Genomic DNA, 82,179 nt, shown 5'->3' with positions numbered 1-82,179 from the left:
AGGGAAGGTTCGTGGACGAAACATTTGCACATTCTGGGGTCTGGGCGCTCGCGATCATCATGATCGTGATCGCATCTTGGCTTTTTTACCGCTATATTGCACCGAAAACGTGGAGAGAATGGGCTGGAGCGGGGCTAGTTCAGGCTTTCATCATTGCGCTGTATGCGGAAATGTATGGCTTTCCCCTGACAATCTATTTGCTTGTTCGCTTCTTTCATCTGGACCGTAGTCACCTGAACGCCAATTTATGGTCTACGCTTCTTGGTATGGGCGAGACCGGCATGATGATCTCCATGATATTTGGATATGCACTACTTTTCGTTGGTATAGGCCTGTTCATTCAGGGATGGCGGGAGCTCTATCGGGCGCACGAGAATCGGAGGCTTGCGACGACCGGTCTGTACAGTTTTGTCAGGCACCCCCAATATAGCGGATTATTCATAGGCCTATTCGGAGAAGGTGTTGTACATTGGCCTACGGTCTTTTCTATTGTGCTGTTTCCTATCATTGTCATCACTTACACGCTGCTTTCCCTTCGTGAAGAGCAGCGCATGCTTGACCAGTTTGGGGAGCAGTATCGCGTATACAGGGCGCGGGTCCCGATGTTCTTCCCTGGTCGTCGCCAGTGGCGACAGTTCATTGCTCGATCACAGTCAGAATGACGAGTCCAGCCAGGTCTACCAAGGTTTTGGTTTGCCAAGTCGCCGGTTCAACCTCAGCCTGTGCTATCCTCGGCACTTTGGTAAAAGACCTGTGGCCGTCAGACAATTTTCGCGCCGCCAACTCCTTTTCTTGCACTGGAGAGCCGACAGCCGCCGCAGGACAAAATGCGGTTGCTCTGGAGGCAAAGCCGTCACAGGCGCCCGGATCGGGCAATCGCGCGCGAGAGGCGCAGGGTATACTATAGCGCGAGGAAATAGCCGGCCAGAGCGAGCAGGGGCATGCCCAGGATGCGCGGGCCGATGCTATGCTGCATGAGCAACGACGAGGCAATGTATAGTCCGAGGGTTACGAGAGCCAGCGCAAGCCGGTCGCCCGTGCGTTCCAGACCGGCTTCGAAACGTGCTAAGTTTATTGATCAATCCGCCATCTCCGCTTCGTGTGCGACTGACGTTTTTGCAATATGTGCATCGGTGCCGTTCCTAATCTGTCGCCGTCCGCCGGGGATACCTGGTCAGGCCAGTCCTGATGAAGACGAGATGTTCGCGGGCATGGCGGCTATCTGCCGGCTAGCGCCACCGAGAAGACTGCAGCAGCCGAACTGTAATTTTAATGTGAGCTACGCGTCTATCGATTGGCTGCTGGTCATGCTCTTCGTCTCGTGCTTTGGATGGAGCATCATCGGAGGACATGTCAGGCACCGACGAGGTTAGGTGATCTCGCGTATATCATTGCCGCCCAAGTGATGGTTGCTGCTTGGACGTCTGAAATCGACATTTTCCTGCCCGGAAGGAGGTTCCGATGCCACATTTCCAAACCAATGGCAGCTCAGGCCGCGCACCGATCCGAGCCTTCTTTCCCGATAGTTTGCCACCCATGAGAAGGGCTGAGAAACAGCGTTCCGAGATTCTGGCCTGCCTCGACGATGATCCAAACTGCCACGTCGTTGCCCGACATGCGCTGGCGCTGGCGGCCATCTTCGGTTTGCCGGTAACATTTGCGCACGTTTCAGAATCGAAGCGCAACGCCGAATTGCCTGCCGATCCTCTTGATTGGCGCCTTCACCTGAACGAATGCGGCGAGCGGCTTGACCGGATCATCACTGAGGTACGCGGCCCGGAGATGGACATCGGCCGGTTGCTGCTAACCGGGTCCCCCGCACAGCAGCTCAACGGCTGGGCGCAGGACCATGCCGGGGCACTGCTCGCATTGGCGACGCGCAGCTATGAGACAGAGGGCTCCACGGGACTGGGTAGCACCGTGCAGAAAATTCTCGATCGGGCCTTGGCTTCGCTGCTGCTGATTCCCGGCGAGGCGGATGGCGCCGAGATGGTAGCCTATCGAAGGCTGGTCCTTCCGCTCGATGGTTCTCCGCAAGCGGAAAGCGTGCTGCCGGTCGCCGAAAGCATAGCGCGCGCGCTAGGAGCCGAACTGATCCTGACCCATGTCGTTGCCAAAGCCGAAACCATCAACCATGGTCTGCCTCATGCGGGTTCTGGCGAGCTATGCAGCAGGCTCAAGGATCATAATGAGGCGCGTGCGCGCAGCTATCTGGAAAGACTGCGGACACGGCTCTTGAACGAAGGCCTTGCCGTCCGGGCCGTCGTGGAATCAGATGGTGATCCCCGTAATCGGCTGCGTCGTCTTGCCATTCAGCACGATGCGGACCTGCTCGTCGTCTCATCGCATGGCCACAGCAACCTCAGCGATGTCGCATGCGGCAGTGTCACTGAATATCTCGCGAAACACGCTCCGTGCCCGGTGCTGATCATTCGCCCAAATTTCCATATAGACGCGGCAGAACGTACTCTTGAAGGCCCGAGTCTCGCGCCTTCGGGACGCAGTCAACTCGCGCAATAGTGGCAGACGTTTCACCGGAATCCGTGGCGCTCCTTCACGCGGCTGAGGAGCTTAGCCAGACACACCGCATCTCGACTGCCAGCCCGCGACCGATTCCGGCCTGGTCCCAGGTTGGCGCGGTCGCTCAATGGCTGCATGATGCGCGTCTGGCATGCACGACCGCTGCTCCCGAAGCGAGCAAGGCTGCCGAATGGCTGCTGGACAACGACTATCAGGTGCACCGTGCGCTGCGGCAGATAGAACAGGATCTCCCCGCAAGCTTCTACGAGCGGTTGCCTGCTTTGGCTGACGATGGGGGCGCAGCCTCGCCACGTGTGTTTGTCCTCGCGCATCACCTGCTGCGTCTCACACGAATGCAGATCTCCTCGGGGACTCTGGTCCGATTTCTGCAGAGCTATCAGCGAAAGTCACCGCTATCGATTGCCGAACTGTGGGCTTTTCCCACGATGCTTCGTATCGCCTGCGTCGAGATTCTCGTTTCCACGCTCACGCAAATATTTTGCGATTGCCTGACCGTGCCGTTTCGCCCGTCACACTGGGCGACCGAACCGCATTCGCTCGAGGCGACGGAGCAGGTCGGGCGCGCGATCGCCAATCTTGGGCTCATCGAAGCGATTTCCTGGGAGGATTTCTTCGATCAGGTCAGCTGCGTCGAAGAGATTCTCCGAACCGATCCGTCAGGCTTCTATGAGCGAATGGATTTTCAAAGCCGCGACCGTTATCGGCGCGTCGTCGAGGAACTTGCGCGCTATGCTGCGAAGGATGAAGCCGAGGTTGCGCGGGGCGCAGTCGATGCGGCGAAGTCGGCGCAAGCCGAGCTGCCGCAACGTCACGTCGGCTATTGGCTTGTCGGGGACGGGCGCGCTGCGTTCCGGCGTCAACTTGGCGCGCGTCTCCCCTTGGATTGGCGCTGGCGAAATGCAGCGCTTGAAAGTCCCGGCCTGTTTTACTTCTCGGCGCTCGTCGTTTTCTGGGCTGGCGCCCTGTTTCTGCCCGCGTCTTACCTGTGGTGGATCGATTCCAGACTTCCTGGCTGGCTCGGCGGTCTCTCCCTGACGTTCATTCCGGCGTCTGTGCTGGCAATCACTCTGCTTCACTGGGCGATCACGCGGATTTTCCCGCCGCGCGTGCTCAACAAGCTCGATTGCAGCGAGGGGTTGCCGGGAGATTGTCCGACCTTGATCGTCATTCCGACGATTGTTGCGCGTGCGTCCGAGGTGCCAGTCTTCCTTGAGCAAATGGAGACTCATTGGCTCTCTAATCTTGATCCGATGCTACAAATTGTTCTGCTGGCCGATCTCGCTGACGCTGATACGGAGCACACCCCTCTCGATGACGACATCGAACAGGCGCTCAGCGAGGGGGTCCGCGCGCTCAACGCGCGATATGCTGGCACTGGCGGCGGTCCGTTCCACCTGCTGCTGCGGCCCAGACGCTATAATCCGGCCGAGGGCTGCTGGCTCGCCTGGGAGCGGAAGCGCGGGAAGCTCGAACAGTTCAACCGCATGCTGGTGGACGGCGACTCTTCGGCTTTTTCCCTTCATGTTGGCGATCGTCCCGGTCCCACCGGCGTGCGGTTCGTCGTTACCGTCGATGGCGACACGATCCTGCCGGCCGGATCGGTGTCCAAGCTGGTCGGCGCGCTTGCGCACCCGCTCAACCGGGCGCAGATAGACCCCGCAACCGGTGCGATCACCAGCGGCTATTCGATCATCCAGCCGCGGGTGGAAATATCGCCGCAGAGTGGCTCGCGAACGCTGTTTGCGCGTCTGTTCACGGGCGATACGTCGATCGATATCTACAGCCGCGCGGTCTCGGACGTCTATCAGGATCTGTTCGGGGCCGGAATCTTTGTCGGGAAAGGTATTTACGATGTAGAGGCCTTTCACCGTAGCGTTGACGCTCGCGTTCCTGAGAATGCTATTCTCAGTCATGATCTGTTTGAGGGTGCGCACGGCCGGGTTGCGCTTGCGACCGATATCGTCCTCTACGAAGGGTTCCCGCGCAGCTATCTTGAATATGCGCGTCGGCTGCATCGTTGGATTCGCGGAGACTGGCAGCTCTTGCCATGGCTTGCTCCCAAGGTTCCAACGGCTGATGGGACAAAGGTTGCGAACCGGCTCTCGGGTATTGATCGCTGGAAGATCATCGACAATCTTCGCCGTAGCCTTGTGGCACCAGCCACATTCCTTCTTGCCCTGGCGGGGTGGCTGGTGCTTCCGGGACAAGCCTGGTTCTGGACATTGCTTGTCTTTTTCACACCGGCCGGACAGCTATTCGCCGATCTGGTCAGCGGGCTCGCGCGCGGGCAGCGGCGCGGGTCGGCGCACGGGCTGCTCCCGCAACTTCGTGACCAGGCGGGGCGCTGGCTTCTTGCCATCGTCTATCTGCCTCACGAAGCTCTCTTGTCGCTACGGGCGATCGGGCTTACGCTCTGGCGGCTGCTTGTCACCCGTCGCAAACTGCTCGAATGGACGACTGCAGCCCATGAGGCGTCGCGCCTGCGCGCGCACCGCACCCGGGCGCGAATTTGGAGCCAGATGTGGCTCGGCCCGACGGTCAGCGTTGGACTTGCCATGGGATTGGTGGTGATGCGGCCGGACACACTCCTGTCGGCACTCCCGCTCCTCATCATCTGGATAGTTGCGCCCGAAATCACCTGGTTCATTGGACAGCAGCGCAAGGAGGAGCGCGAGCCGCTTTCGCCTGGCGACACAACCTTTCTTCGGATGCTCGCGCGCAGGACCTGGTTTTATTTCGAGACTTTTGCCGGTCCCGAGGACAATTGGCTGCCGCCTGACAATTATCAAGGCGCTCCTCACGAGGAGCTAGCCCATCGCACATCGCCGACCAATATCGGGATGCTGCTTCTTTCGACTGCAACGGCCTGGGATCTCGGTTACCTGGGACGAACAGAACTGGCTGCGAGGACCGCGAACCTGTTTGGATCGCTCGCCCGCATGGAGCGCTATCGCGGTCATTTCTATAACTGGTATGATACCAGAACGTTGGCGTCGCTGGAGCCACGCTACGTCTCGACTGTCGACAGCGGAAATCTCGCAGTCTGCCTGGTTGCCTATGCGGAGGCGCTGCATAATGCGTGCGAGGGAAACCGCCTCGAAGCCCAACGCTGGGACGGCCTCGTCGATGTGCTCGACCTGCTCGACGAAACGGCCGCGGGATGGAACGGCGAGGCTTTGCGGCAATGGACAAGTGACATCCGCGCCCGCATCATGTCGTTGAAACAGGCGCCGGAAAGCTGGACCAACGGGCTTCGCGAACTTTGCGAGACTCGCATTCCGCAACTCGAGCACGCCCTGGCTAAAGTGATCGAGGCTGCGTCTTCACCGCCAATGGATGTGTTGCGCGACCTGCACGGATTTCTCGACAGGCTTCGCTATCAGTCACGCTCTATGTGGAACGATGCCGAAACAAGCCCAGCACCTGCCAATGACCTCCTTCGCCTTGCCGACCAGGCGCGCGAATTGGCCTATGCCATGGAATTCAAGCCTCTTTATGACGAAGATCGGCGCCTCTTCCGGATCGGATATAATGCGAGTTCCGGCCGAGCCGATCTACATTATTACGACCTCCTTGCATCGGAAGCCCGTCTTGCCAGTTTTTTCGCGATCGCCAAGGGTGATGTGCCTGTTGAACACTGGTTTCATCTTGGCCGTGCGCTGACGCGGGCAGATGGCGGACTTCTGCTGATCTCCTGGAACGGCTCGATGTTCGAATATCTGATGCCGCGCATGTTGCTCAGTTCGAGAACACGCACGCTGCTCGGCGAGAGCGAACGGCGCGCCGTTGAAATCCAGCGACGTTATGGGGAAAGCCACCGACTTCCTTGGGGCATTTCCGAGTCCGCATATTCCGCGCGAGATCCCGAACATCACTATCGGTACCAGGCCTTCGGAGTGCCTGCGCTTGGTCTGAAGCGGGGACTTGGTCGCGATATGGTAATTGCTCCTTATGCGTCGGCTCTTGGGTTGCCCGTCGCGCCAACTCAAGCTGTGGCCAATCTGAAAGAGCTCGTCCGGCTTGGCGCCAGCGGCCGCTACGGTCTTTTCGAAGCGCTCGATTTCACGTCCGATCGAGTGTCGCAGGGCAAATTCACCGCTGTCCATGCCTACATGGCACACCACCAGGGAATGATTCTGAGTTCCATTGGCAATGTGTTGCTCGACGATATTCTTGTGCAACGCTTCACTGCGGATCCGAGAATGCGGACGGTCTCGCTGCTGCTCAGCGAGCGCGTTCCGCACGAAATTCCTGCGGAGATGGAGCGGCTCGAGGAACGCGACCGTCCCCTGGGACGAGGGGCGCCGCTGCGGATTCCCGCAGCCTGGACGTCACCGCCGGCCACTGCCTTTCCGCAGGTCCACCTGCTGGGGAATGGTCCCCTGTCGAGCTGGATCTCGGAAGCCGGCGGCGGGGGCCTGCGCTGGCACCACAACGCGCTCACGCGCTTCGTCGCCGATGGCACGCGGGATGCCAACGGCTATTGGATCTATCTGGCCGACGATGAGAGCGGGGCCTTGTGGTCGGCGGCGCGACAGCCCACAGGAGCGCTGCCCGAGGAGTACCGCGTCACCTTTCATCCCCACATGGCGGAATTTCACCGACGCGATCACGGGATTGTGCTAAACCTCGAGGTGGCAGTCATCGCGGGCGACGACATCGAGGTTCGTCGCCTCACGCTTGTCAATGAAGGCCCCCAAGCGCGAGCATTGCGTGTGACGAGCTACGGCGAAGTCGTTCTCGGTGCGCCAATGGATGACGAGCGGCACCCTGCTTTCAGCAAGCTGTTTGTTGGCAGCGAATATATCGCTCATTTGGGTGGTTTGTTGTTCCGCCGGCGCGCCCGCGCGCCACATGAGACGCCGCCCCTGCTCTTGCACTTCGCGGTCGATGCTCAAGGTCCGGTCCAGCCGTTGGGCTATGAATCGGACCGCAACCGGTTTATTGGCCGAAACGGCGATTTGCGCTTCCCGCCGGGCGCGCGGATGGCTCTTTCTAACAGCTCGGGTTGGACTTTGGACCCGATCATGGCGCTGCAGCTCGGGGTTACACTACAGCCCTATGAGACGCGCGAACTCTGCTTCATGGCCGTGGCAGCCGCGACCAGAGAGGGCGCGGTTGACCTGGCGGAACGCTATTCGACCTTGGCTGCGGTCAACTGGGCATTGCACGACGCCCTTGGAGCGAGCGCGCGCGCCCTTGAGCGTGTCCAGATTGAGTCCGCCAGCCTGCCGGCGCTACAGGCGCTCGCCTCGCTCCTTGTCTATCCGCACGGAGCGCTGCGCGGTGATGCCGCCACGCTCAACGCCAACCACTTAGGGCAATCGCATCTGTGGGGAATGGCTCTCTCCGGCGACCTTCCAATTTTGATGTTGCGAACCACAGGTACCGGCGGCTTGCTGGCGCAACAACTGATCGGCGGCCATCAGCTATGGCGCCGGCACGGGCTTCAGGTCGATCTTGTGATCCTTCAGACTGGTGGGTCGGCTTATGTCGAGCCGATCCGGGACGACGTTGTTGCCCTGCTCCGGCAGATCGGTGCAACGGAAATGCTTGGCCGCAAAGGCGGCATTCACCTTCTCTTTCGTGACCAGATCGGACCGGACCAAGTGAAACTGCTGGAGAGCGCTGCCTGCGTTATCCTTGATGAGCAGAGGGGGGCACTGGAGGACCAGCTGTTTCCGGCGTTTGAGGCGCCCCCATCGCTGCCGCGCTTTTGGGCAGCGCTTCCGTTCGATCAGACTGCCGTTGATGTGCTGGAACGCCCGAAGGATCTTCGCTTCAACAACGGGTTCGGCGGTTTCACGCCGGATGGACGAGAATATGTCATCCACCTTGATCCTGGCGAAGCCACGCCCGCACCCTGGTGCAATGTCCTCGCCAACGATGAGTTCGGCACACTGGTCAGCGAAGCCGGCGGGGGCTTCAGTTGGGCGATCAACAGCGGTGAGAACCGCCTGACGCCCTGGACAAACGATCCCGTGTCGGACCCGCCTGTCGAGACCCTCTATCTGCGTGATGAAGAAACGGCCTCGGTCTGGACCGTGACGCCTGCCCCCGCAGGGCATTCGTCGGCTTGCCAAGTGCGGCATGGGGCCGGCTATACGCGATGGACGCAGAAGTCGCACGGGCTGGACCAGGAAATGCTGGTGTTCGTTCCCTTGGACGCTCCGGTGAAAATCGTCCGGTTGCGACTCTGCAACCTTGAGAACCGACACCGGCGTCTCACCTCGACCTATTATGCCGAATGGCTGCTGGGAGCGCTCCCAAGCATCGCACGGCCCCATATCGTGTGTGATTATGATCCAGCCGCGCAGGCGCTTCTGGCCATGAATCGCTGGAATGAGGATTTCGCGGAACGGGTTGCGTTTCTCACCGCAAGCCGGCCTCCCCATGGGTTCACAACCGATCGTCGCGAATTTCTCGGGCCGGAGGGCGACCCATCTGATCCGGACGCACTGCGACGCTGGGGCTTGAGCGGCAAGCTCGTGGCGGGAGGCGATCCGTGTGGCGCCTATCAGGTTCATCTGGAGCTCGCTCCTGGCGCGAGCGAGGAAATCATCTTCGTCCTGGGGCAAGGAGCAGATCACGCCTCGGCAAGAGAACTGGCACGGCGCTGGAGCTCGTCCCATGCGGCCGAACAGGCCCTGCAGACGCTTGAGCGTCACTGGAACGGCATCCTGGGTGCTGTCGAAGTGTCCACGCCCGACCCCGCCTTCGATCTCATGGTCAATCGCTGGCTTATTTATCAGAGCCTGTCGTCGCGGGTGCTCGCCCGAACCGGTTTCTATCAGTCCAGCGGTGCAATCGGCTTTCGCGATCAGCTGCAGGACGTGCTGGCGCTGCTCCACATCGAGCCAGAACGAACCCGCGCGCATATCCTCCAATGCGCCGGGCATCAGTTCACGCAGGGCGACGTCCTCCATTGGTGGCACCCGCCCTCGGATCGAGGGGTGCGGACACGTTGTTCTGACGACCTCATTTGGCTGCCCTATGCGGTCGGCACCTATGTGCAGGCGACGGGCGATCTCACCATCCTCGATGAAGAGATTCCCTTCCTGGATGCGCCGCCGCTCAAACCTGAGGAGGAAAACCGCTACGCCCGCTTTGATGCAGCGGGCACCCTGCGGCCGCTGATTGATCATTGCGAACGGGCCCTGGAGCATGGGCTGACCGCAGGTTCCAACGGGTTGCCGCTCATGGGCGCCGGCGATTGGAATGACGGAATGGACCGATTGGGTCGCGAGGGTCGTGGCGAGAGCATCTGGCTCGCCTGGTTCGGCTCGGTCACTGCGGACCTGTTTGCCGATGTCAGCAGGCGCGCCGGACGAGGAATGAGCGCATTGCGTTGGGCCGAGCGGGCGCGGGAACTGCGAGAACGTGCCGAAGAAGCTGGATGGGACGGCGCATGGTATCGGCGCGCATATGATGACGAAGGACATCCGCTCGGTTCGGCGACCAATGACGAGTGCCGGATTGATTCCATTTCTCAGTCCTGGGCGGCCTTTGCGGGTGCTGAACCAGAGCGCGTGCGGCAGGCATTGGACGCTGCGTGGCGGGAACTGGTGAGTTCGGAACACAAGCTGGCGCGCCTCCTCTGGCCGGCTTTCGATAAGGGCGCGCGCGATCCGGGTTATATCAAGGCCTATCCGCCGGGCATTCGCGAAAACGGGGGGCAATATTCGCATGCCGCCGCCTGGCTTGGCATGGCGTTTGCCGAACAAGGGGAGTCCGATAAGGCGTTCGCCATCTTCGATATGATCAATCCCGTTCGACGCTCCGACGAGAAGGCAAAGGCGGAACGCTATGCGCTCGAGCCCTATGTCGTCGCAGGCGATATCTCTGCTGCCGACCCCCATAGCGGGCGCGGCGGCTGGAGCTGGTATACCGGGGCAGCAGGATGGGCGTGGCGTCTAGCTGTCGAGGGCATTCTGGGCTTGAGACTTGTCGATGGCCACCTGACGATTGCACCGTCCATTCCTCCCTCGTGGGGCGGCTTCCGAGCCGTTTTGCGCGGTCCCGCCGGCACGATTTCGGTGCACGTCGACGATCCCGATCATCTGGGGCGTGGAAACGTGGAACTCACCGTCAATGGCGTGCGCCGGGGGACAGACGGTATCCCATTCCCGACAGATGGCGCTGAGATCGAAGTCAGGGCGCGACTGGCGACTTGAGAATACCGCGCCGGCCGATCCTGTGACCGCGCCTTTGTCGTGCAGCGCGGAGCAGGTGCAATCTGTTGGAGTCAGCAACGGGAAGTCCTGGCGACAAGGAAGGCAAGAGGCTTCACCGGATCGCAGGAGACAAATGGAGACAACAAATGAAAGCAGCCAGTGAACAGCGCCCGCCACTCACGATCTCGGCCTCGCCGAGGTGCTATTGCGGCGTTGTTTCGATCGAAGTCAAAGCGGGGCAAACATGAGTATTGCCGCGCAACTGCTGCTCGGCGCACTGGTGGTGGCGGTGACGATGATCGCGCAGGCGGGCTTTGTTGCCGCGGCCTTCGCCGCATCAGACCGCCTCGTGCCCCCGCGCGTTCGGAGTAGCCGGCTGGCAAGCATGCTGATGCTCGCGGCCGCAACGATCTGGATGCTGGCCGCACTGACCTTCGCGGCATGGTTGTGGGCCGGTCTGTTCCTGTGGCTCGGCGCTTTCGGCTCGCTTGAGCCGGCGCTCTATTTCGCCACCGTGTCACTCACGACATTGGGTTTTGGAGACGTCGTTCTTGCTGAGGATGTCCGGCTCCTGTCTGCGGTTGTCGCCGCCAACGGCCTGATCATGTTCGGCCTCAGTACGGCGTTCCTGATCGAATTTGTCAGCGATGTGCGCGAGGAGGAGGAAGAGCGGATCATTGAAAAGGGTCCGTAGAGGGAGGAGGGTCCGAATTTCGGAACGCCCTCACAGAACAGAATAATTTTCGCGCCACCAACACCTTTCCTCACACTGGAGAGCCGACAGCCGCCACGGGACAAAATGCGGAGGCTCTCGAGGCGAAGCCGTCACAGGCGCCCGGATCGGGCAATCGCGCGCGAGAGGCGCAGCGTATACCATAGCGCGAGGAAATAGCCGACCAGAGCGAGCAGGGGCATGCCCAGGATGCGCGGGCCGATGCTATGCTGCATGAGCAGCGACGAGGCAATGTATAGTCCGAGGGTTACGAGAGCCAGCGCAAGCCGGTTGCCCGTGCGTTCCAGACCGGCTTCGGTGCGCTCGATCTGCGGCAGATGAATCTGAAGCGCGGGATGAAACCCCTCCCGCCGGGCCTCGGAAAGCCACGCTGCAGCGGCGCCTGGCAGGTCATAAACCGCAAGGCCAGCCTCAAATCTCAGTCGCGAAAGCGCTGCATGTGACGGACCCTCGGCCAGGGCCATGATTGCAGCGTTGCCCCTTTCAATGAGGGTATCGAGAACGTTCATCGCCGGGTCGAGCGTATGCAATGCATGCTCGACAAGAAACAGGGCTCGCATGAGGACAATCAGATAATGGGGCAACAGTACCGACTCCCTGTTACCCAGCCGCGAAATACGAAGGAACAGGTCCGCCATCGACCATTGCCGCATCGGAAGCGACGCGTATTCGGTCAGGAACTCCTCTAAGCCGTGGACGATTGCCTGCCGTTCACCGGAGATCCGTAGCAGTCCGAGTTCGACTGCCGCATCAAGCATCCAGTCGGCATCCTGATGAACAAAGGCTCGAACGAACAGCGCCAGCCGCCGCCGCGTCGCATGGTCGAGCTGGCCGGTCAGTCCGAAATCATGAAAGCAGATTGTTCCAGCGTCCATGAAGAAGAGGTTCCCGGGATGGGGATCGCCATGGAAGAAACCCAATACGAAGATCTGGTGCAGATAGATTTCTACGAGGTTGGCGGCGTAGCGAGGCCCAGAGCCGGCCAGGGCTGCATCGGAGAGCAGGCGGCCTGAGGAGAATTCCTGGACAAGCACGGTTTCGGAGATGAGGTCATCGATAACTTCGGGGACGTGGACCGTTTCCCAATCCGCAAATGCATCGGCAAAACGGCGAACGGCTCGTGCTTCGAGCCGGAAGTCGGTCTCCCGGCGCAGATTTGTCCAGATCTCATGCGCCAGGCGCACTGGCTCGAAGCGCGCGATTCTGGAGGACAGGGTGCACAGCAGGCGCAGCAGCCCTATCAGCGCGCGCATGTCACGATCGATCTGCGACCTGATCCGCGGGCGTCGCACCTTGATGATCGCTTCGCGGCCGTCCGGCATTTGGGCACGGTGCACCTGCGCGATCGATGCGGCGGCGAGCGGGGTCTCGTCAAATGAACTGAACAGGTCGTGGATTGGCTTGCGGAGGCCAGTCTCGATCTCATGCCTGGCGGCAGCCTGCGGGAATGGCCTGGCGTCCGCCTGAAGCTTGCTCAGCGCTGCAATGTACCGGTCGGGCAAAAGGTCGCGGCGCAGGCTGAGCCCCTGGCCGACCTTGATAAAGGTCGGGCCCAGGCGCTCAAGGGTCGCGCGCAGCCGATCAGGCAGCGTCGAACGGTTGTCCGTGCCGCCTCGGAGTCGTTCGTAAACTGCAACGATCAGGAGACCGAACACCGCTCCACCGATGCGCAAGAACCTCGCAGCTAGCATCATCGGTGCCCGCCTCTTCGTTCGCCACCATGGCCGCCTAAACGCGCCCCTTCAAATCGGTGCGCGCAAATCCATGCTTTGCTCGGGGCAAAGGTCGCGTCCAGGTCAGGTGCTCATAGACACTCGCCCAGTAGAGACCGAATGCGCCGCCGAACATCAATTCCTCGAGCGGTATTCCGCCAGACATCAGCCCCGAAAGTGCCGGCAAATTCCAGACATGTTCGATGTAGCCCGGTGCGCTGAACCGAAGGCCAATCATGAAGATTGCGTAGAAGGCGAGGAAAAGCAGACCGCCATAGAGCGTCTTGGCGCCAAGATCCGGGCGGCACAGAACAGCGGCTCCAGCCCCGGACGCCATGGCGATCACGGCCGGGTAGATCGGATTCCACCCCAGCGTGAGCAGCGGCAGGAAGACCAGAACCGGCGCCGCCAGCGCGAGGCGATGGAACCGGTGCGGGCCATGCGGCGGAACCGGGCGTGTGACCCGCCGTGCCGCCAGATTATAGAGCACGGCGCCGATCCCGCCGATGCTGAATGAAAAGATGATGCTCTCCAGATCAAAGCCGGTCCTTTGCGCGAGGTCGAAGAGGCTCGGCGGGGACCAATAAGCCGGCACGAACAGCGGCTCGCTCAAACCGAAGGGCGCGGTACCGAGCGCAGCCCGCAGCATCAGCGTCCTGTGCTCACGAAATGAGCCGTAAATGACGATAAATGCCAGGAGGAAGGCCAGTGCCCAAAATAACCAGATGTAGTGATAGCCGGTCACGCGCGTTGCCGGAATTGCAACGGCGCGTCTACCGGTTCGCTGCGATCGTAATCGGTGATGTAGTCGCGGGTCAGGGGGACCGCGTCCCGGCGATGGGCCAGTTGCAGCTGGAACACCATCAGCGGCCCGTGGCGGAAAAGCATTTCGCAGGCCGCAAGATAAAATTCCCACATACGGCAGAAACGTTCGTCATAGAGTTCAGCCGCTTCGGCGCGCCGCGCCTGGAACCGTTCGTGCCAGTGCTTCAGCGTATCGGCATAATGCACCCGCAGGATCTCGATATCAGTGATCCACAAACCCGACTTTTCAACGGCTGCCACCACCTCCGATAATGCCGGGATGTACCCGCCGGGGAAGATATATTTGCTGATCCAGGGATCGGCGCCTCCGGGCGGCTCCATGCGCCCGATCGAGTGGATGAGCGCAACGCCATCCGGTTTGAGTGTGCGTGCCACCGATTTGAAGAAGGTGGAATAATCCGGCGGCCCGACATGTTCGAACATTCCGACTGAGACGACCCGGTCGTAAAGACCCATCTCCTCACGATAATCCCGGAGTTCGAACCGGACCTGGCGGGAGAGGCCCGCCGCCTCGGCGCGCGCGCGTGCAGCCGCGAGCTGTTCGGTCGAGAGCGTGACGCCCGTTACATTCGCCTTCGCCGCCTGCGCAAGCTCAAGCGCGAGCCCGCCCCAGCCCGAACCGATATCGAGCACCTCGCATCCGGGCTCGAGCAGTAGCTTTGCGGCCAGATGCCGTTTCTTGGCCGCCTGTGCTTCCTCGAGCGTCTCGTCCCCGGTAGGGAAATAGGCGCAGGAATATTGGCGATCGGAATCGAGAAACAGATCATAGAGCGCGCCCGAGAGATCATAGTGATGCGCGACGTTGGCGCGTGCGCGGTGGCGATGGTTGCGCGGACTCCGATTGCGACCGGTCCGCGCCCGCAGGCGCTGGATCGGATGGCGATCGAACGCCTCCAGCCCGTCGATCGCCAGTTGGAGGAGGTCGTGCAGCGAGCCACGCTCCAGCGTCAGCGTTCCCTCCATATAGGCCTCTCCGAACGCGAGCGAAGGATTGAGCGCGAGGCGCAGAGGCAGCTTCGGGTCGTGCAGGCGCACTGTCACTTTGGGACCGGGACGATGACCGAGGAATTCATGCGATCTTCCCCGATGATCGATGACGGTCAACTGCCCCGTTTGGATCATGGAGCGTAGCAACCGTGAAAGCAACGGCAAGGAACGCGCAGTTCCCGGTGACGAAACGAAGTTCTGCATCAGTGGTCATCCTTATCGGCCAAGACGAAGCCTAGTCACAGACGCCGGGCGAGAGGATTCCTTACACATTCGCCGCAGATCGTCAGGGAGCTTCGCGCAGCTGGCGCATTCGTTCGGCATCGCTGCACTGGCAATCCAGGAACCCGTGAATGACACAGGTGTGGCACATCTGTTCGAGCCGCTGTTTGAGCGCCTGGCGCGCGCGATGTAGCCGGACCGTGACATTGTTGAGCGTGATCCCGAGACTAACGGCAACCCTGTCCCGGGGCTCACCGAGCAAATCGACACGCCAGATGACAGCGGCATATTCCGCCTTGAGTGTCGGCAGCAGCTTATAGAGGCATTGACAGACCGCGTCGTCGATCTCCTTGTCGGGTTCGATCAGCGCTTCGGCCATATTGGCGAGTTCAACGGGATCCACGCCATGCTCGCGCCCCCGGCGCGTTGCCGCTGCGCGCTGATGGTCGACAAGCGTCGTCGCAAGCACCCGTCCGAGCCAGCCGCGAACCGTGCGCACATCGCGCAGATCGCCCGAGCGTTCCAGCGCTTTCAGGATGAAGCGCTGCAACACTTCCTCAGCCTCGTCATTACTGTAGAGGCGACGGCGCAGGAATTTGAGGAGATCGCGGTGACTCTCCACCAGCGCCCTTCTGACCGCCGCGACCATTTCCGACGGCTCTGCTGCTTTGTGTCGTGCGTCTTTTTCCCGTTCATCAGCCATGAAGATCCTCCATCTCCTAGACGGCAGAGTGCGCCGAACATTACGCACAAATGGGAGAAGCTGTTCGCTGTAATGATTGGCGTGAGCCATCGTCCTAACGAACGCAGGCCGGCATTTTACCGGCGGCGGGCGAGGGGCATCGGGATCCGCTCGCCACGCGGCAAAATTCCCGACGCAAAGAGGTCTTCGATGAAATTTCTACCCACCATCCTCACGGCCATGGCCGTTACCCTCGTCCCGGTGGGCGCCTACGCCCAGTCGGCACAGACTCATACGCCAGGTATCGGCCACAGCGTCTTCATGCGCGGGACGGTTGTGCGCGCCTCGGGCAACGACCTTGTCGTCTGCATCGGTAGCGCCGACGGTGCCGAGCCCGGTCAGGAACTGACAGTCTATCGCGTATCCGAGCATCCGCATGGCCCCAAAGGGCCACCGAGCTTTCTGCGGACCGAGGTCGGCACAGTGCGGATACAGCAGATCATCGACCAGCATTTTGCAAATGCCACCGTGACGTCGGGAGCGATCAAGCGCCACGATATAGTCGAGTTGCGGCGGCCCTGACACGGCCTCGTAGCGTCGCGACGCTGGCTTGGAGAGCGGCGTCACGATTGCGGTAATTTGATACTGGCAAGGAGACGATCATGAACGCGGAGCCAGTCTATATTCTCGGCTTTGATGACCCGGCTGCTGGCGATGTCGCCACGGTCGGCGGCAAGAACGCGTCACTTTCGAACATGGTGCGGACCATGCGCAGCGCAGGCCTTGCTGTCCCCGACGGGTTTGCCACGACCGCGTGCGCCTTTCGCGATTATATCGATGCCAACGGTATCGAATCGTCTTTGCGAGCGCAGATTGCCGCCTTCCAGGCGGGAAGGGCGCCACTGCATCAAACAGGCGAGACGATTCGTCGCCTGTTCCTTGAAGGCGAGTTTCCGACAGCGATGGCCGAGGCGATTCGCGAGGCCTATCAGGGTCTCTCACGCGCCGCAGGCGTCGATGAGCTGGGCGTGGCTGTGCGCAGCAGCGCGACGGCCGAAGACCTGCCGGATGCCAGCTTCGCCGGCCAGCAGGAGACATTCCTCAATGTTCGCGGCGAACGCGAACTCCTCGATGCCTGCCGCCGCTGCTTTGCATCGCTGTTTACCGATCGCGCGATCAGCTACCGTGAGGCGAAGAACTTCGATCATTTGAAGGTCGCTCTGTCGATCGGCGTGCAGCGCATGGTCCGTTCCGACCTCGCCGGATCCGGTGTCATGTTCTCGATCGACACGGAGACGGGCTTCCCGAGAACAGTCGTGGTCAGCGCCGCCTGGGGGCTGGGTGAGACCGTCGTTCAGGGAAGCGTGAATCCCGACAAATATCTGGTCTTCAAGCCGCTGCTCGATGAGCCGCGAGTACGCCCGATCATCGAGCGCACATTGGGCGAAAAGGAACGCAAGCTTGTCTATGCACGGGGCGGCAGCGCGCGCACCGTGCTTCGCGATACGACAAGGCGCGAGCGCGAGTCCTTTGTACTCGACGATGAAGAAGTGCTCCAGCTGGCGCGTTGGGCCATGCTCATCGAAGACCATTATGGCCGGCCAATGGACATGGAATGGGCCAAGGACGGCGAGACGGACGAATTGTTCATTGTCCAGGCGCGTCCCGAGACGGTGCAGTCCAGCCGCCACACCGCCAGGTTGAGATCCTATCGCCTGAAAGAGAAGGGCAAGACGTTGCTCACCGGCTCGGCGATCGGTGAGGCGATCGCGACCGGTGCGGTATGCATCATTCGCAGCCCTGCCGATATCGACCGTTTCAGGGACGGTGCGATCCTCGTGACGGAGATGACCGATCCCGACTGGGTGCCGGTCATGAAGCGCGCTGCGGGCATTGTCACCGATCATGGCGGTACGACGAGCCACGCGGCGATCGTCAGCCGCGAACTCGGTGTGCCGGCGATCGTTGGCACCGGTAACGGCACCGATGTGCTGAGCGAAGGCCAGGCGATAACCTTGTCCTGCGCGGAAGGCGATCGTGGCCACGTTTACGAGGGCGCGCTCGCCTTCGATGCCGAAGATATTGATCTTGCCGCAATACCCGATACTCGCACCGCGATCATGGTGAACCTTGCAAGTCCGGCGGCCGCATTGCGCTGGTGGCGTCTGCCGGCAAAGGGCGTCGGGCTAGCCCGTATGGAGTTCATCGTCAGCAATGCGATCAAGGCGCATCCGATGGCCTTGCTGCACCCCGAGCGCGTCACCGACGCTTCCGAGCTGCGCCAGATTCGCGCGCTGACCTCGGGGTTTGCCAATCCGGCCGAATTCTTCATCGAGACGCTCGCACTTGGCATCGCCAAGATCGCCGCGGTTTACCACCCATATCCCGTGATCGTGCGGTTGAGCGACTTCAAGACGAATGAGTATGCCCATCTCCTGGGCGGAGCCGCCTTCGAGCCGAGCGAAGAAAATCCGATGCTCGGGTTCCGGGGCGCCTCGCGCTATTATGATGAACGCTATCGCGAAGGCTTTGCGCTTGAATGTCGCGCGCTGAAACGTGTTCGCGAGGACATCGGCTTTCGCAATGTCATCGTCATGGTGCCTTTCTGCCGGACACCTGCAGAGGCGGATCGTGTGCTGGAAGTGATGGCGGAAAATGGGCTCGCTCGGGGCGGCGCCGACCTCGAAGTCTACATGATGTGCGAGATCCCGTCGAACGTCATCCTTGCCGAGCAGTTCGCGACGCGTTTCGACGGGTTTTCGATCGGCAGCAACGATCTGACCCAGTTGACGCTTGGCGTCGACCGCGACTCGGGCGATCTTGCACCGTTGTTCGATGAACGAAGTGAAGCAGTCACCCGCTTGATCGACGAGGCCATCGTCAAGGCCCATGATGCCGGAATCAAGGTCGGCATCTGCGGACAGGCTCCCAGCAACTATCCCGAGTTCGCGGCTTTTCTCGTGCAGGAGGGTATCGATTCAATCTCGCTCAATCCGGACAGCTTCGTGGCGACGATCCGCCATGTCGCCGAGGTCGAGCGAGCACTCGCGTCCGGAAGCCGAACCGACACTGCGACCCGCAGCACTGAAACCGCGCAATAGAATGAGGCCATGACCCTCTGCGGGCGAACTCACCCTGCGCTGCCCAACGGCTTGGCGTTCTGGATCGTGCAGCAGTGTCGGATCGCTCTCTGCACGAATCCCACAGACCTCGGCGCCCTGGGGAGCAAGCGTCCACCACGCGGACGATGAAGGTATATCGACGTGAATCGCACACGAGCTCGACCGCGCAGGATTCCCGGCAAGCAATACAGCCGGTGGAGCGACGGTGCGAACCATGCTGTGGAGGCGTTGCGGTCCCGGATTTTCGATTTCGCGTGGGCGCTATGGACAGCGCTGTTCGCGCCGGTGATTCCGCTCTTGTGGCTTGCCGGCTCGCCGCCACGGCTTGTCCGCAAGCTCACGCGGATCTGGGCGCGGGGCGTGCTTGTCGAACTCGCCTGGATCGTCGGGCTCAACTATGTCGAACAAGGGCGCGGCCACATTCCGCATGAACCCTGCCTCATCATCTGCAACCATCAGTCGACCTGGGAGACGCTGGCGGCGCTCGTGCTGTTTCCCGATGTCGCGATTATCGCGAAACGAGAGCTGCTGCGAATCCCGGTGCTGGGTTGGTTCCTGCGCCGGTCGCCGATGATTATCATAGACCGTTCCGACGGTGCGGCGGCGCTTCGGACGATGATAGAGGAGGGCACTGCCGCGCTCGCCGACGGGCGATCGGTGCTGATCTTTCCGGAAGGAACGCGCAGATGTCCGAGTGAACCGATCCAATTCAAGCGCGGCGTCGATCTGCTCTACAAGAGGTTGGGCGCGCCGGCTTTGCCTGTCGTCGTCGATTCGGGGAAGTTCTGGGGTGTCGCTTCTCGTCGCAAACGGCGGGGCACGATTACGGTGACCTATCTTTCCCTCATCCCGGCCGGGTTGAGCCTGGCCGATTTCGCTCGCCACGGCGAGCAGCAGATGCAGGCGGTGCATGCGGCTGCATCGCTGGTCGAATAGGGTCGATGCATGTTATTCTCTCTTCGCTGGGAGCGGTCCGCCGATTTAGAGAAGCGGACTGAGCAAACGGGCGACATTCTCGACAGTCTTCGCGAGCAACGGACGCTGACTCCATTGCTCCGGTGCCAAGCGCTCGCCTCTCGCGATATTGAGTGCCTGTTCCGCCTGAAGGCCCGCAGTCGCGGTCCTATCGTAGATGATCAAGCTGGCTTCACCGTTCAACAGGAAGGAACGTATATCGATGTTGCTTGAACCGATAACGGCGATTTCGTCGTCGATGGTGAGGTGCTTGGCATGGAGAAAGCCATCATGGAATAGGTGAATGGCGACTCCGGCCCGCAGCAGTTCGTCATAATAGGAACGCTGCGCAAGACCGACCAAGGGGTGATCGGCAACACGCGATAATATAAGTTTTACCTCGACGCCGCGCAGGACTGCTGTTTGCAGCGCCTTCAACAAGGCCTCGTCGGGAATGAAATAGGGTGTGGTGATCGTGATGCGGTGACGAGCGCCATGGACGAGCGCGACGATCAGCCGTTCTGCACCGGATATGGGGTAATCGGGACCGCTGGGTAACAGTTGGGCAACGGCTCCGGCGCGTGGATGGTGATGGGGGAAGAGCGCTGGACTGTCCAGTACGCGCCCTGTCTCGAGGAACCAGTCGGCGACAAACACCGCCTGGAATTCGAGTACAACCGGCCCGCTGGTTCGCGCTACAAGTTCCCTGTTGACGAGACCCGGAGAGAACTCCGCCGCTATCAGATTCTGAGAGCCGATGTAGCCGCAGCGCCCGTCGATGATGACGATCTTGCGGTGATTGCGCAGGTCGACCCGCGTTGAGCGCCGCTGGAAGAAGGTGACGGGAAGTGCGCGTTCAATCTCGACGCCGCCCGATGCGAGGCGCCGTCTCAGGCGGCGCGCCCAGGGACGCGAGCCCAGAGCGTCGATCAATACCCGGCATGCGACGCCGCGTTCAGCCGCCCGCAGCAGCGCATCGACTACTCGCCCGCCGGTGAGATCGTCGGCAAACATATACATCAGGATGTGAACATGGTCGGCGGCGTTCTCGATGTCGGCGACCAGTCGGTCGACCATGCCGTCATAGTCCGATAGAAATTCAACGCTATTGCTGCCGAGCGTCGGGAACTGGCCAAGCCGTTCGATCAGAAGCGCGGCTGGCAAGAAGCGTTCCGGTAGGTCTGGCCGACAGCAATGTTGCGAATGTTTGATTTCGCGCGAGGCTCTGGCGAGGAGATCTTGGGCAGCCTCGAACCGCCGCTTCCGCCACCGTGGATAGGTGGGGCGTCCGATTATCAGATAGAGAACGAGCGCCGGGATCGGCAGGAAGAAGACGAGAAGCAGCCAGCCGCGCGCGGCTTCGGGCGAGCGCCGGAACGGCACGACCACCAGCATTATAATCCGAATTGCCCATTCGACCGCAATGTAGCCAAGGCCGAGAGGGTCGATAGCACCGAGATTTGTCACGGTTAGTTCCCTTTCATCGGGGTCCATGCCAAACGGCTCTGGTCACATCTCCCTCCGTCGATGTTACGCAATTCGTCAATCTGGAGCGAGATTTTCGCCGACAGCGGCGCCCTGCGGGAAAGCTCGACGGATACGCGACATCGTCAGAGCGTTGCAATTGGTTGCTCGGCGACGGAACGCCAGCTGCGTTGACGATAACGCCATAGGTAAGGAGAGCGTCGAGTGGCCTCCCTTGGTTCGGCGTTACCGCTGGCGCGACCACGAGACTCTCCTTCGTGCTGACGGCGCTTCGGTATATTGCCAGTCGAACCGCGAGAGGCCGGTCTCCGTGCTTGGCCGCGATAATGGCGCCTTCCCGGCCAAGCATGACGGCCACGGCGCAAACCGCGTCGCCGGCACTCGGGCTGAGAGGCACAGCGGCAATCGGCTTCACAAGCGCATTCTCAGGTGTCCTTGCCACGTTATCCGGCAGACTTCTCCGCCACGGGCCCATCGGTTTCGTGGGCGGCCGTATCGGTGCCTGGCTCGCGAGCTTTCCACCAGATCATCGCCAATAGATACAGGGACATCAGCGCGCCGCCAAAGCAGAAGACCGAAATATATGCAAACCGGAAAAAAAGATTGGTCACCAAAAATACGAATGCGACCAAAAGTCCAAATATCCGAACCTCGGGCCGCGAAGCGAGAAGCAGAGGCAAAATGACCGCGGTGAAATAGATGACGACGGTAAGCTCGCGAGCGACAAGAAAATCGAACAGCATGATTCCGCCATAGGAAATCGCATGCGGAAGAAATGTCACGGACATCCAGTCTTCGTGCACAAGATAAGGCAGGTATTGCCCTCCGCCTAGGACCGCGCCCATGACCGCAAAGCCGAGATAAAGCGGTTTGCGGCGGACCGGCTCGAGAAAGAAGATTGCCGAGGGCACCCAGACCGGCCAGGCCAGCCAGGAGAAGAACATGTACGCAAGCGTGAAGCGCTGGACCGCCGCAGGATCGCTTGCAGAGCCGGACGTCCAGACCAGGCCCTCGAACAACTGCTGGATGCCGAACAGGAAGGGCAGGGCGCAGATTCCGAGATAACGGCGATCTGTCCGGAATGCGATATAGCTGCTCGCGAGCCCGGCTGGCAGGAGCACGGTAGCGGCGGCGAAGCTGGCTTCGGCTGAGAAGCACATGTCAGTCCTGCTTCGCTGTGGGCGGGAAGGCCAACCTGGAGCAAGCCCTTGCGGCACGGATAGCCATTGCCGGGAGAAGATGGTCGACCGCGTTCGTGGCGAGACCATTTTGAGGTAGCCACGACGCATGGCTTCGTTCTTGCCGGGCCACAACGCTTCCGCTGGTCGGAACCAGCCGGCGAACGTGCGCGCTGCGCTGACAGAGCCAAGCTAATGGGATCGTCCTCATCACGGTGCAATAAGACCCTGTTCCAGCGCAGCATTGTCATAGAGGAAGACGGCGTTCGGATCGGGGAGGCGATGATCGGCGTGTGACGCTTCGCCGAGACGGCTCAGCAAATCGCTGATCAGCGAAAGCCGCGTGTGATGTTTGTCGTCGGCTCGAACCACGGTCCACGGTGCGGCGATGCTGTGCGTGCGCGCAAGCATTTCGTTGCGAGCCGTGCTGTAAGCGTTCCAGCGCTTTGTGGCTTCATCGTCAACCGGGCTGATCTTCCACTGTTTAAGGGGATCCTTCCGTCTTGCCGCAAGGCGCTTTTTCTGCTCCGACTTCGAGATATCGAGATAATATTTGACCAATGTGATGCCGCAATGGGCAAGAAGCTGCTCGAACATCGGCACGGTCGCCATGAATTCCTCATAGTCGGCGTCTGTGCAATATCCCATTACCCGCTCGACGCCAGCGCGGTTATACCAACTGCGGTTGAACAGAACGATCTCTCCTGCAGCCGGGAGATGACTCGTCCAGCGCTGGAAATACCAGGATCTGCGATCATGGTCCGACGGTGGACCCAGCGCGACCACGCGCGTTTCGCGTGGGCTGAGATGCTTGACGATTCGTTTGATCGTCCCGTCTTTGCCTGCCGCATCCCTTCCTTCGAAAATGATCAGCAATTTGCGGCCATCGGCGATGATCTGCCGCTGCAGGGCGCTGAGCCCGACCTGGAGCGCGCGAAGCTGCTCGGCATAGGAGTGCTTCTCCTTTTCATTCATGCTCATCTGCGCCTCTTCACTTTCAGGCTTTGCGCGGACTTCCTCGGTCCGCCCTTCGCGATAACAATTCGACCCATAATAATCGTCCCCGCCAAGGGTACTCGTGCTCTCAGGATGGCGGGTTGGAATGATGGGTGGACGAGAGCTTTGACCATGTCGGGATAAATCCGGGAACCCGCTTCATGTACGCGCGGTACTCTTCGCCGAAAGTCGCGAGCGCTTCGCGCTCTTCGTTTCGCGCCAAGCGGACATACATGAAGGTGAGGACCGGGAACATCGCGAGGGTCAGCACGGTCGGCCATTGGAACAGGAACCCGAGCATGATGAGAATGAACCCGTCATATTGCGGATGCCGCACATAGGAATAAATGCCTTCTGTCGCGAGGAGATTGTTCTTTTGCGCGCGGTAGAGGCGGGCCCAACCGCTCGAAATAAGCCAGAAGCCGCCTCCGATCAGAACGAAGCTCGCAATATGAAACGGCCCGAAATGGGGGTTGGCCTGCCACCCGAACAGTTCTTCGAGGAGGTGTCCGGCGTCATGCGAGAACCAGTTCACCTCCGGATAGCGGCTCTGGAGCCACCCCGAGAGCAGATAGATGGTCAGCGGGAAGCCATACATTTCCGCGAACAGAGCAACGAGAAAGGCGCTGAAGGCGCTGAACGAGCGCCAGTCGCGCTTTGTCTGCGGTTTGAAGAAGCTGAATGCGAAAAAGATGAAGATCGCGGCATTCACGAATGCCAGACCCCAGAGCCCATATGCGGGTGCTTCGCTGTGCATGGCCTTGCCTCCGGATCAGTGGCGGTGGGAGCCGGAACCGGCTGCCGTGTCCGTGCCGGGCCGACCCCTTCCATGGTCGAGAGGGGCGTGCCCGCCATGTCCGCCATGGCCACCATGCATGAACATATGTAACAGCGGACAGGCCAGCAGCAGTAGCACCCACGGAAGAATTCCGAGCATATGCGCCCGGTGCTCGGCCAGAAGGAAGAATGCTGCGATTCCGGCGAAGGCGACAAAGGCGAGCGCGATGCGCCAGGTCGAACTGTTGGGCCTCGCGCCCGTTGACCGGTCATGTCTCTCGTAGTCCATATCTTGCACCCCATTCAGGCCATCAGGTCATGATTTAGCTGTTTGGAAAGACGCATGATCCACGTCCCCATTACAGTTGCCCTTGGTATGCGCGTCCAGATTTCCAACGCGCTAGCAATTGTGGGGCCGCCGCCGTCGATCAGACCGGCTTCATTCCTGGTCCGGATTGTCGGGAACGCCTGCCGAACGTTAGGATTATCATTAGAATTCCAAGGTTCGCACCATATTGTCGTTTTTCTATTGTAGTCTCTCCTAGTTCGGCTAACCATGCGGAGCACTGTGGCTGGCTCGCTGCACGAGAAGGATGCCGCCGAGAATCAGAATGGCGCCTCCGGCCTGTGTCCATGTGAGCCGTTCGCCGAACAGGGACGTACCGATAGCGAGGCCGATGATCGGTACCAGAAAGGTGAAGGCATTTGCCTTGGTGAGGCCAACCTGTTCCAACGCCCTAAACCAGAGCCAAAATGCAACTGAAGTGCCCAATACGGCCAAGGTGAGTAAAATCGCGGCAAATTCAAGCGACCAGGAAAATGAAGCCAAATCTTCGGTCGTAGTTGATAGAAGCGCCAGAGGAATTGCACCGATTGACAGTTGAAATCCCATCGCGATAAGCCCATCGGCTCGGCCTGTGAGGCGCTTGATGCCGATATTGCCTAGCGCAACACCGGTTACCGCAAGAGCAACATAGGCAATACCGAGGCGGTAATTGGGCATATCGCCTGAAGCGACAGCGGGCCAGGCAATGACAAAGACGCCAAGAAGGCCCACCACGAGGCCGGCCTTGCCACTCAAGGAAAGCCGCTCTTGCAGGATACCGTGGGCGAGAAGCGCGGTTAGAAGTGGCTGCGTATTGGTGATGACAGTCGCAATACCAGGCGTAACATATTCGGCGGCATGGAACATGCCCAGAAACCCAAGGGTCGTTGAGCCAAAGCCTACTGTGGTGATCAAAATCCAGGTATGAAAATCGCGGGGCAGGGGTCGGCGCAGCAAAATGGCCAGCAGAATGAGGCTCAGTCCAGCAATTGCGGCGCGCATTGCTGCAAAGGCGACGTGAGGAGCCAGGTCAAGACCTATAGTGATGAGCGGGAAACAGCCCGCCCAGAGCAGCATCACGGCAAGCAGCCTGATTATTGAACCGGTAGATATTTTGTTAGCACAGTGCACTCTTCGCCGCACGGCGCCCCAATAAAAGGCCATCCGATCATCAACCTTCCGCGAATATGAGCGACAGTGAACCGTCTGGTACCTCACACCGAACGCCCCATTCCCGATTCCGATGCGCGCGCTCGCTTTCGCTTTTTGTATAATCCTTGCCTCTGACCTCCCTACCCATCCGTTCGCCCTTGTGAATACCGCAGTTCCTTTCCGTATCGCTTGCGCGGACCTCGAACCTGATGACGTCTCTTGCGGTCGACAAATCCGCTTCATCGCTCCAATTCTCGAGCCTCCGGAAGTCTGCATGAAATCGCATACCGACATTGCGATGCCACGCGCGCACGAGGGCGCGACGCCCAGCACGCGCGAGAGCAATCGCGCAAACGAGGCCCGTCGGACCCGCGCCGATAACCATCACCTGGCCGCTTACATTATTACGGACGAAAGCCGGGTGCGCGTGTGTTGCGCGGACAGGAAACTCGGGGGCTGGCCGATCGTTTCCGGTCCCGGTTCCGGTCCGCGCGAGCAATGGCTGACCTTGGTGCGTGATCATCTCGCAAGTGGACGGCAGGCACGCTCGGGCTGCGGCGCGCAGTGAAGACTTGCCTCGGGGAGGTGCGGCGCCACCGGTGCTCGTGGCCTGCGATGGTGCATCAGCGCCGCCACGGCGAGCGAGGCCAGCCGTGCCGGCACCGGATCCGCGCGCGACGTCAGCACCACCGGCACCGCCAAGCCGACTGCGATGCCTGCCGCAGTGGCTCCCGCCAGGTATTCAAGGTTTTTCGCGAGGATGTTTCCCGAGACCAGATCAGGGACGAGCAGAATGTCTGCGTCACCGGCCACGGCTGAAGCAATCCCCTTGTCCGCGGCTGCCTGGCTCGAGATGGCATTGTCGAAGGCGAGCGGACCGTCGACCAGGGCGCCGGTAATTTGTCCGCGCTGCGCCATGAGCGTCAGACATGCCGCATCGAGTGTCGAGACGATTTCGGGGTTGACCGTCTCTATCGCCGAGAGGACGGCAGCCTTTGGCGTCTCGACCCCAAGGAGCTGGAATAGGTTGATCGCATTTTGCAGGATCTGGGCCTTGGCGCTGAGGTCGGGCGCGATGTTGATCGCCGCGTCGGTAATCCCGAGGAGTCTTGACCGGGTTGCGACGTCGACCAGGAAGACATGACTGACCCGCTCGCCTGGCACACGCAACCCAAGTTCCTTGTCGAGCATAGCGTGCATCAAGCTGTCGGTGTGGATATGTCCTTTCATCACTGCGTCGGCCTTGCCCTCGCGGGCGAGTTCCACAGCTTTTGCTGCCGCGGCAGTTCCCGAACCGGCGGGGACCATCCAATCAGCCGCCGGCGTCCATTCGATATCATTGCAGATCGCGGCGATCACCTCCGGATCGCCAACTAGACGCGGCTCGACCAAGCCGAGTCCCTGCGCTTCGCGCATAGTTTCCAGAACTTCCGATTGCGCGGCATCAGCTACAGCAACGCGAATGGGTCCAAGGCCGGTTGCCTGTTCGACGAGGCGCTGCAGATGTGGGGCAGGGGGGGCCAAGTTCACGCCACCTGCCTTGCGGGCTGCACGGCCAGCAGCCGGCGCATGTGCCGCGCTATCATTTGTTCTTCGTCGGTTGCGAATGCTTCAACGACGACGTGGCCCGCAGCCGACGAGATGACCCGTGCACCATCTGTGTTGCGCTTGGGATCCAGGGCGACGCCCAGATAGCCGAGATCCGCGCAAATGTCGGCGCGAACCATGGGTGCATTGGCGCCGATTCCGCCGGTAAATACCAGGCGATCGAGGCCGCCCAAGGCGGCGGTCAGTGCGGCCAAGTGTAAGCGCGCCTGATAGCAGAAGTACGCCACGGCCTCGAGAGCGGACTGGTCCGTGGGCCGTGCCAGCAATTCCTGCATGTTGCGGCTGAAACCGGACAATCCCAGCAGTCCCGATTCCTCGTAAAGGAGATGCTGGAGCCGATCTGCGGACAAGTCCATTTCTGTCAGCAAGTAAAGGATGATGCCCGGGTCGAGGTCGCCGCAGCGCGTCCCCATGGGCAGACCGCTCAATGTGCTGAAACCCATCGTCGTCTCGACGCTTCTGCCGCCCCTCAGCGCACACATCGAAGCCCCGTTCCCGAGATGGGCAACGATGACGCGCTCGCCATCGACGTCGACCTCCTCGCTGCGCAGCCGATCAACGACATATTCGTAGGAAAGGCCATGAAAGCCGTAACGGCGGATGCCTTGGTCACGCAACTCGCGCGGCAAACCCGTCAGGGTTGCGAGGTGCGGCATGCCATGATGAAAGGCGGTATCGAAGCAGGCGATTTGGGACAGGTCTGGGCGAGCGCTGCGGACTGCGGCGATTCCGGCCAGATTGTGCGGTTGATGCAGCGGAGCAAGCGGCACGAACTCGCGCAACCGCGCCTCCAGCGTCTCCGTTACGAATGTGGCGCAATCACATTCCGCGCCGCCATGGACAATGCGGTGCCCGACTGCCGCCAAACCGTATCCGGCGGTGTGCGGGTCGATCGCATCGAAAAGCAGATGCAAAGCCATGTCGTGGTCAGCGACTTGTGTCGCTTCATCGAACGCCGTCGTCCCTGCTACGTCAACGGCGTGAAAACGGCCATGTGCAAGGCCGATGCGGTCGATGGCCCCTGACCAGAGGCGCGCTGGGGGATCTACGGTCGAAAAGAGCGCGAACTTCACGCTCGACGAGCCGCTGTTAATGACCAGAATGGCATCGCCTGCAGCTGCTCGCAGTTGGGGCTGCGTGGGGCGACCATTGCTAGGCATGCTTGCTGCCCGCAAAGCCGTACAGCCAGCCAAAGATTTGCTCGCAGGTCTTGTCCCTGGCTTGCCGCGCGTCTTCGAGTGCTTGGGTGATCGCGCCGATTACGTCTTTTTCCCGCTGAACCAACGGCTGGTTGGGTGACAGCGGCTTGCGCCTTTGCGAGATCGCACCCGCCAACATTGCGGCACCGCGCATCCAGGGATTGAATGCCTCGGAATGGAGATAGCGGCTCGTCCGCATCGGGTGGAGCCACTTGAGCGCCTCGGCGGTCCAGGGATTGGCCAGTGCCTGCACCCACGGGCTCATGAAGGTCCGGTACAGCGCCTCGTTTTGCTCGGAGATCTGCCTGACGCGTTCGAATGCCTCGCGCGGATAATCCCTATCGAGATCCTCGACCTCGCGCGGTTCGAAACGGACACTGAAATCAGGCTTGTGACAATCCGGATCGCCGGAAGGATTGTCGATCTTCATTTCGTAAAGCCCCGGCGGCAGAGCTTCGATCTCCTCCAGGCTTTCGACGATGGCGCGATGCTCGAGACGCGCGACGCTCGCCGAAACAAAAATGCCAAGATGGCCGACATGAGGATTTGTCAGATAGACGATGCGTTGTCCCGCTTGCTTCAGGTCCTCGGTGTCGCGATAGACGGCAGGGATCCAGCCGAGCGCCTGCTGCGGCGGCGTGATGTTGTCGCCATAAGAGGCGAAGATGACGAGCGGGTTTCGGATGCGGCGCAAATCGGCAAAGGCCCCTTCGCAGATGCGCAGCCGTCCCTGCTCGAGCGCGTTGCCGATGAACAGATTTTCGACGATCGCAAGCATTTCTTGGCGACTGAGAAAGTAGAAGCCGTTCCACCAGCGTTCAAATTCCAGAAAGCGCTCGCGTTCGCTGTCGACATTGGCGAATAGATGCGCATATTTTTCCCAGATAGCCTTTTCCGGTTTCAGATTCTCGAAGTTCTCGGCAAGCCACGCCCCATCGAAGCGGCCGTTGCCCAGATCCGAGAGGAAATGCGTCAGCCACGCGCCCCCAAGTAGGCCGCCCGCCAGGCGCATCGGATTGATGCCGGATTCGCCGGCCCAGTAAGACAGAGGCGAACCGTTCAAGACCGCAGGGCCAACCAGGCCTTCGCAGTCGGCGGATAATAACGTCACCGCCCACCCGGCCTGGCAGTTGCCGTATGTAATCGGCGCTTTGTTCGGGTGCCGCCGTGCGACTTCTTCGACGAAACGCCGCAGCGTATGGAGGACGTCGGTGAGGGTTTGCGCGAGAGCGGGCTCGGGAAAGAAGATCACGAAATAGACCGGATGGCCTTCGCGCATGGCCATGCCGACTTCGGAATCGCGCTTGAATCCGCCGATGCCGGGGCCGTGGCCGGCGCGCGGATCGACGACGATGATCGGCGGTTTGTTGGGGTCGACGCAATCCTCCCAGCAATCTCCGCCGATCTCGGTGATGCGAAGAAGGGCGTAATTGGTCGGTCGCTCGAAACGGCGCGCGTCAAGCAGCGTCTCATATTGGAAATCGAGAAGTGGCGGCAAGCCGGCGCGCTCATGTTCGAGCATGTTGTTCGCCCGCTGACGCAGCGTATCCCAGAACAGGATCGTTCGCTCCATGAAATCCCGCTGATAGGCGACGAACTCGTCGAGCGTGGGAAGATCCGGAATGGGCCCGGAGTCCGAAGGAATTCGTTTTGGCGCTTCGCCCAGTGATTGGGGAGGACGGTTTCCTGATTGCCGCGACGGCGCCGCCGAAGTTGGTAATGTTCCGCTGGTTTGAATGGATGAAGAAGCCATAATTTCGCTGTTTCGCAAAAGATTGAAGAGCAAGCTGAAATTCGAATCACATCGCGGTCGCCGGAACTGGCGAGTCCTGCGCTGCGTTCCTGGCCGGTATCCTGCCGCGGCCAACACCCGTCAGTCTGGTCCGCTTGAGCATCAGCGCATTGATGGCAACAAGCGCGGAACTGCCCGACATGGCGAGTGCAGCAATCTCCGGGCTCAGCAGAACGGGATAGAGCACGCCAGCGGCGAGCGGGAAGGCGATGATGTTGTAACCGACCGCCCACCAGAGATTCTGGTGCATCTTGCGCAAAGTCGCACGCGACAGGGTGATTGCGCCGACGATATCGAAGGGATCGCTCTTCATCAGAACGACGTCCGCGCTTTCCATGGCGACATCGGTTCCCGCGCCGATGGCGAATCCGACATCGGCCTGCGTCAGGGCGGGCGCATCGTTGACGCCATCTCCGACCATGCCGACACGCTGGCCTTGCGCCTGCAGTTCCTTGACCTTATCGGCCTTCTGCCCCGGCAGGACATCGGCGAGCACAATTTCTATACCGAGTTCCGCGGCGATGCGCTTGGCCGTGCCCGCATTGTCGCCGGTGAGCATCGCGACCTTGACGCCGCGCTCGCGCAGTGCCGCAACCGTGGATTTGGCAGTCGGCCGAGGTGCGTCGGCAATCGCGATCAGGCCCAGTATTTCGCCGCCACGCGCGACATGGACAACCGTGCGGCCGGCGCCCTTCAACCGCTCGGCGGGTTCCGCAAGTGCGCCCAATGCAATGTTTTCATCCTCCATTACCTGACGGTTCCCGACAACCACCGAAGCACCTTCGACTACGGCACCCGCGCCCTTGCCCTCGCGGTTGGCGAAATTGCGGGCTTCCGGCAAAGTGATGCCCGATGCGCGCTCCAGGATCGCGATGGCAAGCGGATGTTCCGAGTTGCGTTCAATCGCTCCCGCCATGCGCAGCACCTCGTCCTGCGTATATTCCGCAGCCGCGACCACATCGACAACCTTGGGTTGCCCCATGGTGAGCGTTCCGGTCTTGTCGAAGACGATCACGTCAAGCTTGGTCGCGTCCTCGAGCGCGCCGGCATTCTTGAACAAGATGCCGTTCATCGCGCCAAGACCGGTGCCGACCATCACCGCCATCGGGGTGGCAAGACCGAGTGCATCGGGGCAGGCGATCACGAATACAGTGATTGTCAGCGTCAATGCGAACAGCAAGGTCGAGCCCAGCGCCCAGTACCAGCCGGCAAATGTGGCGAGGCCGATGACAATCGCGGCGAGCACCAGCCATTGCGATGCGCGATCCGCGAGCAGTTGCGCCGGCGCCTTGGAGTTTTGTGCTTCCTGGACGAGTTTGACGATCTGGGCGAGGGCGGTCTCCGCCCCCACTTTGGTCGCGCGGTAGCGGAAGCTGCCGCTGCGGTTGATTGTGGCGCCAATGACCGCATCGCCAGGGCCTTTGGAGACCGGCATAGATTCTCCCGTCAGCATCGATTCATCGACGTCCGACTTGCCATCGAGAATCTCGCCGTCGACGGGGATCTTGTTGCCGGGGCGGATCAGCACGACATCGCCTACGAGCACCTCGGCGGTCGGTACTTCGATCTCCTTCCCGTCGCGCAGGACTGTCGCCATCGGCGGTGCCAGGTCCATCAATGCGCGGATAGCCTGGGAAGCGCCGGCTCGTGCCCGCATTTCGAGCCAATGGCCCAGCAGAATGAAAACGAGCAGAACCGCCGAGGCCTCGTAGAATTGCTGGCCTTCGAAAAAGAAGGTGGTGCCGACGCTGAACAGATAGCCGGTGCCCACGCTCAGCAACACGAGCACCGCCATGTTGAGAACACCATTGCGCAGCGCTCGGATCGCGGCGACCACGAAGGGCCAGACAGGATAAAGGATCGCCGCGCTTGCAAGCAGGAACAAGGTGATGTTGAGATCGAGGCCGAAAGGTGGGGTCAGCAAGGGGCGGTCCATCCCCATTGGAGACAGGCCGAAGATCGGAAGACCAAAGATCAGGCTGATGAAGAACCGGTTGCGCATGTCGCGCGCCATCGCGGCCATGTCCATCCCCGCGCCGTGCCCCATTTCATGAGCCATGGCGTCGTGCGCCGCCCCCCCTTTGGCGGCAGCAGCGACGGCTCCCGGCTGATCATGATGGACGTGACCGGACGCGGAGCCCGCGCGGTTCTGGCTGTTGTCGTCTGGAGTCACCACGGCATCTCGGGCGCAGACATGCCGGGGGACGAGACGGCCGCCGCAGTGAAACCCGCAGTCATTGATGATGCCGCGCAACTCGCCGACATTTATCAGCGTTTCGTCAAAGACGACCGTTACGCTCTCGGAAGCGGGACTGGCTTCGGCGCTGAGCACTCCAGCGCGTTTTGAAAGCTGCTTTTCGACGCCAAGATGGTCGAGGCATTGGAACAGCCCGCGGGCTTCAAGTGTCACGGTTGGCAAGGCAAGGCTCCGTTGTTGGTGTGGCTGGCCGGCGGTGTTCAGCATGGCCACAGGTGTTCGAGGGGCCAAAGGGGGCGTGCGACCCCTCGAACAGAGTGGTGCGGCGCACAAAGTGCTGCGCCACACGTGTTCAGCCTACAAAATCATCCGGTCGATTTGCACCCTTGTGAGTGCTTCGTTGCCGCGTCTTCTGTGGCTCCTGGGTCTTGTGCGCCGGTATCTGCGGGACTTGCCGCCCGCTTGTTGCCGCAGCAGCATCCCGACGACTCCGTATTCTTGTCAGGCGCCTCGTTCTGTTTCACTCGGCTCGTCATGAATACCTCCATTAGTGGCTCCCTCCCTGAGGGGATATGGTTCAAGACGCACTGGCGGCATGAAACTTACAGTCCGGATCCGGAACCTTGGAAACCAGTTGAACCAGCCCTGGCCGGAGGGGGCCAGACTGGAGGATGCCGAAGAGTTCCATCGTGATGGCATCGTATAGCGCCTCCGGCAGGGATCTTCTCGGCGCGCTGATTACCGTTGCTCGGGATGACATGGACCAGCTTTCATTGTTGGTGCTGGCGAACGCGGCGCCGGCATTCACACGATTCTTCTCTTCCTTCGACTTCGTCAGTGGCGCACGGCCGCTTCTGCAAGCGCGGCACCGATCATCGCCTTTGCTTCACTCTCGATCTGATCGAGATGGTCGAGGCTCCGGAAGCTTTCCGCGTAGATCTTGTAGATATCCTCCGTTCCCGAAGGCCGCGCCGCGAACCAGCCGTTCGCGCTTCGTACGCGCACGCCGCCCAAGGGAGCGCCGCTCGATGGCGCGGCGCTTTCGATGGCGATCACGGCTTCGCCAGCCAATTGTCCGGCCTCGAAACAGTGCGGCGTCAGCTGCCTGAGCTGCTCTTTCTCGCGTCTCGTCGCCGGAGCGTCGGTACGCCGGTAGAACGGCTTTCCAATCGTGGTGGTCACCTCGGCGTAGAGCGCAGTGGGATCGCGGCCCGTCTTCGCCATGATCTCCGCAGCAAGCAGGCCGAGCGCGATTCCATCCTTGTCGGTTGTCCATACCGAGCCGTTCTTGCGCAGCAGGGTCGCTCCGGCGCTTTCCTCACCCGCAAAGCCGAGCTTGCCTTCGAGCATGGCGTCGACGAACCATCTGAACCCGACCGGCGTTTCGACCAGGGGGCGATCGAGATGCGCGGCAAGCCGATCGATAAGCGCGCTCGTTACCATCGTTTTTCCGATCCCGGCGTCGCGCGGCCACTGAGGCCGGTTCATGAACAGATAGGCAACGCAAGCGGCGAGATAGTCGTTCGGAGGCATCAACCCCTGCGAGGCTGTAACAATACCGTGCCGATCGGCATCCGGATCGTTGCCCACGGATATGTCGAATCGGTCCTTGAGATCGAGTAGCTGCGCCATCGCATAGGGCGAAGAGCAATCCATTCTGATGCGGCCATCGCGATCGGCGGGCATGAACCCGAAGCTCGGATCGACGGTGCCGCTGACCAGGCAAGCGTCGAGCCGATAGAGCTCGATGATGGCAGGCCAGTAGTCGACGGAGCTGCCGCCGAGGGGGTCGATGCCAATTCGCAGGCTCGAGGCGCTGATCGCCTCGAAGTCGAGGACGTTGGCAAGATCGTCGACGTAGGCCGAACGGAAATCCTGCCGTGACAATGCGGATGAACGATAGGCCCGCTCGTAGGACATGCGGCGCACGCCGCCTAGCTTGGGGTCGAGTAGCGCGTTGGCGAGGCGCTCGATATTGCCGGCCACTTCCGGCTCCGAGGGTCCGCCATGCGGCGGATTGTACTTGAAGCCGCCATCCTCCGGCGGATTGTGTGAAGGGGTTATCACGACGCCATCGGCAAGGCCGCTCGTGCGTCCGCGATTGTAAGAGAGAATCGCGTGAGAGATGACTGGCGTCGGCGTAAAGCCGTCGCGCGCGTCGGTCACGACGGCCACCTCATTCGCTGCGAATACCTCGATTGCTGTCCTTGCCGCCGGTCCCGACAATGCGTGCGTGTCGACCCCCAGGAACAAAGGACCGTCTATGCCGGTCCTTGCACGGTGAAGGCAGACCGCTTGGGCAATCGCCAGAATATGCGCCTCGTTGAACCTGCATTCGAGCGCCGAGCCGCGGTGGCCGGAAGTGCCGAACGTGACACGCTGGCCGGCGTTGCCAGGATCAGGGGCTAGGTCATGATAAGCACGGATCAGTCCCTCGACATCGACGAGCTGCGATGGATCGAGCCGTTTGCCTGCGTCGGGATGCGCGTCAGTCATGCTCCATCATCCTCCGGAATCGATGCTTCGCCCGGATCTTGGTTCAACCGGCCGGATTTGGCTATCCAGTTGGCGACGCCTGGTCTTGTCTGCATGCGCGCGTCGTTTCGGGATCAAGGGAAATGACATCCGCAAGGACGTGGTGTTGCACGAGTTCTTACAGCGAAGCCTCACGTTCTTTCGGCAAAAGCCATGATGCGCCACCCTGCGGCTATATATTCGGCCATTAGCACTCATGGCGGACGTCAGCCAATCGTCAGAAAAAGGGCTCCCCCGGCTGTGATGAGCGCCACCGCGCTTCCTGCGCCCACGATGAGTCCATGCTTCGGCGAACCCGTCAGTGCGCCCAATAGGGATTTGGTCAATGTATTCGCCGTGACCGCCAAGCCGATGCCGATCGCGGCAATCTGCGGATCGAGCGCCCCTTTGGACAATTGGGACAAGGACAGACTGATCGCATCGACATCGGCCAATCCGGAAATCGCAGACAGCCCGAATACGCCGGCGGGACCGGAGAACTGCGCCGCAAGTTTCGAGACCAGCATGACCCCGGCAATGAGTCCGGCAAGCTTCAAGGCCGTGCCCAGTTCCAGCGGGCTGGTCATGGCAATTTGCGGCCGCTCCATGTTGCGCTTGCCGGCGCGTAAAATAAAGATGGCGCCCAGGATCAAGATGACAGAGCCCGAAATCGCCAGCGGCAGCATGATGAGGCCGAGCAGCGACGGATTGGCGATTCCGACGACGACGATCACACGCGCCATCATGACGGCACAGCTCATCAGCGTAGCGCCCGAAAGGAGCCAGCAGGCGTCCGGATGGGCCCTTGCCATCTTCGCGAAAGTCAAAGCGGCAGCGGTCGATGACGCCAGGCCGCCGGCAAGTGCGGATACGATCAGGCCGGCTCGCTCGCCGAAAATGCGGATCGCGAAATAGCCAAGAAAGGAAACGGCGGCGAGGAGGATCGTGAATCGCCAAATCTCGGTCGGATTGATCGCGTTCCATGGATCGATCGCCTTGTCGGGCAAAATGGGCGCAATGAGAGCGGTCATCACGACGAGAATGACGAATGCACGGATCTCCGGCCAGGTGAGCATTTTCAGCCACGCATGAAGAGGCTGCTTGAATGCGAGCATGGCCGTCGCCGCCGCTGCCGATGCAATTGCCACCGACATCTCGCCCAGAACTGCATAGGCTCCGAGCAGGAACGCCAGGAGTCCGGCAACAGTGCCGGTAACACTGAAGCCTTGTTCGGTTCGCGCTTCTAGATATTGGAAAGCGGCCGTGATCAGTCCGAACGTCAGGAATGCAAAGCTGAGAAAAATCGCTCCTGCGGTGGACGCGACAAGAGCACTGATACCTCCGAGCAAGCCGGAAAGACCATAGGTTCTGAGACCGGCCGCGCGCTTTCCTTCAGGTACTTCGCGAAGGCTCCAGCCGCGTTCGAGACCAAAGAGCAGACCGATTGCAAGCGCGATGGCAAGGCGTTCAAACTGGCTATCGATGGGCATACCGCGAACCCTTGTCTCAACAACATTGCCGTCAACCGATCAGCCTCCGCCGGTCAGACAAAGAGCAATCTCAAGGTGCAGGACGTAGGCGAAGCGGCGGCCTTACAGAAGGGTCGGCCTCGTTCCGCACATCAGCGGTATCGGCAGAGCTGCGGGATCGAGGGCTCGCAGCGGGCGAAGACTTGTTTCTCGGAATGTCGGCGTGTTTGTGCTCCGGATCACCAACAGGCAAATCGATGTACGAAGTCGGTTGAACGAGCTTTTGATCGTTCGTGACTTTGTCGACTCGCTGGAGGTTAATTCGTTGGGGGACTGGGCACCGCACTGTTCAGCTGCTCCCGCCTGGTAGATGCCGCAGCGAACATTGCAGCGTCGAATCATAAGGCTCCCATGCCGATTTCATCGATCCACGTGATCTGACGCTTCCTCGCGAACTGTAAGCCGCGTGCGACCCGCGCGTCATGATTATGTTCGCGAGGCGTGTTCGTTCAGCCTGGATGGGAACAGACATTATGCCGAGACTGACAGTTTCAGGAGTTGGCGTTGGTATTGCCCTGCTCATGGCAACTCTTGCTCATGTCCCCGAGGCGCGGTCACAGGCCATCACAGATGCCGGTTGGAGCACGGCCATGGCAAGTAGTAATGGTGCCGATACCTCCGCGGCAAAGGTCGAGCCCGATCTCGAGATCGCCTATTCGGACTTCATCGCTCGCATCGACAGGAACGACGTTCGCGAGGTCGTGATCTCCGACAGTATGGTCAAGGGTGTGCTGGCTGACGGAAAGCGTTTCCAAACGACCACCCCGCAGGACGCCGGCCTCGTACCACGGCTGCTCGATCACCGCGTAAGAATAACCGCCGCGCAGAGCAAGACCGGGCTGTCCTCAGCCGGCTGGTTGTGGTTGTTCTTTCTGCCGCTTCTTCCGCTCGTGGCGATTGCGGGTTTCGCGATCTGGTCCCGGAAGCGTCAGGCCAAGAGCGGAGGCGGGGCATTCGGCATCCGACAATCCCAAGCGAAGCAAGTCGAAACCGACGCGCCGCCTGTGACTTTCAAGGACGTTGCCGGCATCGATGAGGCGGAGTTCGAGTTAAGCGAAATCGTCGAGTTTCTGAAGCGACCGGAGAGATTCCAGCGGCTTGGTGGAAAGATACCCAAAGGTTGCCTGCTCAGCGGGCCGCCTGGGACCGGAAAGACCCTGCTCGCACGGGCAATGGCGGGTGAAGCAGGCGTGCCCTTTTTCTCGATGTCCGGCTCTGCGTTCGTTGAAATGTTCGTGGGCGTTGGAGCGCGCCGCGTGCGGGATTTGTTCGCTCAGGCGAAAAAGAACGCACCTTGCGTCGTCTTTATCGACGAGATCGATTCTGTCGGACGACACCGGAGCGCTGGCGTGGGGGGCGGTAACGACGAGCGCGATCAGACGCTCAATCAGCTGCTTGTCGAAATGGACGGATTTGCCGGTGACCAGGGCGTCATTGTCGTCGCCGCCACAAACCGCCCGGACGTCCTGGATCCCGCATTGCTACGGCCCGGGCGCTTCGATCGCCAGGTGGTGGTGCCTGCTCCTGACGTCGGTGGCCGCGAAAAAATTCTGCGTGTTCACTTGCGGCACGTTCCTTTGGCGCCGGATGTGGACGCGCGTGTCATGGCGCGGGCAACCCCGGGCTTTTCCGGAGCGGACCTTGCCAACCTGGTCAACGAAGCCGCGCTGCTCGCGGCCCGGTCCGGCGCTGAACGCGTCTCTACAGCCGAACTGGAGGCGGCGCGGGACAAGGTTCTGCTTGGCGCCGAGCGACGCTCCCTGGCGATGACCGCCGATGAAATACTCACGACAGCCTATCACGAGGCAGGACACGCCTTGGTCGCTCTGCATGTCCCCGGCCATGATCCGTTGTACAAGGTGACGGTCATTCCGCGCGGTCGTGCCCTTGGCGTCACGATATCGCTTCCGGAGCGCGACCGTTACGGCCTTGCCCGCGTGGAACTGGAGGCGAAGATTGCCATGATGTTCGGCGGGCGCGTCGCGGAAGAACTCACCTTCGGGAAGGACAGGATTACCACGGGCGCCAGTGACGACATCCGCCAGGCCACCGTCCTCGCGCGGCGCATGGTCACCGAGTTCGGTTTCAGCGACCGGCTCGGCCCGCTGCGCTACATTGGCAGTGACGAGGAAGTTTTCCCACACGGTCACGCTGCCATTTCCGAAACGACCGCAAGCATGATCGATGAGGAGACCCGGCGCATCGTCGAGGAAGGCGAATCCCGAGCCCGCAAACTGCTCACCGACCACAGGGACCAGCTTCGGCAGCTGGCCGAGGCGCTGATCGAGCACGAAACCCTTTCCGGCGAGGAGATCCGATGGCTACTGAGAAATCCCGCAACAGATTTTGCTCTTGATCGCATGTTGGAACCAGGGCCGACACCGGAATGGATCGGCTGATCCAGAAGTGCCAGGTAAGCAGGACACCGCCTCTTCGGGGCAAGGCAGCGGATCAATGCGAGGGGATAAGTCGCCGAATCCAAGACATTATCTTGTTCCGTCTTGGCGCTTGATACAGCTGTCGCAGCGGGATCAAAATTGCTTCAAAGAGCGCACCCTGGGAGTTTCTGCTTCAAATGGGTGAGCAGAGCCATCTGCCTTAGCTGTTCCCAAAATTCTGTACGTCGTGAAGAAGAGATTGAGACAATGAGCACAGAGCATTTCCCCGGACTGAAAGCCCCAGTCATTGCTCCCGAGGGCTTTGAATTCGAGCCGGATGCTGCAGGAAGCTATTGGCATCATACACCTGAAAATACGCGTCCGCCCTTCGATATGATCGGCATGTATCAGCGTAACAAGCCGCTCCCCACGCCCGGCATCGAAACCCGCAAGGCCTATATCGTCGGCACCGGTATTGCTGGCCTGGCCGCCGCTTTTTACCTGATCCGCGATGCACACATGCCGCCTGAAAACATCACCATCTTCGAAAATCTCCCCGTCGAGGGCGGTTCGCTCGATGGCGCGGGCAATGCGGAGGACGGTTTCATCATTCGCGGCGGTCGCGAGATGAACTGGAACTACGATAATTTTTGGGACATTTTCCAGGATGTTCCGGCGCTGGAGCTGCCCGAAGGATATTCGGTGCTCGACGAATACCGTATGGTCAACGATGCCGATCCAAACTGGTCGAAGGCACGGCTGATCCATAAGCAGGGCCAGATCAAGGACTTCTCGAATTTTGGCCTCAGCAAATCCGAGCAGCTGGAGGTGATGCGTCTCCTCCTGAAGCGCAAGGAAGAGCTCAACGACGTTACGGTCGAGCAGTATTTCTCGAAGGGTTTCCTTGCCAGCAATTTCTGGATGTTCTGGCGCACGATGTTTGCCTTCCAGAACTGGCATAGCGTGCTGGAAATGAAGCTCTACCTCCATCGCTTCCTGGATGCGGTCGATGGCTTTGCCGATATGTCGACCCTGGTCTTCCCGAAATACGACCAGTTCGACAGTTTCGTCCGTCCGCTATCCAAGATGCTGCGCGACAAGGGCGTCAAGGTCCGTTACGATGTGCAGGTTCGCAATCTCAGGCTTGAGATTGTGGGCGATAAGAAGACGGTGACGGGTCTAGTATGCCGGACGCGCGAGGGCGTTGAAGAGGTGACAGATGTCGATGCACGCGATCTCGTTTTCGCGATCACCGGTTCGCTGACGGAAGGCACCGCTTACGGCGATCTCGAGACCCCTCCGAATTTGCAGCGCGGCAAGGTCGAGCCCGGGGAAGACAGCGACTGGGTTCTCTGGAAGAACCTTGCGAAGACCTCGCCCGTTTTCGGCAAGCCCGAAAAATTCTATTGCGACACCGACCGGTCGATGTGGGAATCGGCCACGCTGACCTGCAAGCCGTCGCCCTTCGTTGAAAGACTCAACGAGCTTTCGGTCAACGATCCCTATTCGGGACGTACCGTGACAGGCGGGATCATCACCTTCACCGACAGCGCATGGCTCTTGAGCATGACCTGCAACCGCCAACCCCATTTCCCCACCCAGCCTTCCGACACGCTGGTTCTCTGGGTCTATGGTCTCTTCATGGACAAGAACGGCGACTATGTGAAGAAGCCGATGCCGCAATGCACCGGCAAGGAGGTTCTGGCCGAGCTTTGTTATCACCTCGGCATTGTCGATCGGCTGGAAGAGATTGCCGCGAATACCAAGGTTCGCCTCGCGCTGATGCCCTACATCACGGCCGAGTTCATGCCGCGTGCCGCCGGTGACCGGCCGCATGTCGTGCCGGAAGGTTGCACCAACCTCGGCCTGCTGGGGCAGTTCGTCGAAACCCGCAACGACATCGTTTTCACGATGGAAAGCTCGGTCCGCACCGCGCGCGTTGCCGTCTACACGCTGGTGAACATTCCGAAGCAGGTGCCCGACCTCAACCCGACGCAATACGACATCCGCAACATGCTGAAGGGCGCCCGTGCGCTGAACAACAACCAGCCGTTCCTGGGCGAACGGTTGCTGCACCGGCTGCTCGACAACACCTACTTCGCCCATATTTTGCCTCCGCTTCCCGAAGCCGAGGCAAAAAAAGACGGCCATTTCGAGCAAGAGTTCGAGAAGCTGATGAAGATGGGCGACGGCTTCCTGAAAACCGTCGGGGCCAAGGTGGCCGATATCGCGGAATATCTGCGAAAAAGGGCCTCATGAGGCAGGTCTGTTGCTGAATAATCGTCGCGCATCCGGTTCATCGTATACGCGACGTTTCTTCGTGTTGCCGATTCGCCCATTCGACGATCGTCGGCCCGCGCCTTTCCACCCCCACTAAATCCCTCCGCAACAATCGAAGATTCGAGAACCGGGTCATAGCCGATGACCATTGCGCCCTTTCGGGCGGCGCCGCGGACGACTTCGAAGCCGTAGCGCGTCATGTCCTGTTCATAGATGGCGAGCGTATCCGCCAGCGTCGCTTTGCAGCGTGACACTGCCAGAAGCTGGCGCCCCAGATTGGCGACATCGCGGAGCGCGACGTTGGCGCCGCGCTCCGCTCAATGTTCCTCCATCACGTCCAGCCCGATCGAGGGCTTCGCATCCAAAAAGTTTGGCCCGTGGACCGAAAGGCGGCGCGCGGCCTCCGCTGAAGTCATAGTCAGGACCGTTGCTGGCTATTTCGGGAGCCTCTGAACAAGTTGGCCTTGCTGCGACAATGATGATGTGATTCCCTTCGCAACTGGAGGGCCGGATGGAGCAGGGTCGTTTTTCAGAAGTTGGCATATCACGGCCACGCAAACAGACGCGGCGGGCGATGTTTCTGGATCAGATGACGGGAGTTGTTCCGTGGGATCGGTTCGAGCAGTTGATCGTCCCGCATTATCCGGTGGCTGGCCGGGGGCGTCGTCCATACCCGTTGCGGTCTATGCTGAAGATCCATTTTATGCAGCAATGGTTTGGGCTGTCCGACCCGGCGATGGAAGAAGCGTTGTGGGAAACACCGCTGTTGCGCCAATTTGCAGGGATCAGCCTCGATTTCGAGGGGGTGTTCATCTTCACCCCTAATGGATGCGCCAGGCCCTACGCGCCCGCCGTCGCTCGGCGCCACGTGATAGGCAGATCACTTGACTGGCTCGGCATTGAGCGACGGCCGCGTTCTCCGACCCGCCATCGCGGCCGCCTGCAACCCCTCCTTCAAATGTTCGAGTTCCGCGGATCCGAGCGTCTCATGCTCCAGTAGATCCTTCGCGCTCTCTTCCAGAAGCGCCCGGTTGCCCTTGAGGACGTCGTGTGCGATGGTGAAGGCTTCGTCGATCAGCTTTCTGACAGCTTCGTCGATGGCCTCCGCGGTGCCGTCGCCGTAGCTCTTCGGCCGCCAGAGCGGCGTCTGGCCGACAAGGAAGCTTCCGGGCTCCGGTTCATAGGCGACCTGACCCAGTTCAGGCGTCATACCGAAACGCACCACCATGCTGCGGGCGATGTCGGTCGCACGCTGCAAGTCGTCGGCGGCCCCTGTGGACACGTCCTGATAGATGAGATCCTCTGCCGCTCGTCCGCCAAGCAAAGCCGCCATGCGGTTCATGAGTTCACTGCGGCTGGCGAGGAACCGATCCTCCATGGGCCGCTGCAGCGTATAGCCGAGCGCGGCGATACCGCGTGGAATGATCGAGACCTTCTGGACGGGGTCGGTGCCCGGCAGGCTCATTGCGACCAGCGCGTGCCCCATCTCATGATGTGCGACAGTCTCACGCTCGCGTGGACTGAGCACCCGGCTCTTCTTTTCAATGCCGGCGACCAAACGCTCGAAGGCTTGTGTGAAATCCTCAAGGGTTGTCGCCTCCGCGCCGCGTCTGGTGGCGACGACCGCCGCCTCGTTGACCAGATTGGCAAGATCGGCGCCAGTAAAGCCCGGTGTAAGGCCCGCAACGGTGTCGATGTCGAGATCGGCTTCGACGCGAATCCGCATCATGTGCACGCGAAGAATTTCGGCGCGTCCCTTGCGGTCCGGACGATCGACCAGCACCTGACGGTCGAACCGGCCCGCACGAAGCAGTGCCGGATCGAGAACTTCAGGGCGGTTAGTTGCCGCAAGAACAATGATTCCGGCGCTCGGGTCGAAGCCGTCCATCTCGGCGAGAAGCTGATTGAGTGTCTGTTCCTTCTCCTCATGCCCCCCGCCAGGCAGGTCGATCCCCCGTGCCCGGCCAAGCGCGTCGAGCTCGTCGATGAACAGGATCGCCGGGGCCTGCTTGCGCGCCTGCGCGAATAGGTCGCGCACGCGGGCCGCACCCACGCCCACGAACATCTCGACGAATTCCGAGCCTGTGATCGAGAAGAAGGGCACATGCGCCTCGCCGGCGACGGCGCGTGCGAGCAGCGTCTTGCCTGTGCCCGGCGGTCCCACGAGCAGCACGCCCTTGGGGATGCGGGCACCGAGCCGACCATATTTCTCGGGATCGCGCAGGAAGCCGATGACCTCGGAAAGCTCCTGCTTGGCCTCATCAACGCCGGCCACGTCGGCGAAGGTCGCTTTGACATTCTCTTCCGAGTAAACCTTGGCGCGGCTGCGACCAATGCCCATCAGGCCGCCATGGCCTCCCGAAGCCATCGGGCGCAGCAGGAACATCCACGCCAGAATCAACAGCGCCGTGGGCAGAATCCACGAAAGAAGGTTCGACAGAAATCCAGGCGGCTCTTCGCCTCGGTAGGTGATACCGCGCTTTTGGAGTTCATCGGCGATCGCAGGATCGACGCGGATCGTGGAGAAATGCTGTGTCTCGGCTGCCCCTTTGCCTTTGCTTTTGGCCTCTTGACCAGCAGTCTTGTACGCGCCGGTTATCGTCGTTGGGCCCACCACGACGTCGGTGATCGCGTTTTTCTCGACGAGCGCTTGGAATTCGCTGAACGGGATTGTCTTCAGGTGGCCAGAACTCGTCCAGTAATTCTGCAGGATCACGAGCAGCAAAAATGCCACGATGATGTACACGATATCGAGCTGCGACAAGCCTTTCCGTTTTCTGTCCCCCTGTTCCATGTTCCGGTCCTTTTCCAAGAGAAGTTACCTGCGCCAGGAGGCCAGAAAATTGTACAGCGGTCCGAAAACAAGAGCGACATACCAGCCCCAGGCGAAGCTTTCGGCGAAACCCAGGAAGAAAGTGCGCCAGCTCAGGAGCTCGAATCCGGGCAAAAAGATCGCGAGCGCCGAATGATTGATCAAGCTTCCGGGGAATAACAGATAGCCGATTACGCACAGGACGTAGGAGAAGACGAGGAACAGGCTGAGGGCGAAGCCGAAGGCGAAAACCGGGATCAAGGCCGGACCGGGCCGTCGAGCATCATGCGCCATGGTGATGCGCTCCTTGAACTGTCCTTGCGGGCGCTTCGCCAGCAAATTCCTGCGGTGCGGCTTCGAACTTGTCCCGGCAGTCCGCCGAGCAGAAATAATAGGCCTTGCCCCGATAAATGCTGCTCTTTGCTCCAGGCGTAGCGACCGTCATCCCGCACACCGGATCAATCGCCGTTCCCGGCTCCTGCAGTCTGTCGCCCGATCCTTCATGAGAGCCATGATGGCCATGACCTCCGTGCCCTATGATATGGGCGCCACACCCGAACCGCATCATCACGAAGAACAGGGCTGCCCAGAAGAGCAGATAGAGGGTTGTGGTCATCGCTATCTCCGCATTTTTTCGCTCATTGGCATCTGCTGCATCATGCCTTGCGGGCTAAGCAGGGTGTCGGCCTTTTGTTTCTGCTCGGTGGACAACCCCGCATAGAGTCTTTCGAGCGCGGGACGCAGCGTGCGAATGTTGTCGCGCATGGCTTCGAGCATATGCTCGTGACGGTCTAGCCGCGCGATCGGCGACATGGTTGCGTTCCCTTGATGTCCCGCCATCATTGAGGCGCGCATATTCTCCATATTGGCGGCGACACCGCGCAGCGCGCTGGCATAGGCGTCCCACGCTTGCGACTGGGCGGACGTGATGTTGAGCTCGCTCCGGACCGCACCCAGACGCTGCTCGACATGGGCAGTCATGTTCATGCCTTCACCCATCATCCTGCACATTGGCATGCCATCCATCATTTCGCCCTTCATCGGCATTTCCTTGCCGCCCATGCCAGCCATGCCCTTCATGGTGTCTGGCTGGGCGGGCGGTTGAGTGGAAGGCTGTGGCGTGGCCGCCGGCGCGTCGACCGGATGGTGCCCGGAATGTGTATCCTGCGCTTGCACCACGGCAGGCGACGCGGCCAACATAGCCAACGCCATGGCACCAATGCTCACTCGTCCGAATCCGTTCATAGATGATCTCCTTGCAATCGACTTGCGTCATTCATCCGACGTTTCATGGGGTCGGAGATTACAGTCGAACTTTCGATCGGACGCAAAATTAGGGCAGCGTCCCTGAATCAGTTGTCCCGGCGCAGGGGCCAGTCGCCTATACGCAGCCTTCCTGAGACAAGATCGGCACTTGCCGTCGAGAGACCGAACAGTTCATTCTCGACGATCGCCGCGATAGCGTCCCGATAGTCCTCGCAGTTGGCGGCATGCGTCGGTCGGAGGCGTACGGTTGCCGTTTGAGGTTCGCTGAGGGCCCCACCGATGCCGCTGACGAGCAAGCAATGCGCTTCGCCAACTCCGTCCAGTCGCGCGACCCGCTCGGCAATGAGGCCGGCGGCGATATTGTACAGCTTGCCAACATGCGAGATGGCGTTCTTGCCGGGAACCGATTCCATTGTCATCGGCCGGAAGGGCGTGATCAGTCCATTCACGCGATTGCCGCGCCCGGCCTGCCCGTCGTCACCGCTTTCGGCCGATGTGCCGAGAACCGTGAGGTAAAGGCTCATGACGTCCGGGTCGTTGGCGGTGTTGACCGCGACAACGGCGGGCAGCTGATGATCTTCGGCGATCTGGCCGACGGTGGCGGCGACCAGATTCTTTGCGCGCAAATAGGTGGGCAGGCCGTCAATGTAGCGATCGACGAAGGCGCAGGCGACGGTGAGGCGGACCTGTTCCCTGTGCCGCAATGCCATAATCTTGATGTCCCGGCCGATTTCCGGATGGCATTGTGTGGCCATACGTCCGAGTTCATGCTCGGCGGCGAGCACGACCTTCTCGAGCCTGCTGAGTGGCGCATAGCCGACGCCGATCGAAGTGTCGTTGGCAAGAGGCGAGGCATTGGTTGCACTGCGGTCGAAGAGCGCGCTCAAATCGCTCGAACCCGGACGGACGAGGCAGTGCGTCCGCAAGTGCGAAGCCGGTTCAAACAGTGGAATATGGTTACTAAACCATGCCTCCGCGACCTCACGAACGATATCCTCAAGTGGGAGACCTTACTCACCGCACTGGCTGATCGCGCGTCCCGCCAGAAATATTTCCATCGGCTGCGTGATCCGCCCGCCGCCGAATGCGGGTTCGGAGCAGCCGTCCCAGAGCAGTGCCTTGTCGACGTTGTAGTGCAGGATGCGACCGAATGTGTCAAGGTAGCGGTGCGTGAGCTCCCTGCTTAGCGCTTCGGTCAGATGGTCGCAGATCGAATCGGGATGACCGGCGCCATTGCGTTCGACGATCTCGACGGGGAGCAAGTCACCGCTGGGCTCGGTCAATGGCGTGAGATCGATCCGCATGATGTCACCTCTTTGCGAGCTTTGTGGCCTCGAAAAACGCGCTCCGGATCCTGGTTGATCTGCACCAGCCACAGATCCTTACGGGCTTGAGCGAGCCTGGCGCAACATTTCCTGTGCATGTCCATGCCCAATTGCGTTCCGCGCCAGCGGGATCGTGTGCCAGCGACCTGTAATCGTTCGACGCCCTATGCGTCCATCCCAACAGCGAATGCCGCGACTGGGTCGCCTCCTTCTTGCAATGGCGATCACGATTGGGGGACACAATGACGCGCACCGGACGTTTCGGACGAGGCGACATTCTTTTCAGTGAAGGTGACGCCGTTGAAGGCGTTCTGCACGTCCGCAGCGGAAGCGTCGAAATTCTGCGTCGGCGGGACGGTGTGGAAATTGTTCTTGGAGCCATCCACAGCGGCCAGGTCCTCGGCGAGATGAGCGTTGTTGAAAAACGAGCTCGGCGCAGCGCGACAGCGCGTGCCGTCACGGACGGCGAAGTCGAGTTCATCGGCTCGGCCGAATTCCTCGATCGTATCAGCCGCTCCCCCGAAAACGCGCGAACCTTGATTGAACGACTTTGCCATCGACTCCACGATCTGGAAGATCGCTTCGTCGAAGATGAGCAGAGGCAGCAGCCGCCGTCGGCCAGGAATAGCCTTGGCGAATCCCTTGTGGTGCAGAACGTCATGCTGGCGGCCGACTCCCGGGGTTTGCGCCGGCAGTTGCCCGATCCGCTGTGTATTGACGCGGTTCCTTTCCTGGTCGGGAGGGCGGCTTTGCCGGGAGAACAGGCGCCGCCACGGGCATTGAACCTCGAGCTTGAGGACGAGGTTCCGTTGAGATTGTCTCGCAACCATTTCGCGATCATCCATCATGACGGGCATTACCACGTCCGCGACCTTCGCAGCACGTTGGGAACGCTGGTCAATGGCCGGCCTATCGGCGAGCATTTTGGCTCGGATTTGGCACCGCTCGTCGCAGGCGAAAATGAGGTGGTCGCGGGCGGAAAGGGTTCGCCCTTTGTGTTTTTCATCACCATTGTCGATGAGGGAAACGCGCGCCGATAAAGATCAGCGTCCGCCGACTGCTTGTGAAGAATTCGAAAGTGGTTTGGACTCGAACCGGGGATCGCCAGATATAGGAACCGAATATTGAAATGGCCTCCTGCGATCAGGCCGACGCCGCTCAACTACTGCGGAGACGCCACCGCATTCGCGGGAACGAAGGCCCGGCGTTCAGTGGCTCTGGAGTTTTGCACCGCTGGACATGACGCCGATGGAACGGAGTAGACGACCATGCCTGTATCAAGGCCGCTCGCCACGCCTGATGTGCATGAGGTGTTCAATCAGACACCAGCCCTGGATGTCGGCAACTGGTTTACCAGTGATCGGGCTTTGACTGCAGCGGTGAGAAGGGCGGGTGGCGCACAGCTCGAAAGGCGGCTGTCACGCCTGGGCCGCCGGGCGGCTTCGGCCGAGGTGGTTGCGTGGGGCATATTAGCCAATCGCCATGTCCCGACCCTCGAAAATTACGATTCCCAGGGCCGCCGCATCGACGAAGTCGCATTCCATCCGGCCTATCACCAGCTCATGGGCTTGGGACTTGGCAATGGCATCGCTGCGGCAGCTTGGGATGGCACGTCGCACGGCCATGTGCTTCACGCCGCCATGAGCTATCTTCTTGGTCAGGTGGATGCCGGCACGATCTGCCCGATGACGATGACCTACGCCGCAGTGCCGGTTCTGAGTAGGGAATCAGCAGTCTCCGAGGAATGGTTGCCGCGTATCCTCGCCGCCCGTTACGATCCGGCTTCACGGCCCGCCGCCGACAAGGCGAGCGTGACGATCGGCATGACGATGACCGAAAAACAGGGCGGTTCCGACCTGCGCGCCAATACCACTCGCGCCGAGCCGGTTGATCGCGCACGCCGGACGTTCTCGCTTACGGGACACAAATGGTTCTGCTCGGCACCGATGAGCGATGCTTTCCTGACCCTTGCCCAGACAGAGCGGGGACTGAGCTGTTTCCTCGTCCCGCGGTGGCTACCCGATGGCCGGCGCAACACAGGTTTCCGAATCGTGCGGCTCAAGGACAAGCTGGGCGACAGGTCCAATGCGACGGCGGAGATCGAATATGATCGGGCTTTCTCCTGGCGCATCGGAGAGGAAGGTCGCGGCATTGCCACGATACTCGAGGCGGTGCAGCACACGCGCCTCGACTGTGTCGTCGGATCGGCCGCTGGCATGCGTGGTGCGCTTGTGCAGGCACTCTGGCACACGCAGCATCGCCAATGTTTTGGGCGCCGTCTTGCCGATCATCCGGCCATGGCGGCGGTGCTCGCTGATCTCGCGGTAGAAAGCGAGGCCGCGACCGCGCTCGCCCTTCGGATCGCTGCGGCGCTTGACGCCGGTGATCCGCTGACACGGCTGCTCACGCCCGTCGCCAAATACTGGATCTGCAAGCGTCTGCCAGGCTTTGCCGCGGAGGCGATGGAGTGCCTGGGGGGCAATGGCTATGTCGAAAGCAGCCCCATGCCTTGCCATTTTCGCCAATCCCCCGTCAATGCGATCTGGGAAGGCTCGGGCAACATTGTCGCGCTCGATGTGCTCCGAGTTCTGCAGCGCGAACCCGAGGCGGTAGAAGCGCTTCGAGCCTTTCTTGCGGAGCCCATCGGGCGAGAGGCGAATTATGACCAATGGCTGAACTGCATCGATCTTGACTGTTGCGAGGAAGCCCGCGCGAGAGAACTTGTGGAACGGCTTGCGCTCGCCGCGCAGGCGGCGATCCTTCTCCTGGCGCAAAGCCCCCTGGCACCGGTCTTCTGCAGGTCGAGGCTTGGTGCCATGGGATTCACCTACGGTGCTGCCCCCGGTTTAACCGACGCGCGGGCTGTCATAGAGCGTGCGATGCCCAAGGGCTCCGCACTGGGGCAGGGCGATGCATGAACGCCGCTCTCCACATCAGCGCCGGCCCCCTTTGGAACGACACGGAACAGGTTGAAGAAATCGAGTAAGGGGGCTGCGCACCCACGATGCTGGCTTTGCCCAGGAGCTCGCTGCCGACAACGTGGGAATAGTTAATAAGAGCAAATAAAATACAACTTATCAAAAATCTTTATGCGCATGGGAGAGTGATCTATTACTATTACAGTTAATATATCGTCTTTGATGCCTCTGTGAGTTATGTAATGCCCTTGCAGGAGGAGGGTATCACCCTTAAGCTCGACTGCCTCCACATGGAAATGGCTGTGCCCGAAGTCTAAGCCGTCAGCAGATATGCGGAGCTGAGAACCGGGATCGGACGCGCATTTTGCGTCATCGCTCCAGATGCCGGCGATTTCCGCGTAGCGACGATCAACCTCCTCACGCTGACGCTGTGCCTTCTCGTCTGCACTACGTTTCCCCTCCTGCTCACCGGCGGCGGCAATAGCGGTGCGGTGAAGCGCCAATCGACCGGTTCTTTCGTCCCGCCGGATAGGCGTGAGTGCTACCTTCACGCTAAGCGCCAAAAGAAGGCCGCAGAGAAGCACCACTATCCAGTAAAGCCTTGGCGTCGTATGGCGCGCAAAATGGTAAGCGGTGTTTTCAGCCCACGGAGGTCCAGGGCATGAGCTCTCCGACCGCGGTGGCTGGGTAGCCGGCTGCGAGTTTGGCGAGAGTCTCGGTCATCCAGGTGTGCGGGTTGATGCCGGACAGTTTGCAGTTCTCGATGAGTGAGGCGATGACGGCCCAGTTGTCGCCGCCTTCATCGGAGCCGGCAAACAGTGCATTCTTGCGGTTGAGCGCCATCGCCCGTTCATTCTGCCCATGTCGGCGAAGAGCGGGAAGTTCACTATCTTTGGCATCCCTATTTTGGGCGGAAAGTCAGCGTTCGGCGGGTAGAGGAACGAGCGACCGGCAGGTTCCTTAGGGTGGAAGGCCCGTCTGGCATTGTCGTTTCAATGCCGGAGTGGATGGTGGATCCCGTCGCCTGCGCCGAGATGAGAATCGGCCCGCCCCAAGTTGATGTCGCGGCGCTGACCGAGCTGAACGGGCTGGTCACCGCGGTGGCTGCTTCACCAAACTCCCAACGCGATGATGGAGTCGCATGGGAGGAAGTCGATGAACAAGCACGACAGGCCCGCACCGGCCTCGGGCAGACAGATGAGCCTGATATTCGAGCCCCGCAGGGTGGACGGGATGAACGATGCGGAACGGGCGAAGGCCGTAATCACGCTCGCTCAAATCCTGATGCAGGCCGCCGGCCTCGTCGTCGAGGAGTTCGGCGATGACCGACGCTAATCTGATCCCGGCGCAGCTGCTGAAGCGCAAGGCCGTCGTCTATGTGCGTCAATCGACACAATCCCAGGTCATGGCCAACCTGGAAAGCCAGCGACGGCAATACGACCTCGTCGACGTTGCGCGTCAGCACGGCTTCACCGATATCGAAGTCATCGACGATGATCTCGGACGATCCGCGAGCGGAACCGTTGCGCGGCCCGGCTTCGATCGTTTGGTCGCATCGTTGTGCGCGGGCAAGGTGGGTGCCGTGTTGTGCCTTGATGCGTCCAGGCTCGCGCGAAATGGTCGCGACTGGCACCATCTGCTGGAACTGTGCGGGCTCGTTGAAGCCCGTGTCATCGATCATGATGGCGTGTACAATCCTTGCCAGCCCAACGACCGCCTGCTCCTGGGAATGAAGGGGAGCATCAGCGAGTTCGAGCTCGGCGTTCTCAGGACGCGAATGCTCGATGCAGCAAAGTCGAAGGCGCGCCGCGGCGAATTGCGCTTGTCTGTCCCGTTCGGCTACATTTGGCACCGCGAAGCGGGCTTGGACCTCGATCCCGATCTACGCCTGCAAGAGGTAATCAGGCTCATCTTTGCGCGCTTCCGAGAGCTGGGCAGTGCGCGTCAGGTGCTGTTGTCGATGAAGGCCGATCAAATCCACTTCCCGCGACCGTCGGACGAAGGCCGCATGACCAGCTTCACATGGTTGCCGATCCGCTATCGCAACGTCATCGCCGTTCTCAAAAACCCCTTCTACGCAGGCGTTTACGTTTACGGAAAAAGCGAGAAGCGAACCTCCATTGTCGATGGGCGAGCCCGGCGGAGCTACGGGCACGGCAAGCCGGTGGGGACCTGGGAAGTCTTCATCAAGGATCACCATGAGGGGTACATCAGCTGGGAAGAATACGAGCGCAACCAGAAGCAGCTGGCACTCAACAACTATGGCAGCGCCGGCGGTGTGAAATCCGGCCGAGGAGGCCGAGCGCTACTCTCGGGCATCATGACGTGCCGACGGTGTGGACGGCGACTGACGGTCACCTATACCGGAAACCCGCAGAGCCGACCGGTGTATCGCTGCGACAAACCAAACCTGATGATGGGCTTGCCCCGATGCATGACCTTCGGCGGTCCACGGGTGGATGCAGCAGTTGCGCGCGAACTGCTACGCGCGGTAGAACCCTTGGCGATCGAGGCCGCGTTAGAGGCGGAGCGGATGCACAGGGAACGACAAGAAGAGCAGCGCCAGATTCTCGACCTGGAACTCCAGCAGGCGCGTTACGAGGCCCGCCTTGCCGAGCGCCGCTACGCTGCCTGTGATCCCGATAATCGCCTGATAGCGGCGCAGCTGGAGAAAAACTGGGAAACCGCATTGCGGCGCATCCGTGATCTGGAGGCGCGCCAGCCCGCAGAAAACCCGTCAACCATCGAGGTCGATCAGGGTGCGTTCGCCAATCTGGCGGAAAACCTGTCGGCGGCGTGGAACGCTCCGGATGTGACGATGCGCGCTCGCCAGCAACTGCTACGCACATTGATCGCCGACATCGTCGTCGATGTCGATGATGCCGTGCGTGACGTCGTGCTCACAATCCATTGGCGGGGCGGTCAGCACTCGGAACTGCGGGTTCGCAAGCCGAAAGCCGGCGAGCACGGTTGTGCAACAGCGGAGGATGCGCTGGAGGTGATGCGCAGCATGGCGGGCCGTTGGTCCGACGAGCATATCGCCGCGACGCTCAATCGGATGGGCTTGCCTACAGGCCAGGGCAAAACCTGGACGGCGCACCGGGTCTACTCTGTTCGGCGCGTGCGAGGGATCGATGCCTACCGGTCTGCGGTGAAAGACGGCGAATGGCTCACCATGACTGAGGCGGCCAAAGCGCTTGGCACCTCAAGCCATACGGTAAGACTTCTCATCAAAACCGGCGTGCTTCCGGCGGTGCAGGTCGTACCGCGCGCGCCGCATCAAATCCGCTCCGCCGATCTGATGTCGGAAGCGGTAAAATCTGCGATGGCCCGAAAGGGTCGCCCGTGTCGCGTTGTTGACGCGGATATGCTTCCAATGTTTACAGATACTTGAATATGGAGTGCATAATGAAACACGCTTCGGCAAGGGACGGATCGCTCGCTCGACGGTGTTGCTGTCGAGATCGATCCGACCGTCGTCGAGGAAGCCTGACAGGCTATCCCAGCGGGTGAGCGCGTATCGCATTGCTTCGCCTAACTTGGACTTGGAGCTGACCTGGCGGTTGCGAGCGTCGAGGTATTGACGCAAATCGTCGACGATGACGCGGCTATGCTCTGCGCGAACCTGGCGCCGTTGATCGGCAGGTTGCCCTCGCACCTCGTCCTCGATGACGTAGAGCTGGGCGATGCGACGCAACACTTCGGTCGCGACCGGCGAGTTCTCGGCCAGTTCGTAGAATTTGCGCCTGACGTGTGCCCAGCAGAAGGCGAGTTGGACCTGCTGTCGGCGCTTGGCTAGCGCTGCGTAGCCGCCATAACCGTCGACCTGGAGGATGCCGGCGAAGTCTCCCAGATGCGCTTCGGCGCGCTCCGATTTACGGTCGGCGGCGTAGACATAGGCGACCATCGGCGGATCATCGCCACCCCATGGACGATCATCTCGGGCGTAGGCCCATAGCTGCCCGGTCTTGGTCCGCCCGGTCCCTGGATTTAGCACCGGTGCCGTCGTCTCGTCGGCAAACAGTCGTTCCGATCGTCGCAATCGCTCGAGGATGTGATCGCGCAGCGGGCGCAGATACCAGGCGGCCCGGCCGACCCAATCCGCCAATGTCGATCGATCCAACTGGATGCCTTGCCGGGCATAGATCTGGGCTTGCCGGTACAACGGAAGGTGATCGGCGTACTTGGCGACCAGCACCTGCGCGATTAGCGCCTCGGTGGGAATGCCACCTTCGACGATCCTTGCCGGTGCAGGGGCCTGTACCACTGCGCTCTCGCACGAACGGCAGCCGTATCGCGGCCGGCGCGTGACCAGGACGCGGAAGGTGGTTGGCACGACATCGAGGCGCTCCGCGACGTCCTCGCCGATCTGATGCAGGGCGCCGCCACAGCAGGGGCAAGCCTTGTTCTCGATATCGACGACCTGCTCGATCCGTTCGAGATGAGCGGGCAGCGAACCGCGGTTGGTCTTGCGCGGCCGCTCGGTCGGCGCCCGACTTGCCTTGTCGCAGGCGTGCTCGGCCTGGGCCAATGCCGCCTCAACCTCTTCGAGAGCCAGCTCGAACTGATCGGAATCAAGTTGTTCGGATCGGCGACCGAAACGGTGCCGTTGCAGGGCATCAATGATCGCCTTCAGGCGCTCGACCTCAGCCTTGAAAACCTTGAGCGCATCGAGCTCGCGGGCCTGTTCGAGGACCAGCGCGCGGAGCGCTTCGATGTCTTCGGGAAGGTCCGCTTCCATGAGCATGGAGGCATTGAATCAGCAGTCAAAAGCCCCGTCAACCGGCAATCTGCGGGGCGATCGGCCGTCGTCCGCCATGCACCCGGCGCCAGTCCAAACCCTCCAGCAAAGCGCCGAGTTGCGCCGCCGTCAGCCGCATAACGCCGTCCTGGATGCCCGGCCACTTGAAGCCGCCGGACTCCAGCTTCTTGGCCATCAGGCACAGGCCCGTGCCGTCCCACCAGACCAGCTTGACCCGGTCCGAACGCTTGGCCCGGAACACATAGATCACGCCAGAAAACGGATCGCCGCCGTACTCCTTGCCGACCAGCGCAGCCAACGCGTCGGGCCCTTTGCGGAAATCCACTGGGCGCGTCGCGACCATAACGCGCGCGCCAGCACCAGGTCCGATCATCGGGTTGCCTTTAGCGCTTCGATCACCGCTGCAATGACACTGGCATCGGCGCCGCGCGCGATCTTCACCGCTACGCCGTCAATCTCCAATTCTACCGCCGCCATTAGAGCACGCCGCCTGCGCCGGGCTCGGCGCGAGGGTGCCGGATCCGGTTGTGGGGCCAACTCGACCACTGCGGGGACAAACGTCGCGGCGACTGGTTCTGCAGACGATGGTGCCGATCCTTGGTCCGCCAGTTGCTTGTGCAAATCCTTCCGCCAGGCATAAACCTGCGAAGGGTCAAGGCCATGGCGGCGGGCAACGGCGCCGACACCTTCGTTGCCTGCATAGCACTCCGCCACAATCGACGCCTTGACCTCCGGTGGCCAGTCGCGCCGCTTGCCGGCACCGGTGAATATCTCAAACCGCTGCGCGCCCTTGCTCACAGGATCATCACACGGGATTATCATAGGAGTAGCGCCTCGGCCCAAATCAGGCCGCGTAAGTTCAACGCCGGACGTCACCCGCGCAAGGTGGGGGCCGCACAGCGCTTACGCAAAATGAGAAGGCGCGAGTGGCACTTCTCCAGTCTTCAGGGTATACGCCAGCACTCCACCGAAGATCAGCGCCATGCCTGTCCCGATCAGCGCGTTGTAACCCAAATCAGCACTCGCTCCTGCGAGCTTCGACTGGGATGCTCACGGTCTAGTGAATACGTAATCAGCCGAACGTTCTTACGCCGCATCGTCTGCCGGGCGAAAGCAGGAATGGGTTTGTGAGTCCTGAACGAGAGTGCGATGCCCAGGGGCTCCGAACCGGTGCAGGTCTAGGCATGAACGCCGCTCTCCACATCAGCGCCGGTCCCCCATGAAGCGAAGCAGGAACAGGAACAGGTTGATGAAATCGAGATAGAGCGTCAGCGCGCCCATGACGACAGCCTTGCCGCGAAATTCGCTGCCGCCCACTTCGAAATAGAGGCTCTTGAGCTTCTGGGTGTCGTAAGCCGTGAGACCCGCGAACAGCAGGACGCCGATGGCGCTCACGATCAGGTCCATCATGGATGAACGCAGGAACATGTTGACGAGCATGGCTATCAACAGGCCTACCAACCCCATGATCAGGAAAGTGCCGAAGCCCGACAAATCCTTCTTCGTGGTATAGCCCCACAGGCTGAGACCAGCGAAAGCTGCCGCGGACACAAAGAACGTGCGCGCGACACTTACGCCCGTATAAGCGAAAAGTACCGTCGACAGAGATACACCCATGAGGGCGGCGTAGACCCAGAACAGCGACTTGGCGGTCGACTCCGAAAGCCGGTTGATACCAAATCCGAGCACGAAGACGAGAATTAACGGAGCGAAAACCGCGATCCAACCAAGCAATGTGGGTGCTCCGCTGGCAGCGAAGAACACCGACCTCACGGCGACGTTGCTCGCGACCAGCAGCGCAACCACGCCGGAGAGCAGCACGCCACTGGTCATGTAATTGTAGATCGCCAGCATATAAGACCGCAGGCCGGCGTCGAAGACGGCTGTTGGCGCTCCCATTCCAGCACGAGCGGTCGGAGGTGGGGCTGGTCTGAAGCGATCTGCCATTTCTCAATCTCCTTTATTCCTTGATGACCCGCCGACAGCATCGGCGAAACTAACCGAAAAGACGTTCGGATATGCCCCAAATTACAGTTCGGCGGCGTTTGGCCTGCCCGATGCGACGTCGCGTTGACAGCGTGTTCCCAAATCGATCAGCGTGGCTTCGAACAGGCGGCGAAGCCAGGCTTGGACCGCCTCGGCATCGCGCAATTGTTCGAAGTGCTCCAGGGCCTTCAGCGCGAATGTCTGCATTGCGTCGTCGGCCATAATCTCGTCGCGCAATCGCCGTGTCGCCATGGACCGGTAGCGTTGGTAGCAATAGGCCAGTTCGGTGCGCACGAGGCGCCGCTTCGTTTCACCTGCCTCGTCCCCGCAGGAGGAGGGCCTATTCTCGGCGTTAATTGCGCTATCGGAACATGTTTCAAGCATGGTTATCGCTTCCATCATGCATTTTGGGACAAGAGATGCGCTCCAGTAAGGGAAATGGTCAGCCGGTAGCGTGGCTCAGGGCCACGGCTGCTTCGATCTCGTTGAGAAGAAATGGGCCGTCGAAAGAGGTGTCCTTAGGAATACGCTGGAGCAAGCGACCCGGGTCCGCGGTGATCATCAGGATGGGTATGCTGCGTTGCTTCGCAATGCGCCGGGCAGCGCTCAAGGCTGAACCCGTCTCAACCGAATCACCGACGACCACGAGGTCGGGCTCGCGTCGCGCCGCTGCCGCAACGGCCAGCTCTTCGGTCCATGTCTGATCGAATGAATGGAAGCCGAGAGACGAGAGTCGATCCTGGATCGCGCGGCTGACGATCATGTTGTCATCGATGATGAGCGCATGAGACATGAGTCTTTCTCTCGATTGCCAGAATGTTCTTTTGGCTGTGAGCGGAGCGGCGGGCATTAGGGGCGGTTACGTAATTGTGTCCTTCACCAAGCCGTGGGCAATGCCCGGGTTCGCTGCCCATGCAGTGTGCCGGCGCTTCGAAGACCTTGGGCGGGCGCAAACTCCCAGCCCATGCGCAAAGTCGCGAGGCAAATAAACTTAGCCAAAGAGCTTCACCCCGATGTGGATTGCATAACCAAGAGCGGCTATAAATAATATCGTTATCAGTATGGTCTTGATGTTATCTTTGAATCTCCCACTCATAATTTTTACCCTTTCCTATTGTCATGAATATTTTCAGAGCACGAATTGCTTCGTGGGCTTCAGGTCCGTAAATCTTCTGCACCATCAGGGTGATGGAGCCCAAGGACGGCCAAGCATTGGACATCTTCCTATGGCCCTCATTACTTCTGGGGTCGTTGAGAGTAGCCGTGTCGCAACTTCTCCTCCAGACTCAAGCCTCAACGGATGAAACTCATTTAAACATCGCAGGACCTTCCGCACGGTAAGCTCGAACTTCGATGGAACGCGCCTGCGTGCTTCAACTTCTTCAGAATGCGCGACACTCGCTCTTGCAACTTGGGAGCATGTTACGCACTCAGATTTTCGCGCTTCTCAGGCGCAGCGCGTTCGTGACGACCGAGATCGACGACGCGCTCATCGCGAACGCGGCGAATATCGGGCTGATCAGGATGCCGAAGAAGGGGTACAGCAAGCCCGCCGCCACCGGCACGCCGGCGGCGTTGTAGATCAGGGCGAAGAACAGGTTCTGGCGGATATTGCGCATGGTCGCCCGCGCCAGCCTACGCGCGCGGACAATCCCGTCGAGATTGCCCTTCACCAGCGTGATGCCGGCACTTTCGATGGCGACGTCCGCTCCCGTTCCCATGGCGATGCCGACATCGGCCTGGGCAAGGGCTGGTGCATCGTTCACGCCGTCGCCGGCCATGGCGACCTTGCGCCCTTCGGCCTGAAGCTCCTGGATAATGCGCGCCTTGTCCTCGGGCAGCACGTCGGCGCGAATTTCGTCGATGCCGAGCCGCGCGGCCACCGCCCTGGCGGTGCGTTCATTGTCGCCCGTTGCCATGATGATGCGGAAGCCCAGCTTGTGGAGCGCTTCAAGCGCGGCGGGCGTCGTTTCCTTCACCGGGTCGGCGACGCTGACGAGGCCGGCGACTGCGCCGTCCAGCATCACGAACATCACTGTCTCGCCCTGATCGCGATGGGAATTGGCCTTCTCGGTCAGTTCGGCCGCCTCGAGGCCCAGATCGGTGACGAGCTTGAGGTTGCCGAGCGCGACACTATTGCCATCGACCACGCCTTTCACGCCCTTGCCTGTGACCGCCTCGAAGTCGCTCGCTTCGCCCAGTGCCACTCCGCGCTCCTCCGCGCCCGCGACGATCGCTTCGGCCAGAGGATGTTCGGAGCCCCTTTCAAGCGTTGCCGCCAGGCGCAGGACTTCGGCTTCATCGTGTCCCGGTTCGGGCAGGACGGAAACCAGCTTCGGCTTGCCCAGGGTCAAGGTTCCGGTCTTGTCGACCATCAGCGTATCGACCTTTTCGAAGCGTTCCAGCGCTTCGGCATTCTTGATCAGCACGCCGGCCTGCGCGCCGCGCCCCGTCGCGGTCATAATTGACATCGGCGTGGCGAGGCCAAGCGCGCAAGGGCAGGCGATGATCAGCACGGCGACGGCTGCGATCAGCGCATAGGACAGCGCGGGCGCGGGGCCCCAGAAGGCCCAGCCGATGAAGGACAGGATCGCGATGCCAATGACCACCGGCACGAACCAGCCCGAGACCTTGTCGGCATATTTCTGGATCGGCGCGCGCGAGCGCTGGGCATTGGCGACCATTTCGACGATCTGCGAAAGCATGGTGTCGGCACCGACACGGGTAGCCTCGATGACCAGGCTGCCGGTGCCGTTGATGGTCGCGCCGGTGACGGGATCGCCGGCGACCTTCTCCACCGGTACCGGTTCACCGCTGATCATGCTCTCATCGACCGAGGAACGACCGTCAGTGACGACCCCGTCGACCGGCACCTTGTCGCCGGGTCGCACGCGCAGGCGATCTCCGACCAGCACGTCTTCGAGCGGGATTTCCTCCTCACTGCCGTCCTCGCGGATCACGCGCGCGGTCTTCGCCGCAAGATCGAGCAGCGCGCGGATCGCCTTGCCGGTTCCCTCACGCGCACGCAGTTCCATCACCTGGCCCAGCAGCACCAGCGTGACGATGACCGCCGCAGCCTCGAAATAGACCCCGACATGCCCTTCCGCATCGCGGAAGCCATCGGGGAATATGCCCGGCGCAATCACTGCGACGACGCTGAAAGCCCAGGCGGCCATGACGCCCATGCCGATCAGCGAGAACATGTTGAGGTTCAGCGTGCGGAAGGAGCTCCATCCCCGCACAAGAAACGGCCAGCCGCACCACAGGACGACCGGCGTGCCGAGCACCAGTTCGATCCACAGTGTCGCGCGTTCGCCGAAAATCTCCCTGACGCCACCTAGGCCGAGGTAAGGCCCCATGGTGAAGACCAGCAGCGGAAGCGTTAGCGCCGTGCCGATCCAGAAGCGCCGCGTGAAATCCACGAGTTCAGGATTGGGCCCTTCCTCCACCATCGCCGCGGATTCGAGCTCCAGCCCCATGCCGCAGATCGGGCAGGAACCGGGCTTCGTCTGACGAACCTGCGGATGCATCGGGCAGGTGTAGACCGACCCGGAATATCCGGCCGGCACCTTGTCGTAGCGCTTGTCGTCCGCTACGACCTTGGCGTCTGCGGAATGGGGATCGTGGCTATGGCAGCATGCGTGGTCGTCCTTCGCTTGGTCGCTACCTTCCGGCACGAGATGCATCCCGCACTTGGGGCAATCTCCCGGCCCCTCCTGCCGCACTTCAGGGTGCATCGGGCAAGTGTAGATCGTGTGCTCGCTTGCCTCGTGGTGCTGGTGATGGGTGTGGTCGTTCATACAGGTCACCTTGTCGTTCGTGTTGCGGCCCGCCTGATCGGTGGATTGCCGCCTTGCAGGTCGCTGGCAGCGTCAGCCAGTACCCGCGCAAGTGATACCGCATTGCTGGCATGCGGAATGGAGTTCGTCGTCACGACCCGTGATGCGCCCGCCGCAAGAATATCGTCATGGGCATTGCCGGCAAAGACTGCATGGATCACGACGCAGATCGGCGGCCTGGTTCCTGCTGCGAGCAGTCGTTCGATCGCCTGGATCAGTGTCCGCCCCGACGAGGCGATATCATCGAGTATCACGGGTGTTCCGGTCCGCAGCGCCTCACTGTGCGGTACGCTGACCTCGACGCTGCGATCGCCGCTGCGGCGCTTTTCGAGGACTTCATAGGGCCGGTCCGCGAGCCGGGCGACTTCAGATACCCATTGCCGGCTCTCGCTGTCGGGACCGAGCAGCACCGCATCGGGCACATTTGCGGCGATCCATTCGGCGAGCAGGGGGGCAGTCTCAATCCGGCGAACCGGAATGTCGAACAGGCCCTCGAGCGAATGGATCCGGTGCAGATGCGGATCTGCCGTTACCAGCCAGTCGAAGCTCTCCTCCAGAAAGCGGGCGAATAGGGGAGCGCTGACCGCCTGACCTTCGGCAAATCGCCGGTCCTGGCGCATATAGGCGAGATAGGGCGCGATCAGCCCGACGCGGCGAGCCCCCAGTTCCCTGGCTGTTTCTGCTGCAAATCGCAGGGGCAGGGCCAGCGGATCGGGGTCGCGTAGGGTGGCGAGAATAGCGGCATCCTCGCCGGTAAGGTCGCCAGGCAACGTCACGAGGCACTCGCCATCCGGGAAGCGGTGGACATCGACTTCCCCCGTCTGTGCTCCGGATAGCGCGGCGATGGCTTCGCCCAGGGGCATCATGCCTGGAAATGCCAGGATACGGGTCACGGCGCCTCTCCGATCCGGAAGGGAGAAGCGCCCGAACGGGCATAGTCCTGCGCCCAGCCAAGCTCGCCTGGCGTTTCCGCGTGTATCTCGTAGAGCGGCTGGCCTGCCTCGATCACATCGCCCGGCCGTGCGAGCAGACGTACGCCGGCGTGCTTGCGGCCGGGAGCACCGGCCAGTTTCGCGATCTTGGCGATGCGGCGGTTGTCGATCTCCCTGATCGCGCCGCCTACCCTGGCTGATTCGATGGATTGGTGAGGTGCGCTGCCCGGTTCGCGAAATCCGCCCTGGGCCTCGCAGATGGAAAGGAATTTCGCTTCGGCCGCGCCGCTGTCGAGGAGGTTCCTTGCCCTCTCGCGACCCTTTCCGCCGTTCGCTTCGGCCAGGTCGAGCAAGGCGCCTGCCAGGTCCAGCGCTCTTTCGCGCAAGTCTATCGGGCCATCAGGATCACGCCTCAGGACCGCAAGCAGGTCGTGGGCCTCAAGCGCCGGGCCGATACCACGCCCCACCGGGGCCGATCCGTCGCTGACATGGATTCGCAGGGATAGGCCGATCGCCTGACCGACAGCATGCAGTCGCTCGGACAGCGTTCGTGCAGCCCCATCCGTTCGGACCTTGGCCGTGGGACCGACCGGCATGTCGATCAGCACATGGGTTGAACCCGCTGCCGCCTTCTTGGAGAGCACGCTGGCGACAAGCTGACCGTCGCTGTCGAAATCGAGCGGCCGCTCGATCCGGATCAGCAGATCGTCGGCGGGACTGAGATCGAGGCCACCGCCCCACACGACGCAGCCGCCTTCGGTCTCGACCACGCGGCGCATGGCTGCAATGTCGAGCGCGACCGGCGCCAGAACTTCCATCGTGTCGGCAGTGCCGGCTGGAGAGGTAATCGCGCGGCTCGAGGTTTTCGGGATCCTGTACCCCGCGGCGGCAACGATTGCCACGACGATGGGGGTCGTCCGGTTGCCCGGCAGTCCGCCGACGCAATGTTTGTCGAGGACCAGCCCCGCACCCCAGTCAAGCGTCTTTCCCGCGCCGTGCATGGCACGGGTGAGCGCGATCGTTTCGGCAATATCGAGGCGGTCACCGGCACAAGCCGTGATGAAAGCGGCAAGATCGAGATCGGACAGGCGGTGCGCCACTGTATCGCCGATGATTGCCTTGAAGCCGTCGGCATCGAGGCGCTGCCCGTAAACCTTGGAGCGGATCGCGGAAGCTGAGGCAGGCGGCTCCGGATGTGAGAAAATCGCATGCTCACCGATCTTCGCGCCAAGCGCTAACCACGCGGTCTCACTGAGCGCCGCTGTATCGGGTGGCAGCCAGTCTGCATCGGTAACGACATTGAGCGCCGCAACGATCGACCGCTGGCCAAGAGCGATCTCTACTTGTGTGAGCGCCGAGAATCCTTCGGCCCGGCACAGATGGCAGTCCTCGCGCATGTAGACGACCGGCTGACGATAGGTGTCGATACCGGCCCGGATCAGGGGAATCGTGTGCACATCCAAGGTCATCTCGGCTTCCGGATGCTGACCCGCTCGAGATGTTCAGGTACGCGCACATTCCATCCGAGCTCGTGGTCAATGCGGAAGCGCAGGGCATCGGCGCTGTCCGGTTCGCCATGGGTGACATAGGTCATTTCCGGCGGCTTGGCCTGTCCCATCCAGCCCAGCAACTCGTTGGCGTCGGCATGACCCGATATGCCCTCAAGTTGAATCACTTCGGCGCGGATTTCGATCTCGCGCCCGAAGAGCCGCAAATGCCGCTCGCCTCTGGCGAGCACAGCGCCCCTCGTGCCACCCGCCTGGAAGTCGCTCAGCACGATCGCGTTCTTGGGATCGGGCCCGAAACTGACCAGATGGTGCATGACCCGGCCGCCCGCGAGCATGCCGCTTGCGGAAATGATGATCATCGGCCCCGTGCGGCGGTTGAGCTCCTTCGATTCCTCGACCGTTCGCACGCGTTCGGCGAGGTTGAACATGGCCTTGCAGTCTTCCCAGCTGACGTGGTGCTCATCGTGGTGGTTGTGGTAGATTTCGGTCGCATCGACGCCCATCGGACTGTTGAGATAGACCGGTATGTAGGGAATGGCGCCCCGCTCTCGCAGCTGTGCGATCTGCAACATAACGCCCTGGATACGGCCCACGGCGAAAGCGGGGATCACGATCGCCCCGCCGCGCCGTGCGACCCGGTTGATAACCTCCGCCAGTTCGGCTTCGGGATCATTCTGCGGGTGAACGCGGTTGCCATAGGTGGATTCGGTCACGAGAATGTCGGCGCCTGGATATGGCCGTGGCCCGTGCATCAACGGGTCGGTTTCGCGTCCGACATCTCCGCTGAAGTGTACCGTGCGCCCGTCGACGGTCACCTGGATCTGCGCCGCGCCGAGCAGGTGCCCCGCCGGAATGAAGCGGGCTGAGATGCCGTCTCCGAGGTCAAGAACCTTGTCGAAAGGCGTTTCCCGGAAATGGTCCAGCGCCGCGCGGGCATCCTCGAGTGTGTAGAGTGGCTTCGGGTTCGCGTGCCTGGAATAACCCTTGCGCTTTGCATAGCGGGCCTCTTCCTCCTGCAGGTGCCCGCTGTCGGGAAGCAGCAGGCCGCAGAGTTCGGCGGTGGCCGGCGTGCAATGGATATGGCCCTGGAAGCCGTTTCGGACCAGCGCGGGCAGATAGCCGGAATGGTCGAGATGGGCGTGTGTGAGAAGGACTCTGTCTATTGACTTTGGCGGAACGGGGAACGGATTCCAGTTGCGTAGCCTTAACTGCTTGTATCCCTGGAACAGCCCGCAATCTACAAGAATGCGCCGACCGTTGGCCTCGATCAGATAGCGTGAGCCGGTGACCGTTCCTGTCGCGCCAAGAAAACTGAGCGAGGGTTCATGAGCAGCATTCATATTCATCCTCTCGTTTAATAATCATTCGGTAAGCATGGCGTGTGCATGTCCGTTTTGTCGTCCAAGCAGCTAATTTGAAACCATGGCAGAACGAGTTGACTCAAGAATTTTGTGGTCGCAAAGGTGCCATCTTACGGCCCCCCACTACGAGCGCGAACAATCGATCGATGTCTTCTGGAAAGGCGAGGTCGGTTCCTGGGGTCAGAACGGCAGCGGAGCCCGCGGCCATGCCGTATCGGAAGGCGTCGACTGGCTCCTGCCCAACAGTTAGTGCGTAAACCATGGCGGCGAGGAAGCTATCGCCAGCTCCGACCGCACTTTTCGCCTCGATGGGTAAGGCGGGCAAGTGCAGGGTGCCATCCTGCCAAGCCAGCAAGGCACCTCTGTGACCCATGGTAACCGCAATTAGCTCGGCTTGTCCCTTGTCGATGATGGCCGTGGCCGCCGCACCGATTTCCTCGACGGATTCAAGATCACGGCCAACGAGCTGGCGCAATTCGCCCAGACTCGGCTTGACGAGTAAAACACGGCCTCCGGCCAGCCCGTCTTTCAATGCATCCCCGGAGGTGTCGAGTATTGTCCGAATTCCACGCTTTTGCATGATCCTGACCACACGGGCATAGAAATCGGAAGGAACGCCGGGCGGCAGCGACCCGCTTGCCACAAGATGACTGCAATCCGCTTCGGCAAGCCGGTCGAGGCAATCCTGCCATTCTTCCGCCGCCACCGGTGGTCCCGGCGGCGTAAAGCGGTATTCCTTGCCGCTTTCGCGTTCCAGCACCGCAGCGGCGATTCGCGTATCATGTTCGATGGGAATGCGTGTGCGCACCAGTTGATGCAAATCGACGAGACCGTCGAGTGCCGCGCTGGTCGCGCCGCCTGACAGGTAATAGCAACGTGCGGTGCCGCCCAGACGGCAGAAGACCCGGGCTACGTTGATGCCGCCGCCGCCCGGAGCATAGCGTTCGTTGCGGGTGCGCATCTTGCGCGTGTGAAAAACGCTTTCAACCTCGTAGGAGACATCGATGGTCGGGTTCATTGTCAGGGTGGCTATCGTTTTCATGGAAATGTCCGTTTCGTCGTATGTGTGCAGGCTTGACGGCGCGTGATGATCCTTCGCCAAATCATGCGCAGTCGACGTTCCGGAACAGCTCGGCCGAACCTGCCGTCGCTGCCCACCCATCGCCCGGCAAATTGCCAAGCGTCCGAACAGTCCGCTGCCTCGCCCACCAGTTGGTGATCAACACCCGTGATGCCGGTGGCGAGTTCGCCCGCCACCATCTTCGCCTCCAACCGGGATTCCCTGCACCTTGTTGGCGTAATTCTGCGGCGCGACCTCGAAACGGTCGCGGTTCTCCTTCGACGCGAAATAATATGCTCTTCCCTGATAGACCGATGTGATCGCGTCAGCCGTGCGTACCGCGGCTCCGCTCACCGGATCCACCACGGTCTCTGGGAGCTGCTGCGGCCAGGGCGCGGCCCTGCGATCAGCAGCATCATCCGAATCGCGATGGTGATGATGCCCATGATTGGCGCCGAGGTCGAAGCTGCCATGTCCGCCATGACCAAAGCCGCCGTGCCCGCGGCCTCGCCGCAAGAGAAAGAATGCCACGACCGCAATGGCGATCAGGATCCAGCTCCAATTCTGCGTCAGCTCTTGCATCTCGAATCCTCCACACTCCCTTTTTGGACCTGGCGCTCGCGGAACGCCTTTCCCGTATGTGAGAGGCGCACCCGACCGGTCATGCGATCCGCTTCCAGTGTCGTTCTGGCTCAATGGCCTCCAACGAAGAGACGCTGTCGGGCTGATCTCGTTACAGTCGTGAGGTCGGTCTGGGCGAATTTTGCTCCGCCTTCAAAAAGGCGCGTTGTCGCGGAGGGTAGGTGAAGGAGAAGCAGCATGAGGGAGCAAATCCCGGTGATGATGGCCAGTGCCGCCGTTGCGGCAAAGGCCAACTGAGCTCTCGAACGAGCTGCGGTAGCAAGCCCCTTCGGCCGACCCCGGAAACAAACCGGCCGCAGCTGCGATGCCGAGCCAGGCAAGTCCGTCGCGCCCGCCACGCCTTGTTTGGGGCGCTGTCGCCCATCATGACCGATGCCACAGGGCTGATCGCAGCAGCGAATGGTTCCGACAGCAAAGGCCGATAATACCTCCGAGCGAAGCGACGCCAAGTAAGCTGACACCATAGCCCAGCAGCCCAGCGGCGATCACCGACCGCCGGCCGTGCCGATCCGAGAGCCAGCCCCACATCGGAACAAACAGGAAGAAGGCAAATGTGTACAACGAGGACGCCATACCCGTGTGTCTGGCTACCGCCCTCGCAGCGAGGGTTGCATCAGCCGCCTGGATAAGGGATGCAAGAATGGGAAGGATGGCACTGCAGCCGAACCAGACGACAAAGACCGCAACCAGCAGCGAGGCAAGCGCCAGGGGGCCGGATGCTAGCGGAGACATCATCTGGTGGTAAACAGCTCAGGCGTCATTCCGTATCCTCCCGCGATGAATAGCGGCTCTGATGCCCGCATGCAGATCAGCCGGTCCTAGTAGCGCTTCAAAGCTCGATGACCTTGTCGGGCAGCTCGTTGGGGTTCTCCGCGCTTGGCGGAAAATGTGTCGCCAGCAGTGTCCCAACGCGTTCGACGGCTTCGACTAGACCTGTTGCTATCTCCTTGCGCTTGACGCCGGTGATTATGGCGGCAACCGCATCGGCCCAAGCATCTGGCGGAACTCTCGTGTAGATTCCCTCATCGGCGATGACCTCGACTTGCCGGTCGCTGAGCGAGACGAAGATGAGCACGCCGGTGCGCCTAGCGGTCCGACGCAAGCCCATGGCTCGGAATTGCTCGAGCGCCGAGTTATGGACATGTTTGCGCCGAACGCGCTGAGGCGTGAGAAACCGAGAAACCGGCGGGACAAGCGTGAGGCCATATGTCACGATGAACAACGCGATAGGTAGTACGGTGTATCCGAGCCCGAAACGGTGATAGGCGATCGTCATTGCGTCCTCCCAATGACCAGGCTGCCAGCCAGGGGGCATCATCATCCCGATATTGATTCCCGTGAGCCACAGAAGATAGGGTATAAGCAGGGCAATAGCGGCAGCCCAGCCCAGCGCCACATGCGGATAGTAGCTGTCAGCCTCGCTTAAGACGCACAGGATTTCACCGGAGGTGCCGATTTCCGCGCGGTGGATGGCATCCGCGACCTGCTGGTTTTCGGTATTACTTAATATCATCTCACCAGCCTCCAGATGCGCCGCCGCCGCCAAATGAGCCGCCACCACCGCGGAAACCTCCGCGAGAGCCGCCACTGCCGCGTCCTCCTAAGCCAAACCCCCAAAGAAATGTTGGCAGGCCCGATCCATGCCGATGCCGGCGGCCATGGCCATGGCCGCCGAACGCCATCAGCGCCCAGATGCCGAAAATCAGTAGTGGGAACTGCGAGGCGGGTCCGAACTCAGTGCCGCTCTGCGATCGCTCTGCCGCTTGGTCGGCGGCTTTTGCCTGGGCCCGTGCCTCACTCTCTGGTAGGGTCAGTTGACGGATCAGCGCATCGGCGCCGGCCTCTATGCCGCCGGGCATATCGCCCGCCTTGAAGCGCGGAATAATCGTTTTCTCGATGATGAGTGACGACAGGCCATCGGTCAGAATTCCTTCAAGACCGTAGCCAACCTCGATACGAACCCTGCGCTGGCTGAGGGCAACGATGAGCAGGGCCCCGTCGTTGCGCTGCTTGTCGCCAAGGCCCCAAGCTCGACCCAAGCGATAGCCATAATCAGAAATCTCGTATCCCTGCAGATCTGGGATGGTCACTACGACTAGTTGGCGGCGGGAATTCTTCTCGAGCACTTCGAGCTTTTGCGTCAGCCGTACTTCGACATCGGCCGGTATGATGTTCGCAGCGTCGACCACCCGGCCGGTGAGCTTGGGGAATGCCGGCTCGGCCAGCGCTGGCGCGACAAAGCCGGTCAGCGCGAGAAAGAACGCGAGGATAGGGGTGAGGAGGGGACGGATCGGCCACATTGCCTAGGTCGTTCTCAGAGCTTGCCGTTGAGGCTCGGCGCGACTTCGGCGCCGGATGTAACCGCCTGGTAGGGCACTATCGGCTTGGCGCCGCGGATCGCGGCGCCGATCATCTCGGGAAAGGTGCGCACGCGCGTATTGTAATCCTGAACCGCACCATTGTAGTCGCGGATCGCCACACGAATGCGGTTTTCCTGGCCTTCAAGCTGGCTCTGCAGCATCTGGTAGTTCGTGATGCTCTTGAGTTCGGGATATGCCTCAACATTGGCCAGCAGTCGCCCGAAGCCGGCCAGCGAAGTGGAAAGCCGGTTCTGCGCGGCCTGGAACTGCGCCATCTTGGCGGGATCGGAGAGCTCATTGGCATTGAGCTGGATGCTGGTCGCCTTGGCGCGCGCTTCGATCACGCCGGTGAGAATGCCCTTCTCCTGCTCGGCCGCGCCCTTAGCGACGACGGCGAGATTCGGAACCAGGTTGGCGCGCTCTTGAAAGGCTGCTTGGACGTCGGCCCACTTCGCCTTTGCGTTCTCCTGCGCCGTCGGCACCGAGTTGATTCCGCAACTGGTAAGCCCGAGCGCTGCAATGGTGGCAATTACCCAAGTACGGGCGAACTTCGGCAAACTAATCATCTCTGCCTTTCTTTCGAGCAAATGAGAGAGTTCTCTCGTAGGGTAGTCCACCATTCGACGCCGTTGGGCACATGTTATTACAGCTGATGTAGCTCAAACGTCGGAGGGTTACGCCACCTCTGCGAAGGCCAGCGACTACTGGATCAGCGTGCAGGTGCAGCGCCTACAACATACGCGGCGTGCACCCTTTGGTGTGACGCTGACAAGGCGGCGCCCAGATCGCCCACACTGTACCCTTTCTGGTTCGCGGCTATGACCTGGCGAGCGCGAATGCCGGCGAACAGGCGCTACTTACCGATGCCAAGGCGGCGCCATTAAACGAGACCGATACGGTCTCGATCGCGTCACGAAGGGCGCGACGCGCCCTGTGGGCCCGGACTGTCAGATTGTTCACGGTTATGCCGAGCTCCCGCGCCGCATCCTCCTTGCGCTGGTCCTTCAGATCGAGCCGGTAGATGACATCTGCATATTCCTGCTTGATGTTCGACATCAGGCTCACAATCGTCCTCTCCGGATCCGGCACGCTGTCCGTCAAGGCTTCATGCGGACGATCGTGAATCTCCAGCTCAAATGCCACCTCCCGCTGACCGCGAGTTCCCCGGCGTCGGCAGAAATCGATTAGCGTGGTTTCGAACAAGCGGCGAAGCCAGCCATGGACCGCCTCGACATCGCGCAGCTGTTCGAAGCGCTCCAGGGCCTTGAGTGCGAATGCCTGCACCACGTCATCGGCCGCGATCTCGTCACGCAGGCGCCGCGCCGCCATGACGCGGTAGCGTTGATAGCAGGACGCCAGTTCCTTGCGCACGATCCGGCGCTTCGTTTCATCTGCCGCGTCCCCACCAAAGGAATCGCCTTCCTCGGTGTGAGTTTCGTTGTTAGGGCATATGTCGAACATTGCTATACTCCCTATTTCGACGACGGTCCCATCCCGGCGCGGCCTGAATTGAGTCGGACCGCAAAGGGCAGCGCTTCAGGTTTCACCGCGTGGCGCTTGTGACGAGTGCCTCGACGGCTGGATGCCAAGGGAGGGCTTGATCAAAGCCGGCGAACAGCATTTTTGAGGTTCCCGACCGGCGCGTGCTCCAGGCATCCGCACGCCGCCATTCAGCGCCGTCAATATATTCCGAAGTTCATAAACAATTTTCAGAGCCATGCTGTACGTGGCACTCGGAGATTGTTCCATCCTATTGAAAATAGACGCGCTATTATTGTCAGGTATCTTGATGATTTCTATTCGACATCCAATAGAACCCAACTGCGCCAGCATGGTGCCCTCCACTCATCTGATGAGAATGGGCTATCATGCGCTTCTGCCAGAAGGACTACGGGCGGTTACCTAATACTACGCGACATCGTATCGCTGGCGTTGTAATCGAAGCGGCATGGCTCCCGTGAAGTTGCACGAGACGCGAGTCCGGATGACCGCGATCACAGGGTTCGGCCGGGAGATCTGACAGCGGATGAAAGCCAGACATCAAGTTTTCGGGCAAGGCAATTCGACGGGCGCTTCTGCTCTGATCAGGACGCAGGTCGGTACCCGCCCTGCAATGGCGGCTTGTCGAGGCACTGCGCGATCAAGCCGACCAACTTCTCGTCGGTCAGGGGCTTTTCAACCAGAGCCGAAAACCCGGCTTCCAGCGCGCGCTTTTCCAGATCGTTCTGATAGCGTCCAGTAATGAGAATGGCAGTCCCCGGCCATCCGCTTTCGCGAAGCCGCGCAAGCAGCGTCAATCCGTCCATCAAGGGCATCGAATAGTCCGTGATCAGGCAATGGCTTAAAGCGCACGCCCGATCGGCCAGCAATTCAGCGGCCGAGCCAAAGTCGTGAACGCTGAACCCGCGTGCGCGAAGGAGCAGACTGATCGAGCGACGCACTGCCTGGTCGTCGTCGACGAGCAGCACGCAATGGTCGGCATCATCCTTCTCGTCTGTCCTGATCACCCGGCACGTCCCATACAATTTGTGTCGGCAGCGCGAAAGCTGCTCTCCTTGATCTACGTTCGGGCCAAACCGGGCAGTATAAGTGCGATTCCTTAATCGGTGGGCAGGCTAGGGTTCGGTGCCGAGACCCGCGATCAGTGCGATGCGCAATGCCTCGGGCAATGTGCGCACGCCGAGTTTTTCCATCATGTTGGCCCGGTGGATCTCCACGGTCCGCGGGCTGATGCCGTGGGCAAGAGCGATCATCTTGTTGGTCTGCCCGGTGGCGAGGCCCTCCAGAACATCCCGTTCACGAGGCGTCAGTGTTTCGATACGCGACAACGCAGCGGCCGCGGTAAGCCGCTGAGCATCCGCCTGCTCGGCGACAGCAAAGACTTCCTCCAGCGCTTGAAGGATCGTGTCCTGCTCAAAGGGCTTCTCGATAAAGTTGTGGGCACCCTTGCGCATTGCCGTGACTGCGGTGCTGACATCGCCATGCGCTGTCATCACGACAACCGGGAAATCCACTCCGGCGGAACGCATCTGCTCCAGGACAGCGATCCCGTCGATTTCGGGCATCCGCACGTCGAGCATTACGCAGCCCGGGCGCAGAGAGCCCGCTGCCTCGAGAAACGGCACGCCCGAACTGTAACTTTCCACGGCATAACCCTGAGTGCGGAGAAAAAGGCTGGTCGAGCGGCGAATGGCGCCGTCATCGTCGATGATATAGACAAGCTTCTCAACGGTCATCCTGCGGCTCCGCTCGATCCATGCGCGTCAAGGTGAAACGAAACACCGTGCCTCCCTCCGAACCCGGCTCTGCCCAAAGACGTCCCTCGTGAGCCTCAACAATGGTGCGGCATATGGAAAGACCCACGCCAAGACCTTGCGCCTTGGTGCTGTTGAACGGCTCGAACAACCGTTCGGCAATCTCGTCCGAGAGCCCCGCGCCGGTGTCGGCAACCGCCAGCTCAACCTCCTCATCGCCCATCGCTGCCGTCGAAAGCACAAGCTCTCGGCGCTCGCAGCCTTCCATAGCCTCGACCGCGTTACGGATCAGGTTAAGCAGCACCTGCTGGATCTGCACGCGATCGACGAGCACCCGCGTCACGGCCGGATCGAGATTCATCTCCACCCGAATGCCGCGCAGGCTTGCGCCGGCAAGCGCAAGCGCCGCGGCCTCCTCGATCAATTTGGTCAGGCTGACAATTTCCCGCTCGGTTTCGCCGCGCGCGACGAAATCGCGAAGGCGGCGCACGATCTGGCCGGCCCGGACCGCCTCGGCAATGCCATCGGCAAGCGCCTCACGGGCTTCTGCCAAGGCGCCCGGCTGATTGGCGTCCAGGAGCGCCTGCGCAGCCATCACATAACTGGCAACAGCGGTCAGCGGCTGGTTCAGTTCATGGGCCAACGTTGAGGCCATGGTCCCCACGGCGGATACGCGCCCAATATGGATCAACTCCTCCTGGAGATCCTGCAGACGCCGCTCGATATCCTGCCTGGCCGTCAGATCACGAATGAAGCCAGTAAAAAGCCGGTGGCCATTGTCCTGCACGACTTCACCCACGGCGAGCTCCATCGGGAAAATGCCGCCATCACGCTTGCGGCCGGACACCACGCGGCCGATGCCGATAATGCGGCGCTCGCCCGTCGCCAGATACCGGGCGAGATAGCCGTCATGCGCCTCGCGATGGGGGGAGGGAGCAAGCAGGCTGACATTACGCCCCAGAAGGTCGCTCTCCTCATAGCCAAACAGCCGCTCGGCGGCCGCACTGAAGGATTGAATCGATCCCCGTTCGTCGATCACCACCATTGCGTCCGGCACGGTGTCCAGGATCGAGCGCAAGTGGGCTTCCTGCGTCTGCAAGGCGGTCTGGGCACGCTGCCATTCGGTGATGTCGCGAACAACCTTGCCATAGCCCGTCACACGACCGCCTGAGTCCAGCAACGGATAGACTGTCACGTGCGCAAGAAACTCGGTCCCATCGCTGCAAACCCGGGGCTCCTCGCCAGAATAGCGCCCATCTGTTCGGGCGATCTCTAAGATCTGATCTGGCCTGCCTCCGGCAATCGCAGCGGCCGGATAAAGCATCGACCAGTGCCTGCCCAGTACCTCTTCCGCACTCCATCCCTTTAGGAGCTCAGCGCCCTTGCTCCACAGCGTTATGCGCCCACCGAGGTCGAGCATGACTATGGCTTCGTCATTTAGTTGGTCGATGAAATGCAGAACCTCGTCCGCTGTCGGCGCCGCCGACTTGTCTCTGCACTCGACAGACTGGCTCGGTGCATCTTTTTCCATTTGCCGCTCCATTTCCCCCGATCTCTCAGCCTGATAACGCCGGCATCGTGGACGCACGTCATAGCTCCGCGCGGACAAGGAGTGATCCCAATGGGCTATACGCAGCCCGGACGCACATCCCTTATGGCGGGACGAAAAAAATTTCTGATGCTGTAATTTCCGGAATCCGGGAGCGTCTAATGGGCGGCATTGATCCTGCTGCCGCCATCATTCAGAGAGCAGACGCGCGTGAAGAACATCCTACTGCATGTCGAGGACGACCCTGGCATGGAAGCCCGCTTCCAGACGGCCTTGTCGCTGGCCCGCTATCAAGATGGGCATCTGATCTGCCTGCAGGTGACGCCGACGCCGTATTTTCCTGCCGATGGTGCGATATCGCCGGAAACTTTCAATCTCTTCATTGACAGCGTGGAAGTGCCCGCACGCGAGCTGCGCGCTGCTCTGGAAGCGAGATTGAACAGCGATATGGTCTCCTGGGACTGGCGGGTCCGGAGTGGGGACACGGCAATCGAGATCCTTCGCGAGGCGCTGTTGGCCGATGTGATCGTTGTCGGCACCGGAGACGAGGCACCGGACCTTTCCGTGGCCGGAGCCCTCCTCGTGCATGGCCACGTTCCCATTCTCGCCGTTCCCGGCAATACGCTGCAATTCGACCCCTGCAGCCCGGTCATGATTGCATGGAACGGGACGGTGGAAGCCGCCAATTCGGTCCGCCACAGCCTCGCGCTGACCAGGGCAGCAGCAAGCATCCATGTTGTGACGATCACGGAAGACCCCCTCGACTCTCCACCGGCCGAAGTTGCCAGTTACCTCTCGCGGCACGGGATCCATGTGGAGATACACGAACGGCAAGCCGAACCATCGGTGGCCGAGACGCTCAAGGCCTCAGCCCGCGAACTGGGCGCTTCCTGTATCGTCATGGGCGGCTACGGCCATTCGCGCTTCCGCGAGCGGGTGTTCGGAGGCGTCACGCGCGCAATGCTGCAGGATTGCCCGATCTCACTACTTCTGTCGCATTGACGGTCCCAGAGCTTCAACCGTTCACCGCACGGGCCTGCCCCGAGTCCATCGCCACAAGGTTGATCGGATGACCTGCGACAAAGGCACGAATGTTCTCGATCGTCATGTCGATGAGCCGGCGAAGAGCATCCTCAGTGTTATAGGCAACGTGCGGCGTGATGAGGACATTGGAAGCGCTCGCCAAGACATGATGAGCAAGCAGTTCCTTGAGTGCGTCCGCCCCAATCTCACGTCCACGAAAGACCTCGGCTTCGTCCCGGATAAGCGGTTCCTGCGGAAGAACATCAAGACCCGCTGCCCGTATCTTGCCGCTGGTGATGGCCCGAACGAGCGCCTCAGTCTCAATGATGTTGCCACGCGCCGTGTTGATCAGGACAGCTCCGTTCTTCATCAGTGCGAATTCGGCATTACCTATCATGCCCTTCGTGCCGGGCGTCGCAGGCAGGTGGAGAGAAACGACGTCGGCATCACCAAGCAGGACAGGAAGATCGACATAGCGAAAGCCCAAAGCCTCAGCGACCTCGTTGCGAGGCGCGATGTCATGGGCGAGCACTTTCATTCCGAAACCGCGGGCAATCTGGATGACGCATTGGCCGATCCGCCCGGTGCCGATCACGCCGATGGTCTTGCCGAACAGATCGAACCCGCGCAGATCGGCCGGGTTGAAATCACCGTGCCGAGCCCTTTCGCTATAGGCAGGCAGATGGCGCGCCAAGCCCAGCAGTAGTGCAAACACATGCTCGGCGACAGTCACATCGCCATAACCGGGCACATTCGCGACAGCGATGCCCGCCTTTGCGCAAAAGTTCAGGTCAATATGATCATAACCGGTCGACCGCGTCGCGATAAGCCTGAGATGTGGCATCTGGGCCAGAACCGGTATCGTCAATCTCGAATGGACGAAAACGGTTATGATTTCCGCGTCGTGGTAAGCGGCGACATTGGTCTCGTCGAGCGCGCCCTCGGTGCAGGTGAACTCGATCTCCGGCGGAAGGGCGTGGCACGCCTCAGCCTCCCAAGCTTCGGTTTCGAATGCGATCAACTTCATATGGCCCTCTTGCCCGATTAGGTAGCGAAAGACAGCCAAAAGCGATGCGCGACCGTCTCCATCTACTCGGACGCGCGACAAACCCTGTGGTTACAGGCCGACCGGAACCCACCGGACCCCGGTTTCGAAAAAAAGCGCCTGCCTTTTGAGGGATTTTGCACCGGCGCGCGTATCACGTTCAAAGTAGGCGCGGCAAGCAGTGCCTCTCATTTGACGCCCAATCCGGGCGCTGTCACGGGAGATAGCCAATGGCTGGTTTGCGAAACATCGACTTGCGGCACCATTTGCCGAGCACGACCTTCATCATCTTGACCCTTCTGATCCTTTCCGGACTGGGTGGCATCGCAATCTATCTCGGTGTGTACAACATCGCTGCCGACGCGCCCCATTATCGCTTCACCTATTGGCTCATCGAGAATCTTCGCGACCAGTCGATTGCCACCCGCGCGCGGTCGATCGCCGTGCCCAGGGATCTGGCCGATCCAAAGCGCGTCTCCGCAGGCGCGGGCCTCTACACAGAGATGTGCAGCGGCTGTCATCTGGCGCCGGGTATGGAGAAGACCGAAATCAGTCAGGGCCTCTACCCACAGGCGCCGGAACTCGCCCGAGTATCGGACCATACGCCGGCACAGGAATTCTGGATCATCAAGCATGGTGTCAAGCTGACCGCGATGCCCGCATGGGGCAAAACCCATGACGACAAGCTCATCTGGGACATGGTCGCCTTCGTCCAGCAACTCCCGAAGCTTTCACCCGCTCAATATCAAGCGGTGATAAAAAGCGCACCGCAGGACCATGATGCGATGATGATGAACGAAATGGAGGGGACGCCAAAAAAGCCGCACGACGATGCTCACCCCGATTCGCATCATGAGGGAACGCATTGACCCCTTCCAAAAGCCGGAAGCAGCGCCCGTCTTCAACTTGGGACTTGAGATCCCAATAACTGGACGCGATCGATTTACGTCGAAATATAATGCCGTAGGCACGACGAGTCGAAGGGGGACCATCTGTATGAACACCGGGCGCGATCTGGTCCGCGAACTGATCGGTCGCTGGCGCGAGGATCCGGGAGCAACTTACCGGAGCTGGTTCCTCTGGGACGAGCGCTTGAAGAACTTTCGCTCGATCCGGCGCGGGATTGCACAAGTCGTTGCAGAGATCGAGGCGGGCCGCTTTGGTGTCGCCTACCGCGGATCCTCGCTCGAGACGGTTGTGCATTCGGTGGCCGAACAGCGCCAGATCTTCAAGGGCGCCGATCACGCCTTCCTCTGGAAGCCAAAGCTCCGGATCCCCGACATTTACGAAAATCCGGACAACCAGCGCGCCTTCGGGCGGCTGCTTCATCATTGCTCTTGCTGCGACAACGCGGAGGAGATCATCTCAGGCATCCACGCTATCGACCGGTTGAAGATCAAGGGGCTGGGTCCGGCGGTGGCCAATCTGCTCTACTTTCTGCACCCGACGCTGGTTCCCCCGTTCAACACGGCCATCGTCAAGGGGTACAATGCGCTCTCCGGCGCCAATGTGAAGCTTGGAAGCTGGGAGCATTTTCTTGCCATGCGCTCCGGCATCCTCGATCTCAACGACCGCTACCGCAATCTGCTTTCGAACGATCTGGGCGCGATCGGCGGGCTGTTGTTTGATGTGGGTTACGGCCGCTATCCGCCGCCGCCTCCCGACGATGCTCAGGCTCTGGCGGGCGACTGGCTGGCCCGGCTCGACGAGGCGCGAGCGCAGGCGCAAAAGCTCGACAAGGTGACGATCGCCCAAAACGAAAGTGATCGCAGCCACACCGAGATCCAGGCCTGGCTGCGCGATCTTGGTCATGCATTGGGCTATGATGTCTGGATCGCCGCAAACGACCGGGGGCGGCTTCACGACGGCATGCCGCTTGGGACACGCTGTCTCGATCATTTACCCAATGCCGTCGCAACCGCCTCCGGCGGAGATTCCATCCGTCTGATCGACGTCCTCTGGCTCGAACGGGGCAATGCGAATGTCACCGCGGCTTTCGAAGTGGAGCATTCGACGTCGATCTATTCAGGAATTGTCCGCATGCTCGACCTGGCGCTGAGCGGCGGAGACCTTCACGCCTCCGCCGGGCTGTTTCTCGTCGCGCCGGACGCGCGCGAGGCCGATGTCCGCGCCCAACTACGCCGTCCGGCGTTCAGCCGGGTCGCCGACCTCGATATCTCCTATCTCCCTTATGGCGAACTCGAGCAGCACCGCGAGGCGATCGCCCGCTTTGGCTCCGGCCTCAAGGCCATCAAGGCGATTGCGCATCGGTTGCCCTGAGGGCGAACGGGGCTACATCCCGGATATCGGCGGCTCGAGCATGCCGAGCCATGCTACCAAGCCGAGGATTACGATCGCGCAGGTGGTTTCGGTAAGGAGAGTCTTGCGCAGCCCGTTGACCGCGCCAATGTGATCGCCGCAGGCGATGGCCGCCTCGAGCACAGGGGTCATATAGAAGCGGTTGGCGGCGGCGAGTCCCAGCATGACTCCGAAAAGCAACAGCTTGACCAGCAGGAGCTGGCCGTAGAGCGATCCCAGCAGCGAACCGAAGCGCTCCGGGCCGACGAGAAGCCAGCTGTTCACGCCGCCCGTCAGAACCAGCAGCGCGACGACAACGGTTCCGACCACGGCAAAGCTTGCCAATGCGCGATGCGAGAATTCGACATGAGCCTGGGTCATGCGGCGATGCGGCCGGAATAACAGCGTGGTGAGCGCCAGCAGCGCTGCCACCCACACACCCGCGGCTAGCAGATGAATAATGTCGGCACCGAGGTGAATGAGACCAACCCATCCCTCGTCCATCGCGCCGTGCCCTGTCCAGACGACGCTCGAAAGCGCCACCGCTCCCAACAGCGACAGCAGCCACATCCAGCCCGTGCGCAATCCGTGCGGGCTCAGGGCTATGACCAGGAAAAGCAACAGCGCGCCGATGCGGACGAGCCATGTCGTCCCGACGCTCGTGCCACCGATCACCAGGCGCAGTGCGGAGCTGTCAACTTCGCCAGGAGCCACGCCGCTCATCGAAGCGGTGAGCGATACAATCGCCTGGCCCGACAAGAGCAGACCGATGAAGGCAATTCCACCCACCAGCCTGCGCAGCGTGAGAGCGGCCTCGGGAGACCGTTCCACGCCGCGCAGGCCGTAAAGCGCGAAGAGCGGCAAACCGAAGAGCAGCATCAGGTCCATGTAAAGCGCGAACCTGATAAGGACGGCGGCCACGTCAGGCACAGGCTCACTTCACCTTGAAGTTGAATGTGCCATTTACGCGATGGGTGTCCGCGGTAACGGCATGCCAGTCGAGCTTGTAGGTGCCCGTGTGCAGAGCACTTTTGGGAACCGCGACGAGCGTCTTGCCGTCGGCGCCCACGCTGGTATCGACCGCAATCTTCATTGGAGGCATCTTCATACCCGGCATGTCGGTCATGACGAGGTCGATGCCTGAGAACTGGTTCACGAGCGTTTCGTTGAAGCGCAACTCGATCCTCGCCGGCCTCTCCACGGTCGCATCGGCTGCGGGGGTCGATGAGACTAGCTTGGGATGGGCCTGGGCCGCGGTTCCGCTGATGAGTGCGGTAGCGAGGCCAAAAGCGGCGAGCAATGTGCGAACGGGGGTCATGGCATACTCCATTTGGCGGCAACGACGATTGATACGCGCGTCGCGGGGTAATCCCTCACATGAGGGGCAAAAATTTTTGTTTGCGGGCTTGAGGCCGCCTTGTCCGACAAAATGGCATTAGAATATTGACAGGTAACAGGTTCTGCCGCGCATTCGCACGAATGCGCCCGATTGACGCACGCAGGATCCGTTGGATGGCGTGGAAAGACCGATACCTTACCTGCAAGTTCCAACTCCCCACCGGTTTCGCAATATTTGAAGGGCCTTCAGGGGTAGCTGGCAAAGAGCTTCGTTCCGCCGGGGCCGAAGGCGATGACTGCGTAATGCTGGATGCGGCCACCCACTTCCATCCCGGGCGAGCCGAGCGGCATGCCGGGAACGGCAAGTCCGCGAACACCTGCAGGCTTTTCGCGGAGCAGTCTGGCAATATCGCGCGCCGGCGCATGGCCTTCGATTACGTAGCCATCGACAACCATGCTATGACATGAGCGAAGCTGCTGCGGGACGCCCTTGCGGTCCTTGAGCGAAGTCATGTCTGCCGTGTCCACAACCGAAACCTTCGCTTTCATATCCGAGCGGATGTGGGCCGCCCATTTTTCGCAGCAACCGCATTGGGGATCGCGATACATCGTGTAGCTGGCCGCCTGAGCTCCGGCCGAACACGCGGCCAGCCCGAGCATGAGCAGACCGGATACACTCGTTCCGCGTATGGATCTGGAGAAATTGCCAATCATCGGCTGGTCCTTTCATTGTCCTGTCGGATCTTCCTTGCGCGCCAGAGCGAAATGGTGCCTGTGAGTGTGTTGAAGCGTTCCAGGCATTGAGCGTCGTCAAATCGGCTCAGGAGCAACTGCTCCAAAGCTCCGTCTGCGTTCGGCTGCGTATCGGTAATGCCGTCCAGGCGCTGGACACTGTTGCGATACAGAGCGCGCATCAGCCGACCGTCCTGCCGCATATAATCGGCGATGAGCAACTCACCTCCCGGCGCAAGGAAGCCAATCATCTGGTCGAGTAGCGACTTCTTGCTCACCAAGGGGACCTGATGGAAGACAAGGCTGCTGACGATCTTGTCTGCGCGCCAGTTTGCTTCCGGCACCAAGCTGTCCAGAAAGCCATTGTGCCAGCGCGGCGCATTGGCGACGCCTGAAAACTTCCTTTTCGCAAGAGCCAGAGCCTGGGCGTCGGGTTCGATGCCGATCATGTCGGCATCTGGGCAAGACTGCGTCAGCTCGGCCAACAAGCTCCCTGTGCCGCAGCCGACATCGATCAATCTGTCCCCCTTCTTCAATCGCGCGTGCTGAATGATGGCGCCGCGCCACGCAGATTCCGACGTGCACACGCGAATGGCCAGATCATAGAACGGTGTCAGAAGGTGGTGACCAAGAGGAGGCGTGTAGCCATGGTCCGCCTTCGCCGCTGTGTTGGAAGCTTCCATCTCTGCTTGAGTCCCCGATGATTGGAGTGGAACACGATCTCTCCGCCAAGTTGGCACTGAACGAGAGGGGCTCGGCTCGATTCATTGCCTTTACGCCTGCGGAAGTATGATCCCTCAAAAATATTTCGAGGGCTGCAGGGCCGCGCTGCGTATAGACAACCGGAGCCATGATTAAGGAGGCCGAACGATGGACGACGAAGCGCTGGATATGCTCCTGCGAAGGCTTGCGGCCGATGCGCCCGTTATGGTTGCGGGGCCGGAATTTCACGACAGTCTTTGGCAGCGCATCGGGCAAATGACTGAGGCGCGCGAACATCGCCGCAGAACCATATTGGGCCTGCTGATATTTGCGATCGGCCTCGGAGCAGGCATGGGAACGCAATATCCTGGCCCAGCGCATCCTGTCGGCTATACGCTGGTGGACGGGGCCGATCTGGCTCCCTCTGCGCTTCTCCACATCGCGCCATGAAGGTCACGCCCTTCTACGCGGTCCTGCTGCTGATTTTGGCGGTAGCGGCCGGCAGTCTTGGTGCATTCGCGACCAACCGCTGGCTTGCCCAAGAGGATACGTCCCGCGGCATGCACGACTTCGTGCACAAGGAGTTGCGCCTTACATCCGCGCAGGAAGTCCGCCTCGGTGCGCTGGAGCGGAATTTTGCCATAGAGCATCGTAAACTCGAACTTGCATTGCGCTCCGCCAATGCGGGCCTTGCCGAGGCAATGAGCGAGGAGCAGCGCTACGGCCCCAAGGTCGCTGCCGAGATCGACGAGGTCCACGCACGGATGGGAGATCTCCAGAAGGCGACCGTCCGACACGTCTTTGATATGCGCGCCCTGCTCGATCCCGCGCAACAGAAGGCGTTCGACCGCGAGGTAAGCAAGGCTCTCACCAGTGATCCAAAGAGCTAGACGGTTGTGTTCGAGGACTGCGACAGCGAGGACCGGCGGCTTATCGTTGCGGCGAGAGCCGGTGATCGCAGCGCATTTGACAGGCTCGTCGCAGATCATGCTTCAAGACTCCTTGGTCTTTCCCTGCGAATGCTTGGCGAAAAATCCGACGCCGAAGATGCCGTGCAGAATGCGTTGTCCTCAGCGTGGCTGGCGCTGTATCGTTTCGACCAAACAAAACCGGTCGCGCCATGGCTTACGACAATCACAATCAACAAATGTCGCGATATTATGCGACGGCGCCGTATTTCCCGCCTGCTGAGATTCGAAGCGGAAGATGACGCGAATTCCATCGCTCATCCCGACCCCCATCAGGAAGAACGGCTGATAATCCGTCAAAACCTCGAATTCTTGCAGCGGGAAATAGTGCGTCTGCCGCCGAAACTGAAGGAACCATTCATCCTGGTCGTGTTCGATGGGCGCAGTCACGAGGAAGCCGCAAAGATTCTCGGCATCAGCAGAAAGGCGGTGGAAACACGCATATACCGCGCACGAAATTTTCTTCGCGAGAAGTTTGAAATAATCTGAGGGGTCGTGCGTCCTGCCTCGTACCAGCCATTGACATCCAACAACGGGTTTTCATTATGCCAACACTTAATCGACGAAAATTTCTGGCCACGGGCACAGCCTCGTTGGGAGCGCTCGGCGTAGCGCATGCCATGCCGGCCTGGGCACGTGGCGCGGCGGGGGGCACTCTGGCACGGCGCGGCAGCGATGTGCTGTCTGGCGAGCACCTCACCATGACCGTTGCCGACGCCGCCTTCCGGACCGGCAAGCGCCACGGGCCGGCGGTTACCGTTAATGGCACGCTGCCGGGGCCGCTGGTGCGGCTCAAGGAAGGCCAGAAGCTTGTCGTCGACCTCGTCAACGACAGCTCCGAAGGCACATCCATCCACTGGCATGGCATGCTGGTGCCGTTCCTGATGGACGGCGTACCGGGCGTGACCATGGCGGCGGTGAAGCCCGGCGAGACATTTCGCTACGAATTCCCGATCCGCCAGGCTGGCACCTATTGGTGGCATGCCCATACGCTGCAGGAGCCGATGGGGCACTACGGCCCGATCGTGATCGATCCGCTTGAGCCCGATCCCTTCACCTGGGACCGGGAATATGTGCTGATGCTGTCCGACTGGTCGCCCATGCAGCCCATGACGATCATGGAAAAGCTCCGGACCC

Annotated in this window: 67 protein-coding genes and 4 pseudogenes; 22 read left to right on the top strand and 49 right to left on the bottom strand. The window is 60.9% G+C overall.

Features of this window, described 5'->3' with window-relative positions; genetic code table 11:
* A partial coding sequence (locus NN5_RS06180; protein ID WP_217998609.1) for a methyltransferase family protein occupies positions 1-662 on the top strand: 662 nt, incomplete at its 5' end.
* A 239-nt stretch (positions 663-901) separates the two neighbouring features.
* Here the strand turns inward: NN5_RS06180 and NN5_RS27435 are convergent.
* Positions 902-1,075, bottom strand: a complete 174-nt coding sequence (locus tag NN5_RS27435) for a hypothetical protein (RefSeq protein ID WP_505765570.1) — start codon at positions 1,073-1,075, stop codon at positions 902-904.
* Positions 1,076-1,461: 386 nt separating this feature from the next.
* On the opposite strand from NN5_RS27435, the gene NN5_RS06175 reads away from it, so the two are divergent.
* The 3 genes from NN5_RS06175 to NN5_RS06165 all read left to right on the top strand — a co-directional run bounded on the left by NN5_RS06175 (position 1,462) and on the right by NN5_RS06165 (position 11,409).
* A complete protein-coding gene (locus NN5_RS06175) occupies positions 1,462-2,520 on the top strand; it encodes a universal stress protein (RefSeq protein WP_083835221.1) in 1,059 nt (352 codons plus the stop codon).
* Positions 2,520-10,715 carry a GH36-type glycosyl hydrolase domain-containing protein gene (locus NN5_RS06170; protein WP_245656277.1) on the top strand — a complete coding sequence of 2,732 codons (8,196 nt, stop codon included), beginning with the start codon at positions 2,520-2,522 and terminating at the stop codon, positions 10,713-10,715. The genes NN5_RS06175 and NN5_RS06170 overlap by 1 nt, the downstream gene beginning before the upstream one ends.
* A 244-nt stretch (positions 10,716-10,959) precedes the next feature.
* Positions 10,960-11,409 carry an ion channel gene (locus NN5_RS06165; protein ID WP_067733095.1) on the top strand — a complete coding sequence of 150 codons (450 nt, stop codon included), beginning with the start codon at positions 10,960-10,962 and terminating at the stop codon, positions 11,407-11,409.
* A 131-nt stretch (positions 11,410-11,540) separates the two neighbouring features.
* Here the strand turns inward: NN5_RS06165 and NN5_RS06160 are convergent, their stop codons facing one another.
* From NN5_RS06160 to NN5_RS06145, 4 genes are all read right to left on the bottom strand, one after another.
* The gene (locus tag NN5_RS06160) at positions 11,541-13,142 is read right to left on the bottom strand and encodes an ABC1 kinase family protein (RefSeq protein WP_051010064.1); all 1,602 of its coding nucleotides are present in this window, start codon (positions 13,140-13,142) and stop codon (positions 11,541-11,543) included.
* A gap of 34 nt (positions 13,143-13,176) precedes the next feature.
* Positions 13,177-13,905 carry a lycopene cyclase domain-containing protein gene (locus NN5_RS06155; protein WP_013833443.1) on the bottom strand — a complete coding sequence of 243 codons (729 nt, stop codon included), beginning with the start codon at positions 13,903-13,905 and terminating at the stop codon, positions 13,177-13,179.
* Positions 13,902-15,107: an SAM-dependent methyltransferase gene (locus NN5_RS06150; protein ID WP_013833444.1), complete on the bottom strand. Its 1,206-nt coding sequence runs from the start codon at positions 15,105-15,107 to the stop codon at positions 13,902-13,904. Before NN5_RS06150 ends, NN5_RS06155 begins: the two co-directional genes overlap by 4 nt.
* Before the next feature lie 151 nt (positions 15,108-15,258).
* Positions 15,259-15,897 carry an RNA polymerase sigma factor gene (locus NN5_RS06145; protein WP_013833445.1) on the bottom strand — a complete coding sequence of 213 codons (639 nt, stop codon included), beginning with the start codon at positions 15,895-15,897 and terminating at the stop codon, positions 15,259-15,261.
* Positions 15,898-16,086: 189 nt separating this feature from the next.
* Between NN5_RS06145 and NN5_RS06140 the strand changes: the two genes are divergently transcribed.
* The 3 genes from NN5_RS06140 to NN5_RS06130 all read left to right on the top strand — a co-directional run bounded on the left by NN5_RS06140 (position 16,087) and on the right by NN5_RS06130 (position 19,934).
* Positions 16,087-16,458, top strand: coding sequence for a hypothetical protein (locus NN5_RS06140; protein WP_041558963.1), 372 nt, complete (start codon positions 16,087-16,089; stop codon positions 16,456-16,458).
* A gap of 80 nt (positions 16,459-16,538) precedes the next feature.
* Entirely contained in the window at positions 16,539-18,977 is a 2,439-nt protein-coding gene (gene ppsA, locus NN5_RS06135) for a phosphoenolpyruvate synthase (RefSeq protein ID WP_013833447.1), read from the top strand.
* A 381-nt stretch (positions 18,978-19,358) separates the two neighbouring features.
* Positions 19,359-19,934: a lysophospholipid acyltransferase family protein gene (locus tag NN5_RS06130; RefSeq protein ID WP_245656275.1), complete on the top strand. Its 576-nt coding sequence runs from the start codon at positions 19,359-19,361 to the stop codon at positions 19,932-19,934.
* Between the two features lie 45 nt (positions 19,935-19,979).
* Here the strand turns inward: NN5_RS06130 and cls are convergent, their stop codons facing one another.
* From cls to NN5_RS06100, 6 genes are all read right to left on the bottom strand, one after another.
* Positions 19,980-21,446: a cardiolipin synthase gene (gene cls, locus NN5_RS06125; RefSeq protein WP_013833449.1), complete on the bottom strand. Its 1,467-nt coding sequence runs from the start codon at positions 21,444-21,446 to the stop codon at positions 19,980-19,982.
* A 434-nt stretch (positions 21,447-21,880) separates the two neighbouring features.
* The gene (locus NN5_RS06120) at positions 21,881-22,597 is read right to left on the bottom strand and encodes a DUF6629 family protein (protein ID WP_013833450.1); all 717 of its coding nucleotides are present in this window, start codon (positions 22,595-22,597) and stop codon (positions 21,881-21,883) included.
* A gap of 228 nt (positions 22,598-22,825) precedes the next feature.
* The gene (gene ppk2, locus NN5_RS06115) at positions 22,826-23,596 is read right to left on the bottom strand and encodes a polyphosphate kinase 2 (RefSeq protein ID WP_148275001.1); all 771 of its coding nucleotides are present in this window, start codon (positions 23,594-23,596) and stop codon (positions 22,826-22,828) included.
* A 103-nt stretch (positions 23,597-23,699) separates the two neighbouring features.
* Positions 23,700-24,368, bottom strand: coding sequence for a methyltransferase family protein (locus tag NN5_RS06110; protein ID WP_013833452.1), 669 nt, complete (start codon positions 24,366-24,368; stop codon positions 23,700-23,702).
* A gap of 15 nt (positions 24,369-24,383) precedes the next feature.
* Positions 24,384-24,677, bottom strand: a complete 294-nt coding sequence (locus tag NN5_RS27170; protein ID WP_051010065.1) for a DUF2933 domain-containing protein — start codon at positions 24,675-24,677, stop codon at positions 24,384-24,386.
* 261 nt (positions 24,678-24,938) lie between these two features.
* Positions 24,939-25,877, bottom strand: coding sequence for a DMT family transporter (locus NN5_RS06100; protein ID WP_013833453.1), 939 nt, complete (start codon positions 25,875-25,877; stop codon positions 24,939-24,941).
* 79 nt (positions 25,878-25,956) lie between these two features.
* Between NN5_RS06100 and NN5_RS26590 the strand changes: the two genes are divergently transcribed.
* Positions 25,957-26,433 (top strand): hypothetical protein, encoded by a 477-nt coding sequence (locus NN5_RS26590; RefSeq protein WP_217998608.1) that lies wholly within the window; start codon positions 25,957-25,959, stop codon positions 26,431-26,433.
* Here NN5_RS26590 and NN5_RS06095 read toward each other — a convergent pair.
* The 6 genes from NN5_RS06095 to NN5_RS06070 form a co-directional block, all read right to left on the bottom strand.
* Positions 26,385-27,395 carry a bifunctional enoyl-CoA hydratase/phosphate acetyltransferase gene (locus NN5_RS06095; RefSeq protein WP_013833455.1) on the bottom strand — a complete coding sequence of 337 codons (1,011 nt, stop codon included), beginning with the start codon at positions 27,393-27,395 and terminating at the stop codon, positions 26,385-26,387. The two genes, NN5_RS26590 and NN5_RS06095, sit on opposite strands and share 49 nt — an antisense overlap.
* Positions 27,392-28,633: an acetate/propionate family kinase gene (locus NN5_RS06090; protein WP_013833456.1), complete on the bottom strand. Its 1,242-nt coding sequence runs from the start codon at positions 28,631-28,633 to the stop codon at positions 27,392-27,394. The genes NN5_RS06095 and NN5_RS06090 overlap by 4 nt, the downstream gene beginning before the upstream one ends.
* The gene (locus tag NN5_RS06085; RefSeq protein WP_232512424.1) at positions 28,626-30,458 is read right to left on the bottom strand and encodes a DUF3141 domain-containing protein; all 1,833 of its coding nucleotides are present in this window, start codon (positions 30,456-30,458) and stop codon (positions 28,626-28,628) included. Before NN5_RS06085 ends, NN5_RS06090 begins: the two co-directional genes overlap by 8 nt.
* A 13-nt stretch (positions 30,459-30,471) precedes the next feature.
* Entirely contained in the window at positions 30,472-32,874 is a 2,403-nt protein-coding gene (locus tag NN5_RS06080; protein WP_245656271.1) for a heavy metal translocating P-type ATPase, read from the bottom strand.
* A 621-nt stretch (positions 32,875-33,495) separates the two neighbouring features.
* Positions 33,496-35,157, bottom strand: a complete 1,662-nt coding sequence (gene pgm, locus NN5_RS06075) for a phosphoglucomutase (alpha-D-glucose-1,6-bisphosphate-dependent) (RefSeq protein WP_013833460.1) — start codon at positions 35,155-35,157, stop codon at positions 33,496-33,498.
* A 245-nt stretch (positions 35,158-35,402) separates the two neighbouring features.
* Positions 35,403-36,665, bottom strand: a complete 1,263-nt coding sequence (locus tag NN5_RS06070; protein WP_013833461.1) for an MgtC/SapB family protein — start codon at positions 36,663-36,665, stop codon at positions 35,403-35,405.
* Between the two features lie 629 nt (positions 36,666-37,294).
* Between NN5_RS06070 and ftsH (NN5_RS06065) the strand changes: the two genes are divergently transcribed.
* The 3 genes and pseudogenes from ftsH (NN5_RS06065) to NN5_RS26790 form a co-directional block, all read left to right on the top strand.
* Positions 37,295-39,103 carry an ATP-dependent zinc metalloprotease FtsH gene (ftsH, locus tag NN5_RS06065; protein ID WP_013833462.1) on the top strand — a complete coding sequence of 603 codons (1,809 nt, stop codon included), beginning with the start codon at positions 37,295-37,297 and terminating at the stop codon, positions 39,101-39,103.
* Between the two features lie 381 nt (positions 39,104-39,484).
* Positions 39,485-41,341, top strand: coding sequence for an oleate hydratase (locus NN5_RS06060; RefSeq protein WP_245656269.1), 1,857 nt, complete (start codon positions 39,485-39,487; stop codon positions 41,339-41,341).
* Positions 41,342-41,873: 532 nt separating this feature from the next.
* Positions 41,874-42,158 (top strand): annotated as a pseudogene (locus tag NN5_RS26790) (transposase); the annotation flags it as partial.
* An 84-nt stretch (positions 42,159-42,242) separates the two neighbouring features.
* Here NN5_RS26790 and ftsH (NN5_RS06055) read toward each other — a convergent pair.
* From ftsH (NN5_RS06055) to NN5_RS06035, 5 genes and pseudogenes are all read right to left on the bottom strand, one after another.
* Positions 42,243-44,156, bottom strand: a complete 1,914-nt coding sequence (gene ftsH, locus NN5_RS06055) for an ATP-dependent zinc metalloprotease FtsH (protein WP_013833464.1) — start codon at positions 44,154-44,156, stop codon at positions 42,243-42,245.
* Positions 44,157-44,180: 24 nt separating this feature from the next.
* Positions 44,181-44,468, bottom strand: a complete 288-nt coding sequence (locus tag NN5_RS06050; protein ID WP_051010066.1) for a DUF5676 family membrane protein — start codon at positions 44,466-44,468, stop codon at positions 44,181-44,183.
* On the bottom strand, positions 44,458-44,790 hold the full coding sequence (locus tag NN5_RS06045) for a YHS domain-containing protein (protein ID WP_013833465.1): 333 nt from the start codon (positions 44,788-44,790) through the stop codon (positions 44,458-44,460). Before NN5_RS06045 ends, NN5_RS06050 begins: the two co-directional genes overlap by 11 nt.
* 2 nt (positions 44,791-44,792) lie before the next feature.
* Positions 44,793-45,419: a Spy/CpxP family protein refolding chaperone gene (locus NN5_RS06040; protein WP_051010067.1), complete on the bottom strand. Its 627-nt coding sequence runs from the start codon at positions 45,417-45,419 to the stop codon at positions 44,793-44,795.
* A 107-nt stretch (positions 45,420-45,526) separates the two neighbouring features.
* Positions 45,527-46,744 (bottom strand): annotated as a pseudogene (locus tag NN5_RS06035) (methionine adenosyltransferase).
* A gap of 263 nt (positions 46,745-47,007) precedes the next feature.
* Between NN5_RS06035 and NN5_RS24985 the strand changes: the two are divergent.
* Both NN5_RS24985 and NN5_RS06020 read left to right on the top strand, forming a co-directional pair.
* On the top strand, positions 47,008-47,805 hold the full coding sequence (locus NN5_RS24985; protein WP_013833469.1) for a cyclic nucleotide-binding domain-containing protein: 798 nt from the start codon (positions 47,008-47,010) through the stop codon (positions 47,803-47,805).
* A gap of 261 nt (positions 47,806-48,066) precedes the next feature.
* Positions 48,067-49,683 carry an acyl-CoA dehydrogenase family protein gene (locus NN5_RS06020; RefSeq protein ID WP_245656267.1) on the top strand — a complete coding sequence of 539 codons (1,617 nt, stop codon included), beginning with the start codon at positions 48,067-48,069 and terminating at the stop codon, positions 49,681-49,683.
* A gap of 131 nt (positions 49,684-49,814) precedes the next feature.
* Here the strand turns inward: NN5_RS06020 and NN5_RS06015 are convergent, their stop codons facing one another.
* Both NN5_RS06015 and NN5_RS06010 read right to left on the bottom strand, forming a co-directional pair.
* Complete coding sequence (locus NN5_RS06015; protein WP_013833471.1) at positions 49,815-50,270, bottom strand: hypothetical protein; 456 nt, start codon at positions 50,268-50,270, stop codon at positions 49,815-49,817.
* 52 nt (positions 50,271-50,322) lie between these two features.
* Positions 50,323-50,532: pseudogene (locus NN5_RS06010) on the bottom strand (transposase domain-containing protein); the annotation flags it as partial.
* A 306-nt stretch (positions 50,533-50,838) separates the two neighbouring features.
* On the opposite strand from NN5_RS06010, the gene NN5_RS06005 reads away from it, so the two are divergent.
* Positions 50,839-51,018, top strand: a complete 180-nt coding sequence (locus tag NN5_RS06005) for a hypothetical protein (protein WP_013833472.1) — start codon at positions 50,839-50,841, stop codon at positions 51,016-51,018.
* The gene (locus tag NN5_RS27405) at positions 51,005-53,077 is read left to right on the top strand and encodes a recombinase family protein (protein WP_013833473.1); all 2,073 of its coding nucleotides are present in this window, start codon (positions 51,005-51,007) and stop codon (positions 53,075-53,077) included. Before NN5_RS06005 ends, NN5_RS27405 begins: the two co-directional genes overlap by 14 nt.
* Here NN5_RS27405 and tnpC read toward each other — a convergent pair.
* The 20 genes and pseudogenes from tnpC to NN5_RS05905 form a co-directional block, all read right to left on the bottom strand.
* A pseudogene (tnpC, locus tag NN5_RS24975) lies at positions 53,057-54,430 on the bottom strand (IS66 family transposase); the annotation flags it as partial. The gene NN5_RS27405 and the pseudogene tnpC sit on opposite strands and share 21 nt — an antisense overlap.
* Before the next feature lie 31 nt (positions 54,431-54,461).
* Positions 54,462-54,818, bottom strand: a complete 357-nt coding sequence (gene tnpB, locus NN5_RS05995; RefSeq protein WP_062346057.1) for an IS66 family insertion sequence element accessory protein TnpB — start codon at positions 54,816-54,818, stop codon at positions 54,462-54,464.
* Positions 54,815-55,243, bottom strand: coding sequence for an IS66-like element accessory protein TnpA (gene tnpA / locus NN5_RS05990; protein WP_232512436.1), 429 nt, complete (start codon positions 55,241-55,243; stop codon positions 54,815-54,817). Before tnpA ends, tnpB begins: the two co-directional genes overlap by 4 nt.
* 405 nt (positions 55,244-55,648) lie before the next feature.
* The gene (locus NN5_RS05985) at positions 55,649-56,392 is read right to left on the bottom strand and encodes a Bax inhibitor-1/YccA family protein (protein WP_041558970.1); all 744 of its coding nucleotides are present in this window, start codon (positions 56,390-56,392) and stop codon (positions 55,649-55,651) included.
* A gap of 81 nt (positions 56,393-56,473) precedes the next feature.
* The gene (locus NN5_RS05980; RefSeq protein WP_067733091.1) at positions 56,474-56,725 is read right to left on the bottom strand and encodes a sigma factor; all 252 of its coding nucleotides are present in this window, start codon (positions 56,723-56,725) and stop codon (positions 56,474-56,476) included.
* Between the two features lie 148 nt (positions 56,726-56,873).
* On the bottom strand, positions 56,874-57,224 hold the full coding sequence (locus NN5_RS05975) for a response regulator (protein ID WP_041558972.1): 351 nt from the start codon (positions 57,222-57,224) through the stop codon (positions 56,874-56,876).
* 637 nt (positions 57,225-57,861) lie between these two features.
* Entirely contained in the window at positions 57,862-60,231 is a 2,370-nt protein-coding gene (locus NN5_RS05970; protein ID WP_013833480.1) for a copper-transporting P-type ATPase, read from the bottom strand.
* A 5-nt stretch (positions 60,232-60,236) separates the two neighbouring features.
* A complete protein-coding gene (locus NN5_RS05965; RefSeq protein WP_013833481.1) occupies positions 60,237-61,163 on the bottom strand; it encodes a ribose-phosphate diphosphokinase in 927 nt (308 codons plus the stop codon).
* Positions 61,160-62,671 (bottom strand): thymidine phosphorylase family protein, encoded by a 1,512-nt coding sequence (locus NN5_RS05960; RefSeq protein WP_013833482.1) that lies wholly within the window; start codon positions 62,669-62,671, stop codon positions 61,160-61,162. The genes NN5_RS05965 and NN5_RS05960 overlap by 4 nt, the downstream gene beginning before the upstream one ends.
* A complete protein-coding gene (locus tag NN5_RS05955) occupies positions 62,668-64,050 on the bottom strand; it encodes an MBL fold metallo-hydrolase RNA specificity domain-containing protein (protein ID WP_067733090.1) in 1,383 nt (460 codons plus the stop codon). The genes NN5_RS05960 and NN5_RS05955 overlap by 4 nt, the downstream gene beginning before the upstream one ends.
* Before the next feature lie 100 nt (positions 64,051-64,150).
* On the bottom strand, positions 64,151-65,113 hold the full coding sequence (locus tag NN5_RS05950) for a 1-phosphofructokinase family hexose kinase (RefSeq protein ID WP_051010069.1): 963 nt from the start codon (positions 65,111-65,113) through the stop codon (positions 64,151-64,153).
* A 177-nt stretch (positions 65,114-65,290) separates the two neighbouring features.
* Positions 65,291-65,713: a YHS domain-containing protein gene (locus NN5_RS26255; protein WP_013833485.1), complete on the bottom strand. Its 423-nt coding sequence runs from the start codon at positions 65,711-65,713 to the stop codon at positions 65,291-65,293.
* A gap of 423 nt (positions 65,714-66,136) precedes the next feature.
* Complete coding sequence (locus NN5_RS27260) at positions 66,137-66,505, bottom strand: MFS transporter (protein ID WP_169800953.1); 369 nt, start codon at positions 66,503-66,505, stop codon at positions 66,137-66,139.
* A 97-nt stretch (positions 66,506-66,602) separates the two neighbouring features.
* The gene (locus NN5_RS05935) at positions 66,603-67,286 is read right to left on the bottom strand and encodes a TPM domain-containing protein (protein ID WP_013833486.1); all 684 of its coding nucleotides are present in this window, start codon (positions 67,284-67,286) and stop codon (positions 66,603-66,605) included.
* Between the two features lies 1 nt (position 67,287).
* Positions 67,288-68,073, bottom strand: coding sequence for a TPM domain-containing protein (locus tag NN5_RS05930; protein ID WP_013833487.1), 786 nt, complete (start codon positions 68,071-68,073; stop codon positions 67,288-67,290).
* A gap of 14 nt (positions 68,074-68,087) precedes the next feature.
* A complete protein-coding gene (locus NN5_RS05925; protein WP_013833488.1) occupies positions 68,088-68,699 on the bottom strand; it encodes a LemA family protein in 612 nt (203 codons plus the stop codon).
* Between the two features lie 250 nt (positions 68,700-68,949).
* Complete coding sequence (locus tag NN5_RS05920; protein WP_013833489.1) at positions 68,950-69,594, bottom strand: RNA polymerase sigma factor; 645 nt, start codon at positions 69,592-69,594, stop codon at positions 68,950-68,952.
* A 623-nt stretch (positions 69,595-70,217) separates the two neighbouring features.
* Positions 70,218-70,601: a response regulator gene (locus NN5_RS05915; RefSeq protein ID WP_013833491.1), complete on the bottom strand. Its 384-nt coding sequence runs from the start codon at positions 70,599-70,601 to the stop codon at positions 70,218-70,220.
* 147 nt (positions 70,602-70,748) lie between these two features.
* Positions 70,749-71,369 carry a response regulator transcription factor gene (locus tag NN5_RS05910; protein ID WP_013833492.1) on the bottom strand — a complete coding sequence of 207 codons (621 nt, stop codon included), beginning with the start codon at positions 71,367-71,369 and terminating at the stop codon, positions 70,749-70,751.
* A complete protein-coding gene (locus tag NN5_RS05905; RefSeq protein WP_148275005.1) occupies positions 71,359-72,918 on the bottom strand; it encodes a PAS domain-containing sensor histidine kinase in 1,560 nt (519 codons plus the stop codon). The genes NN5_RS05910 and NN5_RS05905 overlap by 11 nt, the downstream gene beginning before the upstream one ends.
* Before the next feature lie 189 nt (positions 72,919-73,107).
* Between NN5_RS05905 and NN5_RS05900 the strand changes: the two genes are divergently transcribed.
* On the top strand, positions 73,108-73,938 hold the full coding sequence (locus tag NN5_RS05900) for a universal stress protein (protein ID WP_051010071.1): 831 nt from the start codon (positions 73,108-73,110) through the stop codon (positions 73,936-73,938).
* A gap of 13 nt (positions 73,939-73,951) precedes the next feature.
* Here the strand turns inward: NN5_RS05900 and NN5_RS05895 are convergent, their stop codons facing one another.
* Positions 73,952-74,986: a hydroxyacid dehydrogenase gene (locus NN5_RS05895; protein ID WP_013833495.1), complete on the bottom strand. Its 1,035-nt coding sequence runs from the start codon at positions 74,984-74,986 to the stop codon at positions 73,952-73,954.
* A gap of 248 nt (positions 74,987-75,234) precedes the next feature.
* On the opposite strand from NN5_RS05895, the gene NN5_RS05890 reads away from it, so the two are divergent.
* Positions 75,235-75,873 carry a c-type cytochrome gene (locus NN5_RS05890; RefSeq protein ID WP_013833496.1) on the top strand — a complete coding sequence of 213 codons (639 nt, stop codon included), beginning with the start codon at positions 75,235-75,237 and terminating at the stop codon, positions 75,871-75,873.
* Between the two features lie 127 nt (positions 75,874-76,000).
* On the top strand, positions 76,001-77,284 hold the full coding sequence (locus NN5_RS05885; RefSeq protein ID WP_013833497.1) for a type II restriction enzyme NmeDI-related protein: 1,284 nt from the start codon (positions 76,001-76,003) through the stop codon (positions 77,282-77,284).
* A 12-nt stretch (positions 77,285-77,296) separates the two neighbouring features.
* Here NN5_RS05885 and copD read toward each other — a convergent pair whose 3' ends face one another.
* From copD to NN5_RS05865, 4 genes are all read right to left on the bottom strand, one after another.
* Positions 77,297-78,223: a copper homeostasis membrane protein CopD gene (copD, locus tag NN5_RS05880; RefSeq protein WP_260046962.1), complete on the bottom strand. Its 927-nt coding sequence runs from the start codon at positions 78,221-78,223 to the stop codon at positions 77,297-77,299.
* 13 nt (positions 78,224-78,236) lie between these two features.
* The gene (gene copC / locus NN5_RS05875) at positions 78,237-78,620 is read right to left on the bottom strand and encodes a copper homeostasis periplasmic binding protein CopC (protein ID WP_013833499.1); all 384 of its coding nucleotides are present in this window, start codon (positions 78,618-78,620) and stop codon (positions 78,237-78,239) included.
* A 266-nt stretch (positions 78,621-78,886) separates the two neighbouring features.
* Positions 78,887-79,354 (bottom strand): DUF411 domain-containing protein, encoded by a 468-nt coding sequence (locus NN5_RS05870; protein ID WP_041558976.1) that lies wholly within the window; start codon positions 79,352-79,354, stop codon positions 78,887-78,889.
* On the bottom strand, positions 79,351-80,055 hold the full coding sequence (locus NN5_RS05865) for a class I SAM-dependent methyltransferase (protein ID WP_013833501.1): 705 nt from the start codon (positions 80,053-80,055) through the stop codon (positions 79,351-79,353). Before NN5_RS05865 ends, NN5_RS05870 begins: the two co-directional genes overlap by 4 nt.
* Positions 80,056-80,242: 187 nt before the next feature.
* On the opposite strand from NN5_RS05865, the gene NN5_RS05860 reads away from it, so the two are divergent.
* From NN5_RS05860 to NN5_RS05845, 4 genes are all read left to right on the top strand, one after another.
* Positions 80,243-80,524 carry a hypothetical protein gene (locus tag NN5_RS05860; RefSeq protein ID WP_041558977.1) on the top strand — a complete coding sequence of 94 codons (282 nt, stop codon included), beginning with the start codon at positions 80,243-80,245 and terminating at the stop codon, positions 80,522-80,524.
* Positions 80,521-80,964 carry a Spy/CpxP family protein refolding chaperone gene (locus NN5_RS05855; protein ID WP_013833502.1) on the top strand — a complete coding sequence of 148 codons (444 nt, stop codon included), beginning with the start codon at positions 80,521-80,523 and terminating at the stop codon, positions 80,962-80,964. The genes NN5_RS05860 and NN5_RS05855 overlap by 4 nt, the downstream gene beginning before the upstream one ends.
* Positions 80,965-80,970: 6 nt before the next feature.
* Entirely contained in the window at positions 80,971-81,531 is a 561-nt protein-coding gene (locus tag NN5_RS05850) for an RNA polymerase sigma factor (RefSeq protein ID WP_013833503.1), read from the top strand.
* Between the two features lie 131 nt (positions 81,532-81,662).
* Positions 81,663-82,179, top strand: a 517-nt coding sequence (locus NN5_RS05845) for a multicopper oxidase domain-containing protein (RefSeq protein WP_245656265.1), incomplete at its 3' end; no start/stop codon positions are given.

The sequence above is a fragment of the Novosphingobium naphthalenivorans NBRC 102051 genome (genome assembly GCF_001590985.1).
Lineage (GTDB): Bacteria > Pseudomonadota > Alphaproteobacteria > Sphingomonadales > Sphingomonadaceae > Novosphingobium > Novosphingobium naphthalenivorans.
Note: the sequence above shows the minus strand (reverse complement) of the source record. Positions and strands in the feature narration are given on the sequence as shown.

What these genes read in the sequence shown, in the direction of transcription:
- NN5_RS27260 (WP_169800953.1), bottom strand. Translation starts at nt 66,505, where the DNA reads ATGTCTCCGCTAGCATCCGGCCCCCTGGCGCTTGCCTCGCTGCTGGTT.
- ftsH (WP_013833464.1), bottom strand. Translation starts at nt 44,156, where the DNA reads ATGGAACAGGGGGACAGAAAACGGAAAGGCTTGTCGCAGCTCGATATC.
- NN5_RS05975 (WP_041558972.1), bottom strand. Translation starts at nt 57,224, where the DNA reads ATGTCTCATGCGCTCATCATCGATGACAACATGATCGTCAGCCGCGCG.
- NN5_RS06150 (WP_013833444.1), bottom strand. Translation starts at nt 15,107, where the DNA reads ATGATCCAAACGGGGCAGTTGACCGTCATCGATCATCGGGGAAGATCG.
- NN5_RS06145 (WP_013833445.1), bottom strand. Translation starts at nt 15,897, where the DNA reads ATGGCTGATGAACGGGAAAAAGACGCACGACACAAAGCAGCAGAGCCG.
- copC (WP_013833499.1), bottom strand. Translation starts at nt 78,620, where the DNA reads ATGACCCCCGTTCGCACATTGCTCGCCGCTTTTGGCCTCGCTACCGCA.
- pgm (WP_013833460.1), bottom strand. Translation starts at nt 35,157, where the DNA reads ATGACTGACGCGCATCCCGACGCAGGCAAACGGCTCGATCCATCGCAG.
- NN5_RS05870 (WP_041558976.1), bottom strand. Translation starts at nt 79,354, where the DNA reads ATGATTGGCAATTTCTCCAGATCCATACGCGGAACGAGTGTATCCGGT.
- NN5_RS05935 (WP_013833486.1), bottom strand. Translation starts at nt 67,286, where the DNA reads ATGATATTAAGTAATACCGAAAACCAGCAGGTCGCGGATGCCATCCAC.
- NN5_RS27405 (WP_013833473.1), top strand. Translation starts at nt 51,005, where the DNA reads ATGACCGACGCTAATCTGATCCCGGCGCAGCTGCTGAAGCGCAAGGCC.
- ppk2 (WP_148275001.1), bottom strand. Translation starts at nt 23,596, where the DNA reads ATGAGCATGAATGAAAAGGAGAAGCACTCCTATGCCGAGCAGCTTCGC.
- NN5_RS06120 (WP_013833450.1), bottom strand. Translation starts at nt 22,597, where the DNA reads ATGTGCTTCTCAGCCGAAGCCAGCTTCGCCGCCGCTACCGTGCTCCTG.
- ppsA (WP_013833447.1), top strand. Translation starts at nt 16,539, where the DNA reads ATGAACGCGGAGCCAGTCTATATTCTCGGCTTTGATGACCCGGCTGCT.
- NN5_RS06045 (WP_013833465.1), bottom strand. Translation starts at nt 44,790, where the DNA reads ATGACCACAACCCTCTATCTGCTCTTCTGGGCAGCCCTGTTCTTCGTG.
- NN5_RS06160 (WP_051010064.1), bottom strand. Translation starts at nt 13,142, where the DNA reads ATGATGCTAGCTGCGAGGTTCTTGCGCATCGGTGGAGCGGTGTTCGGT.
- cls (WP_013833449.1), bottom strand. Translation starts at nt 21,446, where the DNA reads ATGGACCCCGATGAAAGGGAACTAACCGTGACAAATCTCGGTGCTATC.
- NN5_RS05985 (WP_041558970.1), bottom strand. Translation starts at nt 56,392, where the DNA reads ATGGCAGATCGCTTCAGACCAGCCCCACCTCCGACCGCTCGTGCTGGA.
- NN5_RS06175 (WP_083835221.1), top strand. Translation starts at nt 1,462, where the DNA reads ATGCCACATTTCCAAACCAATGGCAGCTCAGGCCGCGCACCGATCCGA.
- tnpB (WP_062346057.1), bottom strand. Translation starts at nt 54,818, where the DNA reads ATGATCGGACCTGGTGCTGGCGCGCGCGTTATGGTCGCGACGCGCCCA.
- NN5_RS06040 (WP_051010067.1), bottom strand. Translation starts at nt 45,419, where the DNA reads ATGAACGGATTCGGACGAGTGAGCATTGGTGCCATGGCGTTGGCTATG.
- NN5_RS05895 (WP_013833495.1), bottom strand. Translation starts at nt 74,986, where the DNA reads ATGAAGTTGATCGCATTCGAAACCGAAGCTTGGGAGGCTGAGGCGTGC.
- NN5_RS06060 (WP_245656269.1), top strand. Translation starts at nt 39,485, where the DNA reads ATGTATCAGCGTAACAAGCCGCTCCCCACGCCCGGCATCGAAACCCGC.
- NN5_RS05855 (WP_013833502.1), top strand. Translation starts at nt 80,521, where the DNA reads ATGAAGGTCACGCCCTTCTACGCGGTCCTGCTGCTGATTTTGGCGGTA.
- NN5_RS05890 (WP_013833496.1), top strand. Translation starts at nt 75,235, where the DNA reads ATGGCTGGTTTGCGAAACATCGACTTGCGGCACCATTTGCCGAGCACG.
- NN5_RS05885 (WP_013833497.1), top strand. Translation starts at nt 76,001, where the DNA reads ATGAACACCGGGCGCGATCTGGTCCGCGAACTGATCGGTCGCTGGCGC.
- NN5_RS06005 (WP_013833472.1), top strand. Translation starts at nt 50,839, where the DNA reads ATGAACAAGCACGACAGGCCCGCACCGGCCTCGGGCAGACAGATGAGC.
- NN5_RS05905 (WP_148275005.1), bottom strand. Translation starts at nt 72,918, where the DNA reads ATGGAAAAAGATGCACCGAGCCAGTCTGTCGAGTGCAGAGACAAGTCG.
- NN5_RS06070 (WP_013833461.1), bottom strand. Translation starts at nt 36,665, where the DNA reads ATGCCCATCGATAGCCAGTTTGAACGCCTTGCCATCGCGCTTGCAATC.
- ftsH (WP_013833462.1), top strand. Translation starts at nt 37,295, where the DNA reads ATGGCAAGTAGTAATGGTGCCGATACCTCCGCGGCAAAGGTCGAGCCC.
- NN5_RS27170 (WP_051010065.1), bottom strand. Translation starts at nt 24,677, where the DNA reads ATGGACTACGAGAGACATGACCGGTCAACGGGCGCGAGGCCCAACAGT.
- NN5_RS06100 (WP_013833453.1), bottom strand. Translation starts at nt 25,877, where the DNA reads ATGGCCTTTTATTGGGGCGCCGTGCGGCGAAGAGTGCACTGTGCTAAC.
- NN5_RS06050 (WP_051010066.1), bottom strand. Translation starts at nt 44,468, where the DNA reads ATGGCGCATGATGCTCGACGGCCCGGTCCGGCCTTGATCCCGGTTTTC.
- NN5_RS06140 (WP_041558963.1), top strand. Translation starts at nt 16,087, where the DNA reads ATGAAATTTCTACCCACCATCCTCACGGCCATGGCCGTTACCCTCGTC.
- NN5_RS05950 (WP_051010069.1), bottom strand. Translation starts at nt 65,113, where the DNA reads ATGAAAACGATAGCCACCCTGACAATGAACCCGACCATCGATGTCTCC.
- NN5_RS06165 (WP_067733095.1), top strand. Translation starts at nt 10,960, where the DNA reads ATGAGTATTGCCGCGCAACTGCTGCTCGGCGCACTGGTGGTGGCGGTG.
- NN5_RS26590 (WP_217998608.1), top strand. Translation starts at nt 25,957, where the DNA reads ATGCGCGCGCTCGCTTTCGCTTTTTGTATAATCCTTGCCTCTGACCTC.
- NN5_RS05960 (WP_013833482.1), bottom strand. Translation starts at nt 62,671, where the DNA reads ATGACCTTGGATGTGCACACGATTCCCCTGATCCGGGCCGGTATCGAC.
- NN5_RS05860 (WP_041558977.1), top strand. Translation starts at nt 80,243, where the DNA reads ATGGACGACGAAGCGCTGGATATGCTCCTGCGAAGGCTTGCGGCCGAT.
- NN5_RS26255 (WP_013833485.1), bottom strand. Translation starts at nt 65,713, where the DNA reads ATGCAAGAGCTGACGCAGAATTGGAGCTGGATCCTGATCGCCATTGCG.
- NN5_RS05925 (WP_013833488.1), bottom strand. Translation starts at nt 68,699, where the DNA reads ATGATTAGTTTGCCGAAGTTCGCCCGTACTTGGGTAATTGCCACCATT.
- NN5_RS24985 (WP_013833469.1), top strand. Translation starts at nt 47,008, where the DNA reads ATGACGCGCACCGGACGTTTCGGACGAGGCGACATTCTTTTCAGTGAA.
- NN5_RS06110 (WP_013833452.1), bottom strand. Translation starts at nt 24,368, where the DNA reads ATGCACAGCGAAGCACCCGCATATGGGCTCTGGGGTCTGGCATTCGTG.
- NN5_RS05930 (WP_013833487.1), bottom strand. Translation starts at nt 68,073, where the DNA reads ATGTGGCCGATCCGTCCCCTCCTCACCCCTATCCTCGCGTTCTTTCTC.
- NN5_RS05955 (WP_067733090.1), bottom strand. Translation starts at nt 64,050, where the DNA reads ATGAATGCTGCTCATGAACCCTCGCTCAGTTTTCTTGGCGCGACAGGA.
- NN5_RS05920 (WP_013833489.1), bottom strand. Translation starts at nt 69,594, where the DNA reads ATGTTCGACATATGCCCTAACAACGAAACTCACACCGAGGAAGGCGAT.
- NN5_RS05910 (WP_013833492.1), bottom strand. Translation starts at nt 71,369, where the DNA reads ATGACCGTTGAGAAGCTTGTCTATATCATCGACGATGACGGCGCCATT.
- NN5_RS05970 (WP_013833480.1), bottom strand. Translation starts at nt 60,231, where the DNA reads ATGAACGACCACACCCATCACCAGCACCACGAGGCAAGCGAGCACACG.
- NN5_RS06090 (WP_013833456.1), bottom strand. Translation starts at nt 28,633, where the DNA reads ATGCCTAGCAATGGTCGCCCCACGCAGCCCCAACTGCGAGCAGCTGCA.
- NN5_RS05865 (WP_013833501.1), bottom strand. Translation starts at nt 80,055, where the DNA reads ATGGAAGCTTCCAACACAGCGGCGAAGGCGGACCATGGCTACACGCCT.